This window comes from Pseudomonas sp. RP-B7, from assembly GCF_059803535.1.
In genome coordinates this window covers 223,063-304,954 of sequence record NZ_JAPFHC010000003.1, presented here as the reverse complement: position 1 = coordinate 304,954, position 81,892 = coordinate 223,063, and the positions used below count along the sequence as shown (strand labels likewise).

Annotated in this window: 65 protein-coding genes and 2 pseudogenes (1 of these 67 cut by a window edge); 29 read left to right on the top strand and 38 right to left on the bottom strand. The window is 59.6% G+C overall.

Annotation, left to right across the window (positions count from 1 at the left end; genetic code table 11):
* Positions 1–143: 143 nt before the first annotated feature.
* Complete coding sequence (locus OPU96_RS05795; protein ID WP_192300109.1) at positions 144–584, bottom strand: Lrp/AsnC family transcriptional regulator; 441 nt, start codon at positions 582–584, stop codon at positions 144–146.
* 109 nt (positions 585–693) lie between these two features.
* Here OPU96_RS05795 and OPU96_RS05790 point away from each other — a divergent pair, with 109 nt between their 5' ends.
* Entirely contained in the window at positions 694–1,599 is a 906-nt protein-coding gene (locus tag OPU96_RS05790) for a DMT family transporter (RefSeq protein ID WP_498558818.1), read from the top strand.
* On the opposite strand, the gene OPU96_RS05785 is transcribed toward OPU96_RS05790, so the two are convergent.
* Positions 1,577–3,556, bottom strand: coding sequence for a peptidase U32 family protein (locus OPU96_RS05785; RefSeq protein WP_192300107.1), 1,980 nt, complete (start codon positions 3,554–3,556; stop codon positions 1,577–1,579). The two genes, OPU96_RS05790 and OPU96_RS05785, sit on opposite strands and share 23 nt — an antisense overlap.
* Positions 3,557–3,785: 229 nt before the next feature.
* Positions 3,786–4,166, bottom strand: a complete 381-nt coding sequence (locus OPU96_RS05780; RefSeq protein ID WP_192300106.1) for a RidA family protein — start codon at positions 4,164–4,166, stop codon at positions 3,786–3,788.
* A 185-nt stretch (positions 4,167–4,351) separates the two neighbouring features.
* Here OPU96_RS05780 and OPU96_RS05775 point away from each other — a divergent pair, with 185 nt between their 5' ends.
* A complete protein-coding gene (locus OPU96_RS05775; RefSeq protein WP_305392715.1) occupies positions 4,352–5,707 on the top strand; it encodes a methyl-accepting chemotaxis protein in 1,356 nt (451 codons plus the stop codon).
* A 49-nt stretch (positions 5,708–5,756) separates the two neighbouring features.
* Here OPU96_RS05775 and OPU96_RS05770 read toward each other — a convergent pair whose 3' ends face one another.
* The 4 genes from OPU96_RS05770 to OPU96_RS05755 form a co-directional block, all read right to left on the bottom strand.
* Positions 5,757–7,079 carry an OprD family porin gene (locus tag OPU96_RS05770; protein ID WP_226457590.1) on the bottom strand — a complete coding sequence of 441 codons (1,323 nt, stop codon included), beginning with the start codon at positions 7,077–7,079 and terminating at the stop codon, positions 5,757–5,759.
* 456 nt (positions 7,080–7,535) lie between these two features.
* The gene (locus OPU96_RS05765) at positions 7,536–8,405 is read right to left on the bottom strand and encodes an isocitrate lyase/PEP mutase family protein (protein WP_226457589.1); all 870 of its coding nucleotides are present in this window, start codon (positions 8,403–8,405) and stop codon (positions 7,536–7,538) included.
* A 132-nt stretch (positions 8,406–8,537) separates the two neighbouring features.
* A complete protein-coding gene (locus OPU96_RS05760) occupies positions 8,538–10,184 on the bottom strand; it encodes a hypothetical protein (protein ID WP_498558817.1) in 1,647 nt (548 codons plus the stop codon).
* Between the two features lie 160 nt (positions 10,185–10,344).
* Positions 10,345–11,235: a LysR family transcriptional regulator gene (locus OPU96_RS05755; protein ID WP_192300101.1), complete on the bottom strand. Its 891-nt coding sequence runs from the start codon at positions 11,233–11,235 to the stop codon at positions 10,345–10,347.
* A 167-nt stretch (positions 11,236–11,402) separates the two neighbouring features.
* Here OPU96_RS05755 and OPU96_RS05750 point away from each other — a divergent pair, with 167 nt between their 5' ends.
* The 5 genes from OPU96_RS05750 to OPU96_RS05730 all read left to right on the top strand — a co-directional run bounded on the left by OPU96_RS05750 (position 11,403) and on the right by OPU96_RS05730 (position 18,406).
* The gene (locus OPU96_RS05750) at positions 11,403–12,485 is read left to right on the top strand and encodes a 4-oxalomesaconate tautomerase (RefSeq protein WP_226457586.1); all 1,083 of its coding nucleotides are present in this window, start codon (positions 11,403–11,405) and stop codon (positions 12,483–12,485) included.
* A gap of 44 nt (positions 12,486–12,529) precedes the next feature.
* Entirely contained in the window at positions 12,530–13,861 is a 1,332-nt protein-coding gene (locus OPU96_RS05745) for a dicarboxylate/amino acid:cation symporter (protein WP_226457585.1), read from the top strand.
* A 141-nt stretch (positions 13,862–14,002) separates the two neighbouring features.
* Positions 14,003–15,307 carry a CitMHS family transporter gene (locus OPU96_RS05740; protein WP_192300098.1) on the top strand — a complete coding sequence of 435 codons (1,305 nt, stop codon included), beginning with the start codon at positions 14,003–14,005 and terminating at the stop codon, positions 15,305–15,307.
* A gap of 91 nt (positions 15,308–15,398) precedes the next feature.
* Entirely contained in the window at positions 15,399–16,652 is a 1,254-nt protein-coding gene (locus OPU96_RS05735) for an OprD family porin (RefSeq protein ID WP_226457584.1), read from the top strand.
* Between the two features lie 80 nt (positions 16,653–16,732).
* Positions 16,733–18,406: a methyl-accepting chemotaxis protein gene (locus OPU96_RS05730; protein ID WP_498558816.1), complete on the top strand. Its 1,674-nt coding sequence runs from the start codon at positions 16,733–16,735 to the stop codon at positions 18,404–18,406.
* 159 nt (positions 18,407–18,565) lie between these two features.
* Here the strand turns inward: OPU96_RS05730 and OPU96_RS05725 are convergent, their stop codons facing one another.
* From OPU96_RS05725 to OPU96_RS05660, 14 genes are all read right to left on the bottom strand, one after another.
* Positions 18,566–19,864, bottom strand: coding sequence for an MFS transporter (locus OPU96_RS05725; RefSeq protein ID WP_498558827.1), 1,299 nt, complete (start codon positions 19,862–19,864; stop codon positions 18,566–18,568).
* 47 nt (positions 19,865–19,911) lie between these two features.
* Positions 19,912–21,069, bottom strand: coding sequence for a tricarballylate utilization 4Fe-4S protein TcuB (gene tcuB / locus OPU96_RS05720; protein WP_226457582.1), 1,158 nt, complete (start codon positions 21,067–21,069; stop codon positions 19,912–19,914).
* Positions 21,056–22,507 (bottom strand): FAD-dependent tricarballylate dehydrogenase TcuA, encoded by a 1,452-nt coding sequence (gene tcuA / locus OPU96_RS05715; RefSeq protein ID WP_226457581.1) that lies wholly within the window; start codon positions 22,505–22,507, stop codon positions 21,056–21,058. The genes tcuB and tcuA overlap by 14 nt, the downstream gene beginning before the upstream one ends.
* A gap of 175 nt (positions 22,508–22,682) precedes the next feature.
* Positions 22,683–23,618 (bottom strand): LysR family transcriptional regulator, encoded by a 936-nt coding sequence (locus OPU96_RS05710; RefSeq protein WP_498558815.1) that lies wholly within the window; start codon positions 23,616–23,618, stop codon positions 22,683–22,685.
* A 134-nt stretch (positions 23,619–23,752) separates the two neighbouring features.
* Positions 23,753–24,835, bottom strand: a complete 1,083-nt coding sequence (locus OPU96_RS05705) for a protein-glutamate methylesterase/protein-glutamine glutaminase (protein ID WP_498558814.1) — start codon at positions 24,833–24,835, stop codon at positions 23,753–23,755.
* Positions 24,798–25,331, bottom strand: coding sequence for a chemoreceptor glutamine deamidase CheD (cheD, locus tag OPU96_RS05700; RefSeq protein WP_498558813.1), 534 nt, complete (start codon positions 25,329–25,331; stop codon positions 24,798–24,800). The genes OPU96_RS05705 and cheD overlap by 38 nt, the downstream gene beginning before the upstream one ends.
* A complete protein-coding gene (locus tag OPU96_RS05695) occupies positions 25,328–26,137 on the bottom strand; it encodes a CheR family methyltransferase (protein WP_192300091.1) in 810 nt (269 codons plus the stop codon). The genes cheD and OPU96_RS05695 overlap by 4 nt, the downstream gene beginning before the upstream one ends.
* 10 nt (positions 26,138–26,147) lie before the next feature.
* Positions 26,148–26,687, bottom strand: a complete 540-nt coding sequence (locus tag OPU96_RS05690; RefSeq protein ID WP_498558812.1) for a chemotaxis protein CheW — start codon at positions 26,685–26,687, stop codon at positions 26,148–26,150.
* 36 nt (positions 26,688–26,723) lie between these two features.
* The gene (locus OPU96_RS05685; protein WP_498558811.1) at positions 26,724–28,382 is read right to left on the bottom strand and encodes a methyl-accepting chemotaxis protein; all 1,659 of its coding nucleotides are present in this window, start codon (positions 28,380–28,382) and stop codon (positions 26,724–26,726) included.
* Between the two features lie 29 nt (positions 28,383–28,411).
* Positions 28,412–30,448 (bottom strand): chemotaxis protein CheA, encoded by a 2,037-nt coding sequence (locus OPU96_RS05680; protein ID WP_498558810.1) that lies wholly within the window; start codon positions 30,446–30,448, stop codon positions 28,412–28,414.
* Between the two features lie 41 nt (positions 30,449–30,489).
* Positions 30,490–30,777, bottom strand: a complete 288-nt coding sequence (locus OPU96_RS05675) for an STAS domain-containing protein (RefSeq protein ID WP_498558809.1) — start codon at positions 30,775–30,777, stop codon at positions 30,490–30,492.
* 23 nt (positions 30,778–30,800) lie between these two features.
* Entirely contained in the window at positions 30,801–31,169 is a 369-nt protein-coding gene (locus OPU96_RS05670) for a response regulator (protein WP_192300086.1), read from the bottom strand.
* Between the two features lie 9 nt (positions 31,170–31,178).
* A complete protein-coding gene (locus OPU96_RS05665; RefSeq protein ID WP_498558826.1) occupies positions 31,179–32,090 on the bottom strand; it encodes a methyl-accepting chemotaxis protein in 912 nt (303 codons plus the stop codon).
* 652 nt (positions 32,091–32,742) lie between these two features.
* Positions 32,743–33,105 (bottom strand): winged helix-turn-helix transcriptional regulator, encoded by a 363-nt coding sequence (locus OPU96_RS05660; RefSeq protein ID WP_498558808.1) that lies wholly within the window; start codon positions 33,103–33,105, stop codon positions 32,743–32,745.
* A gap of 89 nt (positions 33,106–33,194) precedes the next feature.
* Between OPU96_RS05660 and OPU96_RS05655 the strand changes: the two genes are divergently transcribed.
* Positions 33,195–33,521, top strand: a complete 327-nt coding sequence (locus tag OPU96_RS05655) for a nuclear transport factor 2 family protein (RefSeq protein ID WP_498558807.1) — start codon at positions 33,195–33,197, stop codon at positions 33,519–33,521.
* Here the strand turns inward: OPU96_RS05655 and OPU96_RS05650 are convergent.
* The 4 genes and pseudogenes from OPU96_RS05650 to OPU96_RS05635 form a co-directional block, all read right to left on the bottom strand.
* Positions 33,478–33,930 (bottom strand): annotated as a pseudogene (locus tag OPU96_RS05650) (tyrosine-type recombinase/integrase); the annotation flags it as partial. The gene OPU96_RS05655 and the pseudogene OPU96_RS05650 sit on opposite strands and share 44 nt — an antisense overlap.
* Positions 33,931–34,307: 377 nt before the next feature.
* Positions 34,308–34,766, bottom strand: coding sequence for an Hsp20 family protein (locus OPU96_RS05645; RefSeq protein ID WP_498558806.1), 459 nt, complete (start codon positions 34,764–34,766; stop codon positions 34,308–34,310).
* A 395-nt stretch (positions 34,767–35,161) separates the two neighbouring features.
* Complete coding sequence (locus tag OPU96_RS05640) at positions 35,162–35,887, bottom strand: methyl-accepting chemotaxis protein (protein WP_498558825.1); 726 nt, start codon at positions 35,885–35,887, stop codon at positions 35,162–35,164.
* Positions 35,888–36,019: 132 nt separating this feature from the next.
* Positions 36,020–36,775 (bottom strand): annotated as a pseudogene (locus tag OPU96_RS05635) (MCP four helix bundle domain-containing protein); the annotation flags it as partial.
* Between the two features lie 139 nt (positions 36,776–36,914).
* Between OPU96_RS05635 and OPU96_RS05630 the strand changes: the two are divergent.
* Positions 36,915–38,123: a multidrug effflux MFS transporter gene (locus OPU96_RS05630; RefSeq protein ID WP_498558805.1), complete on the top strand. Its 1,209-nt coding sequence runs from the start codon at positions 36,915–36,917 to the stop codon at positions 38,121–38,123.
* A gap of 16 nt (positions 38,124–38,139) precedes the next feature.
* On the opposite strand, the gene OPU96_RS05625 is transcribed toward OPU96_RS05630, so the two are convergent.
* Both OPU96_RS05625 and OPU96_RS05620 read right to left on the bottom strand, forming a co-directional pair.
* On the bottom strand, positions 38,140–39,054 hold the full coding sequence (locus OPU96_RS05625) for a site-specific integrase (protein ID WP_192300071.1): 915 nt from the start codon (positions 39,052–39,054) through the stop codon (positions 38,140–38,142).
* A 108-nt stretch (positions 39,055–39,162) separates the two neighbouring features.
* Positions 39,163–39,969 (bottom strand): M949_RS01915 family surface polysaccharide biosynthesis protein, encoded by an 807-nt coding sequence (locus tag OPU96_RS05620; protein ID WP_463983738.1) that lies wholly within the window; start codon positions 39,967–39,969, stop codon positions 39,163–39,165.
* 444 nt (positions 39,970–40,413) lie between these two features.
* On the opposite strand from OPU96_RS05620, the gene arnC reads away from it, so the two are divergent.
* The 12 genes from arnC (at position 40,414) to OPU96_RS05560 (ending at position 53,729) form a co-directional block, all read left to right on the top strand.
* The gene (gene arnC / locus OPU96_RS05615; RefSeq protein WP_226456781.1) at positions 40,414–41,451 is read left to right on the top strand and encodes an undecaprenyl-phosphate 4-deoxy-4-formamido-L-arabinose transferase; all 1,038 of its coding nucleotides are present in this window, start codon (positions 40,414–40,416) and stop codon (positions 41,449–41,451) included.
* Positions 41,448–43,439 carry a bifunctional UDP-4-amino-4-deoxy-L-arabinose formyltransferase/UDP-glucuronic acid oxidase ArnA gene (arnA, locus tag OPU96_RS05610; protein WP_192300068.1) on the top strand — a complete coding sequence of 664 codons (1,992 nt, stop codon included), beginning with the start codon at positions 41,448–41,450 and terminating at the stop codon, positions 43,437–43,439. Before arnC ends, arnA begins: the two co-directional genes overlap by 4 nt.
* Positions 43,439–44,323, top strand: coding sequence for a 4-deoxy-4-formamido-L-arabinose-phosphoundecaprenol deformylase (arnD, locus tag OPU96_RS05605; RefSeq protein WP_498558804.1), 885 nt, complete (start codon positions 43,439–43,441; stop codon positions 44,321–44,323). The genes arnA and arnD overlap by 1 nt, the downstream gene beginning before the upstream one ends.
* Positions 44,320–45,975, top strand: coding sequence for a lipid IV(A) 4-amino-4-deoxy-L-arabinosyltransferase (gene arnT, locus OPU96_RS05600; RefSeq protein WP_498558803.1), 1,656 nt, complete (start codon positions 44,320–44,322; stop codon positions 45,973–45,975). Before arnD ends, arnT begins: the two co-directional genes overlap by 4 nt.
* Positions 45,972–46,319 carry a 4-amino-4-deoxy-L-arabinose-phosphoundecaprenol flippase subunit ArnE gene (gene arnE, locus OPU96_RS05595; RefSeq protein WP_192300065.1) on the top strand — a complete coding sequence of 116 codons (348 nt, stop codon included), beginning with the start codon at positions 45,972–45,974 and terminating at the stop codon, positions 46,317–46,319. The genes arnT and arnE overlap by 4 nt, the downstream gene beginning before the upstream one ends.
* Positions 46,316–46,717 carry a 4-amino-4-deoxy-L-arabinose-phosphoundecaprenol flippase subunit ArnF gene (gene arnF, locus OPU96_RS05590; RefSeq protein ID WP_226456784.1) on the top strand — a complete coding sequence of 134 codons (402 nt, stop codon included), beginning with the start codon at positions 46,316–46,318 and terminating at the stop codon, positions 46,715–46,717. Before arnE ends, arnF begins: the two co-directional genes overlap by 4 nt.
* Entirely contained in the window at positions 46,714–48,093 is a 1,380-nt protein-coding gene (locus OPU96_RS05585) for a UDP-glucose dehydrogenase family protein (RefSeq protein WP_226456785.1), read from the top strand. Before arnF ends, OPU96_RS05585 begins: the two co-directional genes overlap by 4 nt.
* Before the next feature lie 3 nt (positions 48,094–48,096).
* A complete protein-coding gene (locus OPU96_RS05580; RefSeq protein WP_498558802.1) occupies positions 48,097–49,719 on the top strand; it encodes an ArnT family glycosyltransferase in 1,623 nt (540 codons plus the stop codon).
* A 211-nt stretch (positions 49,720–49,930) separates the two neighbouring features.
* Entirely contained in the window at positions 49,931–50,179 is a 249-nt protein-coding gene (locus OPU96_RS05575) for a type VI secretion system contractile sheath small subunit (RefSeq protein WP_370694896.1), read from the top strand.
* A gap of 163 nt (positions 50,180–50,342) precedes the next feature.
* Positions 50,343–51,053: an HPP family protein gene (locus tag OPU96_RS05570; protein ID WP_192300061.1), complete on the top strand. Its 711-nt coding sequence runs from the start codon at positions 50,343–50,345 to the stop codon at positions 51,051–51,053.
* Positions 51,054–51,470: 417 nt separating this feature from the next.
* Positions 51,471–52,574, top strand: a complete 1,104-nt coding sequence (locus tag OPU96_RS05565) for an enoyl-CoA hydratase/isomerase family protein (protein ID WP_226456790.1) — start codon at positions 51,471–51,473, stop codon at positions 52,572–52,574.
* A 3-nt stretch (positions 52,575–52,577) separates the two neighbouring features.
* The gene (locus tag OPU96_RS05560; protein WP_226456791.1) at positions 52,578–53,729 is read left to right on the top strand and encodes an acyl-CoA dehydrogenase family protein; all 1,152 of its coding nucleotides are present in this window, start codon (positions 52,578–52,580) and stop codon (positions 53,727–53,729) included.
* A 138-nt stretch (positions 53,730–53,867) separates the two neighbouring features.
* Here OPU96_RS05560 and OPU96_RS05555 read toward each other — a convergent pair whose 3' ends face one another.
* The 5 genes from OPU96_RS05555 to OPU96_RS05535 are packed head-to-tail and all read right to left on the bottom strand — an operon-like array spanning position 53,868 to position 59,420.
* Positions 53,868–54,641, bottom strand: coding sequence for an enoyl-CoA hydratase (locus OPU96_RS05555; RefSeq protein WP_226456792.1), 774 nt, complete (start codon positions 54,639–54,641; stop codon positions 53,868–53,870).
* 11 nt (positions 54,642–54,652) lie between these two features.
* Entirely contained in the window at positions 54,653–55,780 is a 1,128-nt protein-coding gene (locus OPU96_RS05550; protein WP_498558801.1) for an acyl-CoA dehydrogenase, read from the bottom strand.
* A 9-nt stretch (positions 55,781–55,789) separates the two neighbouring features.
* Positions 55,790–56,974 carry an acetyl-CoA C-acyltransferase gene (locus tag OPU96_RS05545; RefSeq protein ID WP_370694897.1) on the bottom strand — a complete coding sequence of 395 codons (1,185 nt, stop codon included), beginning with the start codon at positions 56,972–56,974 and terminating at the stop codon, positions 55,790–55,792.
* A 13-nt stretch (positions 56,975–56,987) separates the two neighbouring features.
* Positions 56,988–57,755, bottom strand: coding sequence for an SDR family NAD(P)-dependent oxidoreductase (locus OPU96_RS05540; protein WP_498558800.1), 768 nt, complete (start codon positions 57,753–57,755; stop codon positions 56,988–56,990).
* 21 nt (positions 57,756–57,776) lie between these two features.
* Positions 57,777–59,420, bottom strand: a complete 1,644-nt coding sequence (locus OPU96_RS05535; protein ID WP_226456796.1) for an AMP-binding protein — start codon at positions 59,418–59,420, stop codon at positions 57,777–57,779.
* 216 nt (positions 59,421–59,636) lie between these two features.
* Between OPU96_RS05535 and OPU96_RS05530 the strand changes: the two genes are divergently transcribed.
* The 4 genes from OPU96_RS05530 (at position 59,637) to OPU96_RS05515 (ending at position 64,970) form a co-directional block, all read left to right on the top strand.
* Positions 59,637–60,530 (top strand): bestrophin family protein, encoded by an 894-nt coding sequence (locus OPU96_RS05530; RefSeq protein ID WP_226456798.1) that lies wholly within the window; start codon positions 59,637–59,639, stop codon positions 60,528–60,530.
* Between the two features lie 67 nt (positions 60,531–60,597).
* Positions 60,598–61,656 carry a tetratricopeptide repeat protein gene (locus OPU96_RS05525; protein ID WP_226456799.1) on the top strand — a complete coding sequence of 353 codons (1,059 nt, stop codon included), beginning with the start codon at positions 60,598–60,600 and terminating at the stop codon, positions 61,654–61,656.
* A 144-nt stretch (positions 61,657–61,800) separates the two neighbouring features.
* Entirely contained in the window at positions 61,801–63,300 is a 1,500-nt protein-coding gene (locus OPU96_RS05520; RefSeq protein WP_226456800.1) for an ATPase domain-containing protein, read from the top strand.
* A complete protein-coding gene (locus tag OPU96_RS05515) occupies positions 63,300–64,970 on the top strand; it encodes an ATP-binding protein (RefSeq protein ID WP_226456801.1) in 1,671 nt (556 codons plus the stop codon). Before OPU96_RS05520 ends, OPU96_RS05515 begins: the two co-directional genes overlap by 1 nt.
* A gap of 20 nt (positions 64,971–64,990) precedes the next feature.
* Here the strand turns inward: OPU96_RS05515 and OPU96_RS05510 are convergent, their stop codons facing one another.
* The 6 genes from OPU96_RS05510 to OPU96_RS05485 form a co-directional block, all read right to left on the bottom strand.
* On the bottom strand, positions 64,991–69,301 hold the full coding sequence (locus tag OPU96_RS05510; protein WP_498558799.1) for an Mcf1 protease effector domain-containing protein: 4,311 nt from the start codon (positions 69,299–69,301) through the stop codon (positions 64,991–64,993).
* Positions 69,302–69,441: 140 nt separating this feature from the next.
* Positions 69,442–69,819, bottom strand: a complete 378-nt coding sequence (locus OPU96_RS05505) for a response regulator (RefSeq protein ID WP_192300047.1) — start codon at positions 69,817–69,819, stop codon at positions 69,442–69,444.
* A gap of 79 nt (positions 69,820–69,898) precedes the next feature.
* Positions 69,899–71,092 carry a hybrid sensor histidine kinase/response regulator gene (locus tag OPU96_RS05500; protein ID WP_226456804.1) on the bottom strand — a complete coding sequence of 398 codons (1,194 nt, stop codon included), beginning with the start codon at positions 71,090–71,092 and terminating at the stop codon, positions 69,899–69,901.
* Positions 71,086–71,685 (bottom strand): chemotaxis protein CheB, encoded by a 600-nt coding sequence (locus tag OPU96_RS05495; protein WP_305392740.1) that lies wholly within the window; start codon positions 71,683–71,685, stop codon positions 71,086–71,088. The genes OPU96_RS05500 and OPU96_RS05495 overlap by 7 nt, the downstream gene beginning before the upstream one ends.
* A complete protein-coding gene (locus tag OPU96_RS05490) occupies positions 71,682–72,512 on the bottom strand; it encodes a CheR family methyltransferase (protein WP_370694898.1) in 831 nt (276 codons plus the stop codon). The genes OPU96_RS05495 and OPU96_RS05490 overlap by 4 nt, the downstream gene beginning before the upstream one ends.
* Positions 72,513–76,016, bottom strand: a complete 3,504-nt coding sequence (locus OPU96_RS05485; protein ID WP_226456806.1) for a response regulator — start codon at positions 76,014–76,016, stop codon at positions 72,513–72,515.
* A gap of 242 nt (positions 76,017–76,258) precedes the next feature.
* Between OPU96_RS05485 and OPU96_RS05480 the strand changes: the two genes are divergently transcribed.
* The 4 genes from OPU96_RS05480 to OPU96_RS05465 form a co-directional block, all read left to right on the top strand.
* Positions 76,259–79,600: an Mcf1 protease effector domain-containing protein gene (locus OPU96_RS05480; protein WP_498558798.1), complete on the top strand. Its 3,342-nt coding sequence runs from the start codon at positions 76,259–76,261 to the stop codon at positions 79,598–79,600.
* A gap of 136 nt (positions 79,601–79,736) precedes the next feature.
* Positions 79,737–80,102 carry a response regulator gene (locus OPU96_RS05475; protein WP_192300042.1) on the top strand — a complete coding sequence of 122 codons (366 nt, stop codon included), beginning with the start codon at positions 79,737–79,739 and terminating at the stop codon, positions 80,100–80,102.
* Between the two features lie 147 nt (positions 80,103–80,249).
* Positions 80,250–81,650, top strand: a complete 1,401-nt coding sequence (locus OPU96_RS05470) for a DUF1254 domain-containing protein (RefSeq protein ID WP_463983754.1) — start codon at positions 80,250–80,252, stop codon at positions 81,648–81,650.
* Positions 81,651–81,680: 30 nt separating this feature from the next.
* Positions 81,681–81,892 carry the start of a J domain-containing protein gene (locus tag OPU96_RS05465; protein ID WP_498558797.1) on the top strand. The gene runs 1,339 nt beyond the window's last position, so only the first 212 of its 1,551 coding nucleotides appear in the window; it begins with the start codon at positions 81,681–81,683; its stop codon lies off the right edge, out of view.

Sequence of the window (81,892 nt, the reverse complement as noted above, 5' to 3'; positions counted from 1 at the left end):
GGGCGAAGCCGCCCCAAACGGTACGCTGCGGTGGGTCAGGAAGACCGAGGTGTCTGGATTTGGGGCGGCTTCGCCACCCGGCGCGGGGCAAGCCTGCTCACTACAGGCGGGCGCAGTACATTTCGAGCGCGGGGAAAGCAGCGTTACCTATCAAGCGGCGGCAAGCGGCGTTTGACCGGGGTTTTCTTGACGATGGCGGTGTTGGTCTCGGCATACACGTTGAGCCGGTCGAGCAGGCTGTCCAGCTGTTCCATGGTGCGCACATGCAGGCGCGCGATGAAGCAGTCGTCGCCCGTGACCTTGTCGCACTCGGTGAACTCGGGAATCGCCTGGATCTGGCGTTCGACTTCCTGCAATTTGCCGGGCAGGGGACGGATGCGCACGATGGCTTGCAGCAGGTAGCCGAAGTGTTTGGCGTCGATGTCCACCGTGTAGTGGGTCAGAACACCGCGTTCTTCCAAGCGCCGCAAGCGCTCGCCGACGCTGGGCGACGACAGCCCGGTGATGCCCGCCAGCGCCTTGAGGGACAGGCGTGAGTCGTCCATCAAGGCGGCGATCAGTTGCTGGTCGATGGTGTCGATCATGGTTTCTGCCTAATTAGTAAAGGTGATCCAGGGCTTTGGCCTTTTTTAGGCGCTGGAGCCGTTACCCAGCAGATTGCCATAATTGAGCCTCATTTGAGGAGCAGCAAACATGGACACATCCATCCGTCGCGGTTCGTGGGAAATGGTCGCCGCCATGCTCATCTCGGGCACCATTGGTTGGTTTGTACTGGTGTCGGGCGTGTCGGTGATCGAAGTGGTGTTCTGGCGCTGTGTCATCGGTGCGCTGACACTGTTGCTGGTCTGTGCCGTGCTCGGCTACCTGCGCCTGTCGCTGCTGACGTGGGCCAGGCTCGGGCTGGCGATGCTCAGCGGCGTGGCGATCGTCGGCAATTGGTTGCTGTTGTTCGAATCCTATTCCCGCGCGTCTATTGCCATCAGTACGGCGGTGTACAACGTGCAGCCGTTCATGTTGGTGCTGTTGGCGGCGCTGTTTCTGGGGGAAAAGATTACTGCGCAGAAGCTCGCGTGGCTCAGCGTAGCGTTCCTTGGGATGTTGGCGATTGTCACTGCCCATGGCGAGCAGCAAGCCGGTGGCGGGGACTATCTGGCGGGGATTGCGTTGGCCTCTGGCGCGGCGTTTTTGTATGCGATTGCCGCCTTGATCATCAAGCGCTTGAAGCAAGTGCCAGCGCATTTGATGGCGTTGATCCAGGTCGCCACCGGCGCATTGTTGCTGGCGCCACTGGTGACGTGGAGCAACCTGCCGGTAGCGCCCACCGCCTGGGCGGCGTTGGCGACGCTGGGCGTGGTGCACACGGGTGTGATGTATGTATTGCTGTACGGTGCGATCCAGAAACTGCCGACCGCGCTGACCGGCGCACTGTCGTTCATCTACCCGATTGCGGCGATCTTCGTCGACTGGATCGCCTTCGGGCATCGCCTGGGTTGGCTGCAATGGCTGGGAGTGGCGGCGATTCTGCTGGCAGCGGCGGGGTTGCAGCGGGGCTGGTGGTGGCCCCGCTCCCAGAGGGTTAGTGCGTACCCTGGAAAATAATGTTTTCCGGGTTGAAATGCTCCACTGCGCTGCCCGGTTGCGGCAGACCGAGGATATGCCCCTTGATCTTGCCCACCACGTGCATCTCGCAGGGTTTGCAGTCGAACTTGAGGGTCAGCACTTCGTCGCCGTGGATCAATTGCATGGGCGCTACCTTGGTCTTCACGCCCGTCACGCCCTTGGCCTGTTTCGGGCACAGGTTGAACGAGAAACGCAGGCAGTGCTTGGTGATCATCACCGGCACTTCGCCGGTTTCTTCGTGGGCTTCGAAGGCGGCATCGATCAACTTCACCCCGTGACGGTGATAGAAGTCGCGGGCTTTCTGGTTGTAGACGTTGGCCAGGAACGACAGGTGCGCGTCCGGGTACACCGGCGGCGGGGTGGTTTCGGCTTTGCGCCCACCACGCGGGTGCGCGGCAACGCGGGCGGCGGTCAGCGCTTCAATCACTTCGCGGCGCAAGGCCTTGAGCTGCGAATTGGGGATGAAGAACGCTTGCGGCGCATCCAGCTGGATGTCGGTGGCGTGGTATTCGGTGGTGCCCAGTTGGCCGAGCAGGTCGCGCAGGGTGTCCAGGGCCTGTTCCGGCTTGTTGGCCACGCCGAACGGGCCGGGCAGGGTGACGCTGGCGCTGATGCCTTCTTCGCTGGTCGCGGTGACTTCCAACTGCGCTTCACGCAGGCGTGCAGCCCAGGTCAGGCCGATACGGCGCTCGGACGAAGTCTTGAGCAGTGCCTGTTGCCAGTTGTGGTCCAGGTTGCGGTTCAGCGGGTGGTTGGGGCGCAATTGATACAGGCCGGCCGGCATTTCATTCGGCTCGACGCGGTAGCGGTAACGCTTCTCGCCGTCTTCCTCGAACTCGCCCTTGGGCTCGGCAATGTTGGCGCGGAAACCCACGACCTCACGCTTGACCAGCACATTGAGACCGTCGCCGTTGGACAGCGGCTCATGGGTCACCACCTGCAAGTCGCGCTTGCCGGTTTTTTCCACCACACCCACCGGCAGGCCGGTGAAGGTCGGGGTATCGAAGGCGCCGATGTCGATCTTGCGGTCGGTGACGAAATAGTCGGTGCTGCCCCGGTGGAAGGTTTTTTCCGGGTCGGGCAGGAAGAAATGCGCAGTACGGCCGCTGGACGCACGGGCCAGGTCCGGGCGGTCTTCGAGCACTTCATCGAGGCGCTGGCGGTAATAGGCAGTGATGTTTTTCACATAGCCCATGTCCTTGTAGCGGCCTTCGATCTTGAACGAACGCACACCCGCTTCGACCAGCGCGCGGATGTTGGCGCTCTGGTTGTTGTCTTTCATCGACAGCAGGTGCTTTTCAAAGGCCACGACGCGGCCCTGGTCGTCTTTCAAGGTGTACGGCAGGCGGCAGGCCTGGGAGCAGTCACCACGGTTGGCGCTGCGGCCGTTCTGCGCGTGGGAGATGTTGCACTGCCCGGAGAACGCCACGCACAGGGCGCCGTGGATGAAGAACTCGATGGCGGCATCGGTTTCATCGGCGATGGCGCGGATTTCCTGCAGGTTCAGCTCGCGGGCGAGGACCAACTGCGAGAAACCGGCCTGGTCGAGAAACTTGGCGCGGCCCAGGGTACGGATGTCGGTCTGGGTGCTGGCGTGCAGCTCGATGGGCGGAATATCCAGCTCCATCACGCCCAGGTCTTGCACGATCAACGCGTCGACGCCGGCGTCGTAGAGCTGATGAATCAGCTTGCGCGCGGGTTCCAGTTCGTTGTCATGCAAGATGGTGTTGATCGTGGTGAAGACGCGGGCGTGGTAACGGCGGGCGAATTCCACCAGTGAGGCGATATCGCTCACCTCGTTGCACGCGTTGTGACGGGCGCCAAAGCTTGGGCCGCCGATGTAGATGGCGTCGGCGCCGTGCAGGATGGCCTCGCGTGCGATGGCGACATCGCGGGCAGGGCTGAGCAATTCAAGGTGGTGCTTGGGCAAGGACATAGTTTTTTTAGTCAGGCTTGTCACGGTTGAGGCGCGCATTGTAGCTGTGAAACGCTGGGGGGGCACCTACCACAAGGCTGACGGGTGTTTCCTGAGCCTTGGGATTGCAAACCCAATCAAATGTGGGAGCGGGCTTGCTCGCGAATGCGCTGGATCAGTCAAAGATCTATTGACTGACACACCGTATTCGCGAGCAAGCCCGCTCCCACATTTTTTGGCTGCGCCTGGCTTAGGCTTTTGCGGCCATTGCGGTGACTTCGACGCGCATGCCATCGACGGCCAACGCGGCCACGCCAACGGCTGCCCGCACCGGCCACGGCTTGGCGAAGAAGCGCTTGTAGACGTCATTGAACGCGGCGCGATCGGCCATATCCGTCAAGTAGATCGTCAGGTGCATGACCCGGTCCATGGAACTGCCGGCCTTTTCCAGGGCGACTTTCAGCGCTTGCAGGGTGCATTCGCTCTGCAAGGTGATGTCGCCCAGCTCCAGGCTGCCGTCGGCACGGGTGGGGATCTGGGTGGAGACCAGGATGCCGTTGAAGCCGATCACGTCGGAGGAAATCGAATCTGCATCGGGGTCGGGGGTGTAGTGCAGGTCGTGGTTGGCCATGGGGGCTCCGCTCAGGTCAAAGGGTCGCCAGTTTAAACACAGGGGCAGGGTGGGTCACGGTGGCGATGCGTAGCGTGTAAATATTGACGTCAATTAATAAATATTTTTTCCGTGTCAAGTCCGTTTTTTTTACGCCGATACTAGACTCAGGCACTACAGAATCACGCTTGAGCGAGGGGTACGTCATGTTCAATAAAGTCTTAAAAACAGAACTGGCGGCCAGGACGGCCGACGTCACTGAATATAAGGGGCTGATCGCCGCGCTCGAGCGCTCCATGGCGGTGGTCGAATTCGATCTGACCGGCAAGGTCTTGCGCGCCAACGAAGTTTTCCAGAACACCCTGGGTTACAGCGCCGCGCAATTGATGGGCAAGTCCCACCGCGACTTCTGCTTGCCGGAACTGACCGGCAGCCCGGCTTACACGGAATTCTGGAACGACCTTCGTGCAGGCAAGTTCGTGTCGGGCACCTTCAAACGAGTGGCTTCCAACGGAAAAACTGTGTGGTTGGAGGCCAGCTACAACCCGGTGCTGGATACCCAAGGCCATGTGTTGAAAGTGGTCAAATACGCGCTGGATGTGACGCAGAAAGTCGAACAGGAAGCGGCGACCCGCAGCAAACTCGCGGCGCTGGACCGGGCCATGGCCGTGATCGAGTTCGACTTGAATGGTCAGGTGCTCGACGCCAACGAAAACTTCCTGCACGTCATGGGCTATTCCCTGGCCGAACTCAAAGGCAAACATCACCGCATGTTTTGCGAACCCGCATTGGTCAACAGCAGTGAGTACAGTGACTTCTGGCGACGCCTGAACAACGGTGAGTTTTTCACCGGGCAATTCAAGCGCATCGGCAAGCATGGTCGCGTCGCGTGGTTGGAGGCCAGCTACAACCCTGTGTATGACGGCGATGGCAAACTGCTCAAGATCGTCAAGTTCGCCAGCGACATCACCGAGCGGGTAGAGAAATTCGAGGAAGACTCCCGTGGCGCGTCGCGGGCCTATCACATCTCCTCCGAGACCGAGCGCTTTGCCGAGCATGGCACTCAGGTAATCCAGGAAACTGCCAGCGAGATGCGCCGCATCGCCGACAACATCGGTGCATCCGCACGATTGGTGGGGCAGTTGGGCGACCGTTCCGAGCAGATCACGGCCATCGTCAACACCATTCGCGGTATTGCCGACCAGACCAACCTGTTGGCGCTCAACGCAGCGATCGAGGCGGCGCGCGCGGGCGACCAGGGGCGCGGGTTTGCGGTGGTGGCCGATGAGGTCCGGCAACTGGCCGGGCGCACCAGCCGCTCGACGGCGGAAATTGCCGAGATGATCGGCATGATCCTCTCGGAAACGCGTGACGCGGTGACCAGCATGAACGCCACCCAGGAAGGCGCGCAACGGGGTGTGAACCTGGCCGATCAGGCCGGTTCGGTGATCCTGCAGATCCGCACCAGCACCAGCGATGCGGTGCAAGCGGTGAGCATGTTTGCGTCGAAGCTGGATGAGTCGGAAGTCATTCCCAAGACCGCAGTAGGCTGGGTGGGGTAGCACGGTCATGAGCCGGCCGGCGCCCTGTCGGCCGGCTCAGTGTGGTCGCCTACAGCAAGGTAAACGGATAGTCGACAATCAGCCGCAGCTCGTTCAACTTGCCATCGCCCTGGTCGGCGTTCGACGACACGATGGCATCACGCACCCGTAGCGACAGGTTCTTCGCCGGGCCGCTCTGGATCACGTATTTGGCTTCCACATCGGTCTCGTGATGCGCGCCGTCCGAGCCATAGTCGTTGGCGTAGGCGCTGTGAGCCGGTGTGTGGGTGCCGTCGATGTCCGAGCCGTTGATGTAACGGCCCATGAAACTCAGGCCAGGCACGCCATAGCTGGCCATGTTCAGGTCATAACGGATGCCCCAGGACTGCTCGCCGGGCCCGTTGAAATCGCCCCACTGCACCGAGTTGGCGAGGAACACTGAATCGCCGCCTTCGCCCGCACCGTTGTTGCCGGTGCCGATGTAGTCAAACGGCGTATCGCCATGCACTTTCTGGAACGACAACGTCAGCGTGTGTGCCTGCCAGAACGAATAGGCCGCCGCCACCGAATAAGTGGTGTTGTTGATCGCCCCGGCCTTGGCGCTGCCGGTGTCGAGGGTGCGGTACAGGTTGCCGTCCAGGGCCAGTGACTGGTCCTGGCCCAAGGGGATCACGTAGTTGAGGTTGGTGTAGTACTGGCGCCAGATGTCCTCCAGTTCGCCGGCATACAGCGTCGCGCTCAGTGACGGGCTGAATGTGTATTTGCCGCCGACAAAGCTCGCACTGTTGGCGGCGATGTTGGCGTAGGTCGCGTAGATGTCGTGGTCGTGGTTGCTGGTCATGCCGCTGTTGGTGCTGGTGAAGTGCCCGGCTTCCAGGTCGAGGCCGGCGATTTCGCTGCTGGTCAGGTCGAAACCGGTAGCCGTCTGCGGCAACAGGCGGGTGCCGCCGGTAGCGAAGACCGGGGCGGTGGGCTGCATGTCGCCGAACTTGAGCTGGGTCTTGGAGATTTTTACCTTCACCGCCGCGCCCACTGAGCCGTAGGCATTTTCTGGATCGCCGTTGCGGTCGGTCGGCAAGTTGCCAGTGCCGGCGTCGCTGTGGGTGGCGTCGAGTTTCAGCCCGCCGTAGGCATAGGCATCGACGCCGAAGCCGATGGTGCCCTGGGTGAAGCCCGAGGCATAGTTGAGCATCGCACCCTGGGTCCAGTCACGATTGTCGGCCTTGCCGCTCGCGCGGTCGCGGTCCATGTAGTAGTTGCGCAACAGCCCGGTGATGCTGCTGCCGTCGATAAAGCCTTTCGATTCGGCCTGGTCGCTGACCGACTCGGCCAATGCCATTTGACTGATACTGGCGCACACCGCCAGTGCCAGCAGACTGCTGTGTTTAAACATTTATTTAATCCCCAAGAATATTGAACGCGCGCGCAAACACCGCACTTGTTGGATAGCGCATAACATTGTTTTGGCAGATGTTTTCAGGTGAGGCATTACCGTTTTTATTGTCTTCGACGTGGCTGCCGAAGCTGATTCTAAGCAGAGTCTGCGTGGCCTGCAGCCAGGGGAAGGATGAAACTCGATTAATTAAACTTCACGGTATTTATTTGCTACCGGGTGTAGCGTGGAACTGTCTTAGCCGCTCTGCTTCGACAAAATCCTTTGGTTGCCGCCGCAGACTCTGCGGCGGATTTTTTTCGTGCGCGCGAGTTTTTAGTTGGCTGTTTAGTTGCGGTTAGTGGTATTGGTGAGCAGGACGCTCAGGGCGGGGCGTGCGATGGCGTGACGCCGCCAACGGTGGCGGTGAGCCCATGGCAGGAGGAGGGCATTCACCGCTTACCTGGCAGGTAAGGACTACTCTTTTACATCCATGAACTCTTGCGCCCACGCCACGTAACTCTCGGGCAACGTGTAGGTGTGCGTCAGTTCGGTAGCGCTGAGGTTCGAGGTGCTGTGAGTCAACTGGCGCTGGGCGCGCAGGCTGTCGTAGGTGGCCTTGATCGCGGCGAAATATGCACCGTGACCGGCAACCACCACACGAACGCCGAGGCTGGCCAGGCGTTGGGCGTCATGGAGTTTCGGGTTGCCGTAGGTCACCAGCATCAACGGTACCGTGAGGTTTTCTGCGATCTTCTCCAGGTGCTCGAAGTCACTGACACCGACCATGCAAATCCCATCCGCACCGGCTTTTTGATAGGCCAGGGTGCGCTCTATCACCGCTTCGGTGGGCAATACACCGGCGTTGGTGCGCGCAATGATCGACAGTTCCGGATCGACCCGTGCTTCCAGCGCGGCGCGGACCTTGCCGATACCTTCGTCGATGGAAATCAGATCCGTGGATTTACGCCCGAATTGTGCGGGCAGCAGCGTGTCTTCAATGGTCAACGCGGCCACACCGGCACGCTCAAGTTCTTCGACGGTGCGCATCACGTTCAGGGCATTGCCGTAGCCGTGGTCGGCATCGGCAATAAACGGCAATTGGGCGACGCGGCCGATGCGGGTGGCCTGTTCAACAAACTCACTCAGGGTGATCAAGGCAAAATCGGGGGCGGCGAGCACCTGCAACGAGGCGACGGAGCCGCCCAGAATGCCCACTTCAAAACCCAGGTCGGCGGCGATACGCGCGGACATCGGGTCAAAGACGGAAGCGGTTTCTACGCAGGTAGGCGTTGCAAGCAATTCACGGAAATTACGGCGCAGGGCGGTGTGAGACTTTTTCGGCATGATCTTTCCTGGTTGGGGCCTTTGACTGCATGGGATCAAAGCCGATGAGAGAGGTGGCAGATTACCATGTAGGAAAAGGGAGGATTATGACGTTTGAGAATGGGGTATGCGGGGTAGGCATATTGCACCGTATTAGTGCGATTCATCGCGATCAAGACTGTGCGGTGCCAGCTTTACCACTTCGTTTTTATTGAATATCCAGCGTTTGCCCGAAGAAGAATAGATATTCATGAACTCAACCAGGGAGATACACGTAAAGTCTTTGATCTGATTTGCGACGAATGTTGGGTACCGCGTTATCATTACGCGGCAAATAGCACCAAACTGGATGCTGGGATCAAATACCTCTTGAAAATAGGCTTCCAGATCGTTGAGATTGTCAGTGGCCCATGTGTATTTTTTGGAGAATTTCTCGCTGTAACTATTTTTGCTGGTGATAAATTTTGTGAGATCATCCCGGTGCGTTCTGGGCTCGGTAGACTGAATAACTTGTTTGTCTTCAATAATGATGAGTAATTGTTGATCAGGGCAAAAAACGAGATGGTCGATTTCGCCGACATCGGCTGGAACTTCAATTTTTTGACCCTTTTTGAAGCGCAGGCTTTTTACGGATGACACGCCGTGCAGTCCAACGCGCTCGAAGTTGCTTGTCACCACGCTTTCAAACCAGCGACCCGACTTTAAGGAAACATCTGCCAACTCTGCACCCACCTGTTTGGCGTACCATTCAGTCGGGATTTTTTTGAAAGCGAATTCTCGGACCAGACATGTTAAACATTCTTTTGCCATAAGCTGAGAGAAGAACATCAGTTCGTCGCCGTTATGGTAATCGTAAAAAAACGGACGCTTATAGGCTCTATATTCTTGTTTCGGACTAAATAGCTCTCTGCGTTCCTCGCGCATTTTTTCAGGCGAGAGAGATAGCCCATCTAAAAATAATCGAGCCTGCTCTGCTGATACCGCGTAAGTCTGAATAATCGTCGCAAGTACTTCGTCGCGATAGAAAAAACAAATACGCTCTGGATGTTCGGCATCGCTATAGGTAGTGATGATCCACTGAAAAATACCTAAAGCTGTTGTATACGTAATCCCTAGGTGGCGAATGAAACTTTCTTCAGTAAGCTCACTGTGCGCGGTGTGATCGCACAGAAAGTCTGGGCTGGGAATATAGAGTTCTTCATCACGATAAGCCTCACGCGGGTCAAAAATTGTATCGGCGTCTTGGGGCACATTAAAATAGGGTTTTTCCAGAGGGTCGAGGATCAGTGTGACGCTCTCCATCAAATATACATAGTTGTCGCTACGCATATAAAGACTGACCAGTTCTTCGGCGGCGACAAACACCATAGCTATCGCGTCTTTTTGTTCAGGGAGACTATGGTTCGAAGCGTTGTCTTTCATGTCTGCCAGGCAGATCAGTTCAAGTAGATATTTTATCCCTCTACGGGCTGACACTGCGTAGTCCTGCCAGAATATTTCTTCCTCTTTACGAAGCAGGCCGAGTTTGTATTTGTTGGAAATTTGTCCATAGCGTTCATATTGCTGCACTAAGAATGAAGCGAACTCCCTGGAATTTATTATGGGTAGGTGTTCGGCAAGGATTTTCCGATACAGTTCGAACATGTGATTCACGATGTTTTTTATTTCGGCCCTGTCTGTGTAGATCCCTGGTTCGAATTGTTCGAATACGCCTCTTTTGATTCGTTGGAAGATAAGGTCTTCATGACGTTTGCTCGCCCTATAGATTTCAATCCCGCCCAACGCTTTCGGTACGAACATCCTATTATTCCTGTCGTAAGTGACTTGCCGATTTTGTGGCTAAATTCGCCACCCGAGGTTCGCGGCCAACCCATTCACTTGGTTGCAATCGCCCACATAGTCGGCAGAGCTCAACGCCGCTCGGCGGTTATCTCAACTCAGGCTAAGGGGAAGAAAGAGGTCACTGCTCCCACTGTTCCAGCAGTATCGAGACGAATTTTTCCGCTGCCGGAGAGAGTGAGGCGCCTCTTCGGTACACCAGTCCCAACGATCGGTTGACGATGGGCTCTATCAACGGGACGCTCACCAATGTTGGATGATCCTCAGCAGGCATTGCCAGGCTCGGCATCGCCGAGACGCCTAATCCAGCTTCTACCAGACCCAGCGATGTAGACAGGTGTTGCACCTCATAGAACCACTGTGGACGCCAGCTCAAGCCCGACAAAGCGTGGTCAAGCAGCATGCGGTTGCCGCTCAGGCGACCGACCCCGATAAGGCGGTAATTGCTGAGTTCCGACCAGGTGACTGCACTGCGCTCAGCCAGCTCATGGTCGCGTCGACACGCTAAAACAAAAGGCTCGTTGACCAATGGCACGAACTCTATGTCGGGGTGCTGGCCGCTCATCATGTTGATGCCAAAGTCGGCTTCGCCACGCAGAACAGCCTCCAGCCCTTCGTTTGCACTGAGATCGAGCAAGCGAATGCGGATTTGTGGATAGCGCTCGTTGTAGAGGCGGATCACCGTCGGGAGGAAGTAGAAAGCGGCGGTTGGGATACAGGCCAGGGTTACACGGCCGCTCTGCCGCTCCGCCAGCTCCCGGATGTTAAGGATCGAGTCGTCGAAGTCATCCAGTAAGCGTCGTGCCTTGGGTAGGAAGTCTCGCCCAACGCTAGTAAGACTTACCCTCCTTGTCGTGCGATCGAGGAGGGCTGTTCCTAAACCCTCTTCAAGCTTTTTCATTCTCCGACTTAGGGCTGGCTGGGAGAGATGCAGTGCATCGGCAGCTTCGTGGAAGCTGCCAAGTTCTGCAATTTTCACGAAAGATCGGATGTCGTTCAGCTCATAATTCACGTTTTTTATCTCAGCAGACGAGTGTTGTTCAGTCCGTTCATCCTAAAATCATCATTCGTCAAACGCAATAATCAGGCTGATATTTGCATTGGAAACAAATTTTAAAGCCTGCGACTCTTGCTCACAAGGCAACAATTACCCCGATTGATCAACAAGAGTCAGTATTCATGCAACGAATTCCCTGTGTGCTAATGCGCGGTGGTACTTCCAAAGGCCCGGTGTTTCTCGCCTGGGATCTACCTGTTGCGATCGACGAGCGTGATGAGCTGCTGCTCAACCTGATGGGTTCTGGCCATGAGCTGGAAATTGACGGCATCGGTGGTGGTAGCCCACAAACCAGCAAGGTGGCGATCGTCAGCCCATCGCTGCATCCTGAGGCGGATGTCGATTATCTGTTTGTGCAAGTCATGGTCTCCCAGCGTCGAGTCGACACCGCACCCAATTGCGGCAACATGCTGTGCGCCGTTGGCCCGTTCGCGATTGAGCATGGGCTGGTAAAAGCCTCCAAAGATCTGACTCGCGTGCGTATTCGCAACCTCAACACGGGGACTTTTGTGAACGCCGAGGTACAGACCCCCGATGGGCAGGTCAGCTATGAAGGCGACACCGCCATCGATGGTGTGCCGGGTACCGCCGCTCCTGTGCAACTGACCTTCCTGGATGCTGCGGGCAGCAAGACCGGCAAACTCTTCCCGACTGGGCAAACGCAGGATTTGATCGATGGCATTCCAATGACCTGCATCGATATGGCAATGCCGATGATGATCATCGAAGCCGGCCAACTGGGTAAGCGCGGTGATGAAAGTCCTGCTGAGTTGGATGCCGACAAAGAGTTCTTGCGCCGCCTGGAAGCCTTGCGACTGCAAGCCGGGTTGGCGATGGGCCTGGGTGATGTCAGTGACAAAGTGATTCCCAAGCCTGTACTGGTGTCTCCGGCCAAGGCTGGCGGCACCATCCAGGTGCGCTACTTCATGCCACACAACTGCCACCGCGCCTTGGCGATCACTGGCTCCATCGGCCTGGCCACCGCTTGTGTCACGCCAGGCAGTGTTGTCGCACAATTGCTCGGCGGGGCTAGCGAGCCGCGCTTGAAGCAAGTACGCATTGAACATCCAAGCGGCGGGATAGATGTCGTATTGTCCTACACCGGTGCTCAGGGTGAGACAATTCGTGCCTCGGTGGTGCGTACATCACGCAGGCTGTTCTCCGGTTTTGTCTACGCCACGGCTTCCCAACGACTCGCCGGATAATTTCCCCTAGTCATTGCCGTCTTTGCATCAGCACAATTCTAAAAATGGGTGATGCCATGAAAGTTGTAAAATCGCTCTACTTCCAGATTCTCTTCGCCGTGTTATTGGGCGTGCTGGTCGGGCACTTCTGGTCGCAACAGGCCATTGCCTTGAAACCGCTGGGTGATGCCTTCATCAAGCTGATCAAGATGATGATCGCTCCGGTGGTGTTCTGCACCATCGTCACCGGTATCGCCGGCATGAGCGACAAACGTGCGCTCGGTCGTCTGTTGAGCAAGACCATGTTGCTGTTCCTGGCGTTGACCGTGATCAGTTTGATTATCGGCCTCGTGGCGGTCTACCTGTTCAAGCCCGGTGTGGGCATGAACATTGACCCCACCCAGTTGAGCACCAAGGGCCTGACGCAGTACACCGATTCCGCCGCGAAGTTGGGAGTGGTCGAGTTTTTCATGCACATCATCCCCGATACTTTCATCGGTGCTTTCAATAAAGGTGAAGTGCTGCCGGTGTTGTTCATTGCGGTGCTGTGTGGTTTTGCTCTTTCAGCCATAGGCGAGCGTGGCAAGCCGGTACTGGATGTACTGGAATCCGCCTCGCACATGGTGTTCAAGATCTTCTCCTACCTGATGCGCGTTGCTCCGATCGGTGCCTTTGGCGCTTTGGCGTTCACTGTGGGCCAGTACGGTATTACCTCGTTGGGTTCGCTGGCCAAGCTGATCATGACGTTGTACATCGCCTGTGCCTTCTTCGTTTTTGTGGTGCTGGGCAGCATTTGCCGGGCGAATGGCTTCAGTCTCTGGAAGTTGCTGCGCTACTTGCGCGAAGAGTTCCTGGTGGTGCTAGGGACTTCCTCCACCGAGCCGGTGATGCCGCGAATGTTGGAAAAGCTGCAGGCCCTGGGTTGCAAAAAAGGTGTGGTGGGGCTGGTGCTGCCAACGGGTTACTCGTTCAACCTCGACGGCACGGCGATCTACCTCTCGCTGGCAGCGGTATTCATTGCTCAGGCCTGCAACATTGAACTGAGCCTGATGCAGACCGTAACCATGCTGGCCATCATGCTGTTGTCCTCGAAGGGTGCAGCAGGTGTCACCGGCGCCGGTTTCGTCGCACTGGCGTCGACGCTGACGGTGATCCATGACATTCCCCTGGCTGGCCTTGCCCTGCTGATCGGGATCGACCGCTTCATGTCGGAAGCCCGGGCGCTGACCAGCCTGGCCAGCAACGCCGTGGCTACCGTGGTGATGTCCATCTCGGAGAACGCCTGCGATCGCGAAACACTGCTGCGGACGCTGGACGGTAAACCTTCGCCCGCTGTGAACCCAACCCAGGTTCAGAACGCGGACTGGGATGGCCTGAGGGTCACGGAACACGTCTAACCGGCCGCGGCCGACTCTAGACCCTTTAATTACCTCAAGAACAACCCCCCGCCAGGTACCGTTGATCGGGCCATCTGGCGGGCACGGGGTCGTACGCCTGTGCGTCGGCCACGCTACTCATAAGAACAAGAGAACTTACCTATGCTCGCATTACTTGGCTTGGCCATGGTGGTGGTCTTCACCGTCCTGATAATGACCAAACGGTTGTCGCCGATTGTCGCCCTGACAGTGGTGCCGATTGTGTTCGCCGTCATTGGCGGTTTCGGTGGCACTACCGGCAAGATGATGCTCGATGGCTTGAAAATGGTCGCGCCTTCGGCTGCGCTTCTGCTGTTCGCGATCTTGTTTTTTGGCTTGATGATCGACGCCGGCCTGTTTGACCCGCTGATTCGCAAGATCCTCAAACGCGTCAACGGCGACCCGATGAAAATCGCTGTTGGCACAGCGTTGCTGTCGCTAGTGGTGGCCCTGGACGGTGATGGCACCACCACCTACATGATTACCTGTGCGGCAATGCTTCCCCTATACAAACGTATCGGGATGAATCCAATGATTCTGGCGACCATTGCCATGCTTTCTCTGAGCATCATGAGTGGCATGACCCCCTGGGGAGGGCCAGCGACCCGGGCGATCGCGGCGCTGGGCCTGGATGCCGGTGCCTATTTCGTGCCCTTGCTGCCGACCATGATCGGCGGTGCGATGTGGGTGGTCTTCACCGCCTTCCTGCTGGGTCGTGCCGAGCGCAAGCGTATCGGTAATATCCAATTGGAAAGCGGCGGCGGCGATTGCTACATCAAGGCGATTCTTGAAGACACTCCGCACAAGCGCCCGAAGCTGGCCTACGTCAACCTGCTGTTGGTGATCGCGGTGATGATCGCACTGGTGATGGGGATCATGCATTCCGCGATCCTGTTCCTGATCGGGTTCGTACTGGCGCTGATGATCAACTATCCGCAACTGGATATTCAGAAGGAGCGCATCCTTGCCCATTCGGGCAACGCGATGACCGTCGTACTTCTGGTATTTGCCGCCGGTATCTTTGCCGGGATTTTTTCGGGCACCAAGATGGTCGACTCTCTGGCGCAAACCCTGGTTGACTGGATTCCGCCGTCTTGGGGGCATCTGTTCCCACTGGTAGTGGCAATTACCAGCATGCCGCTGACCTTCGTGCTGTCCAACGATGCTTACTACTTCGGCGTGGTGCCCATCCTGGCGAATGCCGCTGCGGCGTATGGCATTGACCCGGTGGAGATCGCCCGCGCATCGATTCTCGGCCAGCCGGTACACCTGATGAGTCCGTTGGTAGCTTCAACCCTGTTGCTGGTGGGGATGGTTGATCGCGACATCGGCGACTTCCAGAGAGCCACCGTCAAATGGGCGGTACTCACCTCCCTGGTGATTACCGCGCTAGCCCTGCTGACCGGGGCGATCAGTCTCTTCACCTGAATCCGCCAACACCACCTGTTTTTTCCTGACGCGCCTCGCGAGCGAGGCGCGCACTGTCCTGCACTCTAAAAACAACAATGAGTAGTTTGCCATGACCACTTTGCACACCCGACGGGCGCTGTTTTCACTTCTTGGTTTGTTGCCGCTGACCAGTGCCAATGCAGAAGGATTTATCGATGACAGCAAGCTCAAGCTGCAATTGCGCAACGTCTATTTCAATGAAAATTTCCGCGACGAGCATGGCTTGAGTGCGAAATCGGCAAGGACGGCCAAGAGCGAGCGAACCGAGTGGGCCCAAGGATTTCTGTTGGATTACCAGTCAGGGTTTACCCCCGGCACCATCGGGTTTGGGGTGGATGCCCTTGGCCTGCTCGGGGTCAAGCTCGATTCCGGCCGTGGCCGCAGCGGCACTGGCTTGTTGCCCGTCCATGATGACGGTCGCGCGGCTGACGAATTCGCAAGCCTGGGTATGACTGCCAAGGTCCGACTGGCCAAGACCACGGTCAAATACGGCACCTTGTTACCCAAGACTCCAGTGCTGATCTACAACGATGCGCGGCTATTGCCGCAAACGTATCAAGGCACACAGATCAGTAGCGTCGACATCGAGAACCTCACTCTCACCGGGGGTTACCTGGATCGATTCAAGCTGCGTGATTCCACCGACAGCATGCCGATCGTACCCGACGGTTATCGCGGAGATAAATCAGGGGACTTCAGCTATGCCGGGGCCGAATACAAGTTGGGGAAAAGCGTTCGTTTGAGTTACTTCTACGGTGAACTGGAAAACTTTTATCGTCAGAATTTTGCAGGTATCCAGCACGATCTACCCTTGGGCGGCGGCGTGCTGACCAGTGATTTGCGCTACTTCAACAGTATCGATACGGGCTCTGCCTACGGGGGCAAGATCGACAACGACATGCTCAGCGGGCAACTGTCCTACGCCATTTCCGGCCATACCTTCGGTGGCGGCTACCAGACCCTCAGGGGTGATGCCGGATTGCCTTTTATCAGCGGTGCAACGATTTACTCCTTCAGCAACGCCGGCATAGGTAAGTTCGTCGAGGAGGATGAAAAAACCTGGATGCTCAACTACGGCTATAACTTTGCTGCCGTCGGCGTGCCGGGCCTGACGTTCTCCACCCGGTATCTGAGTGGTAACGACGGTAAGTCCAACACCGCGGTAAAAGAGTGGGAGCGTGATGCCGAACTGGCGTACGTCGTGCAACAAGGCACCTTCAAAGGTCTGGGTGTGCGGTTGCGTAACTACGTTTATCGCTCTGATTATTCCCGTGGCCGTGACAGCAACCGGATCTACTTTACCTACGACATCGCCCTCTGGTGATCTCCTGAACGCGGCCTTGCGATTGTCGCAGGCCGCCTCTTCTGCGGCGGCTTCATAGGATTGGGTAAAGGATTTAAACGATGTCGTTCAAAACCAAAATACTGTTGCTGACCTTATTACCCGTGATGTTGTTTGCTCTGGTTTTAGGTTTGAGCGCCCGCGGCACTTTGCAGTCCCAGGCCGAGCAGGAAGTCACTCAGACCCGCGAGCGACTGCTTGAGGAGAGCCGCATACGGCTCAAGGATTACGCGAGCATTGCGCGCACTTCTATAGCCGAGCTTTATGATCGAGCTGCTCCCGGGGATTCCTCCAGCCGGGCCTTGGCAATCAGCCGCTTGTCGAAAGTGAAGTATGGTGATGACGGCTATTTCATCGGGTATGACAGCCAGGTTGTGCGCCTGTTTCGCGGTGACAGCAGCGAAGGCGTCGGCATTAACATGAGTGACCGCAAGGACATCAACGGGATTTTCTTGAACCGTGAAATGGTTGCAGCGGCAAAAAATGACACTCACTTCGTCAACTATTCAGGTGGAGTGGTCAACACCGATAAAGTCGTGCCGAAGCTCGCATACAGCTTTTATTTGCCCAAGTGGGACATGATCGTGGTCACCGCGATCAACCTGGACAGCATTGAGGTTCAGGTCGCCAAGGTGCGGGCCGACGTTGATCTACGGGTACGCAATTTGATGTACAGCATTGCCATCACCGCTACCGCACTGATTGGCATTATTGGGGCTCTGACGCTACTGCTGGTCAGGCGCAGTTTGCAGCCCCTGACCCTGATCCGAACCCATCTTGACGAAATCGCGGCGGGTGAGGGTGATCTGACGCGGCGTCTGCCGCGTGTCAGTCGAGATGAGCTGGGACAACTTGCCGGTTCGTTCAATGCGTTTATCGAAAAGATTCACAGCCTGGTCAGCCAGATCGTTGCCATGAGCGAGCACTTGAATGGATCGGTGAGCCATGTGGCCGAGCAGAGCAGGCAAATCGACCACGCTATGGATCAGCAGCGCCAGGAAACCGACCAGGTGGCTGCGGCGATAAACCAGATGTCATCGGCGGCACAAGAAGTGTCGGTCAGTGCACAAAGTGCTGCAGATGCAGCCGTCGAGACCGACAGACAGTCCCGCCACGCCAGGCAAATAGTCAATGGCAGCATGACTCGAATTCAGGCACTGGCCGTGGAGCTTGATGAGAGCGGTGTCGCCATGAAGAGTCTTCAAGACGATGTGACCGCAATCGTCACCGTGCTGGATGTCATTCGCTCGATTGCTGAACAGACTAATCTTCTGGCACTCAATGCGGCCATTGAAGCCGCCCGTGCCGGTGCTGCCGGGCGCGGGTTTGCGGTGGTGGCTGATGAAGTGCGAGCCCTGGCCAGTCGTACTCAGCGCAGTACCGAGGAAATCCAGGCAATGGTTGAGCGTCTCAAGGGCACCACGGGTGGCGTAGTCAGTGCCATGCACCAATCCACGCAAGCCGCTCAAGGCGCTAATGCTCAGGCCGATCAGGCGGGGGAGTTTCTGGGTAACACGGTTGAACTGATCGCCACTATCAATGCGATGAACGCACAAATCGCGAGCGCTGCAGAGGAGCAGACCTCGGTGGCTGAAGAGATCAACCGCGGGGTGCATCAGATCGCGCGCGCCATTGACAGCGTGGCCGGCCAGACTCAGCTCGGGGTCAAGACAGTCGATGAGTTGTATATGATCGGTAATCGTCTGCAAAGCTTGCTGGGACAATTCAAAATCTGATGCCGTGCTGTACGGCGCCAGTCAGGTCGATGGTGGGGCAGGGCGTTGGACGGGATAGGTGCGCCTTGGCCTGCATTGATACGTAGACGAGTCAATGCAGGCCAAGGCCAGATATTTATTCAGCGCAACGTCCTGATTTCCGCCCAGCCCTCGCTTTCATCAAGCGTTGGCGGGCAGTGCTTTTGGCCTGCGATACAGGATCGTTGTCGCTGTGAATCCGCACAACGCTGCAAACATCAGCCAGTAGGCGGGCGACGCCTTGTCACCTGTTACCTGCACCAGGATTGTTGATACGGCGGGGGTAAAGCCGCCGAACACAGCCGTCGCCAAACTGAATGCCAGGGAAAACCCTACGACTCGTACGTTCTGAGGCATCACCTCGGTCAATGCCGCAACCATCGCGCCGTTGTAAATGCCAAAGAAGAAAGAGAAGTACAGCAGCACAGCGAGCAATCGTTCGAAACTTGCCGCCGCGGCCAGCCAATGCATGGCGGGATAGGCGGTGAAGATGCACAGCAAGGAGACTGCCAGCAACAAGGGGCGACGGCCAATGCGATCAGAAATCGTACCGCCGATGGGCAGCCAGATGAAGTTGCTCAGGCCGACGAAGAGCGTGACCACCAGACTGTCACTGGTACTCAGGTTGAGTACCGACCGGCCGAAAGTCGGGGTATAGACGGTAATGAGATAGAACGTGGTGGTGGTCATCGACGCTAACAGACCACCAGCCAGTACCGTGCGCCAGTTATCCCGCATCGAGCGAAAGACTTCACTGGCGCTTGGGTGATGGCTGCGCGCTTTGAATGCATCGGTTTCCTGTAGCGAGCGGCGAATAATGAAGATGAACGGGATAATCAGGCAACCAATGAAGAATGGGATACGCCAGCCCCAGGCGGCAACGTCGGCAGCCTCCATGGAGGCGTTAATTGAATAGCCCAACGCAGCCGCAAGAATGATGGCCACTTGTTGGCTGGCCGACTGCCAACTGGTAAAGAAGCCCCGGCGTCCGGGCGTGGCAATTTCAGCCAGGTACACGGAAACACCACCCATTTCCGCACCCGCGGAGAATCCCTGCAACAGGCGCCCGAGCAACACCAATATCGGCGCTGCGATGCCTATGCTGGCGTAGCCTGGAACCAAGGCGATCAAGACAGTGCCCGCGGCCATGATCGACAGCGTCACGATCAGCCCCTTGCGCCGGCCCACCTTGTCGATGTAAGCGCCCAGCACGATAGCGCCCAGCGGCCGCATCAGAAATCCCGAGCCGAATACGGCGAAGGTCATCATTAACGAGGCGAACTCGCTGGTAGTCGGAAAGAATGTCTGCGAGATGTAAGTTGCATAGAACCCGAACAGGAAGAAGTCGAACTGTTCGAGAAAATTGCCGCTCGTGACCCGCAGGATGGCGCCCAATTTCGACCCTTTGGATCGAGTGTCTTGAGTTGTTGTTTTCATCATGGCTACCGTGGTGATCAATATTGTTTTTGGAATGAGTGGTGCTGCGATCAATCGCTTGCGGCGTTAATCGGGTTGGGTTGGCGTTTTTCGATGGAGTACTTGAGCAGCGCGGCGCTGCGGAAAATGCCATGGGCGAATTTGCTGTAGGGCATGGTCAGGAAAAACGCCATGACCAGGCCGAGATGGATCGCCAGCATCAAGCCCAGGGCAGCGCTTTCGCGAAACGCCAGGAGTGCCAGGCCGCTGGCGCTCACTAGAAACAGCAGCGCGATAAAGCCACGATCCATGGGCTTCTGGTTTTCGTCGCCGTGCTCAGGATTGCGACGCAGGTTCAACCACAACAGGCCTGCGGGGCCTATCAGCAGGCCAACTCCACCTGCGATGCCCAGCATCACCGGCAAACTCAGGACGGGGTAGGGTGCCGACCAGTCCAGCAGGAAATGGTAAAGCGTGGCGACACCGGTGGCGGCGAAGCACAACATGAAGCCGTAGAAGGTGAAGTGGTGGAAACGCCGCCGCCACAGGGTGAACTGATCATCGGCGTTATTGCAGCCCTCGCCATGACCTCCGTCCAGGTATTTGAGGCGCGCGACGTTGGCTGTGGCCTCCAGTGCAGCGGCCGTCTTTTCCTGCGGGGACGCATCCGCCGGTGAAACGTTGCGCCAGAAGCGCCGCACGCCAATCGTCAAGGCAAGTACCGCGAAACCGAAGACCGCACCGAACATCAGCGCCAGCGTGTTATGCGGGAAGATCCCGTAGAAATTCCCCCCGGGCATTGCGGTAAACAGATTGCCCATCGCCAACAACGTGAGGCACAGGAACAGTGCCAGCCCTGCACCGGATGCCAGCGCCAGAGCCAACCCGTTGCGCCGGTACAACTTGCCCATCACCTGTGGCCAAGCGTACTCGGCATAAGTGTCGAGACGGACTTTGGCCATGGCCTTGGGCACATTGATTTCGAATTCGTGAGGGGCAGCGTACTGACAGGCATGCAGGCACGCACCGCAGTTATGGCAAAGGTTCGCCAGGTAGTGGATATCCGCCTGAGAAAACTCCAGACGCCTTGTCATGGCTGGGAATACAGCGCAGAAGCCCTCGCAGTAACGGCAGGCGTTGCAAACGGTCATTTGTCGCTGAACTTCGCTTTCGTCAAGGTTGAGTACGGGAATCAAATTGCCCGGTGCCTTGGGGTCAAACAGCTGCATGTTGGGGCTCCGTGGAGGAAGGGGTCAGGAAGCCGGCCGCAGCCGCGGCTTGCACACCGGCGATGCGACCGAATGCGGTACCAATGGCCATGCCGATGCCGGCGGTATAGCCCTTGCCCAATACGTTGCCCGCCATCATTTCTCCTGCGACAAACAGGTTGGGGCTGGGCTTGCCGTTGAAATGAACGGCGGCGGTATCGTCGGTAGCCAGCCCCAGATAGGTGAAGGTCACGCCTGGCTTAAGTGGGTAGGCGCAGAAGGGGGGCTTTACCAATGGGCGGGCCCAATGGGTTTTGGCGGGTGTCAAACCTTCGGTGTGGCAGTTGTCCAGCGCGGTGTGGTCGAACGTGCCGACGCGGCAGGCGGCGTTGTATGCCTCGATGGTTTTGACAAATTGCGTCACGGGAAGCTTCAACTGGCGCGCCAGGTCTTGCAGGGAGTTGGCTTTAGTGCCCGGAAACACCGGAGGCATGAAGCGGCCGAGGGCTTGTTGATCGATGATTGAGTAGGCCTGTTGACCGGGTTGACCCGCCACCAGGCGGCCCCAGATGGCATAGCGCTTGGGCCAGAAATCCTCGCCTTCGTCATAGAAGCGTTCGCCGTCGCGATTGACCACTACGCCCAGCGATACGCAATCGATACGGGTACAGATACCACCGTCATACAGGGGCGCACGCGCGTCGATGGCCACCATGTGCGCTTGGGTTGGGTCGCCGATAAAGTCGGCGCCCAGGTTCTGCATGCGTTGAAGCAGCACGCCGGTATTGAAGCGCGTCCCACGAATCAGAAAGTTGTCTGAAGGCCATTCTCCGCGCTCGTTCTGACCCCAGGCCTCGCGCAGCCACTCGCGGTTCGACTCGAAACCGCCAGCCGCCAGGACGCAGGTCCTGGCCTGGATTCGCTCGGCAGGCAAACGCTGTCCCTCGACCTCGCGCTCACCGAGATGGGCTGCGACGAATGCTCCGTCCTTCAACTCGATGTCGGTGACTTGAGCGTTGTAGCGGATCTTCACGCCCAGCCGCTCGGCGCTGCGGAAGTACGCGTTGACCAAGGCTTTGCCGCCGCCCATGAAAAACGCATTGGTACGCGCAACATGCAGAGCACCGGACAACGACGGCTGAAAATGCACACCGTGGGAGCGCATCCAGTCACGGCAGTTCGACGAGGCGCGGATCACAATACGAGCAAGCTTTTCGTTGGTAATCCCGCCGGTGACCTTCAGCAGATCCTGCCAGTATTCTTCTTCGGGATAGGCATCGACCAATACATCTTGCGGTGCTTCGTGCATGCATCGCAGGTTTCGGGTGTGTTGCGAGTTGCCGCCGCGCCAGATTTTCGGTGCGCCCTCCAGCAGCATCACGCTAGCGCCGGCCTCTCGCGCCATCAACGCCGCACACAAGGCGGCATTGCCGCCGCCAATTACTAATACGTCGATCATCATCACTCCTCAATCGCAAGGAGGCATGAACGAAGTGCTCCTCGCGAGGGGGGAGAAGGTAGGGCGGTCAGCGTGTTGCCGAAAGGCGCAAAATCAGTCGAGGTGTTTAGTTTTTATAAAGGCTTTGCTGCGGATCACACCATTATTGGCAGCCGAGAGGAGGAGGGCGCCGGGATCATGGGGCGACGCCCTCGATCCACGACGCCCCCGGCCATTGTTGATCAACTACCAACTGTCGAGCGACATCCGTAATAACTACCCGCGCCGCCAGCGCAGCGGGAGCAAGCTCATCATCCGGCAGTGTCGCCAACAGGTTTCGTCGACCTACGTGAGCATCGGATATTTCCACCACTGAAAGTCCCGACTCACCTTTGAGCGCCGCTGCCGCACCGGGCTGGATGGTCGCAGCATGACCTGCGCGTACGGCGTTCATCAATACGGCAAGACCATCCACTTCCATGATGATGTTGGGCGCCAACCCCGAACGTTCAAACGCAACCATCAGCGTAGAACGCAAACCGTGTTGCGCGCTCGGCATCACCAGTGGAAGTTGCCCCAGATCCGCCAGTTGCATGCGCGTTCCTTGTGGCGCATGGGGCAGGTGCGGTGAACTGATGACAAATAGTTTTTCGTCGAGCAGCGGTGTCACGCTCCAGCGCTTGCCCCCTTCGAGTTGAAACACAATGGCCAGGTCGATCTGGCGAGCATTGAGTTGCGTGGCCAAATGCCCGGACAGCATCTCGACCAGGTGCAATTGAATATCCGGGTAGCGCTCTCGCATTGCGTTGATCAATGGCAGGGCAAGCACAGTGGCAGTCGTGGGCGCCATTCCGACGGTGACATAGCCACTCATTCGCCCACGGTGAGCGGCCAGGATCGCATTTTCGGCTTGCCGCAAACACAGCTGGGCATGGTGCAGGAACGCCATACCAGAGCTGGTCGGGGTGACACCCGTAGTGGTGCGATTAAGGAGACGGGTTGACAGCTCACTTTCAAGTTTCGCGATCTGTTGGCTAAGGGCTGATACGCCGACGTCCAGTTCAAGGGCTGCGCGTCCCAAGCTGCCGTGTTCGAGGATTTTTACGAAATAGCGCAGTTGTCTTAATTCCAAACGTTGCCGCTCCACGTCAAATGATGGTTGGGATGCCGATCGATGGCCACAGGAGGCTGTTCAGACATTCTACGAATGGCAGCTTTCAAACGGTAACCTGAGGCCAATCAGGCAATGTCATGGGCGGCTCGCGTTCACTTATACAAAATCGCTTGATGAATATCCTCCAGTGCCATGATGCGTTGAGCGGCGTTGAGTTTGATGGCTTCCTTGGGCATGCCGAACACCACGCAACTGGCTTCGTCCTGGGCGACTGTCGCGGCGCCGGCGTCGAGCATTTCTTTGAGTCCGCGCGCGCCGTCGTCGCCCATGCCCGTCATGATGATGCCGGTGGCGTTCCTGCCCGCAAACCGGGCCACCGAGCGAAACAGCACATCCACCGAAGGGCGATGCCTGTTAACCAGCGGTCCGTCGATAACCTGGGCGTGATAATAGGCACCACTGCGGGTGACCATCAGGTGCTTGCCGCCAGGCGCGATGAGGGCCAGGCCCGGCAGGATGCGGTCGTTGTTGCGCGCCTCGCGCACTTCTAGCTCGCAGACGCTGTTGAGACGCTCGGCGAACGAAGCGGTGAACTTCTCAGGCATGTGCTGCACGATCACTATACCTGGGCACACCCGCGGCAGTGCGGTCAGCACCGCTTCCAGCGCTTGGGTGCCGCCGGTGGAGGTGCCGATGGCGACGATACGCTCGGTGGTCTGAGCCATCGCATGGCCATTGCCGGCGGGCAGGATCGCATCCGCACTGAGCTTGCTGGCCGGAGGCGGTGATGGCGCCGGCCTGGCGCTGCGCTTGCCCAGGTTCCTGACGTTGGAATTCGCGGCAGCACGGATGGCGGCCACCAACTCGGCTGCCGATTCGATCAGGAAACTCTTCAACCCTGTACTCGGCTTGGTGATGATTTCCACAGCGCCCGCCGACAGCGCCTGCAGCGAGGTTTCCGCGCCTTTCTGCGTCAGCGAGGAACAGATCACCACCGGCGTCGGCCGCTCACTCATGATTTTCTTGAGAAAAGTGATGCCGTCCATGCGCGGCATTTCTACGTCCAGCACGATCACGTCCGGCCATTCCCGCGAGAGTTTATCCATGGCAAAAATCGGGTCGGAGGCAGCGCCCATCACGTGAATATCTGGCGTATCGCTAAGAATCGCCTGCAGTACCTGGCGCACCACGGCCGAGTCATCGACCAGCAGTACACTGATTTTTTTGGTAGGCATCTTCTTGAAGTGTTCCCATTGGTTGGTGCCGAACCCAGACGTTGCCGTTCCATAGGTCGAACATGATCGTGCGGTAACCGGTACTGCCCATGTCCTGGGCCGTCAGGTGCAGGTGATGACGCTCGGCCAGGGCCAGCGCTGCGCGGATATTCTGGCTGGCCACGTTCTGCGTCGGCAGTTGGCGCCGCAGGTTGGGAAACATCTCGCCGCCGCCGAACAACTTGACTTGGTAATCGAGTGCCTGGGTGCCATTCGCCTGGGCGTGGCGCAGCAGCAGTTCCAGAGCTTCGTCGGCATATCTGCCGTCCAGGCACTGATGATTGCGCAAGCGCCCCGGCAGCATGAAGTGGCACATGCCGCCAATCAGTCGTTGCGGGTGCCAAAAGGTGATCGCCACGCAGGAACCGAGCAAGGTCCGCAGGCGCGTCGGTCGCGTCGAAAAACACACCTGGCCAGGTGCCAATACTACTTCGGCTGCACCGATAGGCTTTTTCATGGCTTGCGGTAAATCGACGGTGCCACCAGCTTCAAGGTGTCATTGACACCGTGGAGGCTTTCCGAGTGACTGATGATCAAATAACCGCCGGGTTTGAGCAGCGGCAGCAGGCGTGCGACCACTTGGCGCTTGGTCTGCTGATCGAAATAAATCATCACGTTGCGTAGGAAGATCACCTCGAACTCCCCCAGGGCAGGCAACGCCTCGTTAAGGTTGACCTGGACAAAATTGACGCGGCTACGCAAAGCCTTGTCGATCAGGAAGGTGCCCGCCTGGCGGCCAATGCCCTTGAGGCAATACTTGGCCAGCAGCGGCTGGGGCAATGTCTCGGTGCGTTCCATGGAGTAATGGCCCGTGCGCGCCTTGGCCAGCACTTGGGTGCTGATGTCCGAGCCGGTCACTTCCCAAGGCGTGGTGCCGAGGCTTTCGGCCAGGGTCATCGCCAGGCTGTAGGGCTCTTCGCCCGAGGAACTGGCCGCGCTCCACACGCGAAACACTTTGCTCGGCGCGGCGTGGGGCAGTACCTGCTGACGCAGGAATTCGAAGTGCTTGGGCTCGCGAAAAAAATACGTTTCGTTGGTGGTCAATAAATCCAGCGCGACCTGCAGTTCGCCCTTGCGCTGGTCATTCATGATCAGCTTGAAATACTCACTATAGCTCTGCAGTTCATAGTGCTTGAGGCGCTTGAACAGGCGCCCGGCCACCAACGCTTTCTTGGTTGGCGAAAGGTTGATCCCGGCCGCGCGGTACAGCCAGCTCTGGAACTGACCGAATTCACGATCATCGATGCAAGCGTTGTCTGGCATGGTCGGGGCCTCAACGCGGGTCGAGGTCGAGGGTCGGCGCCTGGCCGGCTTCGGCGAGGCTAGACATCTCATCGATGGACAACACCTTGTTCACCTCCAGCACGATCACGAACTTGCCGTCGACTTTGGCCATGCCACTGATGAAATCGGCACGAATTCGCGCGCCGAAGTTCGGTGGCGGCTCGATCTGCGTGACCGGGATCTCCCGCACCGCAGACACCGTATCGACCAGCAGCCCGATATCCTGGGGCTGGCCATCGTCGGTACTCGCTTCGATGATGATCACGCAGGAGCGTCGGGTGATCGCCGAGTTGGCCCGCCCAAACCGAGCGGATAAATCCACCACCGGTACCACCGCGCCGCGCAGGTTGATCACCCCGCGCACGAAAGCCGGCATCATCGGCACCACCGTCAGGCTGCCGTATTCGATAATTTCCTTGATCCCCAGAATGCCGATGGCGAACATTTCGCCGCCAAGCATGAAGGTCAGGTACTGCGCATCCTCATCTACCGCCACAGCGGCCTGCCGAGTCGTCATTACTGCGCCCATATCACTCTCCCTAGTAGGCCCACCTTGATCGTGCGATCAGAAGCGGGTGAAGTCCGCTTCGTCCGGGGCACTGGCCATGGTGTAGGCGAATGCCTTGCGCGGTGCCTGTGGTTTGGGCTGTGGCTGCTGGCGGTTAGGCTTGCTGCCGGGGCTGTCCACGCTGCTGCTTTGAACCGCGGCCTTGGGCGCCGAATCCAGCACGAAGAAGCTCATGGCCTGTTGCAGTTGCTCGGCCTGGCTGCTCATTTCTTCGGCCGTGGCCGCCAGTTCCTCGCTGCTCGAGGCATTTTGCTGGGTCACCTGGTTGAGCTGGGTCATCGCTGTGTTGATCTGCGCGACTCCGGCCGCCTGTTCCTCGGACGCGGCGCTGATTTCCTGCACAAGGTCGGACGTCTTGTTGATGGAAGGCACCATTTCGTCGAGCAACTTGCCGGCTTTCTCGGCCATGTCCACGCTGCTGGAGGACAGCTCACCGATTTCCTGGGCGGCTACCTGGCTGCGTTCAGCCAGCTTGCGCACTTCGGCGGCGACCACTGCGAAACCCTTGCCATGCTCGCCGGCCCGGGCGGCCTCGATGGCGGCATTGAGCGCAAGGAGATTGGTCTGGTAGGCGATGTCATCAATGATGCTGATGCGCTGGGCGATTTTCTTCATCGCCACCACCGTCTGCTGTACCGATTCGCCGCCCTCGGTGGCTTCCTTGGCGGCCTTGCTGGCCATGCCATCGGTGACCTTGGCGTTTTCGGTGTTCTGGTTGATGCTGGCGCTCATCTGCTCCACCGACGCACTGGTTTCCTCGACGCTGGCGGCCTGTTCACTGGTGGCCTGGCTCATCGATTGCGCGGTGGCGCTGACCTCCTCGGAGGCGCTGGCCAGGTTATCGGCGGCATTGCGCACTTCGCCGATGATATGTGCCAGCTTGCCGACCATGTTGCGCATGGCGTTGAGCACCATGCCGGTTTCATCTTTGCCACCGGGCTCGATATGGGCGTTGAGGTTGCCTTCAGCCAATTGCTCGGCAGCGCTCGCGGCCTGGCGCAACGGGCGGGAAATGATCCGTGCGATGAATACCGCCAGGCCCAGGCCGATCAGCAGGGCCGCGACCAGTACCGCGATGATTGACACACGTGCGCTTTCATACAGCGCCGAGCCTTTGTCGCCGGCGGCGCTCGCGCCGGCGTCGTTGAACTCGACCATTTTCTGCAGCCGAGCGGTCACCTCATCGAAATACCCCCTGGATTCTCCCCTGAGCAAACCGCTCGCCTGGGCGTTCTGGTTCTGGCGAGAAAACTCAAGCACCTGCTTGCTGCTTGCAAGGTAGGCGTCCCAAGCGCTTTTGACGCTGGCCAGGAGTTGACGGTCTTCATCGTTGGACAGCAATTGCTCGTAGGTGCCCATGCGGGTTTCGAACTGCTGGCGCGCTTCGGTGGCTTCGTGTTCGGCCTGGACCTTTTCCTCGGGAATTTCGGTAGCGATGTGGCGGTTTTCTTTCAAACGGTAGTTGGCGGCAAAAAAACGCATGCCGGCGGCTGCGCGCATGGAGGGCATCCAGTTGCCCTTGATGTCCTGGGCCGCATGGTTGACCTCACCGAGCTGGTGGATGGCGAAGCCGCCCATCGCCCCGGTGAGCACCAGGACCAGCAGGAACGAGCTGATCAACTTGGTGGAAATCTTAAGATCGTAGAACCATTTCATCGGGGAACCTCCATGGAATTGCAAATGCGTCAGCGGGCAACGACCGGTGGCGACTGAGGCGCCGGGGTTGTGCGGGCTTCCAGTTGTACGATTTGGTTGAGCAGTACTGGTACATCCAGAATCAAGGCCACCGCGCCGCTGCCCAATATGGTCGAGCCGCTGATGCCGCGCAGTGCGCCGAACAACTTGCCCAGGGGTTTGATCACGGTCTGGAACTCGCCGAGCAGGTCATCGACCACCAGCCCGGCCTTATGCTCGGCATTGCGCACTACCACCACATTCTGACGTCGGGCGACCGGGCCTTCGTGATTGAAGTGATCGCGCAGGTGCACCAGTGGCAACACTTCGCCACGCAGGTCCAGATATCCCGTGTCACGGCTGGACTGGCGCAGGTCTTCATCCAGCTCGATACACTCCTGGACCATGTCCAGCGGAATCACATAGGTGGATTGGTCGATGCCGACCATGAACCCATTGATGATCGCCAGGGTCAGCGGCAAGCGAATGCGCACCACGGTGCCCTTGCCGGGGCGGCTGTCGAGGTCGACGGTGCCGCGCAACAAGGTGATATTGCGCTTGACCACGTCCATGCCGACGCCGCGCCCGGACAGGTTGGTCACGGCCTCGGCGGTGGAGAAACCCGCTTCGAAGATCAGGTTATAGATCTCCTGGTCGGTGAGCAGCGCACCACTGGCCACCAGCCCGCGTTCCTGAGCCTTCTGCAGGATGCGGTCGCGGTTGAGCCCGGCGCCGTCGTCGGCGATCTCAATGACGATGCTCCCCGAGTCATGGTAGGCATTGAGGCTCAGATGGCCCTTCGCCGACTTGCCGGCCGCACGCCGCGCATCGGCGCTTTCGATACCGTGGTCCATGGCATTGCGCAATAGATGCATCAGCGGGTCGCCGATCTTCTCGACCACGGTCTTGTCCAGTTCGGTTTCCGCACCGCTGATGATCAGTTCGATGTCCTTGCCCAGTTCCTGGCTGATATCGCGCACCACGCGGCGGAAGCGGTTGAACGTGTCGCCGATGGGGATCATGCGCAAGTGCAGGGCGCCATCGAGGATCTCTTCCACCAGCCCCGAGACCGTCGAAGCCGCCTCTTGCAACGGGTCATTGTTAGAGGAGCGGGCCAGCAGGTTAGCGCCGGCGCTGGCGATCACCAACTCGCCGACCAGATTGATCAACTCGTCGAGCTTGTCGGCGTTGACGCGCACGTAATTGCCGTCGCGGGTTTTCACCTCACTGGGCGCCGGACGCGGCGATGCTGCTGGCATAAAGGCGGGTTCGGCCTGGGTGACCAGGTCGCGAGCGATGGCCGCCGTGCCCTCAGGCGCTTCGTCTACGGCGCTGATCTGCACTTCACAGTCATCACGCACAAAGTCGAATACCTCCTTGAGGGTGGCGTGGCTGGCCGTCGAGCGCAGGTCAATCTCGAAGCCCAGATAGCAGCTTTCCGGGTCCCAGCTGGCGGCGGGCGGAATGTGCTGAGTCAAGGTGGTGACCTGCAACAGCGTGCCCAGGGTGTCGAGGTAACGCAGGAACGACAACGGGTCCATGCCGTTGCGGAAGACATCCACGCCGAAGCGCAGGTCAATATGCCAAAGCACTTCCACCGCCGCGTCGTCGCCCACCTCAGCGGTGTCGACGCTGACAGCGGTGGTTGGCAGCGGCGAATAGGCACTCAGTGCCTCGCGCAATGCCTCACCGCGCTCCAGCGCGGCGGGCGTCGGCGTCTCACCGCGGTCGGCGACCACTTCGATCAATTCGAGCATGTGGTCACCGCACTTGAGCAGCAGTGCGATCAAAGCGGCGTCCACCGCCACACTGCCTTCGCGCAGGTGGTCGAGCACGTTTTCGACGATATGCGTGAACCCCACGATCGACGCCAGACCGAATAGGCCCGCCGAACCCTTGATGGTGTGGGCGGCGCGGAAAATCGCGCCAATGGCATCCTGGTCGGCGGGCTCGCTTTCCAATTGCAGCAGGGATTGCTCCATGTCCTGCAACAGCTCGCGTGCCTCAACGATGAATGTCTGCTGTGCCTGATCGAGATTGATGCTCACCGGACCTTTCCTTGTCGATCAAAAAACGTGGGAAGCGCTGACTATGAGGCCTCACTGCGACACAGTTGGAGCGCCTGGATGACCACCTGGCTCTGGCCGGTCACGCTCAAGCCTGTACCGCTGATGCCGGCCTCACGCCGGATGACCGCGAGCAACTGCAAGCCGGCGCCATCCATTTCCGTGACCTGGGACAGGTCCAGCTCAAGGCGTGGCGACGCGCCGATCTGCGGCAGCAGCGCACCTGCCAGTTCCGCGACGGTGTAAATCGTCAGCTCACCGTCAATGCGCACGCGGGCAGTGTCGTCGAAGGTGTCGATGGTGATCGGCATGGGAGCCTCCCTGGCGCCGGGGTTCAGGGCAGTATCAGTTTGGACACCGCTGCCAGCATCTGCGCCGGCTGGAACGGCTTGACCACCCAGGCCTTGGCGCCAGCGGCCTGACCCTCGGCCTTCTTCGACTCCTGGGACTCAGTGGTCAGCATGATGATAGGCGTGAACTTGTAATTGGCCAGCTTCTTGACCTCCTTGATGAAGGTGATGCCGTCCATGTGGGGCATGTTCACGTCGCTGATGATCAGGTGCACCTTCTGCCCGGTGAGCTTGCCCAGGGCATCCCGGCCGTCGCAGGCTTCGATCACGTCGTAACCGGCACTTTTCAAGGCAATACCGACCACCTGCCGCACACTGCTGGAGTCGTCGACCACTAATACATTCTTCGCCATGAGGTACTCCTAAAAGAAAGTAATGTCTTGAGAATTGTGCTGCGCGGCCGCATCGCCATGGTGGATGCGCCGTTGCTCGTCGGTGGCATAGGTGGCTTCCATGCGCGCCAGCCACTGCCGGGCGTCGACGGCGACCGCCTGGTCGGGGGCCAGGCTGGCTTGCAGGAGGTGCTCATGCAAAGCGTGCATGTTGTCGCGCACGTGACTGAGGATCTGGCTGACCCGATCCTGGAATTGCAGGTTGACCAGCACTTCGGTCATCTCATCGCGGATGCCGTAGCTTTCCTGCTTGAGCAGGTCGGCGGAGTCGGCCAGACGCCCGGTGATGTTCTGGAAGCGCTCGAGCACCACTTGAATACTGTTTTCGGATTCGGCCACCGAATGGCTGTCCTGGTCGGCGTTGCTGGACGCAGCGTGCACCAATTGCGTAATGGCGTTATTGATGATGTCGACCTTGGCCGACATCTGCTGGCCGGTTTCACTGGATTTGCTCGACAGGCTGCGCACCGCATCGGCCACCACCGCGAAGCCACGACCGGCCTCACCGGCCCGCGCCGCCTCGATGGCTGCGTTGAGGGCCAGTAGGTTGGTTTGTGCAGCAATCGCGGCCACATCAGCGGCCATGGTGCGCAGTTCGCCGGTGTAGGCGGTCAGGCTGCGGACCTGGGCCAGGGTTTGATCACGGCTGCTTTGCGTGGCCTTGAGCGAGTTGATCACCTGGCTCAGTTCACTGTCGCTGCGTGCCAGCGCCTCAAGCGGCCCATCGGCGGCGTGCCCATCCAGCTCTCCGGCAGCGTGCTGCGAGGCCTGTACCGTTTCCTGCAAGCGCGTAGCGATCCCGGTAAACCGGTTAGCCAGGCTCACAATCGCTTCTTCGGTCTGATGGCGCGAGCTTTCCACCTGCTTGGCCCAGATCGGCATGGCGCCCAGCAACACCTCATCCAGCTGCGCCCGCGAAGCCATACCGTTGCGCGCCGCGCCCGCGTCGGCCTGAGCCGCCTGCACCTGCGCGATGCCTAGCTGCACGGCGTTACGCTGCGAACTCGCACTCCAGGCGCAGGCACCGAGGCCGATCAGCACCAGTACCGCGCAAGCCGCCAGGTTGGCCGCAGAGGTTGATTGCACCAGTGTCCAAATCACGGCAGGTACCACCGGGATCAAAGCGAACCAGCGAAAACGCGGATGAGCGAGAGGGGGAGTGCGGCTGGATTGACGCTGGGTCATGAGTTCGATCCTTGAACTGTGTTGCGCGTGGAAATGACATACGAGTTATCTGCGCCGTGCGTCACAACTTTAGACAACCTAAGTGCCATCTGTCTGATTTATGACCAGCAGGCGACTGTTTCTCGGATGTACTCACCGCGCCCAAATCTCGCATGAGCCACACCAACGACACCAGCAGGGACAGCTTGCTCCACGAAGGTATTCTTGGCGACTAAAGGCGCCAGTGTCTTAGCGTAGATCTTAATCACCAGGCGCGCTCAAGCCCGAGCGATCTACCGCCTAGCGTTCAGCCACGCAACCGGGCGCCTTGCTATACCGCCGTCGTAACCAGAGCCCGGCCCTCGAACACCTAGGCCGGAAGAGAGGAGGAGGGTGATGCCTGTTCGTGGTCGGCCTCGGCCCACTTCAACATGCCATCAAGCACCGGACAAAGCTTTTGTCCCCAAGCCGTCAGGCGGTAGTCCACTCGAGGTGGTTTTTCGTCGTAGACGGTACGTATCACCAGCCCATCTTGCTCCAGCCCCCGCAGTTGTTGAGCCAGCATTTTTTGAGATATGCCACTGACCACGCGTTCGAGATCTGAAAAGCGCTGAACCTTGCCATCGAAGAGATGAAACAAAATGACCAGTTTCCATCTGCCGCGCAGTAGTGCAAGTACGGCATTGACATCTTCGGCAGCTGAATCAGGCGTGTAGACCTTGTTATGGCTCATTGGTAGTCACTTACTTTTTCGTGCGTTCTTGTCGAGTTTGGCTGAGGCGCTGATCATGAGTAGCACTTGTCTATCAGGAGAATAACTCGATGAGTATTAGTCGGCATCCAGCCATTGAAGCCTATTTTACAAGTGAGACCGGCACCGACGTCGGCACCTTAAACACAGTATTTACGCAGGATGCGACAGTCCTGGATGAAGGAAAAACCATCGTGGGTATTGATGCCATCACCGCATGGAGAGCGGCAGCGAAAGCGAAGTACCAATACACGGCCGAACCCGTGGACAGTCAGGAGGATGAGGCAAAGTCGGTGATCAGCGTGCGGCTCTCCGGTAATTTTCCCGGCAGTCCTGCGGTAGTGACATACACCTTCAGTATTCATGATGGAAAGATAAACGCCCTGGAGATTGGTTGATGACTGCCGGCGTGGCCCGCTCGAGGTCATGCCCACGCTTTTCGACCAGGTAAGCCAAAAACCGGTCTGCAAATGTGTGGCGAAAGTCATGTGCAGAAAGTGTAGGCAACAACCCCGGCTGAGCCAGCTCAATGGTCAGAAACAGCCGATCAAGGACGTTCGACAACGCGCGGATCGACAGCGGGCGGCCACGATTCGAGATGAACAAATAGCGGTACAGCAATTTCATCGGTTTTCCGTTACGCAAAGGGCGCCGTTCGCTCTGGATATAGCGCTCGTAGACCTCATACAACTGTGCGGAGATGCCTACAGTTCGCCCATGTGTTTTGAGCGCAGGCTCTTCGACGCGCGGGTCGGCGGAATCATGCTCGCGATCATTTATGCTGACATAGGCGTGCTGAGAACCTTTTAGGCGTCAACAACGAATTCGTCGAATCAGTGGCTTAGGCAGCTCATGAACATTTATGACATGGCCTGTCGTTTAACATAATATACATTATGCGTAATACAATACACACCCAACAGGGGCGTTACAGGCCAGATTGCAAATCTCAAACCAAGGGTTACTCCCTGGCCAATGGCAATCCTCTCAACCCTCAACTCTTCTCGCTTCAAGGACTGTGTGCAGTGGTCAACTAATCCCGTTAAGTTTTTTCTCGGCCTGAGCCGGGCCCAGCCCATCGTTGAACTGGTGCGCTCGAATCCAGTTGTACCGATGCATCAGGTGATAACTGATGTAGTGATACTCAAAAAAAAGGCGCTCCGAAGAGCGCCTCATTGTTCACCTTACTGCTCGCTGACCGGCTTAGAGTCAGTAGACTCAGCCGCTCCGATCATGATGCGCTTAGGCTTCGCCTCCTCCGGTACAACTCTGAGCAAATCAATATTCAGCAAGCCGTTGGCGAGCTTCGCGCCCTGCACCTCAATGTGATCCATCAAGCGGAACGACAGCCGGAACGCCCGCTGAGCGATACCTTGATGCAGGTAGGTGACATCTTCGTTGCTTTCTCGCTTATCACCAGCGACCGTCAAAACGCCTTTTTCAACCTGGATGTCTAAATCCGCCTCAGCAAGGCCTGCCACCGCGATGACAATTCGATAATGGTCATCGCCGTGCTTTTCGACGTTGTGGGGAGGATAGGAAGTTCCAGCCTCAGTGCGAAGCGCCGATTCGAAAAGGTCATTGAAACGGTCAAAGCCGACCGAATGGCGGAAAAGTGGGGCCAACGAAAGAGTAGTAGCCATTGCTAAATCTCCTGAGTTTTCTCCAAGTGATTTGAGACGTGACCCTCATTCGGCATCACGTAAAACCCTAGGTAGGAACAGAAGACAAAAATTCAAGGGCGTTCGGAAAAATTTCCCTACGCAATAATCTTTATTTGTAATTTCGTGGCCTTTCAACGACATAGCAATGTTTGGGGCTCGGCGCTTTTGTAGTGCGTAAATCCGCAAGCATCGGTTACCCCTCAAATGTCAGGGGCTCCGGCCGGTAATTATGCCGTTGACGCGTGGTGGGTTATTTCGTGAATAAACGCCTTTCAGCCTTGGCAATACTGACAAAAAGGCGCCCTGACCCGCCTGACGCTATTCAAACAAGTTATAACTAAACTAAATAGTCATTTAGTTTAGTTATAATCAACCTACAATCTGAAACGATCCACCGACTGCGAAAGCTCCCCCGCCAACGATGACAATTCATCCGTCGTCGACGCAGTCGTGGCAATCACTCGGCTATTACTCTCCGACATGCCCGCAATCATCTCCACTTGATGGGCGATTTCATTGCTGGCCAGGCTTTGTTCGCCGATGGTGCGGGAGATGTCGTTGACCAACTCGGTGGTGCTCAACGTGGCCTGCAAAATCTCGCGGATGGCCCGTTCGACTTCCGCCGTCACCGCCATGCCTTTATCCACCTGTGCGACGCCCTCCTCCATGCTGGTCACTGCTTCCCGGGTGTTTTGCTGGATGCGTGCGACCATGCTGGCAATTTCCTGGGTGGACGTGCTGGTGCGGCCTGCCAGGCTGCGCACTTCATCGGCGACCACCGCGAAACCCCGTCCCTGTTCGCCGGCGCGGGCTGCTTCGATCGCGGCATTCAACGCCAGCAGGTTGGTTTGGTCGGCGATGCCCTTGATCACTTGGATAATGCTGAAAATCGCCTCGGACTCCTTATCCAGCGTACGGATAACCTGGGCCGATTGCTGCGCCGAGCGGGCGATGCCGTCCATGTCACTGACGACTTGATGAATCACCCGGCCGCCGTCCTTGGCCAAGGACTCGGCCTGATGCGCCATATTCAACGCACGACCGGCGTGCCGGGTGATTTCCTCGATGCTGGCGGTCATTTCACTCGCCGCTGCCGCCATGGTGCTGGCCGCCGCGCTTTGTTGCTGGCTGCTGCCGGCCACTTCATGGCAGCCGTGGCTGAGTTTTTCACTCATGCCGTTGACGCCATGGGCGTTGCTGCGCACCACTTCGATCATGCCGCGCAAGTCGCGCTGCATGGTGGCGAGGCTGCGGATCAATGTGCTGGCTTCATCCTTGCGCGCCGGTTCGACAATCGGCTCGCTCAAGTTGCCTCGGGCGATGCTGGCGGCAATGCGGCTGGCGGCCTGCAGCGGCCCCATAATGCTCAACATGACCCAGCGGCCTTGCGCCAGCAGCAACAACAGGCTGGCAATCAGCACGGCGCCCAAGGTCAAGTTGGCGTTGCTGATCGTCTGTCGCGTGCCGACGCTGGTTTGTTGGGTGTTGGATTCGATCAGTTCGCTCAGGCCTGCCATTTGCTCTTCAAGCTGAGTGAAGGCGCTATTAAAGGTGCCCAGTTGCTCGCGTGCCGCTTCCGGATTGGCCAGGGCCAGGGTGACGATGCGCTCGCCGGCACTGATATAGGTGTCGAGGCTGGGTTTGATTTTTTCCAGGCTGGCCCTGAGCGAATCATCCAGCGGCAGCTTGAGGTTGTCCGCCAGGACCTGGCGAAAGTGCTCGGCGTGTTCCTTCAGCGAGCTGTTGACCTCGGCCTCGGTACTGGTGCTTTTGCCCAACCCCACCAACATCGCCGACAACACGTCCGCCCGCAGCGCGTCGTGCATCATGTCGGCCTCCATATGATTGCGCAGCACCGTCATGCTCTGCTCATTGTCCTGCACGGCGCTGCTCATCCGGCTGTTACCCACGTAGCTGGCCAGGCTCATGATCAAGGCGGTAATCAAGCCTGTCGCAATCAACAGCATCAAGCGTAGTTTAATCGTCATGCTGGTATCCCCGTGCCTGGCCGCCAATTGGGCTTCGCCTGAACTGTTATCGGCATCAATTGCTTGTTATTGAAGCCTAAGTTTGCGGATTTGCGCGGATACCTTAAGCTGGCCGGCCCTTGCTTGGCTGGAATAGCCCATGTCTCGAAGTATTGCTCGCCTCGCCCTGCTCCTGGGCTTGATCACCGCCGTCGGCCCGTTCGCCATCGACAGCTACCTGCCCGCGCTCCCCACCCTCGGCGCCAGCCTGCAAGCCTCGCCGGCTGCGGTGCAGATGAGCCTGACCGTGTTCTTCATGATCATCGGCGTGTGCCAGCTGTTCTATGGGCCGATCAGTGATGTATTCGGGCGCAAACCGCCGATTTACGCCGGGCTGGTGATTTTTGCGGTGGGCAGTGTCGGTTGTGCGCTGGCCCCGAGCATTGAAGTGCTGATCGGCTTTCGTGCGCTGCAGGCGTTTGGCGCCTGTGCAGGGATGGTGATTCCCCGGGCGATTGTGCGCGATCTGTACACCGGCCACGAAGCCGCACGCCTGATGGCCTTGCTGATGCTGGTGATGAGTGTTTCGCCGATTCTTGCGCCGCTGGCCGGCAGCGTGGTGATTTCGATCTGGAGTTGGCGCGAAGTGTTTGCACTGCTCGCCGCGGTAGCCGTGGCGTGCCTGGTGATGACGGTCGTGCAGTTGCCCGAAACCCATCCCGCCGAACGGCGCCTGGGCAAAAACCTGGGCAACGCGTTTGGCAGTTACGGGGCGCTGCTGCGTGATCTGCTCTTCACCGGGCTTTCGGTCGTCAGCGGGTTCGGCCTGGCCACGTTCTTTGTATTCATCGGCAGCGCGCCGTTCGTGTATATCGAATACTTCGGCCTGACCCCCACCCAATTCAGCCTGTGTTTTGCGCTGAATGCGGCGTCGTTCTTTGCCATGAGCCAACTGACCGCACGCCTCAGTGCGCGCTTTGGCCTCGCATCGGTGATTCGTTGGTCAGTGGTGGCAGTGGCAAGCGTATTGGGCACGCTGGCCGTGACCACACTGTGGGTCGACAGCCTGCCGTTGATGATGACGCTACTGTTCATCGGTTTCGGTTTTCTCGGCCTGTTGCTGCCGGCAGCGGGCGTTTTGTCCCTGGAGGACCACGGCGCGGTGGCGGGTTCTGCCTCTGCACTGCTGGGGGCGATTCAGATGATCACTGCAGCGGTGTCCATGACCGTGGTCGGCGTGTTTGCTGACCATACGCCGGCGCCAATGTTGATCGGCATTGCGCTGTGTGCCGTCGCGGCGCTGCTGGTGACCCTGTGGACGTTACGCCGCTTGCCCGCTCACTTGAGCAGTGCCCCACCCTCCTCCTGATCCCGGGCAAGGCCCATCACAAATCAAACCGATCCACCGCCCGGCGCCGCTCGTTGTCCTCGCGCACGTCATAGCTGGCGGTGGTCTGGATATTGGTGTGGTGCGCCAGTTTCTGCGCAATCGACAGGTCATGCTCCTCGATCACCCGCGTGATAAATGAGCGGCGGAAATCATGGGGCATGATCTTCACGCCGACTTGCTCACCGCGCTGGCGGGCAATGTAGTAGATCGCGTGCTTGGTGATGCGTTCGCGGGTGATGTGGCTGCCCCGGCGGATGCGGTTGAACAGGAACGTATCGTCGCTCTCGCCTTCTTTAAGCTGTTCACGCCGAAAATCCAGCCACGCCTGCAATTTGGCAAAAGCCCAGGCCGGCGCGTACTTGATCAGTTCCTTGTTGCCCTTGCCGATCACCCGCAAGCTGCGCTCTTCGAAGTTGATCTGCGCCAGGTCGAGGTTGACCGACTCCGACTTGCGCATGCCCGAACCGTACAAAATCCCGATCAGCGCCGCATCGCGCAGCCCTTGGGGGCGTGGGTCGGCGGCGCAGACGTCCATCATCTCGCGGATCAGCGTGCGCCGCAGGTTGCGGCCCTGGCTCAGGCGCGTACCCGGCGTGGCCTTGACCGTGCGCATGCGCAACAGGTGTTCCTGGCTGATCAGGCTGAGGCGCCAGGCTTCATTCATCACGCCGCGCACTGCGTTCACGTACAGCGAAGAGGTGTTCGGCGCATAGCCGTCCTCGCGCAAGGCGGCGACCAGGGCGATCACATGTTCAGGTTGCAGCAGGTGCCAGTCGATGTCTTCGAGGTTGATGTCCTCGAAACCCAGGCGGTCGGCGGCGTCCTGCAGCACGTAGCGCATGGTCAGTTGGCTGGAGGGGGCCAGGCGGGTGAGGTAGAGGGTCAGAGGATTGCGAATGGACTCAGTCAAAATAGATCAGCCTTTGGATTAAATACCTCGAACAAGCCATTGTTTAATCGAGGTATTTAGTGAATTGGCGGGGGCCGAGTCTAACCCAGCAACGGCCCTCGCACAAAGTCACGGCGCGACGTCGTCACCCTCGACAGAATCTTGCGGCTGGGTCTGGGTTTGGGTCTGGTTCCATTCGGTGTCCTGTTTCTGCATCAGGGCAAACCAGTGTTGGCGCATGAAGGTCAGGTACGCCTCGGGGGCCTTGGCGAAGTCTTTTTCTTCGCTATAGCAACCCGGCAGCGGCAATTCGGTGCCCTGCTCCTTGTACTGGCTGACCAGCGCCTGCTGGGCGGCCACACTGCAATCCTTGGGCAGCGGCATGCCGCGCAGTGCGCCGGCCTCCTCGTCCCACCAACTGGCGCCATAGCGGTCGACGCCGCGCAGGCGGTATTTCTGGGATTTGCCCACGTGCATGATCAGCTTGAATTCATTGGGGCTCACGTCACTGGTGCAGGTACGCGAATAACCCACGGTGGCCTGGGTGATGCCATCACCGGACAGGTCGGTGACCTTGGTGGCATCCCGGTCGAAGCGCAGCGCCGCGTCGAATTCGCAATGCTGCACATCGTCGTAGAGCATCCACACGCGCTTGGGCCGGTTGCCATCGAGCAAATATTGCGCGGCATAGACAAATGCCGATTGGGTGCCATCGTCGTCGCGCTCGCTGAGTTGCTCGGCGAGTACCAGCAGGTTTTTGCCCTGGCGATCGTCCCATGTGTACGCGGCGATCTGCTTGCCGCGCACTTCGACCCCATCCGGCAGTTGCTCAATGCTGGTCAGCGCTACCCCAGCATCGGCCCGCACCGTCGTGACACACGCCACGGTCATCAACAACCCCATCAACACTGGCCGTAAAAGCTGCACGCTATTCATCCGATTACCCTGGCAAGAGAGCGCTTACTTTACCGGCACTTGGGGGGTATTGCAGAGAAGATTGTTGAATAAAATCGGTTACGGGCCCCTGCACGCGAGCGCTCGGCGCGGTGTGTGAATCTTCTAGCTGAACACGGGCTGTCTACCTGTCAAATAAACGAGTTTTTCATATGCCTTTCATATTCGTACCACATTTTTGCGCTTAATCTTGGCCTCAGGACTTGAGAGCGAACCGCGACTTCCCCGACTAACCTGTTGATTACCCTTTATCTTTGCGTTTTGTGAGCTTTACTTAAATCGCCACCATGGAAGATCCAACACCGTCTCAGGAAAGTCGAATGAATACGCCACTCCACCTTGTGTCAAGTCAGGCACGGCGCTGCCCGCCACTGATGACTGCTGTTTTCACGTTCCAAGTTGCTCTAGCCCCGAGGTCATGAATCTTTGAAACCCTACCCTATTCATTGTGTGTCGATCGTTATCCCGGTCTACAACGAACAAGAGAGCCTGCCTGAGTTGCTGCGTCGCACGACCGCTGCGTGCAAGCAACTGGCTTACGAATACGAAATCATCCTGGTGGATGACGGTAGTCGCGACAAATCCGCCCAAATGCTCGAAGACGCAGCTGCCGAAGATGGCAGCAACGTGGTTGCGGTAATCCTCAATCGCAACTACGGCCAGCACGCGGCGATCATGGCCGGTTTCGAGCAGTGCCGGGGCGAGGTGGTGATCACCCTCGACGCCGACCTGCAAAACCCGCCTGAAGAGATCCCGCGCCTGGTGGAGCAAGCCGCCCTGGGTTACGACGTGGTTGCCACCGTGCGCAACAATCGCCAGGACTCGGCCTTCCGCCGCTGGCCGTCGCGCCTGATCAACCTCGCGGTACAGCGCTCTACCGGCGTGGCCATGACCGACTACGGCTGCATGCTGCGCGCCTACCGCCGCACCATTGTCGACGCCATGCTCGCCTGCCGTGAACGCAGCACCTTTATCCCGATCCTGGCCAACGGCTTTGCCCGGCACACCACGGAAATCCTGGTGCACCACGCCGAGCGTGAACACGGCGAATCCAAATACAGCGCCATGCGCCTGATCAGCCTGATGTTCGACCTGCTGACCTGCATGACCACCACCCCGCTGCGCCTGCTGTCGATCGTCGGTTTCAGCCTGGCCGGCCTCGGCCTGCTGTTCGCCCTCGCGTTGATCGTGCTGCGCCTGGCCTTCGGCGCCCAATGGGCCGGCGATGGCATGTTCGTATTGTTCGCGGTGCTGTTCATGTTCACCGGTGGCCAGTTCATCGGCATGGGGCTCTTGGGTGAATACCTGGGCCGCATGTACAGCGATGTGCGCGCCCGCCCACGCTTCTTTATCGAAAAAGTGCTGCGCAACACCCCGGCAGCACCGGCCCCCGTCGTCGTCGTTGACGGCCTGGTGTCCTCCCATACCACTTCTACTTCTCCTTCCGATCAGGTTTCGTCATGAATTCAAAAGCCGTTGTCTTCGCATACCACGATATTGGCTGTGCAGGTATTGAAGCCCTGCTGACTGCCGGCTACGACATTGCGGCGGTGTTCACCCACGCCGATGATCCCAAGGAAAACAATTTCTACGGTTCCGTCGCCCAACTCTGCGCCCGCAACGGCATCCCGGTACACGCACCGGAAGACGCCAACCACCCGTTGTGGATCGAGCGCATCGCCAAGCTGAACCCGGAGTACATCTTCTCCTTCTATTACCGCAACCTGCTGAGCGAGCCGCTGTTGGCCACTGCCAGCAAAGGCGCGTTCAACCTGCACGGCTCGCTGCTGCCGAAATACCGTGGCCGCGCACCGGCCAACTGGGTCCTGGTCAACGGCGAAACCGAAACCGGCGTGACCCTGCACCGCATGGTCAAGCGTGCCGATGCCGGCGCAATCCTGGCCCAGCAAAAAGTGCTCATCGAGCGCACCGACACCGGCCTGAGCCTGCACGCCAAACTGCGTGATGCCGCCACCAACCTACTGCGCGACGCCTTGCCGCAACTGGCCGCCGGCAAACTGAGCGAAACCGCCCAGGACGAAAGCCAGGCTACCTACTTCGGCCGCCGCACCGCCGCCGATGGCAAGCTGGACTGGAAAAAACCCGCTGAACAACTGTTCAACCTGGTCCGTGCCGTGACCCAACCTTACCCAGGCGCCTTCTGCGCCGTGGGCGAGCACAAGCTGATCGTGTGGCAGGCCGAGGTGGTCAAGGGCAATGAAGGCCTCGCCCCAGGTCGCGTGATCAGCGTCAACCCGCTGCGCATCGCCTGCGGTGAAGACTCCCTGGTGGTCAAGTTCGGCCAGCGCAACGAGAACGGCCTGTACCTGGCCGGCCCATCCCTGGCCGACGAACTGGGCCTGGTCGATGGCTCTGTACTGCGCGGCGCCGAGTCCGGCCGCAAGCCACGTCGTACCCGGGTACTGATCCTGGGTGTGAACGGTTTCATCGGTAACCACCTGTCCGAGCGCCTGCTGCGTGACGATCGCTACGAGATCTACGGCCTGGACATCGGCTCCGACGCCATCGAGCGCCTGCGCAGCCACCCGAACTTCCACTATGTGGAAGGCGACATCAGCATCCACACCGAGTGGATCGAGTACCACATCAAGAAATGCGACGTGGTCCTGCCGCTGGTGGCCATCGCCACCCCAATCGAATACACCCGCAACCCGCTGCGCGTGTTTGAACTGGACTTCGAGGAAAACCTCAAGCTGGTGCGCTACTGCGTCAAGTACAACAAGCGCGTGATCTTCCCGTCGACCTCCGAGGTCTACGGCATGTGCCAGGACCAGTACTTCGACGAAGACACCTCCAACCTGGTGGTCGGCCCGGTCAACAAGCAACGCTGGATCTACTCGGTCTCCAAGCAATTGCTGGACCGCGTGATCTGGGCCTACGGCGACAAGGGCCTGAAATTCACCCTATTCCGTCCATTCAACTGGATGGGCCCACGCCTCGACCGCCTGGACTCGGCCCGTATCGGCAGCTCCCGCGCCATCACCCAGTTGATCCTCAACCTGGTGGAAGGCACGCCAATCCGTCTGTTCGACGGTGGCGAACAGAAACGCTGCTTCACTGACATCGCCGACGGCATCGAAGCACTGGCACGCATCATCGACAACGACAACGGCGTGTGCGACGGCCAGGTGATCAACATCGGCAACCCGGAAAACGAAGCCAGCATCCGTCAACTGGGCGAAGAGCTGCTGCGCCAGTTCGAAGCCCACCCACTGCGCGGCAACTTCCCGCCGTTCGCCGGTTTCCGCGACGTGGAAAGCAAGGCGTTCTACGGCACTGGCTACCAGGACGTGGCGCACCGCAAGCCAAGCATCGAAAACGCCAAGCGCCTGCTGAACTGGGAGCCAACCGTTGAGATGAGCGAAACCATCGGCAACACCCTGGACTTCTTCCTCAAGGAAGCCATGCTCGAAATCGCGGACAAGCGCTGATGCAGGCAGGTCTTCGCATTGACGTCGACACCTACCGTGGCACCCGTGAAGGTGTGCCGCGGTTGCTCGAATCCCTGGATGAAGCGGGGGTGAAGGCGACGTTCTTCTTCAGCGTTGGGCCGGACAACATGGGGCGCCACTTGTGGCGCCTGATCCGCCCGCAGTTCCTGTGGAAAATGCTGCGTTCCAATGCGGTCGGCCTGTATGGCCTGGATATCTTGCTGGCCGGCACCGCCTGGCCGGGCAAGCCGATTGGCCGCGACCTGGGGCATTTGATGCGCCAGGCCAAGGCCGCCGGGCATGAAGTCGGCCTGCACGCCTGGGATCACCACGGCTGGCAGGCCAATACCGGGCGCTGGAGCGAGGCGCAGTTGGTGGAGCAGATCCGCCGGGGCGTCGACACCCTCAGCGACATCCTCGGTGAGCGCATCGACTGTTCCGCCGCCGCCGGTTGGCGCGCCGATGAACGTGTGGTGCAAGCCAAGCAAGGTTTCAACTTTCGCTACAACAGCGATTGCCGGGGCACCAGCCTGTTCAGGCCGACATTGGCCGATGGCAGCGCGGGCACTCCACAAATTCCGGTAGACCTGCCGACCTTCGACGAAGTCGTCGGGCCGGTGGTAGCTGCCAAGGATTTCAATGGGTTCATCCTTGACCGCTTTGCCGAGTCGAAGCTGAACGTCTACACGATCCACGCAGAAGTAGAAGGGATTCTGATGGCCAACGATTTTCGCCAATTGCTCGCCCAGGCAGGGCCGCGCGGCATCGACTTCAAACCCCTGGGCGATTTGTTGCCTGCGGACCTGACCACCCTGCCCCAGCAACAGCTGGTGCGCGGCGCCTTGCCCGGCCGTGAGGGTTGGCTCGGAGTGCAGCAGGCATGATCCGGCGTCTGGCATTGCCCCTATTGCTGTTGGCCTTTGGTGTGTTCTACCTGTTGCCGCTGGCTACCCATGGCCTGTGGATCCCGGACGAAACCCGCTACGCCCAGATCAGCCAGGAAATGCTGCTGACCGGCAAGTGGGCATCGCCGCACTTCATGGGCATCCGCTACTTTGAAAAACCGGCGGCGGGCTACTGGATGATCGCGCTGGGCCAGGCGATCTTCGGGCAGAACCTGTTCGGCGTGCGTTTCGCCTCGGCGTTGAGCACCGGCCTGAGCATCCTGCTGGTGTACCTGGTGTCGCGCCGGCTGTGGAATGATCCGCAGAAAAGCCTGGTCAGCAGCGTGCTGTACATGAGTTTTGTCAGCGTCGCGGCCCTCGGCGGTTATGCCAACCTCGATCCGCAGTTCACCTTCTGGGTCAACCTGACCGGCGTGGCCTTGTGGTTCTGCTTCGACACCACCACGCGCAATGGCCGCTTGGCCTCCTGGGCGCTGTTGGGTTTGGCCTGTGGCATGGGCTTTATGACCAAGGGCTTCCTGGCCTGGCTGCTACCGGTGCTGATCGCCCTGCCCTATGCCATCTGGCAGAAACGTTTGCGTGAACTGCTGGGCTACGGCCTGGTGGCCGTGGCGGTGGCGGTTGTGGTCAGCCTGCCGTGGGCGTTGGCGGTGCACCTGCAAGAGCCTGACTACTGGAACTTCTTCTTCTGGCACGAGCATATCCAACGCTTTGCCGGTGACGATGCCCAGCATGCCGAGCCGTTCTGGTACTACCTGCCGCTGCTGGTGGCGTTCTCGCTGCCGTGGGTTGCGCTGCTGCCATCCACCCTGAAACAGGCGTGGTTGCAAAAACGCCTGCCGAAAACCGCGTTCCTGCTGTTGTGGCTACTGATGCCTCTGGCGTTCTTCAGCCTGGCCAAGGGCAAGCTGCCTTCCTACATCATGCCGTGCCTGTTGCCGCTGGCCTTGTTGATGGGCTCGACCCTGGCCGACAAACTCGCCGAGGGCCGCAGCCGCGCACTGCGCATCAACGGTTGGTTGAACCTGGTGGTGGGCATCGTCGCGTTGCTGGCACTCACGTGGTTCCAATTGAAAAAGCCGGTGTACGAGCCGGGCCAGGAAACCCTCAGCCTGGTGCTGGTGTTCGTGTTCCTGTTCGGCTGGATCATTGCCAACCTGTTACAGGCAGCGCGCCCCCTGAAACTGTGGGCCGCACCGGTGCTCGGCAGTTGGTTGCTGGTGGCACTGGTGCCCGCCGCACTGCCCCATTCGGTGGTCTACAACAAGACCCCGGACCAATTCATCATCGATCACCTGCAAGCCCTGCGGCCGGCCACGGCACTGCTGAGCAATGACCTCGGTGCAGCATCGGCCCTGTCCTGGCGCCTGGCGCGGCCGGACGTGACGCTCTACAACACCGTCGGCGAAGTCAAATACGGCCTCACCTACCCGGATGCGACTCATCACAAGGTCGACACCACGCAGGTCCAGGCATGGATGAGCGATGCGCGCAAACAAGGTCCGGTCGGCGTGGTGATGCGCGTTAAAGGTGACGACGAAATCGCCGAAGTTGCACTGCTGCCAGACGACGGCCAGCGCTTTGAACAAGGCAACATCGTGATTCTGATCTTCCCGCAGGTTGCTCCATGATCACCCTGCTCCTGTTACTGACCGCCTGCCTGCTCACGTGCATGGGCCAGGTCTCGCAAAAATTCGCCGTGGAAAGCTGGCGCGACCTGCCGGACGGTTGGGCGCTGAAACTTCGCTCGCCGTGGCTGTGGGCCGCATTGGTGTGCCTGGGCCTGGGCCTGCTGGTGTGGTTGCTGGTGTTGCAGCGCCTGGAAGTCGGTATCGCCTACCCGATGCTCAGCCTGAACTTTGTGCTGGTCACGCTGGTGGCACGTTTTGTCTTTCATGAACCCATCGATGGCCGCCATTGGTTCGGCGTGGCGCTGGTGATTGCAGGTGTTGTGCTGCTGGGGCGTCAGGTATGAGCCGCGTGCGTGGTTTTGCCCTGGCCTTGGCCAGCGTCGGCCTGGTCAGCGCGGCCCAGTTGGGCATGCGCTGGAGCATGACGCGCCTGCCGCTGCCCCACGAATGGCTGAGCACGCCGATCGATCTCGGTGCCCTGGGCGTGGTGATCCTGGCGATCTTCGCCTATGCGCTGTCGATGCTCTGCTGGCTCGGCGCGCTCAAGCACCTGCCCCTGGGCCGTGCCTATTCATTGCTGAGCATCAGCTACGCCCTGGTGTACCTGCTGGCGGCCAGCCTGCCGGTGTTCAACGAACAGTTTTCGCTTTCAAAAACCCTGGGGGTGGCGCTGGTCATCCTCGGAGTTCTGGTTATCAACTCCCACCGTGCTAGCCCCGCAAGCTCCAGGAATGCCCCATGAAAATCAGTGTATTTGGTAGTGGTTACGTCGGTCTGGTGCAGGCCACCGTATTGGCCGAAGTCGGTCACGATGTCATCTGCATGGACGTCGACAAGAACAAGGTCGAGTCGTTGCAAAAGGGCCATGTAACCATCTTTGAGCCGGGGCTGGCGGCGATGGTCAAGGAAAACCTGGAAAGCGGGCGGCTGCACTTTACCCATGACGAAAAACTCGCGGTCGAACACGGCGAAGTGTTGTTTATCGCCGTGGGCACGCCCTCGGACGAAGACGGCTCGGCGGACTTGAAATACGTGCTGTCGGTGGGCGATGCCGTGGCCCGTCACCGTGTCGACCCAGTGATCCTGGTGGAAAAATCCACTGTGCCCGTCGGCACCGGCGACACCCTGCGTGCGCACATTGAGAAAGCCCTGCACCTCGCTGGCCGGCACCTGGAATTCGATATTGTCTCCAACCCGGAATTCCTCAAGGAAGGCTCGGCAGTGGCCGACTGCCGCCGCCCGGACCGCATCGTCATCGGCTGCGAGCGCGAAGAAGTGCGCGAGGTCATGCGCGACCTGTACGCGCCGTTCAACCGCAACCATGACCGCATCATCTTCATGGACCTGCGCAGCGCCGAGCTGACCAAGTACGCCGCCAACTGCATGCTGGCCACCAAGATCAGCTTTATCAACCAGATCGCCGAACTGGCCGAACACCTGGGGGCCGACATCGAAGCCGTGCGCCTGGGCATCGGCGCCGACTCGCGCATCGGCTACCACTTCATCTACCCGGGCTGCGGCTACGGCGGCTCGTGCTTCCCCAAAGACATGCGTGCCCTGATCCACAGCGCCAAGGAAGCCAATTGCTCCAGCGACCTGTTGGAAGCCGTGGAAGCGATCAACCAGCGCCAGAAGAGCAAGCTGTTCGAACGCGTCAATGCATTCTTCAAAGGCAACCTCAAGGGCAAGACCTTTGCCATCTGGGGCCTGGCGTTCAAACCCAACACCGACGACATGCGGGACGCGCCCAGCCGTGTGCTGATGGAAGCCCTGTGGGCCGCCGGTGCCAACGTGCGTGCATTCGACCCGGAAGCCATGCAGGAAACCCAGCGCATCTACGGCGACGACCCGCGCTTGATGCTGATGGGCACACCGGAGTCCACCCTCAGCGGCGCCGACGCGTTGATCGTCTGCACCGAATGGCAGCAATTCAAGGCGCCGGACTTTGATTTGATCCTCCAGCGCCTGAAAACCCCGGTGATCTTCGACGGCCGTAACCTCTACGACAGCGAGCGCCTTGCGCGCAAAGGCTTCCAATACTTCCCGATCGGCCGTGGCGACTCCTGCCAATTGCCGATTCCCCAGCAACAGTGGGTGCCGCAGGTTGTGGAAGCCTGATACGTGAACAAAGCCCAACCGCCCTTGATGAGTGCCCTGATCCGCCGACAGTCCCTGGTGCTTGGGTTGTTGGCGCTGCTGTTGTTTATCGCCGGCAACTGGCACCAGGCGATCATCGGGTTTGACTCGCGCTTTGTGCTATTTGCCCAGGAAATGCTGCGCCATGGGCCGAGCTTTTTCCCGACGACCTATGGCCAGCCGTACGCCGATTACCTGGCCACCTCGACGTTGTTGACCTGGCTGTTGTCCCTGCCCTTGGGCCAGGTCACCAGCTTTACCGCGTGGTTGCCGACGGCCATCGCCTCGGCGCTGATTGTGATCCTGGTGTACCGCCTTACGGCGCCCTACTCCACACGCTGGGGCCTGTTGAGCGTGGCGATGTTGGCGCTCAGCAGCACCTTCATCAGCGAAACCCGCGCCGTGTCCCTGGACCAGATGCTCGCCGCCGTGGCCCTGGCGGTGTTCTACCTGGGCTACGCCCACGATCACTTCGGCGCGGGCAAACGCCTGCACCTTGTGTATCTGTTGCTGATTGTCGGTTTTTCGATCCGCGGGCCGATTGGCCTGGTGATCCCCACGGGCGTGCTGTGCAGTTACTACCTGCTCAACCGCCAATGGCGCCAGTTGTTCAGCTTTGGCCCATTGGCCCTGGCATTGCTGGTGGCGTGCGTCGGCCTGCTGTTGCTGTTGGCCAAGCTCAGTGGCGGCGAAGTATTCATGCAGGACGTGATCCGCATGCAGTTCCTGGGGCGCATGGACGGCAGCGAAGGCTCCAGCGGCGTGCTGTATTACTTCACCAGTTCCATGGGCAATTACGCCCTGGCCTACCCGGTGGCGCTGCTGGTACTGCTGGCGCTGGCCGTCGGCGGCAAACGCACACCGGACCCGGCGTTGCGACTGGTGCTGTATTGCGCGGCGGCGGGTTTGCTGGTGATGCTCGGTCTGTCGATTCCCCAGGCGAAAAAAGCCCGTTATGTGCTGCCGATGTTGCCGATGGCGGCGATCATTGCGGCGTACCCGTTCCAGGTCACCCAGGGGCGTTTGTTTGCGCTGTTGCGCAGCCTGATACTGGGCCTCTGGACTGTGTTGCCGGCGCTGCTGGTGGTCGGTCTGGTAGTGGTACGCCGCCGTTACCCGGATGCTGTCGGCAACCTGGGCGTGATGTTTGGCGTGCTCGGTGCGCTTCAGGTCCTGGCGCTGCTGGCGTGGTTGAAACCGCACCTGCGCACAGGCGGTCCGGCACTGGCCGCGGTATTGGCGTTATGGACAACCTACATCGTGGTGGTCGAACCGCTGGAACGCAGCCTGTACGACACGCGTACCTTCAGCCTGGCGGTCAAGGCGCGGATTTCCCAGGACCCGGCACCTGTGGTGCTGCACGGGCTGGGGAAAGACGCCAAGGCAATCAAGCTGATGGTCAACCTCGATTGCGACCGGGTGCCGCTGTTCACCCAGTCGAGCAGCGACCTCACACCTTTACAGGCTCCGGCGTGGCTGGTGATGAGTGCGGCGGATTTTGAAGGCTTGCAAGAGCCACGCTTGCGCGCCCTCACGCCGACCGTCAGCGGCGAATTCGACAAGAACCCCTACGTGCTGCTACACCTGAGCAACCCCCCACAACCGTGATCCTGCCGGCTTCGGCCGGTATTCCCGCGAAAGCTCCTACGCAGCTATGCGTAAAGGCTGGTGCCGTTTCCCTTTCCCGCTCCTGAATTCAAAATGTAAACTCGCTTGCCAGTTACGGTAACTATTTACTACCCCTTGGTTGAAGGGAACAGGACAAGGACGTTGTAACCCGCGACCTACATCGCCGTTACATCCATGAAAGGACTCTGCCGTGCCCACTGAATCATTCCCCGATACCCCCTCAACGCCTGCGCGTGAGCAGGTCCATGTCAGCTATGTGCCGATGCCGAGCCTGGACCGGCTGATGGGCCTGCGTGATGCCCTCGTCGCGCTGAAAGGTCCGCTGTCCAACGACCCCAGGGTGCGCGAGAGCCTGCAACGCCGGCTGTTAAGCGAAGAGCATTCCAAACGCATACTCGGCAGCGCGAGCCCGCAACCGTCGGTTCACCCTAGCGCTTGAATTCATTTTTTTTGCATTTAACCTGCATTAATCTGCATTGGCGTGGCGCAATCCAGGTCGGCACACTATGTACGTTCCTTCCCCCAATGTTGGAACTTTCCAAAGGCTTAACCGGAATGCCCGGCAGGCCTTTTTTTTTGCCCGCTGTTTCAGGACCTTTTTAATGCTCGCTCGCTGGTTACCCACTGCCATCAATACCCGTCCCGCCGAATGGAGTCGTGCCGCCATCGGCATGGCCTTGGGCACGCTGCTCAGTGTGTGGGTGTGCGGCCAAGTATTCGGTATGGATGTCGCCCTGCATTTGCTCGGCCCCCTGGGCGCGTCGGCGGTCTTGCTGTTTGCAGTGTCGTCCGGCGCGCTGGCGCAACCGTGGTCAATCATCGGCAGTTACCTGTGCGCTGGGGTGGTCGCCTTGTTGGTCGCGCGGGTACTGGGCCGGACGTTGGGCAGTGCCTGCCTGGCGGCGGGCATGACCGTCATCCTGATCTGCTGGCTGCGCTGCCTGCATCCACCGGCCGGCGGGCTGGCGATGACCCTGGTACTGGCGGACCCTGCATCCATCGCCCTTGGCTGGCAGGAACTGGCCCCGGTCATGCTCGGCGCCGCAGCGCTGCTCGCCTGCGCACTGGCCTACAACAATGCCACCCGCATGCGTTACCCCAAGGGGCAAGTGGCACCACCCGCCGCAGTGCTGGGCAACACACCCGTGGTGACCGACCCGGCAATCACCGCTGCCGACCTCAAGCTGGCCCTGGCGGAAATGGAGCAGTTCTACGATGTGCAGCCGACCGAGCTGGAACAACTGATCCACGCGGCGGAAGGCCATGCGCGGCGCCGTAGCATTGGCGATGTGCTCGCCAGTCGCGTGGCCTGAGCGGCGTCGTTCGTGCGACGAGCGGCGTATTGCACCTGACCTGGCAGCGGCTGGAGTCATTACAGCACTTGAAGTTTTCTGCTGTTCACCACGCTGTCTGGGCACCGCTGTACCAGTAACGAAGACCACCTGAAAAAAGCCGGTGCGGCGGTGCGCCACGTTAACTACCCTGACATGCAGCATGGGTTTATCAATTACCCGGCCCAGCACGCCGCGGCGCGCAAAGCCATACAGCTGTGCGTTGAGGCCCTGGCCGGATATTTTCAGGCGCAGCCCGCAGGCCGGGCGTGAACCTGCATAAATGCAACAACGACCTGCATGATTCCACGTTGTACTGGGCAAATTTGCACTGGTAGGATCGCGAGAAGGTTCGCCCGCGAACATCTTGATAAAGACAATAAAAGCAGGGAGTTAGAGATGACTGCTCAGGTTTCATCGCAAGCAAGCCACGCAGCAATTCATCCGCAAGACGTATTGGTCGAAGTCCGCAACCATATCGGCCACCTCACCCTCAACCGCCCCGCCGGGTTGAATGCCATCACCCTGGACATGGTCCGCAGCCTGACCCACCAGTTGCACGCCTGGGCGGATGACCCCGCAGTCTACGCCGTGGTCCTGCGCGGAGCGGGTGACAAAGCCTTCTGCGCCGGCGGTGACATCCGTTCCCTGTATGACAGCTTCAAGCAAGGCGATACCTTGCACGAAGACTTCTTCGTCGAGGAATACGCCCTCGACCTCGCTATTCACCACTACCGTAAACCGGTCCTCGCGCTGATGGACGGCTTTGTCCTGGGCGGCGGCATGGGCCTGGTGCAAGGCGCCGACCTGCGCGTGGTCACCGAGCGCAGCCGCCTGGCGATGCCGGAAGTGGCCATCGGTTACTTCCCGGACGTTGGCGGCAGCTACTTCCTGCCACGCATTCCCGGCGAGCTGGGGATTTACCTGGGGGTTACCGGCGTGCAGATTCGTGCCGCCGATGCGTTGTACTGTGGTTTGGCGGACTGGTACCTGGACAGTGCCAGGCTGACCGAGCTGGATCACAAGCTCGATCACCTGCAGTGGCACGAGTCGGCCCTCAAGGATCTGCAAGGCGTACTGGCCAAGCTCGGCGTACAGCAATTGCCCGACGCCCCGCTGGCACGCTTGCGCCCGGCCATCGACCACTTCTTCGCTTTGCCGGACGTCCCGAGCATCGTCGAACAACTGCAGCAAGTCACCGTAGCCGATAGCCATGAGTGGGCGCTGGCCACCGTCGGCCTGATGCAAACCCGTTCGCCACTGGCCATGGCCGTGACCCTCGAGATGTTGCGCCGTGGCCGGCGCCTGCCGCTGGAGCAATGCTTCGCCCTGGAGCTGCACCTGGACCGGCAATGGTTTGAGCGCGGCGACCTGATTGAAGGCGTGCGTGCGTTGATCATCGATAAAGACAAAGCCCCACGCTGGAACCCGCCGACGCTTCAGGCATTGGACGCCAGCCACGTCGATAGCTTCTTCCAACACTTCAAGCACGTTGCGAGATAAGTCATGCAAGACATTGAATACACAGAAGAACAAGTGATGATTCGCGACATGGCTCGCGATTTCGCCCGGGGTGAAATCGCCCCCCATGCCCAGGCCTGGGAAAAAGCCGGCTGGATCGACGATGCACTGGTCGCCAAGATGGGTGAGCTGGGCCTGTTGGGCATGGTGGTCCCCGAGGAATGGGGGGGCACCTATGTGGATTACGTGGCTTACGCCCTGGCTGTCGAAGAGATTTCCGCCGGTGACGGCGCCACTGGCGCACTGATGAGTATCCATAATTCAGTGGGTTGCGGGCCGATCCTCAACTACGGCACAGCTGAACAGAAACAAACCTGGCTGGCCGACCTCGCCAGCGGCCAGGCGATTGGTTGCTTCTGCCTGACCGAGCCCCAGGCCGGTTCCGAAGCACATAACCTGCGCACCCGTGCCGAACTGCGTGACGATCAGTGGGTGATCAGTGGTGCCAAGCAATTCGTCAGCAACGGCAAACGCGCCAAGCTGGCCATCGTGTTTGCCGTGACCGATCCCGACCTCGGCAAAAAGGGCATCTCGGCGTTCCTGGTACCCACCGACACCCCCGGTTTTGTGGTCGACCGCACTGAACACAAGATGGGCATTCGTGCCTCGGACACCTGCGCCGTCACCCTGAACCAATGCACGGTGCCTGCGGCCAACCTGCTGGGCGAGCGCGGCAAAGGCCTGGCCATCGCCCTGTCCAACCTCGAAGGTGGCCGCATCGGTATCGCCGCCCAGGCCCTGGGCATCGCCCGCGCGGCGTTTGAAGCGGCGCTGGCTTATGCCCGGGATCGTGTGCAGTTCGACAAGGCGATCATCGAGCACCAGAGCGTGGCCAACCTGCTGGCGGATATGCAAACCCGCCTGAATGCCGCGCGCCTGCTGATCCTGCACGCCGCACGGTTGCGCAGTGCCGGCAAGCCATGCCTGTCCGAAGCGTCCCAGGCCAAGCTGTTTGCTTCGGAAATGGCGGAGAAAGTCTGCTCGTCAGCGATGCAGATCCATGGTGGGTATGGGTATCTGGAGGATTACCCGGTGGAGCGTTACTACCGGGATGCGCGGATCACCCAGATTTACGAGGGGACCAGCGAGATCCAGCGGATGGTGATTGCCCGTGAACTCAGGCACTACCAACTCTGACTGACACACTGCAAAACAGTGTGGGAGCGGGCTTGCTCGCGAATGCGGTGGATCAGTTGAAATACCCGTGACTGACACACCGCATTCGCGAGCAAGCCCGCTCCCACATAAGCCGCTCCCACCCGTTGGGAGATCGAATTACCTGTCTTTGAACTGCGGGGCACGCTTGGCCACGAACGCGGCCATGCCTTCTTTCTGATCCTGGGTCGCAAACGCGGCATGGAACACCCGGCGCTCAAAGCGCACGCCTTCGGACAGGCTCACTTCAAACGCGCGGTTCACACTTTCCTTGACCATCATGCTGATCGGCACCGACTTGCCGGCAATCAGCGTGGCGACTTTCAGCGCCTCTTCCAGCAACTCATCAGCCGGTACGATCCGCGCCACGATCCCGCAGCGCTCGGCTTCCACCGCATCGATAAAACGCCCGGTCAGGCACATTTCCATGGCCTTGGCCTTGCCCACCGCGCGGGTCAGGCGCTGGGTACCGCCCATGCCCGGCAGCACACCGAGGTTGATTTCCGGCTGGCCGAACTTGGCGCCATCGCCGGCCAGGATAAAGTCGCACATCAGCGCCAGCTCGCAGCCGCCGCCCAGGGCAAAGCCGTTGACCGCTGCGATGATCGGCTTGCGGCGGTTGGCCACGCGATCGCTGTCGCTGAACAAATCGTCGAGATAGATCTGCGGGTAGGTCAGCTCGGCCATTTCCTTGATGTCGGCGCCGGCGGCGAAGGCTTTTTTCGAGCCGGTCAGCACGATGCAGCCGATGTCAGGGTTGGCTTCCAGGCCATCGAGCGCCTGGTTCAATTCGCTGACCAGTTGTGCATTCAGCGCGTTCAGGGCTTGGGGGCGATTGAGGGTGATCAGCCCGACGCGGCCCTGGACGTCAAGCAAAATGGTTTCGTAACTCATGTGGCGGCTCCTTAGAGATTGCGTGAGATGACCATGCGTTGAATATCGCTGGTGCCTTCGTAGATCTGGCAGACCCGCACATCGCGGTAGATCCGCTCCAGGGGAAAGTCGCTCAGGTAACCGTAACCACCGAGGGTTTGCAAGGCGGCGGAGCAGACTTTCTCGGCCATTTCCGAAGCGAACAACTTGGCCATCGAGGCTTCTACCAGCGCGGGCTTGCCGCTGTCACGCAGGGCGGCGGCGTAATGCACCATTTGCCGGGCCACCGCAATTTGCGTGGCCATATCCGCCAGGCGAAACGCCACGGCCTGGTGCTCGATCAGCGCCTTGCCGAAGCTTTCGCGCTCACGCGCATAGTCACGTGCCGCTTCAAAGGCCGCGCGGGCCATGCCCACCGATTGCGAAGCGATGCCGACGCGCCCGCCTTCCAGGTTGGCCAGGGCGATCTTGTAGCCCTCGCCCTCCTCGCCCAGACGGTTAGCGACCGGTACCTTCACGTCTTCAAACAGGATCTGACAGGTGTCCGACGCGTGCTGGCCGAGCTTGTCCTCGACCCGCGCCACGGTGTAGCCGGGCGAATCCGTCGGCACGATAAACGCACTGATGCCACGTTTGCCCGCCGCGGGGTCGGTGACTGCAAACACAATCACGATCCCGGCGTTTTGCCCGGAGGTGATGAACTGTTTGCAGCCGTTCAGTACATAGTGGTCGCCTTCCAGGCGCGCACGGGTTTTCAGGCTGCTGGCATCGGAGCCGGCCTGGGGTTCGGTCAACGCGAACGCGCCGAGCATGGCACCGCTGGCCAGGGGCTTGAGGTATTGCACTTTCTGCTGATCGTTGCCGAACTTGAGGATCGGCACGCAACCGACCGAGTTGTGCACGCTCATGATGGTCGAGCAGGCACCGTCGCCGGCGGCGATCTCTTCCAGGGCCATGGCGTAGGCCAGGTAGCCGGTGTCGCAACCGCCCCACTGCTCCGGCACCAACATGCCGAAAAAACCCAGCTCGGCCATTTCACCGATGGCTTCCTTGGGGAAACGGTGGTCGCGGTCCCATTCGGCGGCGAAGGGTTTCAGGCGCTCCTGGGCAAATTGCCGGGCAGCTTCGCTGATTTGCAGTTGTTCGTCATCTGGCAACATGGTGAGTCCTTAATACAGGCATTCGACGGCCATGGCCGTGGCTTCACCACCGCCGATGCAGATCGCGGCAACGCCACGCTTGAGGTTGTTCTGGCGTAGCGCCGACAGCAGCGTCACCAGGATGCGCGCACCGGACGCGCCAATCGGATGGCCCAGGGCGCAGGCGCCGCCATGGATATTGACCTTGGCGTGGGGGATTTCCAGCTTGCTCATGGTCACCAGGCTGACCACGGCGAAGGCTTCGTTGATCTCGAACAGATCGACGTCAGCCAGGTTCCAGCCGGTCTTGCTCATCAACGTACGGATCGCTCCCACTGGTGCCACCGGAAACAGCCCTGGCTCATCGGCAAACGCCGCGTGGCCGTGGATCACCGCCAGCGGCTTCAAGCCGCGTTTTTGGGCCTCGGACTGGCGCATCAGCAGCAACGCCGCCGCCCCATCGGAAATCGAGCTGGAGTTGGCGGCCGTCACAGTGCCTCCCTCACGGAACGCCGGTTTCAGGCTGGCGATCTTGTCAGGCTTGGCTTTCGGTGGTTGCTCGTCATGCAACACCGTCACTTGTTCCTTGCCGACGGTGACCTGCACCGGGACGATCTCGGCGGCAAATTTGCCATGGGCGATGGCTTCCTGCGCACGGGTCAGGGAGGCAATCGCGAACGCGTCCTGGGCTTCACGGCTGAAACCGTTGTGCATCGCACAGTCCTCGGCGAACGTGCCCATCAGGCGGCCCTTGTCGTAGGCGTCTTCCAAGCCGTCGAGGAACATATGGTCGAGCACGCGGCCGTGGCCCATGCGGTAGCCGCTGCGCGCACGATCGAGCAGGTACGGCGCGTTGGACATGCTTTCCATGCCCCCGGCGATCGCCACCGCAATGCTGCCGGCCAGCAGCGAGTCATGGGCGAGAATCGCCGCTTCCATGCCCGAGCCGCACATCTTGTTGAGGGTGGTGCAGCGCGTCGACTTGTCCAGGCCTGCGCCCAACGCCGCCTGGCGTGCCGGTGCCTGGCCGAGGCCCGCCGGGAGCACGCAGCCGAACAGCACTTCATCTACGGCGTCACTGGCAATGCCTGCGCGCTCAACTGCCGCACGAATTGCCGCCGCGCCCAGTTGCGGCGCGGTCAGGTTCTTGAGTTCGCCCTGGAAGCCGCCCATGGGCGTGCGCACGGCGCTGACAATTACGATGGGATCAGTCATGGTCATTCGCTCCTTACTTGGCCGCCATGCGCAAGGCACCGTCGAGACGGATCACCTCGCCATTGAGCATGCTGTTTTCAATGATGTGCCGCACCAACGCGGCGTATTCGGCCGGTTTGCCCAGGCGTGGCGGGAATGGCACGCCAGCGGCCAGGGAGTCGCGTACTTCCGGGGTCATGCCGGCCATCATCGGCGTTTCGAAGATGCCTGGTGCGATGGTCATCACACGGATGCCAAAGCGCGCCAGTTCGCGGGCGGCGGGCAGCGTCAGGCTGGCGATGGCGCCTTTGGAGGCAGAATACGCCGCCTGGCCGATCTGCCCGTCGAACGCGGCCACCGATGCGGTGTTGATGATCACGCCGCGCTCGCCGTCGGTATTCGCTTCGGTCTCGGCGATGGCCGCTGCTGCCAGGCGCAACAGGTTGAAGCTGCCGATCAGGTTGACATTGATCACCTGGGCAAAGCTGGCCAGGGCATGGGGGCCGTTCTTGCCGAGAATTTTCTCGCCACGCACCACACCGGCGCAGTTGACCAGGCCGTGCAAGCCACCAAACGCGGTCACGGCAGCCTGCACCGCGGCCTCGGCGGCCGCTTCCTGGCTGATGTCCGCCACGGCGGCGCGGGCGTTGTCCCCCAGTTGCTTGGCCTTGGCCGCGACGGCCTCGGCATTGAGGTCCACCAGCATGACTTTGGCGCCAGCGGCAACCAGCATCTCGGCCGTGGCCGCGCCAAGGCCCGAAGCACCGCCGCTGATCAGGAATACCTTGTTTTCAATCTGCATCATCGTGTCCTTAAAAGTGGATCAGGCAACCGCCGCTTTGGCGATCTCCTGGTTACGCAAGATAAAACGCTGCAACTTGCCGCTCGGGGTCTTGGGCAGGTCGCTGACAAATTCGATTTCCCGTGGATAGGCATGTGCGGCCAGGCGCTTGCGCACATGCTGGCGCAGCTCTTCGGCGAGCTCCGGGGTGGCGCGGTATTGGCTGTTGATCACCACGAAGGCCTTGACCAGTTCGGTGCGCTCCGGGTCCGGCTTGCCGACCACCGCGGCTTCGATCACAGCCGGGTGCTCGACCAACGCGCTTTCCACATCAAACGGGCCAACGCGGTAACCGGAGGTGGTGATCACGTCGTCACTGCGCCCGACAAAGCTGATGCTGCCATTGGGGTTCAATTCCACGGTGTCGCCGCTCAGGTAGTACTTGCCGACAAACGCCTTGGTCTTCACGCCGTCATAGCCGCCGAACCAGCACATCGGCGACTGTTCGCGGTCGATGGCGAGGATGCCGGGCTGGCCGGCGGGCAACTCCTGATAATCATCGTCCAGCACCACGATACGGTGGCCCGGCGAGGCAAATCCGGCCGAGCCGACATGCACCGGGTGTTCCAGGCCATGGTGATTGCACAGCACCATGCCCAGTTCGGTCTGGCCATAGTGGTCGTGGATGGTCACGCCGAGCTGGTCGGCAAACCAGCGGATCACTTCCGGGTTGAGCGGTTCGCCGGCGCTGCTGACGATGCGCAGCTTGCCCTTGATTGCGCGCGCGAACTGCTCACCGCCGGCGATCAACAGGCGGTAGGCGGTGGGCGAGCCGGTCAGGTTGGTGATCCCGTATTTGTTGATCACCCGGCAGGTGCTTTCCAGGGTGAAGGGGCCATCGTAGAAGGTAATCGGGTGGCCCATGGACAGCGGCCCGGTCACGCCGAAATAGATGCCGTAGGCCCAGCCCGGGTCGGCGACGTTCCAGAACGCGTCCTCGGGGCGCAGGTCCACGGCGTCGCGGGTGTAGCTCTGGAATGCCACGATGGCCTTGAGTGGCACAGACAACGCTTTGGATGGGCCGGTCGTGCCGGAGGTGAACATCAGCAGGAAGGGATCGTCCGCGCCCAGTAACACCGGTTCGCACACGTTGGAGTAGTTGGGCAATTCGGCCCAGAAACTGAAGTCACCGCGCACCAGGCCTTCGCCCTTGGCGCCGCTGACCGTGACGATGGTCGGGCAGCCGTCGACTTCCGTCAGCTTGGGCCGGTTTACCGCATCGGTGACCACCAAGGCAGCGCCGGAGCTGTTCAGGCGGTGCTCGATGGCCTTGGGCCCGAAGGCAGTAAACAGCGGTTGATAGACCGCACCGATGCGCCACGTCGCGAACACCACCACCAGCAGTTCCGCCGTGCGCGGCAACAGCCCCGCCACCTTGTCGCCGCGCTTGACGCCCTGGGCCAGCAAAAAGTTGGCGAAGCGTGCGGCCTGGTCCTGCAAGTCGGTAAAGGTCGACGTAGCGCTGCGCCCGTCCTTGCCTTCCCAGAACAACGCGATGCGCCCCGGCAATGCGTGGCGGTCGCAACATTCGACGCAGGCATTGAGGCCTTGCAGGTTGCCGGCGAGTGCGGCGTCAACGGTGTGCTGGTAGTCAAACCCGGTGGTGGCAGCCAAATAGTCACGCATCGCTTCAAATCCTTCTGCATTGTTATTTTAAGGACGTAAACCGTGGAAATAGTCGCTCCAGAGCGCTGCAGCAGCAATGGTCAAAGCTTTCAAGTTGGCTGACTGCTTTGGCCAATCATCGATCGCGCTGATCGACCGGTCAGCCCAAGCGATTGGACGGCCCTGGCGCAAGCTTCTAACCTGAGGGCCTGCGCCACCAAAGAAGTCCCCCTGCCGATGATCGTCCGTCCCAAGCCCAACTTGCTGGGTATCCTGTTCTCCCTCAAGGGTTCGATTGCCAAGCGCATTGCCTTGCGCAGCCTGCTGGTGACGCTGCTCGCGTCGGTGATCGTGCTGGTCGAGACGTGGCACCCGGCGTATTTCTCCAAGGTCAACGCCACCCCCTTCACTTTGCTGGGGTTGTCGTTGTCGATCTTCATGAGTTTTCGCAACAACGCCTGCTACGACCGTTGGTGGGAAGGTCGCAAGCAGTTGGGGCAGATGATCATTGATGTGCGCTCACTGATCCGTGAAACCCAAGTACTCGGCGATTCGCCAGAGCGCACCGGGCTGTTGCGCGGTTTGTGCGGGTTTGCCCATGGTTTGATCGCGCGTTTGCGCCACGAAGACGAAGCCCGGGCGATCACGCCCTGGATCGGCGTAGACGCAGCGCACCCGAACCTGCCCGACAACGTGCTGCAGCAACTCGGCGCGCGCTTTTCCCGACTGTGCGAGCAAGGCGTGATCAGCGAGTGGCGCTACACCCAACTGGAAACCCGACTGGTCAGCCTGAGCCAGGTGCAGGCGTCGTGCGAACGGATCAAGAGTACGCCGCTGCCCTTCCCCTACACGTTGTTGCTGCACCGCACCATCTACCTGTTCTGCATTTTGCTGCCGTTCGCCATGGCCGAGCCGCTGGGCTGGTTGACGCCAGTGTTCACCGCCATCGTCAGCTACACCTTCTTTGGCCTCGACGAAATTGGCGATGACCTCGAAGACCCGTTCGGCTTCGACGAAAACGACCTGCCGTGCAATGCCATCGTGCGCAACCTGGAGCGCGAACTGCGCGCCGCCCTCGGCGAAAGCGACTTGCCGCCCGCCCTGGAACCTGTGGAGTACGTGCTGACCTGATGCCGGTTTGACACTCGCGTTGGTCTGACCGAAGCTGACGGCTTTGTAATACTTTTCGGACGCCTGCATGTCTAAGTCACGCCGTTACGCCATCGTCGGCCTGTGCGCCCTGCTGTTTTTTGTATTGCTCGCCTGGTATTTCTCCCGCTCCACCCAGGTGGCCGTGCCGCCGGCGATTGCCCATGGTTATTCAAAAGCCCTTAAACAGGCGCATAACGGCGAGCCTGGCGCGGCCCGCGTGCTTTACCAGCAATTGGCGCGGCCGGACCTGTCGCCTGAACGACGTGCCGCGCTGCACGCCGAACTGCCCAATTACCCCAGCCCGCAAGCCTTGAAACTGGCTGACAAGGACCTGGCCAGCGATTCCCCGCTGGTACGCGAGGCCGCGATCCACAGCATCGTCGGCCTGGTGCCCAGCGGCCAGCGCACACTGCTGCTTGGCCCGGCGCTGGACGACCCGCAGCAAAGCGTGCGCTTTGCCGCCGCCAATGCCCTGCTCGGCCTGTCGCCCGACACCCTGGGCCTGTACTTCGGCCCGTTGCAGCAAGTGCTGGACGAATTCGTCAAATACCTCAAGGCCCAGCCCGAATCTGCCGAGGGCTGGATTCAACTGGCGCGCCTGTACATCCACAGCGCCCTGCTGCCGGACGCGCAAAATGCCCTGGAGCAAGCCATGCGCTTGCAGCCCGACAACCTGCAAGCCGTGGTCGCACAGATCGAATTGCTGGATAAACAGGGCAAAAGTGAAGAGTCGCGCCAATTGCTGGCACGGCAACTGGCGGCGCACCCGGAATCTGCCTACCTGCAACACGCCCTCGGCCTGTGGCTGCTGCACCATGGTGAGCGTGCCTATGCCCTGCTCGGCCTGTCCAAGGCGGTAGAGCTGGAACCGGACAATCAGGATTACCGCTACGACCTGGCCACCACCCTGCACGCCCAGAACGAACTGGAAGCCGCGCAACGTCAGTTGGAAGAAATCGTCCAGCGTCACCCTGCCAATCGCAAGGCCCGTGTGCTGCTGGTCAACTATTGGAAGGAAAGCGGCCAACTGCAGAACGTACAGGTGTTGCTCGCCCAGCTCGAACAACAAAACCCGGACGATCCGGCCTTGCAGCAAGGCTTGTAGCCGCACTGCAAAAACTTGTAAAAACCCACGCAACTTGTACAAATATCAGAATACGTTGAACGGTCACAGGCCACTACGGTCAAGTAAATATGGCGCGCCCAAGGCGGTGCGCTCCTCTATTTGTATGTGATCCGAGGGCAATTCTTGTCTACATCCAACGAGCTGTTCAGTGAAAAGGCGGCCATCGGCATCGAAGGTCTTGACGACATTCTTTGCGGTGGGCTCTCGCGTAGCCATCTGTTCCTGCTGGAAGGTGAACCCGGCACTGGTAAAACCACCGTCGCCCTGCATTTTTTGCAGGCCGGTGCGAAAAACGGCGAAACGTCTCTGTACATCACCTTGTCCGAAACCGAGCGCGAGTTGCGCCAGGGCGCCAAGTCCCACGGTTGGGACCTGGATGACAACATCAATATCTTCGAATTGACTCCACCCGAAAGCCTGCTCAACGCCGACCACCAGCAAAGCCTGCTGTACTCCTCCGACCTGGAGCTGGGCGAGGCCACCCGGCAGATCTTCGAGGTGGTCGAACGGGTCAAGCCGTCCCGCGTGGTCATCGACAGCCTGTCGGAGATCCGCCTGCTCGCGCAAAGCTCGCTGCGCTATCGCCGGCAGATCCTGGCGATCAAGCATTACTTCGTGCGCTATGACGCCACGGTGCTACTGCTGGACGACCTGACCACCGAATCCCTCGACAAGACCGTGCACAGCGTCGCCCACGGAGTGATCCGCCTGGAAGAACTGACGCCCAACTACGGCGCGGAACGGCGCCGGGTACGGGTGGTGAAGTACCGGGGGCAGAAATACCGCGGCGGCTTCCACGACTTCACCATCCTGCAGGACGGCGTGCATGTGTTCCCGCGCCTGGTCGCGGCCGAACACCGTGGCGGCTACAACCGCCAGACCCTGACCAGCGGCATCAAGGAGCTGGATTCGTTGCTCGGCGGCGGTATCGAGACCGGCTCCAGCAGCCTGATCCTCGGCCCGGCGGGTACGGGCAAGTCACTGATCTCGATGATCTTCGCGGCCGCTGCGGTGGCCCGTGGCGAGAAAGCCGCACTGTTTATCTTCGATGAAGAACTGGGGTTGTTGTTCGAGCGCATGAAAAACATGGGCATCGACCTCCAAGCGCTGCAAGCCACTGGCAACCTGCTGATTGAACAGGTCGACGCCGCCGAACTGTCCCCAGGCGAGTTCTCCCACCGGGTGCGCCGCGCCGTCGACGACAGCGGAATCAAGACCGTGGTGATCGACAGCATCAACGGCTACCAGGCCGCGATGCCGGAAGAGAACGCGCTGATCCTGCACATGCACGAGCTGCTGCTGTACCTCAACCGCCGTGGCGCAGCGACCTTCATGACCGTTGCGCAACACGGGCTGGTGGGCGACATGCAGGCGCCGGTGGACATCACTTACCTGGCCGACACCGTGATTTTGTTGCGCTACTTCGAAGCCATCGGTGAAGTGCGCCGCGCCATCTCGATCATCAAAAAACGCACCGGCGCCCATGAATCCACGATCCGCGAATACCGCATCGGCAGTCGAGGCATGACCGTGGGCGAACCGCTGAACAACTTCCAGGGCGTGCTGCGGGGCATTCCGACGTACATGGGCGCCGGTTCGCCACTGCTAAAGGACCTGGGGTAGTGCCGGGCCTGTCACCCCTCTCCGAGCGCGCAATCATCCTTGCGCCAATGGGCCGCGACGGCTCGTTGGCGTTGATGATGCTCAACGAAGCCGGCTACGGCGGCATGGTGGCCAGCGACCTGGGCGCGCTGAGCGCGGCGCTGGAGCAAGGCGCCGGCCTGCTGATCATCGCCGCCGAAGCGCTGCGCGGTGTGGCGTTGGAGCCATTGTTGGAGTACCTGCAACAGCAACCGGCCTGGTCGGACTTGCCCATCGTGTTGCTGACGCACCACGGCGGCAAAGAGCAAATCGGCACCAGGCAACTGAGCGGCTTGCTCGGCAACGTGACGTTCCTGGAGCGACCGTTTCACCCGGTGACCCTGATCAGCCTGGTGAGTACTGCCTTGCGCGGCCGCCGCCGGCAATATGAAGCCCGCGATCGCCTGGTCGACCTGAGCGAAAGCGAGTCACGCCTGCAACGCACCCTGGAAACCCTCGAACAGCAGGTGGAAGAACGCACCGCGCAGCTGCGCCACAACGAAGATGCGTTACGTCAGTCGCAGAAAATGGAAGCGGTCGGCCAACTGACGGGCGGCATCGCCCACGACTTCAACAACATGCTCACCGGCATCATCGGCAGCCTGGAGCTGCTGCGCCGGCGGGTGTCGCGGGGCAAGCTGGACGACCTGGACAGCCTGATCGATTTGGGCGTCACTTCTGCCAACCGCGCGGCTGGCCTGACCCATCGTCTATTAGCGTTTTCGCGGCGCCAATCCCTGGATTCCAAGCCCGTGGAAATCAACCGTTTGGTCACGGCCATGGGCGAGTTGCTGCAACGCAGCATCAACGAAAGCATCGCCCTGGATATGAGCCTCACCGATACACTATGGACCGCCGAAGCCGACCCCAACCAACTGGAGAGCGCCCTGCTCAACCTGGTGATCAACGCACGGGACGCTATGCCCAATGGCGGCAACCTCACTGTCGAAACCAGCAACCGCCACCTCGACAGCGTGTTCACTGCCGCTTACGGCACCTTGAAGCCCGGTGACTACGTGGAACTGAGCGTCAGCGACACGGGCTGTGGCATTCCCGAGAGCGTGATAGGACGGGTCTTCGATCCGTTCTTTACCACCAAGCCAATCGGTCAAGGCACAGGCCTGGGCCTGTCGATGATCTACGGGTTTGCCCGCCAATCCCATGGTCATGTGACGATCCATAGCGTGGTCGGCAAGGGCACCACCGTCAGCTTGTTCCTGCCGCGTTTTGTCGGTGAAATCATCGCGAACCAGACGGCTGATCCGACATTGCTGCCCCTGGCCGTTGCGGGCGAGACGGTGTTGATTGTCGAGGACGACCCGGCTGTGAGAGTACTGGTCAGCGCCGTGCTCAAGGAGTTGGGTTATGGCTTTGTCGAAGCGGGCGACGCTACCACAGCGGTACCGATCATTGAGTCCGATCAGCGTATTGACCTGCTGATCAGCGACGTCGGTTTGCCAGGGATGAACGGGCGCCAGTTGGCAGAGATCGGTCGGCAGCTGCGACCGGAGCTCAAAGTGCTGTTCATTACCGGTTATGCCGAGCATGCGGCGGTGAGAGGAGGTTTTCTTGATCCGGGCATGCAGCTGATCACCAAGCCGTTTACCTTTGATTTGTTGACAGCGAAGGTCCGGGAAATGATCAGAGGGTAAAACGGGGCCTGCCAATGCGCTTAATCGATTCGATCAAAGACCTCTCTTTTCATGGCGGCGTCCAACACTTGGGGCGGATGCCCGCCTTCGATCAGTTCGAATGTACCGTCCGGCTTTATATCAATACCTGAAGCAGTGACGATTACCGTTGACTGGGGTTGCCTGTTGATAATGTCCAGCAGCGGCTGTTGATCTGCGATGGTTTGCTTCAGAGAGCTTGCCAGCCCCTGCGCGCTACGCGCGTTGTCACCGCCGACGAAGATCACTTTGCCGCCATTGGCCAACGATGCATCCAATTGCTTCAACAGCGGCAGCATTGACGGGTCGGCTACGCCACCTTGCAGATGTATCAACGTACGTTTGTGATAGATCCCGTCCTTCAAATCGCTCAGCACTGCCAAGGCGGTGCAATCACTGATCCCTCGTGTGTACAACGTCGAGGTGGCATCCAGGGTGTGTGCTGATTCGGTGACCGGCACGTATATCCGCTCCGACACCGCTGGCGTGGTACTGCCCGGCAGCTGGCCGGTGTTCGGCGTGGACGTATCAAGACGGGTTTCGTACAACTGCTTGGTCGATTGTTCATCCACGCTCGCCTTGCTGGCCCAGCCTTCGTCATGGGTACTGACCCTGAATTCGAGCTTGTCACCGCTGGTACTGTAGGTCCGATAAGGGGTCGCCGGTTTTTTCTGGGTAAACAGTGCTTGCAGGCCATCACTCATGGATTTTTCGGTAGGAAATGTGACGAGACCCAGGTTTGGATCATAAAAAAAGAACTGTTTGCCTTCGCCGTCAAATTTTACGCCCGCCATCATCGAGTGGCCGGGGGAGTCGATCATCAGGGTGGTGGACGTTTCGGCGCGGCTCAGCTCGCCGATCAATTCATGATGTGATATCTGCCGCACGTTGTTGCCAGCATGGAACGTTGTCGGCGTAGTGACCTGTTTTTGTACGTCTTGCAGCGTTTTGGCAAACGTTATGGACGCTGGATGAGTAGGCTTCGCGGCCGCGAGGAACATATTTTCAATCAGCGTCTGAGCTTTACCCTGCTCAAGCGCAGAGGCCATGATTTTTGCCAGTGCAGCACATTGGCCTTGCGACAGCGAACTGACCTGACTGAGGTAAAACCGCTGCGGATTAGGGATGAAGTTCCCTCCCGTCGCCTCGATGATCGACTGAGCCTGCTTGACGCCACTGAACGCATGCTGCACGGCGAGGCGCTCCTGCTGTCGGACCAGGGCGCCAATCTGCGCCGCACTCAGTCCATCGGTGCTTGCCAATTTCATGACCTGCTCAGCGTTCAACTTGGAAGAAAAGCCCTTAACGGAAAAAGGGTCGCCACGGGTGTAGCCGCTGTTGTATTCAGCACTCGAAGTCCCGCTCTTGAACCTCTCTTTGAGCGCCTGGAATTCTTTCCGGATCCGTTTGGATTGCTCGGACAGCGGTACTGCGGCGCCTTGCCAGTTTTCCAGGAGCTCGTCACTGCTCCGTAGCGAAGGCGTAAAGTCATCCAGTGCCGCCCCAAAGGGTTGCCCCGAGATGGGGTCGTAGCCGTACCACTTGCCGTTGTGCAAAACGGCGGTACTCTCGGCAACTGCCCCATTAATCTTGTAAGTGCCCGTCGCCGCAGCGTCGAAATTGCGACTGGCCTTGAACACGTCATAGTGCCCCGCAGCGCCGCGGGCCTGATTCAACGCCGCCTTGACACGGGTTAAACCTGAGCGGCCCGCGGCCGCCACTGCATCTTCGACACCCGGTATCGGGCTTAACGCCCCAATTGCGCCGCGCCCGACAATTCGCCCCACACTCCAGGCCTTGGCTGTCGTGGAGCCTGCGGCATTCAGCACGCGCCCTGCCTGCCCAGCGGCGGACGCGCCCGCGAGAGCAAAGCCAAGCGTGTCGAAGAACAGGTCCTGAATACCTCCGTCTACATTGCCACGGCTGAAGTTGACAATGGCCGAGCGAAGCGGGATCAGGTTCAGCAGAAATTCACGAATCTTTCTAATCGGCGGCACTTCACTTTCAAACGTCGTCAAGCCTCTGCTTTCCCTGACAATCTTCTCGGACACCTGATCGTACATATTGTCCCGAACCAGTTGCGCGATACGAAAGGTCCGGCTGCTGTTGTATGTCTGGGGTACTGCATCCGTGGGCGCTCGCTGGGCAAAGCGTTGCTCGTCTTCGGCTTCGGTCGACACTTTTTCTATATAACGTCGATCTGCCGGAATGTCGGCGTAAGCCTTTACCTTGATCTTGTCATCATCGAGCGGCCTGGGGTGCAATTCGTACCGATATTGGAAGGCGCGATGACCAACCACGAAATCACTTTCAAGATCGGGCCGGCGAGTGATCTTGTGTTGATTGGGATTGACTTCGTAAATGTGCACTTGGCCTTCGTACTCGGCACGGACCAGCAGAGGTTTCAGCTCGTCCGGCTGGCCGCGCCGCCAATACGGTGGGGATGTTGATTGATGATGGATCAGTTCCTCACGATAGACCTCGACCTTGCCATATTCGAGGAACTTACGGTCCTCCAAGGGCAGGTTGGTCAGCAGATGCACAAGGGCGAAAAACTGGCTTATTTGCAGTTGGACCAAATGCGCCTGGACCTTCTCTTCGAACTGTTGGTTGAAGTTGGGCAGCGTCATGGTTTTCGCTTGATTGACGATGTTGGCTATCGGCACGCCTGAATCATTCGACTGCCACCGGGTAGCCACGTATCGAGGGGCGGTGGCGGCTCGGAATGAGTTTCTGGGAGGGATTACTAGAGTTGTATCGAGCAGCCTGCCCTCAATAACCAGGTCCACAATCGAATAGGGGCCAGGCAGATCGTTGTTGCGCGGCACTTGATAAATGCATTTTTTTTCGTAGTCGGTACCTTCACCAAAGTGTTCCTTTAGCCAATCCAGTGCGATCTGTTTACGACTCGGGATGTCGGCACGCTGGATAGCCGAAGCAGTGGTCAGCTCGCTTACGTGCTCATCGAAGGCCGCACGTATGCGCGAGAGTTCCTGGCTGGAGTAATTGTCAGAGGGGCTGGCAGAAATAATCCCCCTGCAGACGGCCCAGTCAATGATTGCGAGGTCCTGGGCATGCTGGGCAACCCTTTGATCCACTCGCGTGACCGGCTCAATATTGTCAAAGGCCATGACCTGGGCGTAGGTCATTGTCGCTACGCTGCCAGGCGCCTGAGCTTCGATACGCGCGACTGCCGTACACAGGCTGACCCAGCTATGGGAGCCGATCACCATCCCTGGCGGCATATCCCGGACCAGAAACTGTGGAGCCTTGCGGGCCAGTAACAGATGAGCCGCAGTGGGCGCCATGGCTTCGCTGGCACGATTGAGGGTCTTGAGATGCTCAGTCAATCCAGCAACGACCGTTGACGGCGATTTGCCCCAGGAGCGGCTATCGTTCAGTTCGAATCCGGCCACCCGGTTGCGCGGTGGCGGTTGCACGGCCCCCAGGACGCTCTCTCGGTCGAGCGAGGCTTGCAGCCCCGCCAGGAGCCAATCGTTATCGCTGCCGGGCGTGGAAACTGCGCCCGCCTTGGAACGCAGCCCACGCCCGAACTCTTGGGCGGCCGGCGAGTTGAGCAAGGCGTTAATGACGCGCGCTGGATCGCCGGCCTCGGCGCTGCTCAATTGCAACTTCGATGTCAGCAAGCCAAACAGCCCACCCTCATCGGGCAGCTCCAGTGTTTGCACGGGGTGGTAGTAGGCCCCAAGCAACTGTTCATGAGACAACGGTTGCGACCAGGACAACGCTCCGCCGTAATTACCAAACGGTTGCGTGGGGAGTGCGGGGCGCTGTGCGTAACTCACCAGGTTACGCAGTTCGCCGAGGCTGGTTGGCAGGTTCCAGCCATGGTCTTGAATAAACCGCTTGAGACTCACCATTTCCCCAGCTTCAAGAGTGTTCAACTGCGCGTAAGCAGAGCCCGGCTCGACCTTCATGAGGGAGATCTGGAGGAGATTGGCGATACGCTCGTTGGACTGTTGAGCCAACTGCTCCTTCGTCATTCCCGGAGGGTTCAGGCGTACCTGTTCCTTGTATAACGCAAGTTGTTCTCTGAGGCCCGCATACACCGCCTGCGTAAAATGCTCTTTGTTTTTACTGTCTGGGGCGATAACCGCTGTGGAGCTTACGCGTTCAGCTTGGGCCTGCAAGGATGTGCCAACCGGAGTCTCAACGGTGCGCTTGGCACGCGAAGCGATGGCGTTTTCCGATGCAGGCATCGCTTGCGGCTGGGCGACGGGCGCAGGCGCGGTCTCTGGCTGGCGTGGCGGGACCGTGAAACGTGCAGCAGGGGGATAATTGGCGATAACCATTCAAGTTTCCTTCGTCAGTTAAGCGCATCGAGCCTTCAGAAGCTGAAGGCACAAATGTCTGAACTGAGTGAAGGGAACTAAGGCCGTGATTCCGCTACCTGTCGCGAGAAAGCATGACCGGGTGTCTCAGAAGAAATACATCACGCCAGTAAGCGCTGGATGTGTTCGTGTAGGGTATCCAGGTCAAACGGCTTGGCCAGGATCGGTGCGTTGCGCGTAATCGGGCTGTTGCAGTCGAGAATTTCCTGCGGGTAACCGCTGATAAAGATGACCTTCAATTCCGGGCGCAACCTGATCGCCGGCTCGGCGATCTGCACCCCGGAAATCCCGCCGGGCAGACGATAGTCAGTCACCATCAGGTCCAGGTGTGGTTTGCTCGCAAGGATCTCGAACGCCTGCTCCCCATCGATCGCCTTCAACACTCGATAGCCGAGGCCGGCCAGATATTCGCCCAGCACGAACATAATCGATTCGTCGTCTTCGACGATCAGTACAACATCTTGTGCATCTTCACTCATGGGAAGCCTTTGTCCGGTCAATTGCTGCTGTTACGACCATGGGGTCACGCAGAAGGTTGCGTCGAGGTGACGATTGATTTCATGCCGACGCCTCGAGGGGCAGGCACACCCGGAACAGGGCGCCCTCGCCTATCTGGCTCTCGACCTCGATGGTGCCGCCATGGGCCGCAACGATCTGCTCGGAAATAAACAAGCCCAGGCCCAGGCCCGCCGCGACATGGCTGGCCGAGACGCGCTCGAATTGCTGGAAAATCCGCTTCTGGTTGTCGGCACTGATGCCGATGCCTCGGTCACGTACTTCCACCCGCGCTTCGCCGTGCTCGCTGTACACGCGCACATCCACCGGGCTTTTGGCCCCGTAGCGCAACGCGTTGGTCAGCAGGTTGCTGACCACCTGCTCGATGCGGAACTCATCCCACAGGCCCTCGACCGGCGCCTCGGCGACCAGGTGCATCGAAGAGTTAGCCGCCGCCACTTGTGGGGCGAAGTTCTCGACCAGATTGCGCACCAGTTGCGTCAGGTCAAACCGTGCCGGGCGGATCGACAGCTTGCCGGTGCGGATACGCGACACGTCGAGCATGTCTTCGATCAGGCGGATCAAGCTCTGGATCTGGCGCTCATCGCGGTCGACCATGGCGTGCATCTTGTCCAGGGTGAACGCCGCGGCGTTGTCCCGGGCCAGGTGCATCTTGCGCAGCTGGGTTTCGAGGATCAGCCCGTTGAGGGGCGTGCGCACTTCGTGGGCGACAATCGACATGAAGTCGTCACGCATGCGCACGGCCTGCTCCAGCTCGGCCTGGGTGGCCTGCAAGCGCGTGAGCAGCAGCTCCTGCTCACGGCGGCTGCGTTCCAGGGCTTCGACCTGCTGCTTCATCGCCTTGCTCTGGCGATACAGGTCGACGAACACATTGACCTTGCTCTTGACCGCGTGAATATCCAGCGGCTTGTGCAGGAAGTCGACGGCCCCGCTTTCATAGCCCTTGAACGCGTAGTTCAGCTCGCGCCCGGCAGCGCTGACAAACACGATAGGGATGTTTTTGGTCTTTTCGGTGCCGCGCATCAACTCGGCGAGCTCGAAGCCGTTCATGCCGGGCATCTGGACATCGAGGATCGCCATGGCGAACTCGTGTTCCAGTAACAGCGACAAGGCCTCGTCGGCGCTCAATGCCTTGTAGACCTGGCGATCCTCGCGCTTGATCAGCGCTTCAAGGGCCAGCAGGTTTTCCGGCAGATCGTCGACGATCAGCAATTTGGCCTGGACAGTACTTAACATGGGGAATATTCCAGGGAAGCCAGCAATGAACCGATGCGGCTCAAAGTAAGAATGTGGTCAGGTGCGTGCAGCGCCAGGGCCGCCAGGGGCATCACGGCAATGCGTGCCTCCTTGGGGTCCTGCACGATGGTGGTACCACCCGATTGCTTGACGTGGGCCAGGCCGCGCGCGCCATCCTGGTTGGCGCCGGTCAGCAGGATCGCCAGCAGGCCGGCGCCATAGGCATCGGCGGCCGAGGCGAACAGGTAGTCGATGGCCGGGCGGGAATGATGCACGCGGTCTTCCTGGCTCAGGGACAGGCTGCGGTCGTTTTCTACCGACAGGTGATAACCAGGCCCGGCAAAAAACAACGTACCGGCCTCGATCAATTCCTTGTCCCGTGCTTCGCGCACCGGGATGCGCAGGCGTCGGGCAAAGACTTCGGCCAACTGGCTGCGGCGCTCGTCCGGCAGGTGCAGTACGGCAATGATCGGCAAGCCAAAGCCTGTGGGCAGCTCAGCAAAAATACCCAGCAACGCCTCGACGCCGCCGGCGGAAGCGCCGACAACGATGGCTTCAATCCCGTGAATCGGGTTGGCTGCTGCGTCATTCATGATTTTCGGTAGATCCGTTCTTGCTTGACCAGCGGTTCGAATTGCTTGCTGTAGGCGGAGAAATCCAGGGTTTCTTTGCTGCCCAGCACCAGGAAGCCGCGATGGCACAGCGACTCATGGAATAATCCAAACGCACGATCCTGCAATTTTTTATTGAAATAAATCAATACGTTACGACACGAAATTAATTGAGTTTCCGAGAATACGCTATCGGTTGCCAAGCTGTGGTCGGCGAAGGTCACGTTCTCGCGCAATGTCTTGTCGAAGATCGCGTAATCGTAAGCCGCGGTGTAGTAGTCGGCAAATGAACGTTGCCCACCGGCCTGCTGATAATTGGCGGTGTAGGCCCGCACGTTTTCCAGGGAGAAGATCCCCTGCTTGGCTTTGTCCAGGGACGCCGGGTTGATGTCCGTGGCGTAGATGATCGTGCGTTCGAGCAAACCCTCCTCGCGCAGCAGGATGGCCATGGAGTACACCTCCTCCCCCGTGCTGCAGCCGGCGATCCAGATCTTGATCGACGGGTAGGTCTTGAGCAGCGGCACGACTTCCTGGCGGATCGCCAGAAAGTGCGAGGGGTCGCGAAACATCTCGCTCACCGGGATCGTCAGGAATTGCAGCAACTGCATGAACGCGGCCGGGTCGTGCAGCACTCGCTCCTGCAAGGCGGAGATCGTCGCGCAGTCGAACTGGCGCAGGGCGTGGGCCACACGGCGTTTTACCGACGCACCGGAGTAGTCGCGAAAGTCGTAGCTGTACTTGAGGTAAATCGCCTCGATCAGCAGGCGCAGCTCAATATCGCTGCTTTTTTCCAAAAAACTTCGCTCCACTTAAATGCGTTCCATCTTCGGTAGCCAGACGCGGATCAATGAGAACAGGCGGTCCAGATCAATCGGCTTGGCCAGGTAGTCATTGGAACCCGCCGCGAGGCAACGCTCCTGATCGTCCTTCATGGCCTTGGCCGTTACTGCAATGATCGGCAGCTTTTTCCAGCGCGGGTCCTGGCGGATCAGGGCCGTGGCCTCGTAACCGTCCATCTCCGGCATCATCACGTCCATCAGCACCAGGTCGATGTCCTCGACTTCATTGAGTTTGTCGATGGCTTCGTAGCCGTTACGCCCGATCACCACCACCGCGCCTTTGTGCTCCAGGGCGCTGGTCAGGGCGAAGATGTTGCGCACATCGTCATCCACCAGCAGGATTTTGCGCCCCTCGAAGACCTTGTCGCGACTGCGGGCGGTCTTGAGCATCTTCTGGCGGTCATGGGACAACTGGGATTCGACTTTGTGCAGAAAGAGTGTGACTTCGTCGAGCAGGCGTTCCGGCGAGCGGGCGCCCTTGATGATGATCGAGCGCGAATACTTGCGCAGTTCAGCCTCTTCATCGCGGGTCAGGTTGCGCCCGGTATAGACAATGACCGGCGGGAACGAGCAGATGTCCTCGGTGGCCATGCGCTTGAGCAGTTCGTTGCCAAGCATGTCCGGCAGCTTGAGGTCGATGATCATGCAGTCGTAGACGTTGGTGCGCAGCAGGTCGAGGGCGGCCTGGGCGTAGCCGACGTCGGTGATCTCGATGTCATCGTCGCCGATCAAGCGGGCAATGCTGTCACGTTGCAGGTCATCGTCCTCCACCAGCAGCACGCGCTTGACCTTCTGGGTCAACTTGGCTTCCAGGCGCGCAAACACGTCCTTGAGCTCTTCGCGGGTGGTGGGTTTGACCGCGTAGCCGATGGCCCCCATGTGCATGGCGGCTTCGACGCGGTCTTCCACGGAAATCACGTGCACCGGGATGTGGCGTGTGTTGGCGTGCTCCTTGAGGCGTTGCAGCACGGTGAGCCCGGAATGGTCCGGCAGGCGCATGTCCAGCAGGATTGCGTCGGGCAGATACTCTTCGGCGAGGTTGTAGCCCTCGTCCGCACCATGGGCCACCAGGCACTGATAACCAAGCTCGTGGGCCAGATCGAACAGGATGCGCGCAAAGTTCGGCTCGTCTTCCACCACCAGGATGCAGCGTGTGGCGAACGGCGCTTTGTCACGGTCGTCGGCGAAGCGTGGGATCAATGTGGCATCGGCCACCGGCAGCGGCGAGACCTTCACCGGCGCCGGTGCCGGTGCCGGCACTACCACGACTTGGCGCGGAGCTTCGATGGGGGCGGCGTCTTCCCCGCGCTCCACATATTGCTCCGGCAGCACCAGGGTGAACACGCTGCCCTCGCCCGGCACGCTGGTGACGCTGATGTAGCCGCCGAGCAGGGTCGCCAGGTCGCGGGAAATCGACAGGCCCAGCCCGGTGCCGCCGTAACGGCGGTTGGTGGTGCCGTCGGCCTGGCGGAAGGCTTCGAAGATGCTTTCCTGTTGGTCCGGCGCAATCCCGATCCCCGAATCGCGCACGGTAAAGGCGATGCCCTCTCCTGGCACGCCGGACACCGACAGGCTCACCTCGCCCTGTTCGGTGAACTTGACCGCGTTGGATAGCAGGTTCTTGAGGATCTGTTCCAGACGCTGGCGGTCGGTGAACAGCATCGCGGGGGCATCGTCCTGTATATCGACCTGGAAGCCCAGCTTGCGGTCCGCCGCCAGGGGCTCGAACATGCCGCGCAGGCCGTCGACCAGGCGGGCGACGCTGGAAGTCTCCGGACGCACTTCCAGTTTGCCGGCCTCGACCTTGGAAATATCAAGGATGTCGTTGATCAGGTTGAGCAGGTCATTGCCGGCGGAATAGATCGATTCGGCGAACTTGACCTGCTCGGCGCTGAGGTTTTCCTGCGGGTTTTCCGCGAGCAGTTTGGCCAGGATCAACGAGCTGTTCAGCGGTGTGCGCAGCTCGTGGGACATATTGGCGAGGAATTCGGACTTGTACTTGCTCGAGCGCGTCAACTCGTCGGCGCGGTCTTCCAGTTCGAGTTGAGCCTGGCTCAACTCGGCGTTCTTGCGATCCAACGCATCGCGCTGGTCTGCAAGCACCTGGGTCTGCTCGGCCAGTTGCTCGTTGGTCTGTTCCAGCTCGGCCTGCTGGATTTCCAGGTGGGTCTGGGACTCCTTGAGGATGCGCGACTGTTCTTCGAGCTCTTCGTTGGCGGTCTTGAGCTCTTCCTGCTGCACTTGCAGCTCTTCGTTGAGCTGCTGGGTCTCGGCCAGCACTTCCTGCAAACGTTGGCGATAACGTGCGGCTTCGATGGACGTACCGATGTTGCCGGCGATCAGTTCCAGCAGCTCGACGTCACGTTCTTCCAGCGGGCGCAGGAAACCCAGCTCGACCACGCCATTGACACGGTCGTCGTCGCTGGTGGGCATGACCAGAACGCTACGGGTCGGGCCTTCGCCCAGGCCGGAGCTGACCTTGAAGTAATCCACCGGCACATCATCCAAGCGAATCAGGCGATCAAGCTGGGCGGCTTGCCCAACGATGCCTTCGTCGCTGTAGATCGCCTGTTCCAGTTGCTCCTGCTCGCGGGAAAAACCATAGGTGGCCACACGCTTGAGGCCGCCGTGTTCTTCGCGGACATACAGCGCGGCGACAACCGAGCCCATGTATTGGGCAAAAAATTGCAGGATATTGCGGCCCAGCATGTTCAGCGTCAGTTGGCCGAGCACTTGCTCTGCCAGCTCGGTCTGGCCGTTACGCAGCCAGGCTTGCTGCTCCAGACGCCGTGCGATCTTCTGTTGAGACGCGAGGTTTGCGGCGTAACTGGTTGACAAGGAAAGTAAATTCTTCCTGCCAACGTAGGCTAGAAACCCGCTCAAGCCGAGTACGAACGCCAGGTACAGCGTGACGCTGATCACCGTGGCGCGGGTGACTTGTTCGTTGCGCGAGAGCCGGAACTGCTGCTCCATTGCCACCGCGTCGTCGTATTCCTTGCGGATCTCATCGGTCAGGCGCTTGCCCCGACCGGCCTTGACCGCGCTGCGGTAGTCACCGGAGTGGCGCTGCATATCAATCATCGATTGAGCGTAATTGTTCCACTCGCTTTGCAGGGCTTCGAGGCGCTTGAGGCGGTCGAGTTGCTGCGGGTTGTCCGCCACCAGTTCCTGCAAGTTGCGCAAGTCGGCAATGATGCGCGGCTTGGCGACCTCATAGGGGTCGAGGAAATGCTCGTCACCCGTGATCAAGAAACCGCGCATGCCGGTTTCCAGGTCAACCGTGAGTTTTGACGATTCATTGAGGTTGTTGATCACCCGATCGGTGTGTTCAACCCACTGGATTACCGACAAGAGATAGGTAATCAAGCACACGAAAAACACCGCACTGAGCACGCCCACACCCAATGGCAGTGCCACATTTCGGCTCAGGAGAGTACGGAAGCTCTTTTCATCGACAGACGTCGCGGGAGTCATAGGCATGCCTTGGCCGAGTGGGGAAAAACCGGGAGTTTGCCCCAAAGGTGGGCGAGAGGCCATGTTTGCCCGTCGTTTTTACTCGAATGCCTTACCACGCGCTTACGGGTAGCCACACAGTCTTAAACGAAATTTCGGTCCTCTTGCAGGAACGCTCACCTCATTTCGGGCAACCCATGGCATGCCGAACCGATAAAAGTGTGCCTCGCCGGCACCTCTCCTCCCTTCGCAGGTACGCCCAAATGATAATAGGCTTGCTCCCGTACGGAATTTCCAGCGCTTACGACAGTTTCTATTCCGCGCCCGTCACCGTGACCGAAGGGCAAGATCCCCCGGACGCCGATGCGTTGCCCAACGCTCAGCATTCACAACCTGTCACTTCTCCCCCCTTGGTAGCGCTCGCCAATTCGGCGAGGAACACGGTTAACCCCCATCCACTGGGCGACTTGAGTGGCGCTCTGTCCTGGCCAATACCGTTGAGTAACGACGAGCAGGCGCGCCTGACAGCGTTCGCTCAACGTCATACCCATCACCTTGGAACCCAACCATCGGTTGCGAGCACACCGGGGGGGATATTGGAGTTCCTGCGCTATCAGCTACCGCTCTCGCCACAGATCTTGAACAGTCCGGCCAAGCTGCTGGACGCTCTGCTCAACAGCCCAGCAGCCAAATTGATGGGAAAGGCGCTGCGGGAACATATGCAAGGCATTGCAACAGAACGCAGCGATACCGATTACCTGCTCGCCGCCATCAACCTTCAGCTAGACCCGGACCTAGCCACAGCGCTTGACCGGAACACAGTGGCCGGTTTCGACCTGGCGGCCCAAGCGCATATCGGTCAGCCTGCGTCGGTGGTGGTTGAGCGCTTGCAACAGCACCTGGTCGCTCAAGGCCGGTCCAGCCTCGCCACGGCGGCGGCCGATGCCCATCTGCTACTGGCGAGCCGAGCGCCTGCATTCTTGATCAAAGACATTCCCAGCAACATCACCTACGGCAGCCCGGCCTGGCTCAACCTGGACGTTGCAGCGACAACCGTTGACGCCCAGACGCCCGGAAAGGTCCCCAACATGACCTTTCTCCAAGTTATGCAAGCAGCCGAATTGGCCGCGCAGTCCAATCCAGCCGTTACCGAAAGTGCACAAAAAGCCGCCCTGTTGAACTGGGGCAACGCCAACGGCGTGGTGGCCAGGAAAGCCGATCACCTCTACACCCCTGAAGATATGAAGACATTGTTCGATACGTTCAATGCCCGTATTGCGCAGATGCGTGGCGCCACAGAAACCTTGGATAAAGCGTTGCCATCGCGCAGGGAGATGGCACTGGCGGAGCTGAGCAGGCGCTTCCCCGGCAAAGAAGCGTTATTCGAAGTCAAAGCCATCAAGGTGCTGCAACGTTACTTTCCCGATAACGGATCACCTGCGAGAGAAACCGTTATTTTAGCCGGCGAGCACTCGATGCTTGATGTCGCCATGATGAGCCTGAAGAACAAAAACCTGGTTTTTCGCTCGAAGGACAGCCGGCTTCCGATGGCCGAGCTAAACGCCAATAAACGGTTCAGGGTCCTCGACGCGTTTGAAGCCGAATTTGCCAAGGGGATCGAAGACAAGAAAAAAGCCGTCGGCACCAGCATCCAGCACCTGATAGCTCAACTCCCTCTGGAAGACCGACAGAACTTCGAATATGGCGAAGTCCGGTTCTTTCAAAACAAGGCCTACCAGTTAGGCACCGATTTTTTTGATCAAACCCCACTTCCAACCGACAAGGCGCTGATGGTCAGCGTCAAGCGCAATGGCAAGACCACCGCGTACTCAATCGACTTTGACAAAGGCAGCATCACCCATGCCTTGCCTTGGCAGGCAGAGGTCCGCGAGACGCGAGATGGCAGTAGAGTCAGCAAAACCGAAACGTTCGGCGATACCCTCTTGGCCCGCGCAGCGCCAAGGTCGTTGGAGGCTATCCCGGACAGCTTTGCTTCGCCGCGTACCCAGGCGATTGCCGACACGTTTGTCAAACATTTTGATCTAGACAGTCAAGACATCAAAGACCACGCCAAAGGCTCTACCACCGAAGACCTGCGCAATAGGAAGATTGCCAGCATCGTCGATGTCATGCTGGACGTGATCCCCTTTCGCTCGGCTATTGTCAACTTTCAAAAGGGCAATTTCGGCGATGGTGCGTTTGATCTGGCCTTGGATATTTTCGGTTTTCTCACCGCTGGTGCAGGCACAGTCGGCAAGGCCGTCAAGATTGGCAATTCGACACTCTCTACGGCGACCAAAGCCTACAAGGTCAGCAAAGTCATCGGTGCGGCCGCAATCAGCACGTTGAACCCCCTCAGTGGCGCGGGTGACTTGGCGCTGGGCACCGCCCGGCTCGCCAGCAACGGTCTCAAGCGAATTGGCGCCAGAATGCTGCAAGGCATCAATGAGCTGCGGGGGGCAACCGGCAGCTATGACGTGCTCAAAGCCGCCAGCAAACACCACACCTTGGCGGCATATGGCACCCTCCCTGTCGACGGCCAAAGCGTAGCAACCGGCGCCGTGCTCAAGGATGGCAAGTGGCATGCCTTTGATGTCGACAACATGCAGCCTTATGGGGGGGCCTTGCAGGGCTTTGTGCCGACTGCCGTTGCGCAGGACGGTGCAGTCAAGGCGCTTGATAGTCATCTGCTCAATTGGTTGGCCACGGTGGTTGCCCCGAACCCACCCACCCAGGATCTTCCATTGGTATTTCAGAGGGTCGTCAGCCAGGCGAAGGCGATCGATGAGGTGTCTTATTTGCGTGGATACACTTCAGGCAGGCCGGACGACATCCCAGGGTATTTTCCATCCATGAACCTGGAGCAACTCAAAGAGTTGGCTGTCGACAGTCATCGAACGCCTGAGCAGGTGGGAACTTTGTTCAGGGCCTTAGAGAAGAAACGCATCGAAATCAGCCTGAGTAACTCGAAGATATTCAGTGACGAAATACGCGCGGCGGGTGGAACGTTGATCCCCATGCCCCAAGGCTTTTATTTGAGCCAGGCAGACGTCCTCTCCGAGGGCGAATGCGCCGTGCTCGCCAATGCAATGGCGCTGGCGATTGAAAATAACAAGTCAGAGATATTGATCGGGAATTTCTTTACCTCGATTGCCGATCTGAACAATCCCAAATCGATCAAATTTCGCCAGGACCTGACCCGTTTCCAAGGCATCCTGGAAAACCGCGTTCATGGTCTGAAAACACCAACGCAGGCGGGCCATCAGACGATCATTGACGATTTGGCCAATGCAGCGGCACCCACACAGCTGCTGATTCGCGATCGTGGCCATGTAGTACTGGCCGGTATGAGTATGCAGAACAACACAAAGCAATGGTTTTACTACGACCCCAACTTCGGCCTGGTCAAGTTCCCGACTGAAGAGGCAATGAGGAAGGGCCTGGACAGCGCGCTGAGCAGCGGCCGCTCGAATGTGCTGATGCAGCCTTATGGCGCAGACAGAGCCCGCCCTGAGTACAAATATGCCGAGTTCAACGAGTTGGAGTTGATGCAGAGTACGGGCAGTATCACCAGCCTGCATGGCTTGTTTAGCACGGCGATATGACGGGCGGGACATTCGTTGGGGATACCGGCACAATGCCGTGCCTGTTTCGGGAACTTGCCGGGCTTGATACGACTCACTAGAGAATCGTCTGTCAACTGACCAAGACCGGCACCTTCACTTTTCAGGAATTTTCACTATGCCCCCGCTCGCCTCCACCATCCTTGTAGTCGAAGATGACGCCATCGTGCGCATGCTGATCGTCGACGTGCTCGAAGAACTGGAGTTCAGTGTGCTTGAGGCCGCGGATGCCGAAGAAGCGCTGGCGTTGGTCAACAATCTGGATCAACCGATCGACCTGATGATGACCGACGTTGGCCTGCCAGACATGGACGGCAAGCAACTGGCGGCCAAGGTACGTGAGCTACGCCCCGCGCTGCCGATCCTGTTTGCCAGCGGCTATGCGGAAAACATTGATGTACCGCCTGGCATGCAGGTGATCGGCAAGCCGTTCTCCATCGACCAGTTACGTGACAAGGTCCAGTCGATCCTGCGCACCGCCTGACGCCAACGCCGTACGAGAGCCGCCTGCCCGGGCGGCATTTTTGCATGGGCCGGTCAGGGATTAACGTGACGTTGGGCCAATAAAATTGGAAACTCGGCGCTCTGATTCCCCGCCCTCTAAATAAGCTCTCTGGAAGGACGCAACAACATGATTGGAAAACCGACGCGCCTGCTGTTGGCGAGCCTCTCGATACTCATGAGTACCGGCGCCCTGGCCGACTTCACCGCCAGCCCCGCCGAAGCCCGCGCCATTGCCAAGGAAGCCTATCTGTACGGCTACCCGGTGGTGGCGATGTACAAGACGCTCTACACCCAGGCCGTTGATAAAGGCGGTGCCAACTTCAAGGCGCCGTTCAATCGCATCGCCAATTCCGCCCAGGTGCTCACCCCCAAGGACTCCGCCGTCGCCTCCCCCAACGTGGACACGCCCTACTCCTTCGTCTGGATGGACCTGCGCAAGGAACCCCAGGTACTGACCCTGCCCAAGATCGACGACAACCGTTACTACTCGGTGCAGTTGATCGACCTGTATACGCAGAACTTCGCCTACCTGGGTACCCGCAGTACAGGCAACAATGGCGGCCACTACATGGTCGCAGGCCCAGGCTGGAAAGGTCAGCAGCCGGTGGACATCGACCGCGTGCTCTACAGCGAAAGCAACATTGCCTACGCCCTGTACCGCACGCAGCTGTTCGATGAAAAAGACCTGGGCAAGGTCAAGCAGATCCAGGGCGGCTACAAAGTACAGCCCCTGAGCAGCTACGTGAAACAGCCGGCCCCGGCCGCCGCGCCCAGGATCGAATGGCCCAAGCCCATGGCCACCATGACCGAAGGCCCGCAGCTGTTCCGTTACCTGAACTTCATGCTGGCGTTTGCTGCGCCCCAAGACAGCGAAAAAGACCTGTTGGCCCGCTTCGCCAAGATCGGCATCGCCGCAGGTGCGCCATTCAAGGTCAACCAGTTGAGCGCAGAACAGCGTAAAGCCCTTGAGGACGGAATCAGCGACGCCCGGGCCGAGTTCGCCGCCTTCAAGAAGGACAAGCTCGACACCAACCAGGTGACCAGGGCCGATCTCTACGGTAGCCGCGACCGCCTCAAGAACAATTACCTCTACCGCTACGCCGGCGCCGACCAAGGGCTTTTCGGCAGTTCCAGCGATGAAATCGCGCACCTGAAGTACGTCCTCGACAGTGACGGCAAACCGGCCAACGGCGCGCGCCACAGCTACACCGTACACTTCGCCAAGGACCAACTGCCGCCGACCGATGCGTTCTGGTCGCTGACCATGTACGACGCCAAGACCAAGCAGCTGGTGCCCAACCACAAGAAACGCTACGTGATCAATTCACGCATGTTGGCAGACCTCAAGCCTGACGCCGATGGCGGCCTGACGCTGGCGTTGCAGCACCACGAGCCGCCGAAAGCCGAGCAAAGCAACTGGCTGCCCGCCCCGACCGGGCCGTTCTACGCAGTGCTGCGCATCTATCTGCCCAAGCCTGAAGTAGGGAGCGGCCAGTGGAAACTGCCGCCGCTGACACCGCTCAAGTAACACCCTGCTGTTTATGGAGTTGTACTGCATATGACTTGCTGGAATGTCCTCGGCCTCACCCCGGACGCCGATAGCCGCGCAATCAAGCGTCAATACGCGGCGTTACTGAAAAAGACCCGTCCGGATGACGACCCCGAGGGCTTCCAGCGCTTGCGCGAAGCCTACGAAGCGGCGTTGGCGTGGAGTGCGCAAGCGTACGACGAGGCCCCCGAGGTGCTGGTCGAGGAAACGGGCACCAGCCT

What these genes read in the sequence shown, in the direction of transcription:
- OPU96_RS05795 (WP_192300109.1), bottom strand. Translation starts at nt 584, where the DNA reads ATGATCGACACCATCGACCAGCAACTGATCGCCGCCTTGATGGACGAC.
- OPU96_RS05790 (WP_498558818.1), top strand. Translation starts at nt 694, where the DNA reads ATGGACACATCCATCCGTCGCGGTTCGTGGGAAATGGTCGCCGCCATG.
- OPU96_RS05785 (WP_192300107.1), bottom strand. Translation starts at nt 3,556, where the DNA reads ATGTCCTTGCCCAAGCACCACCTTGAATTGCTCAGCCCTGCCCGCGAT.
- OPU96_RS05780 (WP_192300106.1), bottom strand. Translation starts at nt 4,166, where the DNA reads ATGGCCAACCACGACCTGCACTACACCCCCGACCCCGATGCAGATTCG.
- OPU96_RS05775 (WP_305392715.1), top strand. Translation starts at nt 4,352, where the DNA reads ATGTTCAATAAAGTCTTAAAAACAGAACTGGCGGCCAGGACGGCCGAC.
- OPU96_RS05770 (WP_226457590.1), bottom strand. Translation starts at nt 7,079, where the DNA reads ATGTTTAAACACAGCAGTCTGCTGGCACTGGCGGTGTGCGCCAGTATC.
- OPU96_RS05765 (WP_226457589.1), bottom strand. Translation starts at nt 8,405, where the DNA reads ATGCCGAAAAAGTCTCACACCGCCCTGCGCCGTAATTTCCGTGAATTG.
- OPU96_RS05760 (WP_498558817.1), bottom strand. Translation starts at nt 10,184, where the DNA reads ATGTTCGTACCGAAAGCGTTGGGCGGGATTGAAATCTATAGGGCGAGC.
- OPU96_RS05750 (WP_226457586.1), top strand. Translation starts at nt 11,403, where the DNA reads ATGCAACGAATTCCCTGTGTGCTAATGCGCGGTGGTACTTCCAAAGGC.
- OPU96_RS05745 (WP_226457585.1), top strand. Translation starts at nt 12,530, where the DNA reads ATGGGTGATGCCATGAAAGTTGTAAAATCGCTCTACTTCCAGATTCTC.
- OPU96_RS05740 (WP_192300098.1), top strand. Translation starts at nt 14,003, where the DNA reads ATGCTCGCATTACTTGGCTTGGCCATGGTGGTGGTCTTCACCGTCCTG.
- OPU96_RS05735 (WP_226457584.1), top strand. Translation starts at nt 15,399, where the DNA reads ATGACCACTTTGCACACCCGACGGGCGCTGTTTTCACTTCTTGGTTTG.
- OPU96_RS05730 (WP_498558816.1), top strand. Translation starts at nt 16,733, where the DNA reads ATGTCGTTCAAAACCAAAATACTGTTGCTGACCTTATTACCCGTGATG.
- OPU96_RS05725 (WP_498558827.1), bottom strand. Translation starts at nt 19,864, where the DNA reads ATGATGAAAACAACAACTCAAGACACTCGATCCAAAGGGTCGAAATTG.
- tcuB (WP_226457582.1), bottom strand. Translation starts at nt 21,069, where the DNA reads ATGCAGCTGTTTGACCCCAAGGCACCGGGCAATTTGATTCCCGTACTC.
- tcuA (WP_226457581.1), bottom strand. Translation starts at nt 22,507, where the DNA reads ATGATCGACGTATTAGTAATTGGCGGCGGCAATGCCGCCTTGTGTGCG.
- OPU96_RS05705 (WP_498558814.1), bottom strand. Translation starts at nt 24,835, where the DNA reads ATGCCTACCAAAAAAATCAGTGTACTGCTGGTCGATGACTCGGCCGTG.
- cheD (WP_498558813.1), bottom strand. Translation starts at nt 25,331, where the DNA reads ATGAAAAAGCCTATCGGTGCAGCCGAAGTAGTATTGGCACCTGGCCAG.
- OPU96_RS05695 (WP_192300091.1), bottom strand. Translation starts at nt 26,137, where the DNA reads ATGCCAGACAACGCTTGCATCGATGATCGTGAATTCGGTCAGTTCCAG.
- OPU96_RS05690 (WP_498558812.1), bottom strand. Translation starts at nt 26,687, where the DNA reads ATGGGCGCAGTAATGACGACTCGGCAGGCCGCTGTGGCGGTAGATGAG.
- OPU96_RS05685 (WP_498558811.1), bottom strand. Translation starts at nt 28,382, where the DNA reads ATGAAATGGTTCTACGATCTTAAGATTTCCACCAAGTTGATCAGCTCG.
- OPU96_RS05675 (WP_498558809.1), bottom strand. Translation starts at nt 30,777, where the DNA reads ATGCCGATCACCATCGACACCTTCGACGACACTGCCCGCGTGCGCATT.
- OPU96_RS05670 (WP_192300086.1), bottom strand. Translation starts at nt 31,169, where the DNA reads ATGGCGAAGAATGTATTAGTGGTCGACGACTCCAGCAGTGTGCGGCAG.
- OPU96_RS05665 (WP_498558826.1), bottom strand. Translation starts at nt 32,090, where the DNA reads ATGCCGATCTGGGCCAAGCAGGTGGAAAGCTCGCGCCATCAGACCGAA.
- OPU96_RS05660 (WP_498558808.1), bottom strand. Translation starts at nt 33,105, where the DNA reads ATGAGCCATAACAAGGTCTACACGCCTGATTCAGCTGCCGAAGATGTC.
- OPU96_RS05655 (WP_498558807.1), top strand. Translation starts at nt 33,195, where the DNA reads ATGAGTATTAGTCGGCATCCAGCCATTGAAGCCTATTTTACAAGTGAG.
- OPU96_RS05645 (WP_498558806.1), bottom strand. Translation starts at nt 34,766, where the DNA reads ATGGCTACTACTCTTTCGTTGGCCCCACTTTTCCGCCATTCGGTCGGC.
- OPU96_RS05640 (WP_498558825.1), bottom strand. Translation starts at nt 35,887, where the DNA reads ATGGCGGCAGCGGCGAGTGAAATGACCGCCAGCATCGAGGAAATCACC.
- OPU96_RS05630 (WP_498558805.1), top strand. Translation starts at nt 36,915, where the DNA reads ATGTCTCGAAGTATTGCTCGCCTCGCCCTGCTCCTGGGCTTGATCACC.
- OPU96_RS05620 (WP_463983738.1), bottom strand. Translation starts at nt 39,969, where the DNA reads ATGAATAGCGTGCAGCTTTTACGGCCAGTGTTGATGGGGTTGTTGATG.
- arnA (WP_192300068.1), top strand. Translation starts at nt 41,448, where the DNA reads ATGAATTCAAAAGCCGTTGTCTTCGCATACCACGATATTGGCTGTGCA.
- arnD (WP_498558804.1), top strand. Translation starts at nt 43,439, where the DNA reads ATGCAGGCAGGTCTTCGCATTGACGTCGACACCTACCGTGGCACCCGT.
- arnT (WP_498558803.1), top strand. Translation starts at nt 44,320, where the DNA reads ATGATCCGGCGTCTGGCATTGCCCCTATTGCTGTTGGCCTTTGGTGTG.
- arnE (WP_192300065.1), top strand. Translation starts at nt 45,972, where the DNA reads ATGATCACCCTGCTCCTGTTACTGACCGCCTGCCTGCTCACGTGCATG.
- arnF (WP_226456784.1), top strand. Translation starts at nt 46,316, where the DNA reads ATGAGCCGCGTGCGTGGTTTTGCCCTGGCCTTGGCCAGCGTCGGCCTG.
- OPU96_RS05585 (WP_226456785.1), top strand. Translation starts at nt 46,714, where the DNA reads ATGAAAATCAGTGTATTTGGTAGTGGTTACGTCGGTCTGGTGCAGGCC.
- OPU96_RS05570 (WP_192300061.1), top strand. Translation starts at nt 50,343, where the DNA reads ATGCTCGCTCGCTGGTTACCCACTGCCATCAATACCCGTCCCGCCGAA.
- OPU96_RS05565 (WP_226456790.1), top strand. Translation starts at nt 51,471, where the DNA reads ATGACTGCTCAGGTTTCATCGCAAGCAAGCCACGCAGCAATTCATCCG.
- OPU96_RS05560 (WP_226456791.1), top strand. Translation starts at nt 52,578, where the DNA reads ATGCAAGACATTGAATACACAGAAGAACAAGTGATGATTCGCGACATG.
- OPU96_RS05555 (WP_226456792.1), bottom strand. Translation starts at nt 54,641, where the DNA reads ATGAGTTACGAAACCATTTTGCTTGACGTCCAGGGCCGCGTCGGGCTG.
- OPU96_RS05550 (WP_498558801.1), bottom strand. Translation starts at nt 55,780, where the DNA reads ATGTTGCCAGATGACGAACAACTGCAAATCAGCGAAGCTGCCCGGCAA.
- OPU96_RS05545 (WP_370694897.1), bottom strand. Translation starts at nt 56,974, where the DNA reads ATGACTGATCCCATCGTAATTGTCAGCGCCGTGCGCACGCCCATGGGC.
- OPU96_RS05540 (WP_498558800.1), bottom strand. Translation starts at nt 57,755, where the DNA reads ATGCAGATTGAAAACAAGGTATTCCTGATCAGCGGCGGTGCTTCGGGC.
- OPU96_RS05535 (WP_226456796.1), bottom strand. Translation starts at nt 59,420, where the DNA reads ATGCGTGACTATTTGGCTGCCACCACCGGGTTTGACTACCAGCACACC.
- OPU96_RS05530 (WP_226456798.1), top strand. Translation starts at nt 59,637, where the DNA reads ATGATCGTCCGTCCCAAGCCCAACTTGCTGGGTATCCTGTTCTCCCTC.
- OPU96_RS05525 (WP_226456799.1), top strand. Translation starts at nt 60,598, where the DNA reads ATGTCTAAGTCACGCCGTTACGCCATCGTCGGCCTGTGCGCCCTGCTG.
- OPU96_RS05510 (WP_498558799.1), bottom strand. Translation starts at nt 69,301, where the DNA reads ATGGTTATCGCCAATTATCCCCCTGCTGCACGTTTCACGGTCCCGCCA.
- OPU96_RS05505 (WP_192300047.1), bottom strand. Translation starts at nt 69,819, where the DNA reads ATGAGTGAAGATGCACAAGATGTTGTACTGATCGTCGAAGACGACGAA.
- OPU96_RS05500 (WP_226456804.1), bottom strand. Translation starts at nt 71,092, where the DNA reads ATGTTAAGTACTGTCCAGGCCAAATTGCTGATCGTCGACGATCTGCCG.
- OPU96_RS05495 (WP_305392740.1), bottom strand. Translation starts at nt 71,685, where the DNA reads ATGAATGACGCAGCAGCCAACCCGATTCACGGGATTGAAGCCATCGTT.
- OPU96_RS05485 (WP_226456806.1), bottom strand. Translation starts at nt 76,016, where the DNA reads ATGACTCCCGCGACGTCTGTCGATGAAAAGAGCTTCCGTACTCTCCTG.
- OPU96_RS05480 (WP_498558798.1), top strand. Translation starts at nt 76,259, where the DNA reads ATGATAATAGGCTTGCTCCCGTACGGAATTTCCAGCGCTTACGACAGT.
- OPU96_RS05475 (WP_192300042.1), top strand. Translation starts at nt 79,737, where the DNA reads ATGCCCCCGCTCGCCTCCACCATCCTTGTAGTCGAAGATGACGCCATC.
- OPU96_RS05470 (WP_463983754.1), top strand. Translation starts at nt 80,250, where the DNA reads ATGATTGGAAAACCGACGCGCCTGCTGTTGGCGAGCCTCTCGATACTC.